Below are 109,933 nucleotides of genomic sequence, written 5' to 3'. Positions count from 1 at the left end.
TCCTGCGGTGCCGCGGCCTTCCGGAGGAGGCCGAGCGACTGCGCGAGCGGATGCTCGCCATGGACGCCGACGGCGCCGACGGCAGGGCGTTACGGCAGACGCTGACGGCCGCGGGCATCGCCGAGCGGGACCGCTGGGACTGGCAGCGGCTGCTGGACCCGCTGGCGGGGCGGGAGTTCACCGGCCGTGCCGAGCTGGACGCGTGGATGCTGCACCGCCTGGACGAGGACGCGGCCCAGGCGGCGCTCGGCAATGTGCACGGTCCGCTGAAGGCCGCACTGGACGCGATGCGCGACCTGCGCAACGAGATCCGGCGGGCCATCGACCGCGACGGGCTGGACGGCGATGCGTACCGCACCGAGGTGCAGGGCTGGTACTCCCCGCTCAATGCCTTCCTCTCCATCGGACCGCCGCGCCGCCGCGTCGAAGAGCTGGCCGCGGTGGCCCGCGCCGGGGTACTCGGCTTCCTCGGCCCCCGCACCACGGTCCGTATGGACGCCGACGCCTTCGAGGCGTCCTCTCCCGCCGTGGGCGGTGGGCCGGTGCGCGCCCGCGTTCTGATCGAGGCGCGGCTGCCGGAGCCCGATGTCCGCACCGCGGACGACCCGCTGCTGCGCGGCCTGTTGGCCACCGGTCAGGCGTCCGGGTTCCGGCTGGCCGGAGCCGGCGGCGCACGGCACCACACGGGCGGTCTGCATGTCGGGCGCGACCACCGTCTGGTCGCCTCGGACGGCCGGCGGCATCCCGCGCGGTTCGCGCTCGGCATCCCCACCGAAGGCGTGCACTGGCTCACCGCCGCCGGCGCCCGGCCCGGGGTCGACTCGGTCATGCTGCGCGAGACGGACGCCGTCGCGCGGGCCGCGCTCGGGCTGCACGACGGAGCCCGCGGCGACCGCGGGCTGCGCGAGAGCCGTGGCGGGCGGGTCACGGCATGAGCAGACATCCGTCCGTGCCCACCCGGCCGGCTCCCGCCGTGGCCGTGGCCGTCCCGGGCGGCCCGCCGGAGCCGCGCCGCGACCTGGGCGCCGTCTGGCATGTGGCCGCGATGACCGTGCTCACCTCCACGCCCGTCTTCCTGCCCGGCGCCGCGCATGCCCTGATCGGGCGGGAACTGGGCTGGGGCGAGGGGCGTATGGGCCAGGTACTGGCCCTGTACTGGCTCGGTTCGCTCGGCGGCGCCTGGCGCAGCAGGCGCCACGAGTCCCCGGCTGCCGTGGAGACCACCCTCGCCGTCGCCCTGCTGGTCACCGCCGGCGCGCTGTCGGCGATGGCGGCCTGGCCGACGGCCGGGCTGTGGGCGGGCGCGCTGGCCGGCGGCGCGGCGTACGGCTACAGCCAGCCGCACACCAACCAGTTGCTGATGCGCCGGTGCGCACCGGGCATACGAGGGTTCGCGTTCGGCCTGAAGCAGGCCGCGGTGCCGGCCGCCACGCTGGTGTGCAGTGTGGCCGTCCCGCTGCTGGTGGTCCCGTTCGGCTGGCGGTCCGCCTTCTGTGTGGCGGCAGCTCTGTGTGTGCTGCACGGCGTGGTGTTGTGGCGCTCGCGTACCGCCGGTCCGGCGGGCGGCGCCGCGCCGCGCACGACCGCCCCGGCGCTGCGGCCGGACCGGCGGCTGCTGGCGCTGTCGGCCGCGGGCCTGTTCGGGGCGGTGGTCGGCAACAGCCTCGGCGGCTTCCTGCTGGTGACGCTGACGGACGGCGGTATGACCTACACCGCGGGCGCGTTGACCGTGGCGGCCGCCTCGGCGCTGACCATCGTGGTGCGTATCGCGGCGGGCCGGGGATCGGACACCGGGCGGGTGGCCGTCCGCCCCGTGCTGGCCCTGATGTTCGCCACGGGCCTGGCGGGGACGTGCCTGCTGGCCACCGGCGGGACGGGCCCGCAGATCGTCGGGGCGCTGCTGGCCTACGCGGGCGGCTGGGGCTGGGCGGGGGTGCTGCACTACGCGGCCGCCCTCGCCTTCCCCGGCCGGGAGAACCGGGCCACGGCGTGGACACAGATGGGGGTCTCGCTCGGGGCGATGGCGGGGCCGCTGCTGTTCGGGTTCTGCTACCAGGTGGTCGGGGCCGCCGCCTGGTGGCCGGTGTCGGCGGCGGGCGGGTGCGCCTTCGTCGCCGTGCTGGTGGCCCGGCGGCCGGACCGCGTCACGCGGCGAGGATCGACTGAGACATACGGAGGAGACCGATGACCACGGATCCGACCCTGGCGCGGCTGGACCGGCCGCAGGTGAACGAGGACTTGGAGGAGCTCTACCAACTGGCCGCGCGTATCCAGGTGTTACGGGTGCGGGACGGGGCGGAGCGGCTCGGCTGGAGCGCTCCGCGGGTGACCGAAGCGGCCCGCCGGCTGGTGGAGACCGGGCTGCTGCAGCCGCTGCACGGGGACGAGCCGGCGTATGTGGCGGTGGCACCACGCGCCGCGGCGTCGCGGCTGCTGGTACCGCTGCATTCACAGATCGCGCTGATCGAGCAGCGCTCGGAGGAGATCCGGGCCGAGCTCGCGGCCTTCCAGGAGGTGCACGACCAGGCGTTGCGGGAGGCGGAGCACGAGCAGGCGTTCCGGACGCTGACCGGCACGGACGCCATTGCCGAGGAGCTGGCGGTGGCCTCGGCCAACTGCCGGCACGAGGTGCTGTCCGCGCAGCCGGGCGGTGGCGGGGCGGCCGACGGACCGTGGCGCCTGTGGGAGCCGGATGTCGCGGTCGCGGTGCGCGGGGTGCGGTTGCGGGCGGTGTTCCAGCACACCGCGCGCTTCAGCCGGCCGACGAAGGAGTACCTGACGTTGGTGACGCAGTACGGCGGCGAGGTACGCACCCTCGGCGAGGTCTTCGAGCGGATGACGGTGTTCGACCGGGAGGTGGCGTTCATCCCCGCCCAGGACAGTGCGGAGCGGGCGGTGGTGATCCGGCAGCCGGGCGTGGTCCAGTTCCTGACCGGCGTCTTCGAGCGGAGCTGGCTGGCCGCCCGGCCGTTCGAGAGCCACAACCGGGCGACGGAGGTCAGCCGGCTGGTCTCCGGTGTGCGGATGTCGATCCTGCGGCTGCTCGCCGAAGGGGAGACGGACGACGCCATCGCCCGGCAGGTGGGGCTGAGTGTCCGGACCTGCCGCAGCCATATCGCCAAGATCTACGAGGAGTTCGGTGCCCGCAGCCGTTTCCACCTCGGCGTACTCATCGCCGGCTCGGGCCTGCTGGACGCCGAGCGGGCAGCCTGCTGAGCGGCAGGTGCGGGCCGGAGAGCCGAGGGGGCGTATGACGTACTCGATTAGGATGCGGCCATGACCGCCCCGGACTCCCCGACCACCCCGGCAGCCCACCGCCCGGACCCCGAACTGGGCTTTCCGGCTCCGGGGGAGGTCCTGCACCGGCTGCGGACCCAGCGGGGGATGTCGCTGCGTCAGGTGGCGGCCGAATGCCGCCTTTCGGTCTCGTTCCTGGCGGCGCTGGAGCGGGGCGAGACCGATATCGCGCTGGAGCGACTGGGCCGGCTGGCGAAGGTGTTCGGGCACAACGTGGGGTCGTTCCTCGGCTTCTCGCCCGGTCAGGCCGCGCCGTCGCTGTTCCCGTTCGGTGAACAGTCGGTGATCGAGCGGGCGCCCGGCATCAGCTACCGGGTGCTGCGCGCACCGGAGTTGGGATACCAGGTGGTCCAGGGGGACTTCGCGCCGCACAGCGCGCTGGGCGAGGACCTTCAGCACGAGGGCACGGACCTGATCATCGTGACCGAGGGCACCTTGGTGACCCGGTACAACGGCGTCGACCACACCCTGCGGACCGGGGACTGCGCGCGCTGGTCGGCGGGGTATCCGCACTCGTTCCGCAACGACACCGACCAGCCAGCGCGGATGGTCGCGCTGCTCTTCTCCAGCCTTTACTGACGGCTTCGTTCCCGGACGCGGGACCCGCCGGTGGTGAGCCGGGGCACCTGAGGGTGCCCCGGCTCTCTCGTGTGCCGTCCCGGTGCTGCAACTTCCTGCAACGGGAGGCGTCTTCATTGAGAGTGAACCTTATTCTGCACTAGCGTGCTTTTTAACGCACACGCCGCTCCGGCGGACCTCGCGAGTCGCACCAAGAGATCGGGACGCGCCATGCAGCTGAATCCCACCGAAACCTCCCCACCCACCGCTCCGCCCCCGGCCGCGAGCGGGGCCGCAACCGCGGCACGCGCCGGCGGCCGAGGCGCCGACCTGTGGGCCCGCATCGCCCTGGTACTGGTGTGGAGTTCGGGCTTCATCTCCGGCAAGCTCGGCCTGCGCCACTCCGCCCCCTACACCTTCGCGGCCCTGCGCTTCGCCATCGCCGGGGCGATTCTGCTGGTGATCGCCCTGGTCAGCCGGCGCGCGTTACCCCGCGGCCGGCTGCTGGCGCATCTGGCCGTCGCCGGTGTCCTGGTGCAGGGCGTCCAGTTCTCCAGCATCTACGTCGGCATGGACCTCGGCGTCCCGTCCGGTCTCGCCGCACTGATCATCGCGCTCTATCCGCTGACGGCCTCGCTGATCGCCGTTCCCGTCCTGCACGAGCGCGTCACCCGCGGCCAGTGCCTCGGCCTGGTGCTGGGGCTCGGCGGGGTCGCACTCGCGGTCAGCGAGGGGCTCCACTTCGACGGTGACTACCTCGTCGGGCTCGGCTTCCTCGTCCTGGCGCTCCTGGGCATCTCGGCCGGCACCGTCTACCAGAAGCGGTTCTGCCAGGGCATGGATCCGGTCTCCGGCAACGCCGTACAGCTGCTGGCCGCCGCCGTCGTCGCGCTGCTGCCCGCCCTGCTCGCGGAGGGTTTCGACGCCACCTTCACCGCCGGCTACTGGCCGGTGCTGCTGTGGGCGGCGCTCGTCAACTCCATCGTCGGCGTCGGCCTGCTCTACGGGCTCCTGCAACGGCACGGCACCAGCCAGGTGAGCAGCCTCTTCTACCTGGTGCCCATGGTCACGGCCGGCTTCGCCGCCCTGCTGCTCGACCAGCATCTCGGCCCGCTGACCCTGGGCGGGCTGGTCCTGGCCACCGCGGGCACCCTGCTCGCCGGCCGGGTACGGAGCTGACGCCGTGCCACCCACGGACACCCGCAGGACACGTACGGGGTGCCGGACCACCCGGCCCGGCACCCCGCCGGCTCCCACCGGGAGCGCAGCCGCCTCCCGTCTTCGCGGGTGGCAGGGCCTAACGGCCGAACTCGGCCAGGATGTCCTCGATGTCGGCGGCGCAGTCCCCGCAGCCGGTGTTGGCCTCCGTCGCCGCGCGTACCTCCTCCAGGTCGGCGGCGCCCGCCTCGACGGCGGCCACCACCTCACCCTCCGGAACCCTTGCGCACAGGCACAGCAGCTGTTCCGACTCCATCACGCCCCCTCGCCCGGTTCCGGTTCGGCCAGGCGGTGGACCAGCTCGGGGCGCTCCGGGCGCTCGCGCAGCTCCGCCCGGCGGATCTTGCCCGAAGCCGTGAGCGGCAGCTCCGTGGTGAACTCCAGCAGCCGCACCCACTTCTCCCGGGGCAGCTGTGCCACCGCGTCGGCGAAGACGGCCCGCGCCGTTTCCGCGTCGGGTGCGAGCCCCTGCGCGGGCACGACGTACACCTTCGGCTCCCACAGTCCGACCGGGTGCGGCACCGCCACCACCGCGGCGTGCCCGACCGACGCACTGCGCAGCAGGGCGCGTTCCAGCTCCAGCGGGGAGATGCGGTGATCGAAGGACTTGAACATGTCGTCCGTGCGCCCCACGTAGGCGTAACTGCCGTCCTCGTGCCGGACCACCAGGTCGCCCGTGTGGTAGACGCCGTCCTTGAACGCCGAGGCGGTCTTGGCCTCGTCACCGGCGTAACCGGTCATCATGCCCGCCGGGGCGGGCGACAGGCTCACGCACAGCTCACCGGGTGTCCCGTCGGGCACCTCGTCGCCCGACTCCTGGTCGACGAGGAGGAGTTCGTAGCCCGGCAGCGCCCAGCCCATCCGGCCGGGGGTGACGGTGCGGCCCGGCGGGTTGCCGATCTGGGCGGTGGTCTCGGTCTGGCCGAAGCCGTCCCGTACGGACAGATCCCACGCCTCGTGCACGGCGTTGTAGAGGGCGGGCTCCAGGGACTCGCCGACGGCGGCGGCCTCCCGAAGCACCGGCGGCCGTTCGCCCAGGCCCTCCTGGATCATGCCGCGCCACACGGTGGGCGGGGCACACAGCGTGGTGATCTCCCGGGTCCGCAGGGCGGCCAGGACGTCCGCCGGCCGCGGCCGGGGCGTGGCCAGGGCCAGCGCCGTGGCCTCGGCGTTCCACGGCACGAAGAAGGAGCTCCAGGCGTGCTTGGCCCAGCCGGGCGCGGAGACGTTGAGATGGCAGTCGCCGGGCCGTACGCCGTTCCAGTACATGCCCGAGAGATGGCCCACGGGGTAGCTGAGGTGGGTGTGGGCGACCATCTTCGGCCGCGAGGTCGTGCCGGAGGTGAAATAGCGGAACAGCGGGTCGTCGGCCCCCGTCCAGCCGTCCGGGGTGAAGACGGTGCCGGCCTGGAGCGAGGTGTCGAACGGAAGCCAGCCGGCCGCCCGGCCGCCGACGGCGACGCGCGTCCAGGCACCGGGTATGCCGGCGAACCGCGGCACCGCCTCCGCCTCGGCGATGACGTGCCGGATCTCCGCGCGTTCGATCCGGTCGGCGAGGTCGAAGGAGGTGGTCGTGGTGTAGGTGGGGACGACGACGGCACCGAGCTTGATGGCGGCCAGCAGCGTCTCCCACAGCTCCACCCGGTTGTGCAGCACCAGCAGGAGGTGATCACCCCGGCGCACCCCCAGGTCGTGCAGCCAGCAGGCCACCTGGTCGGACCGGCGGGACATGGCCTCGTAGGAGACCTCGGTGTCCGCGGAGCCGTCGTCGGCCGGGCCCAGGATGCGCAGCGCCGGTGCCGGGTTGCCGTCGGCGATCACATCGAACCAGTCCAGGGCCCAGTTGAACCGGTCCAACTGCGGCCAGGAGAAGGCCCGGTGGGCGGCCTCCAGATCCTCCCGGTTGTCCAGCAGCACGTCGCGGGCCTTGCGGAAGGCGAGGGTCGCCGCGGTCTCATGTCGGGTCATGCTCATCGGGCCTTTCACGTTCGGGGGGAGGGACGTGCGGGGCGGCGGTCACCGCACGGAGGCGGGTTCCGGGACAGCCGGCGCCACGTCCACGGCGGCGCCGGCCGGCTCCCCGTCGGCCCGGGGCAGCAGTTCGGCCGCCACGGCGTCGGCGACCTTGACGAAGTCCGTCTCCAGGCCCGGACGCCCGTTGCCGATCTGGGTGAACCAGCGCACGTGCTCGGTGGGGACGCCCAGGGCGTACAGGCCCGGGTGCAGCCGGCCGTTGGCGTCGATGACGCGGAAGGATCCCCGGGCGATGTCCAGGCCGCCGGTCGCGAACTCCTCCTCGGTGACCGGGTCCTCGTTGACGAACTCCCGGATCAGCCCCTCGGCGAGCAGCTGCCGGGTGAGCTGCGAGGCGTCCCGTGGCAGGTCCGGGGTGGGGATACGGGCGTCGATGAGCACGTCGGCGTACCGCAGGGACCCTTCGACCTGCGGGGAGCGGACCGTGAAGCGTCCGGTCTCCTCGTCCCGGCCGAACTCGGTCGCGGGGCCCGCCACTTCGGCCAGTCCCCCGTCCATCAGCGCCAGCAGCTGCTCGATACGGGCCATCGGCGGGCCCGCCGACAGCAACGCGTTGACCGGTACGTAGCGGCCGCGGAACGCGGAGGCGTACGACGCGGGCGCCAGGCCGCCGTAGTCCACCGAGGCCCGGAGGATGCCGCGCAGATCGCGCAGCGTGTCCAGGGCGGCCTTCAGCGGTCCGTCGACGGTGCCCAGCGACGCCTCCTCCAGGTCGCGCCGCATGACACCGGTCAGGCGCCGTCGCCAGGCCTCCGGATCCGCGAAGTGCTCGCCGGTGAAGGGCCGGGCCAGACTCCACAGGTCCAGCGGCGGCACGTCCTCCACGCCCGCCTCCTTGACGGCCCGGAGACCGTCCTCGCCGGCGAGCACTTCCTCGGCATGCCGAGCGGCGAACCGCTCGGCCGCCTCCGCTCCGTGGCGGTGGCGCACGTGCCCGGTGTAGTAGACGTGCTCGACCTCGTGGAGCACCAGCGGCAGCAGGTCCGCGGCGAAGTCGAGACGGTCGCTGCCGGTGGCTCGTTCCTGGCGCTGCCGCGCGTGGGCGACGGCCTGCGGGGTCAGGAAGAGCGCCTGGTGGACGTGGTGCGGGGCCTTCTGGTTACGGCCGCGCGCCGGGATCGGCAGCCCGCTGCGGGAGCCGGCCACGATGTGCGGCTCCCGGCCGCTGGGCTCGTAGCGCAGCCGACCGTCGCCGTCGCGCACGAACCGGCCGCCGCGGCCCTCGGTCAGCGACATCAGCACGTCGTAGAAGGACAGGCCCAGGCCGCGGACGGCGACGGTGGACCCGGGCGGCACGGTGCCGTCCAGGTCCATGTCGGCGGCCGAGTCCCCCGAGATGTAGTGGGTGTCGGGGCGGTAGGCCGCGAAGGCGGCCATCGTCCGGTCGAAGGTGTCGGGGGTGTTCGTCGGGTGGCCGGTGGCGAGGACGACCTTGTCGGCGCCGAGCGTCCGCAGCGAGTCCAGCGTCACCTGGTAGCGGCCGAAGTGGTCGGGGCGCACCGAGGTGACCCGGCCGCGCACCGGTATCAGCCGTACGTGCGGGGGCAGTTCGTCGGTGAGGGTGCGGTAGACGAACCGCAGGTAGCGGCCGTAGTCGAGGCGGGAGGCGAAGTCGTCGGGGCCGTGCCCGGACGTGGGCCGCACCTCCTCGGGGGCCTGGTCGTGCAGCCACTGACCGAGCGAGGGGCCGGCGCCGGGCCGCGGACGGCCGCCGTCGGGGCCGCCGGAGAACATCGTGACCTGCCCGATGACGGTGTTCATGGCGAACCAACGGTCCTGGTCGGTACGCCAGATACGGCCGGCGCCGACCTCCACCGCGTCGATGGCGTAGACCGTGACGGGCCGTCGGTCGGCGGGCGCCGCGTCGCGCAGGCGCACGGCGAGCCGTTCGAGGACCGCGATACCACGCGGTCCGGTGCCGACGACCGCGATGGTGTGCGGGGCGGGCGACGGTACCTGAGCTGTGTTCACAGCGCTCTCCTTGGATCACGTGAGGTGAGGGGTTCGTGAGGGAGTTGGTCGCCCCGCGTCCAGTCGAGGGCAGCGCAGTCGAAGGCCGCCTGGATGTGCGAGAGCATCCCCAGCAGGTCATCGGCGCGCAGCCGCGCGGGGCCCGGTGGGGCGGCGGGGCGTATCGGCATCGAGCCGACGGTGAGCCACCGCAGGCGCCCGTCGCCGTCGATGTAGCTGCGGGCGCGCTGGGCGTTGTCCGCGTGCAGGCAGTACGGGACGTCCAGGTAGCCGCGCGCGAACGCCGCGGTCAGCGCCCGGCCCACGTCGGGGTCGAGTTCGAGTACGGCCTCGACGAGCGCGCGGGCCTCGTCGTAGACACCGTCGTCGGGGGCCGGTGCCGGCTGGTGCAGTCCCTCGGCGCGCGCCAGACGGGCGGTACGGGCCGCCTCCTCCAGGGACCTGACGTTGTCCTCGACGGTGGGTATCCGGTGCGCCTCGGCGGTGGTCTTGACGATCAGCCGCTCGGCTCCGGTGCGCACCGCCAGACGCGCGCTGTGGCGCAGCAGTGCGAGCGCGCCCGGCTCGGTCCGGGGGAAGACGCCCATGTACGTGTAGAGCACGACGTGCCACCGGGTGTCGCCGAGCAGTTCCCCGGCCAGGCGGCGCAGCGCGGCGACGGCGGCGGTGTCCTGGTCGAAGTCCGTCTGCTGGGCGTAGCTGAGCGAGATGTCGCACAGCCCGTGCTGCCGGAAGAAGAGCCCCTCCAGCAGGGAGAGGGCCACCAGCAGGGAGGGCGGGCACAGCTGTCCCAGCATGCAGCCGCCGAAGCTCTCCAGATGGGCGGTGGACGAGCGTTCGGCGAGCAGTTCGCAGCAGCGCGCCCAGGCTTCGACGGACGCCTGCAGGGGGGTGCGGCTGTAGGGCAGGCAGTACGAGACGGGGCCGCCCTCGGTCGCGTCCAGTCCGGCGTCCAGGAGCGTGGTGAAGATGTCCAGCGGGAGGGGGGAACCGTGGCGTACCTGGACGGCGAAGGAGCCGAGTCCGCACAGCAGTTGGCGGGTGGTCCCCGGCCCATGGGTGACGAGCGGGTAGCCGTTGAGGTCCTCGCCGGCGTTCAGCGCGCGGCGCGCGGCGGCGTGGTCGCCGACCCGGGTGTAGCTGTCCAGCGTGATGGTGCCGACGGTGTGCGCCTGTGCCCGGCGGACGGCCGTCAGTCCGGTGCGCATGGCCTCCGGCGCGCAAAAGCCCATCCGGGGCTGCACCACCAGCTCGCCGGCCCGTCGCGCCCGGTCCACGACCTGGCCGAAGGGGAGCGCCGCGGGTGCGGACGCGGGTGCCGGGCGGCCGGTGCCGACGACGCTCATTGTCCGCCCGCCGCAAGCACCACGGGCGACTTCGCGGAGCCGACGTACCGGCGGAAGTCCCCGACACCGGCGTCGTCCTCGAAGACGGCGGTGAATCCGGCGGCGATCAGCTCCGGGCCGTACGTACCCGCGGCGGCGCCCTTGGTCCCTAGCTTGCCGCCGATGACGACGGGCAGGGCGGCCAGGTCCGGTTCGGCACGCAGCCGGCCGATCAGCCGCCGTCCGTCGATGGCCCCGTGGCCGTTGACGCTGCTGACGACGACGAGATCGGGCTCGAAGCGGCGGCACTCGGCGATCAGGAGGTCGTCCGGCACACAGGCACCGATGTTGTGCACCTGGTGGCCCAATTCCTCCAGCAGCAACTGAAGGTAGACCAAATTCCAGGTATGCGAGTCGGAGGAGACACTGGAAACAAGAACACGGCGTCCCGCTGCCGGTATCGCTGCTGCCTGGTCAGGTATGACCTCAGGCGAAGTCATGAGGTTCTCTCCCGTGAAATGAGGGCATGTTCCGGCTCGCCGAGCTTACGCATGCACCCCCCACCCACCGCGCCCTCAGTTTCCTGCAATGCAGGTAAGTGACCGGGCCAAAGGGTGGTGACGGCTCAGGCTTTCCCGTGAGAATCGAAGGGCAGCCCCACCGAAACACACCCGCCCCGAAGAGCCGGACCGTCAACTCTCCGGCGGGCCTTCACCGAAAACACAGGGAGCGTTACCGAGATGGGATCCGCAGAAACTTCCGGACCGACGCCTTTTCCGCTCGACGAGCGCGGCATGCGGCCGGTCGAGGTGCACTGTCACGGATTCGGGGACGTGGATTTCTCCGACTTCACACGCGTGGACCTGGACCGCCTGGACATGTGGTGCGCCGGCGAGGGCGTACAGGCCCTGCCCACGATGTACCTCCACCGCGACCGGCTCGGCGAGTTCGAGGACTTCATGCGCCGTTACGCCGCCAAGCGCGCGGACGGCCTGCTGTCGCATATCCCCGGCGTGGCGCTGGAGGGTCCGCTGCTGTCGCACCGCGGCGGCACCCCGCAGTCCACGGTGTGGGCGCCCAGCCGCAACGAGTGGGAGCGCCTGGCGGCGCTCGGCGACCACGGTCTGGTCTACACGGTCGTCTCCCCCGACGCGTTCTCCCCGGAGTCGGTGCTCCAGGACGACCCGCATCTCAAGGACAGCGACTTCGAGTGGATCGTGCCGACCCTGCTGGCCCGCGGTGTGCGGCCCGCGCTCGGCCACTTCACCCGTGACGACCCGGCCCGCAGCGCGGCCACCGTCGACGCCATCGTGGAGATCGCGCACCGTTCGCCGTGGCGCGGCAACGGCGTGCGGGTGACCACCGACCACCTCTTCAACGACATGCCGCTCAACATCCGGCACGCGTTCCGCACCGACCGCGCACGCGCCCAGCGTGACGAGGTCATCGCCTCCTACGACGTGCCCAACTGGACGCTGGACAACATCAGCGAGATGGCCGGCCCGGTGCCGGGAGCGATCATCAAGCAGGCCGTCAACGGCCGGATCGCCGCCTGCATCAACTTCGACGGTGAGCACGTGGATCTCGCGCTGGCCACCCGCGCCGTACAGCTCATGGGCCCCCGCAACGCGATGATCATGACCGACCGGTGCGACTCCGCACGGCTCGGCGGCCGCGCGCTGCACCACACCGGGGACAACGGCCTGTGGTACGAGGAGAACGGCGTGGTCGCGGCCGGCTCGCAGCCGCTGGCCCGGCACATCGCCAACGCCAAGGCCAACGGGCTGTCCGACGAGGACATCTCCTTCCTCATCACCCGCACCGCGCACCGCACCTTCGGTATCACCGCCGCCTCCGAGGCGGTCGCCGCCGCCGTCTGACCGGCGATCGCCCCTCCCGCGACGCGGCCGGCGTTCCCCCGGCGCCGGCCGCGTCCCACTCCGCAGCAACGGGAGCCGGAACAGGTGTGCCGAGCCCGCGCTCGACACCCCGCCGCCCTTCTTCTCACCCACCTGCCAAAGGTGCCTCCGCGGGTATTTCACGGACCCACGGAAATTACTCGGGATGAATTCCCGAGGCCCTTACCGGAAGGCCGGTGACATTCCGGAACCGGCCTTCTCATCACCCGTCGGCGCACCTACCGGGACGCACCTACCGGGGATGGAAGGAAACTCCGCCGGGCCACCCCCGCACGCAACCGCTCCACGGCCTTCCGGGAAATCCGCGGTCTGCGCATTTCGAGAGAACAGGATGGGGACGTGTTTGATCACATCGCGGACGCGATGAAGCAGCCGGATGTGGTCCGGCTGGACCGCAACCTCTATGTCCTGCGCTTCGAGATGATGAAACTCTATTCGGCGCTCGAAGCCGTCCGGCATCTCCTGGCGACCGGTGTCGTCCGGCCCGGCGACACCTTGATGGACAGTTCCAGCGGCACCTACGGCTATTCGCTCGCCCTGGCCTGCCACAAATACGGAATGCAGTGCCGCATCGTCTGCTCGACCAAGGTCGACGCCCAGGTGCGCCGGCAGTTCGAGATGCTGGGTGCCCAGGTCGACCAGGTGCAAATCCCCCCGGGGCCGATGGTCGACAAGATGGACCAAGGAGCCCGCCTCCGGCGTGTCGCCGAGATCCTCGACACCGAGCCCGGCGTCCACTGGATGCAGCAGTACCACGACGGCGTGCACTACCTCGGCTACCGCGAGTGCGCCGAGATGCTGCAGAAGGAGTTCGGCGGCGAACCGCTCACCCTGGTCGGCGGTGTGGGAACCGGCGCCTCGACCGGCGGCCTCACCAGCTACCTGCGCGAGCTCAACGACGATGCCGAACTCGTCGGCGTCCAGCCCTTCGAGAGCGTCACGTTCGGCAGCGACCCGGTCGAGGACCCGGTGGCCAGCATCTCCGGCATCGGCAGCCCCATCGTCATGCGCAATGTGCGCTACGAGCTCTACGACCGGGTGCACTGGGTCGGATTCGACAGCGCGGTGGCCGCCACCACCGGCCTGTTCCGCCGCCACGGTCTCTACGCCGGGATGTCCTCGGGCTGCAACTACCTCGCCGCCCGCTGGGAGGCGGCGCGTGACCCCGAGCGCCCCTGTGTCTTCATCGCCGCGGACACCGGCCACCGCTACGCGGAGAACGTCTACGCCCGTCCCCAGGGCGACGACAGCGTCGAGAGCCTGGTGCCCAGCTGCATCGACTCCCTGGACCACCTGGCCTTCCCCTGGTCGGTCATGGACTGGGGCCGTCGGCCTTTCCAGCCCATCAGCAAGGAGGACCCCCGGTGAACACGCCCACGGGCCGGAACATCATCGCCTTGGAGTGGCTGCAGTTCGGCCTGGGCCGACTCGTGGCCGCGGCCGCCGAGGAGGGCCTGACCGTCCATCTCCTGACCGGCAACCGGCCGGAGTACGCGCACGAACTGTCCACGGTGGACAGCCCCCACCTCGTCGTCCACGACGTGCACACCCACGACGTGGCGGAGGTCGTCGCCACGGTCCGCGCGATCGGTGACGTGGCGGGCCTCATCAACACCACCGACACCTGGAGCCTGGTCGCCCTCGACGTCCGGGCGGAACTCGGCCTGGCCGGGCAGGATCCCGCGTGTATACGGCTGGTCCGCGACAAGGCCCGGCTGCGCCGCCGTCTGTACGAGCACGGGCTCTCCCGCGCCGACGGCTCCCCTCTCGCCGCCACGGACGACGCCGCCGCCGTCGCCGCCCGGGCCGGTCTGCCCCTCGTCGTCAAGGACAGCGCCGGAACGGGGAGCGAGCACGTCTGGCTGGCCCGCACACCCGACGAACTGACCGCCGTACTGGACGAGGCGCGGCGCTCCACGCTGCGCGGGCATCTGACCGCCGAGCCCTACTTCCTCGGCCCCCTCTACAGCATCGAGACCCTCACCTGGGAAGGCCGTACCCGCGTCATCGGTGTCAGCAGCCGGCTCCTGTCCGCTCCCCCGGTATTCCGTGAGGAGGCCCTCGCCTTCCCCGTCGCCCTGCCCTCCGCCGTGACGGCGGACGCCGAGCAGTGGATCGAGCAGGTACTCAAGAGCGTGGGGTACACCGAGGGCTTCGCGCACACCGAATTCATCCTGACCGACGACGGGTTCGAGGTCGTCGAGATCAACCCCCGTCTCGGCGGCGGCCTGCTGGGCGAGGAGATCTCGCAGACGCTGGACATCAACCTCCACGCGACGTTCCTCGACCTCGTGCTGCGCCGGCGCCCCGCCCTCATGGACGCGCCGCTGACACCGCGCCGCGGCGCGGCCCATGCGCGGCTCTACGCCCCCCGGACGGGCGTCTTCGTGGCGTGCGAGGGCCAGGAACTGCTGTCCGGGCACCCGGGCAACCCCGTGCTCCGCCCGGCACTGCCGGCCGGCACGACCGTACGCACCGTCGCCCATCAGGACGGCTGCGTGGCCGTGCTGTTCGCCACCGGTCCCACCTCCGAACTCGCCCTGCAGAACGTGCTGTCCGCGGCGGGCGAGGTCCGCGTCCGGATGGCGGGGGACGACCGTGGCTGAGCGCACCCCTCATCTCCTCGTCCTCAGCGGCTGGGCCGGCGTGGTCGAAACGGCCCTGTCCCTCGGCTTCGACGTCAGCTTCATCGGGAACACCGCCGACTTCACCCCGCACGACATGGACGTGCTGGACAGCTGCCGGTACGTGCGCAGGATTCCCGCCGAGCAGACCGTCGCCTGCCTGGAGGCCGCCCGGCACATCCACGCCGGGCACCCGCTCGACGCCAGCATCTCCTTCGGCGAGTTCGGCATGGAGAGCTCCGCCGTCATCGCCGACGCCCTGGGCATCAGAGGCATTCCGCTGGCTTCGGTGGCGGCCACCCGTTACAAGGACCGGATGCGCGACATCCTCGCCGCCCACCCGCAACTCGCGCTCGGCTGGGCACGGGTGGCGAGCGCCGAGGGCCTGGAGAAGTTCCACGCCCACCACGGGCTCCCGCTGATCGTCAAGCCTGTCGCCGGCTCGGGAAGCGTCGGCGTACGCCAGATCACCACCCCCGGCGAGCTGCGCGCCGCGCTGGACGACGCACCGTTCTGGCTCCGCGGGCCCTACCTGGCCGAGGAACTCATCGAGGGGGACGAGCTCTACAGCGTTGAGACGGTGACCCTCGACGGCCGGCACGCCATCGCCGGGATCTCGCTCTGCCGTCTCGCCCGGCACCCGAACGTCGCGATCACCGAGATCACGGTGCCGCCGCCGGCTCCCTACGACCGGCACACACCGCACATCAGCCGCACCGTCCAGGCGTTCCTCGACGCCATCGGGCACACCTGGGGGCTCACCCACACCGAGGTCAAGGTGGCTCCCGACGGGCGGCCGGTGGTCATCGAGTCCCAGACCCGCATCGGGGGCTACCGCATCTTCCGGCTGGTCGAACACACCGGCGGGGTCGATGAGATCACCACCGTCCTGCGCAGCCTGCTGCCCGGAGGCGAGAGCGTGCGCTCGCCCCATCTGCCGCCGCCCACCGCGGTGGGGATGGTCGTCTCGCTGATCCCGCCCCCCAAGCGGGTACGCCGCACCGCCGACGCCGAACTCCTGCGCGGCATCGACGGGGTGGAGGACTTCGAGGTCGACATCCGTCCGGGCGAGGTGCCGCTGCCCGTCGCCGCCAACACCAAGCGGCCCGGTCTGATCTGGCTGCATGTGCCCGACCACGCCGCGGCGGAGCGCACCAAGCAGGAGATCGCGCGCACCTACTGGATCGAGTTCGAGGACGGCGATGTCTGGCATCCGTCGTTCTGAGGTGTGGGCCGGCCTGGTCCGTCTCCCCGCCGGTCTGCGCTTCCTGCTCGCCACCTCGTTCTTCATGCCGCTGGCCAGCTTCATGGTGCTGCCCTTCCTGGGGATCCTGCTGCACGAGCGCCTGGGCATGGCGATGGGCACCGTCGGGCTGCTGCTGGGGGTCATGTCCTTCCTGCAGTTCTCCGGTGCCCTCGGCGGCGGTCTCGTCGCGGAGCGGATCGGCCTCAAGAAGTCCATGGTGGCCGGGCTGACGGTCCGTACGAGCGGATTCGCGCTCTTCGCGGCAGGCCTGTCCGTGCCGCAGCTGGCCGTCCCCGCGGTACTGCTCACCGCGCTCGGTGACGCCCTCTACTCACCGGCCAACAAGGCCTACCTCGTGGGGGAGGTCTCCGAGGAGCACCGGCCGGTGCTCCTGTCGGTCAACAACTCGGCCCTGAGCACCGGGATGGCCTTGGGCACCCTGATCTCCGGACTGCTGATCGCCCGCCTGCCGCTCCTGGTGTTCTCGGTGGTGACGGTGATGTTCGCGGCGGCGACGCTGCTGCACGCGGTCATCCTGCCGCGCGGCCTGACGGCCACCCGCCCCCGGGACGGCGGGAGCGGCGACTGGATGAAGGCGTTCTTGACCCCGCCCGCCCTGGTGGCCCTGGTGACCGCCTACATCTTCTGGTTCTTCCAGAACTACCTGGGGGTCTTCGTCACCGCCGGGCACTCACCGGCCGTCTACAGCCTGGCCATCGTGCTCAACAGCGCGCTGGTCATCCTCGGCCAGCCCCCGGCGGCGCGGTGGATCGGACGGCTGCGCTACTCCACCGCCGTCCTCATCGCCTTTCCCGCGCTCGCGCTCGGGCTGCTGGCGTTCGCCCGGCCCGGGGTGGGCTTCATCCTCGCGGGCACGGTGCTGATCAGCGTGGGCGAGGGCGTCATCTTCCTCAAGAACGAGCTGGAAGCCCTCCGGGCCGTCCCGGGCCGCCCGGCGCTGGCCGTCGGCAGCCAGCGCCTGGCGCTGGGCATCGGCTCCTTCACCAGCGGAGTCGTCGGCGGCCAGCTCTATGCCTTCGCCCAGTCCGGCGGCGGTGCCGAGCACTTCTGGCGCTACGCCGCCCTGCAGGGCCTCCTCGCCACGGCCCTCCTCATCGCGGTGACGCGCGCCCGGCCGGCCCGCCGCCGGGAAAGCGTCCCCGCCGTTCATACCCCCTCGTCCGAGTGGAGTGGATCGTGACCCAGACCGACGACCTTCCCGCGGCAGGCCCCCGGCAGCGGGGACCCGCCGGCCCGGCCCCCGGCTACCGGGAGCCCTCCGTCAGCGGTGACCTCCCCGGGCCCCGCAGCGCGGAACTGCTCGACCGGCAGCGCCGGCGCGAGTCCAACGCCCGTACCTATCCCCGGCGGCTCCCGCTCGCGATACGGCGGGCGGCGGGCAGTTTCCTCGAGGATCTCGACGGCAACGTCTTCCTCGACTTCCTGAGCGGGGCCGGGGTCCTCTCGCTGGGCCACAACCCGCCCGAGCCGCTCGCCGCGGCGCACCGCCAACTCGACGAACTGGTCCACGGACTGGACTTCCCCACACCGGTCAAGGACGAGTTCACCGATCTGACGCTCGGGATGCTCCCGGAGGCGATGCGCGACCGCACGAAGATCCATTTCTGCGGGCCGACCGGAGCCAATGCCGTCGAGGCCGCCTTGAAGCTGTGCAAGACCGCCACCGGACGAGAGGACGTGATCTCTTTCCAGGGCGGCTTCCACGGGAGCACGCTGGCCACCTTGTCGGTGACCGGACTCGTCGAACAGAAGGCCCCGGTCCGTGGCCGGATGCCCGGAGTCCACTTCTTCCCGTACTCCAGCTGCCACCGCTGCCCGCTGGACATGGAGCGCGGGTCCTGCGCCGTCAACTGCGCCGGATATCTGGAGCGTTCCCTCACCGACCCCAACGGCGGCATCCCGCTCCCGGCGGCGGTCGTGCTGGAACTGGTCCAGGGCGAGGGCGGGGTGATACCGGCCGACGCGGAGTTCGTCCGGCGCCTGCGTGAGCTGACCCGGACCCTGGACATCCCGCTGATCGTGGACGAGGTCCAGACCGGCTGCGGGCGCACCGGGACCTGGTTCGCCTTCGAACAGTACGGAATCGAGCCGGACGTCATCGTCGCGTCGAAGGCGCTGAGCGGACTGGGGCTGCCGGCCGCGGTCATCCTCTACGACGAGCGGCTGGACGTGTGGCAGCCCGGCTCGCACAGCGGCACGTTCCGCGGCAACCAGGCCGCCTTCGCCGCCGGCGTGGCGACCATGAAGGTCGTCCGCAGGGACGGTGTGCTGTCCAACGTACGTGCCCGCGCCGAGCAGCTCATGCGCCGTCTGGAAGGCCTGCGGGAGCTGACCGACCGGGTGTCCGACGTCCGGGGGCTCGGCCTCATGGCCGGCGTGGAGCTCGCCGACCCCGTCACGGGCCGGCCCGCCTCCGCCCTGGCCCTGCGCTTCCAGCGGGAGGCGCTGCTGCGTGGCCTGATCGTGGAGCTGGGCGGCCGTGACGACGGTGTGCTGCGCCTGCTGCCCCCCTTGAACTGCACGGCCGAGGAGATCGACATGGCCGCACACATCCTGCACACGGCCCTCGATGCGGCGCTCGTCGCCGAAGCACCCCACGGAAACGGCTGATCGGCATGGACCAGCTCCTGGACACCGGCCGGCCCGGCCCGGCCGGCTCCCCGTTGCCCGTGGCCCGGCTGCGCTGGGCGATCAGTCTCTTCTTCGCCCTCGACGGCTTCGTGTTCGCGGGGTGGGTCGTCCGTATCCCCGCCATCAAGCAGCAGGTCGACGCCTCGGCCGGCGCACTCGGCCTGGCCCTGCTGGGGGTCTCGGTGGGCTCGGTCGCCACGATGCTGCTGACCGGCCGGCTGTGCCGCCGCTACGGCAACCACCCGGTGACGGTGGTGACGGCAGCCATGCTGTCGCTGTCGGTCGCGCTGCCCCCGATGACGCACTCCGCCCTGCAACTCGGCCTGGTCCTCCTGCTCTTCGGAGCCGCCTACGGGGGCCTCAACGTCGCCTTCAACGCCGCGGCCGTGGACCTGGCGGAGGCGATCCGGCGCCCGATCCTCCCGTCGTTCCACGCGGCCTTCAGCGCGGGCGGACTGGCGGGGGCAGGGCTCGGCGGGATCCTCGCCCCGCATCTGGACCCGCAGCCACACCTGTTGATCCTGACGGCGATCGGGCTCGTGGTGACCGCCTGCGCGGGCCGGGTGCTGCTGCGCGTGCCGGTGCCGGCGCCCGGCAGTGGTCCGCGCGGCGAGGGGGCGCACCCGGGAGAGGCGAAGGGGCGGGCGGCGAGGGGCCGGGCGCGGCTCTTCCTCACGGTCTACGGGCTGATCACCCTCTGCACGGCGTACGGCGAGGGAGCGATGGCCGACTGGGGCTCGCTGCACCTCTCCGTGGACCTTCATACGGGAGCGGGTGCAGCGGCGGCCGGGTACGCCGTGTTCGCGCTGACGATGACGGTCTCCCGGATGTCGGGCACCTGGCTCCTGGAACGGTGGGGTGACACCCCCGTCCTGGTCACCGGCGGTGTCCTCGCCGCGGTGGGCATGCTCGTGGGAGCCCTGGCCCCGCAGTTGTGGCTGGTGTTCCTGGGCTATGCGCTGACCGGGCTGGGCCTCGCCAACGTCTTCCCCGTCGCGGTCGGCAGCGCCGGCGCCCTCGGCGGCCCGCAGGGCGTCGCGGTGGCGTCGACCCTGGGGTACTCCGGCATCCTGCTCGGCCCGCCGTCCATCGGATTCCTCACCGAGGCGTTCGGTCTGCCGAGGGCCCTGACCACCATCGCCGCGCTGGCAGCCCTGGCGGCCCTGCTCGGACACCTGGTCCACCGTGGCCGCACCGGCGGACCCCGGCCCGGCCCCGCGGCGCCCGCCCCATGACCGCAACGCGCCCCGCGCCGTGAACGAAGGAGGCCACATGGCTGTCAAAGGATGCATGTTCGACTTCAACTGCACGCTCTTCCACCTCGAGGACGCGGAGAGCTGGCTGCGCGCTGTCGTCGGGGAGTCCGGCCTGGCCGCCGGCGAGGTCGATGTGCCGCTGTGGGCGAAGCGGCTGCGGGACTTCGGGGCGGTGCCCGGCGGTCCCGCCCCCCGCGAGGCCGGCCCCGAGCTGATGCGGCTGTGGCAGGAGCGGGATCTGGATGCCGTCCGGCACCGCGCGGCGTACACCGGGCTCCTGCGTGCGGCGGGGCTGCCCTGGCCCGAGCTGATCGACGCCCTCTACGAACGCCATATGACCGCCCCCGCCTGGCGGCCCTACCCGGACACCGCGGAGGTCCTCAGGACGCTGCACGACCACGGCGTGGGGGTGACCGTGGTGAGCAACATCGGCTACGACCTGCGTCCCGTCTTCCGCCACCACGGGCTGGACGCCTACGTGGACGCCTACGTGCTGTCCTTCGAGCACGAGATCCAGAAGCCCCACCCGGGCCTGTTCCGGGCCGCCTGCGCACACCTGGGCCTGGCCGCGGCCGACGTGGCGATGATCGGTGACGACCGGGTGGCCGATGCCGGAGCGGCGGCTCTGGGCTCCCCCGTCCACTTCGTGGATCCGCTGCCCGTCACCGACCGGCCCGACGCCCTGCGCAAGCTGCTCACGCACCTGTTGTGACCCGCGATGGGTGCGCCGTGCCGCCGGACGCGCCCGCCCCTGACACCAGACCGGACAGGAAGAAGGACCATGCCTCTCAGCACGAGCGACACCGCCCCTCGTATCGCCCTGGTCGGCGCCACCGGTGCCGTCGGCACCACCTTGATCGAGCTCATCGAGGAGCGCGGATTCCGCTACCGGGACGTCCGCCTCGTCGCCTCCCCGCGCTCGGCCGGCCGTGAACTGACCGTCGAGGGCCGCCCCTACCGCGTCGAAGCCCTCGACACCTTCGACTTCTCCGCCGTCGACCTCGCCTTCTTCTCCGCGGGCAGTTCGGTCAGCAGGAAGTGGGTGCCCGCGGCGGTCGCGCAGGGGACCCTGGTCATCGACAACACCAACGCCTTCCGGATGGACCCCGGCACGCCTCTGGTCGTCCCGCAGGTCAACGCGGACGAGCTGGACCGGCGTCCGTCCAGCGGCATCATCGCCAACCCCAACTGCTCCACCATCCCGCTGGTCCGGCTGCTGCGGCCCGTCGAGGACAGGTGGGGCATCCGGCAGGTCGTGGTGAGCACCTATCAGGCCGCCTCCGGGCGCGGCCACTCCGGAATCGCCGAACTGCACGAGGCCAGCCGCAGCACGCTGGAGGACCCCGCGGCCCAGGGCCCGGCCGTGGAGTTCACCCCCACCCTCGCCTTCAACGTCGTCCCGTTCATCGATGAGCTGCTCGACACCGGCTTCACGCTGGAGGAGCAGAAGATGCTGCAGGAATCCCGCAAGATTCTCGGCCTGCCCCACCTCGACGTGACCACGACGTGCGTGCGGGTCCCCGTGGTGAACGGGCACTCCGAAGCGGCCTGGATCGAGTGCGACGACGTCGTCGCACGCGACGAGCTCGTACGGCTGCTCGCCGCGCAGCCCGAGGTCACCGTCCACGACAAGGACACCCTCGGCGCCTTCCCCACCCCGCGCACCGCGGGCGCCCCCGACCAGGTGCACGTCGGCCGGATCCGCGTCGCCCCGCACAACCCGCGGGGCTTCTGGGTGTGGGTGGTGGCGGACAACCTGCGTATCGGCGCCGCCCTGAACGCACTTCAGATCGCCGAGGCACTCACCGAACGGGGCACGCTGTGACCGCGGCCGCCCCCGTCGTACTCAAATTCGGCGGCTCCAGCTTCACCGAGCCCGCCGCCTACGGGGAGCTGGCCCGTGCCCTGTCGGCGCGGCTCGACGCCGAGCGGCGCCCGCTCGCCATCGTGGTCAGCGCCATGCCGGGCGAGACCGAACGGCTGCGGGAGCGGTTGCACGAGGTCGACCCGCACCCCTCGGACGACCGTGTGGCCGGTCTGCTCACCCTCGCCGACACGGTCAGCGCCCAGCTGCTGACCGCCGCGCTCCACCGCCTCGGCAGGACGGCCACCGTACTGGCGGGCCACCAGGCGGGGTTCACCACCGACGAGACGTTCATGTGGGCGCGGCTGGAGCACATCGCCCCGGAACCGCTGCGGCAGGCGCTCACCGGACACCAGGTGGTGGTCGTCCCCGGCGGGCAGGCCGCCGACGGCCGGGGACGGCCCACGTGGCTGGGCAAGAACAGCTCCGACCTGTCGGCGGTCGCCGTGGCGGTGGCCGTCGGCGCCGGCCGCTGTGAGATCCACTCCGACGTCGAGGGCATCTACAGCTGCGACCCGAACAAGGTCACCGGCACCCGGCTGCTGGAGCGCGTCTCCTACGGCGATGCCGCCGCCATGTCCCGGCAGGGCGCCAAGGTGCTGCACCACCGTGCCGTGCGCCTCGCCGAACAGCACGGCATCGCCCTCGTCTGCCGCCACAACCAGGCGCCGTTCACACCCGGCACCGTCATCGGCACCGGCGGCCCGGCCGACGCCGTGGTCCTCAACCTGCGCTCCCTCGTGCTCGGATACCCCGACCACGCGGCGGCCGACCGGGCACACCGCGCGTTCCGGGCCGACGGCCTGGACACCGTCCGGCTGGACGACAGCCCGCGGGTGGCGCTGATCGGCGGCTACGTGGACCACGAGGAGTCCCAGCGCCGCCACGGCCTCGCCCCCGGGCACCTCGCCGGAATCCCGGTGACCGAGATCAGGAACGGCCGCACCACCCTGCATGTCGCCGCCGACGAGGACGCGGCGGTGCGGCTCGCCCAAAAGCTCCACGACCACCTCCCCTCCCCCGCCACGGCGCCCCCGACCGTCTGACTGCCCGCAGGAGTACCCCGTGACCACCCACGCCACCGCGGTTGCCGCGGACCCCACCCTCATCGAGATCGACCTGCCGGACGGTGTCCGCGACCGCCTCGGCGCTGAGCTGGCCGCCCTGCCCGATCCGGCCCGGAACATCGACTGGTCGATGGCCCGTTACCTCCAGGTCTTCGCCCAGCTGCCGACCGGAACGCTCCAGCAGATCCTCGACTTCGGCCGGCACCCCGACACCCCCGGAGTCGGGTACGTCCGCAACGCTCCCGTCGACGAGCGGCTGCCGCACACCCCCCGGGACGGCAACCCGAGCCCGGACAAGGCCACGTTCGTGGCCGAGGGCGTCCTGCTGGGACTCACCGGGCTGCTCGGCGAGCCGGTCGGATTCAGCACCGAGAAGAACGGGCAGCTGGTGCACGACGTGATCCCGGTCGAGGGCGGCGCCATGACCCAGACCAACCGGGGGTCCTCCGTCTTCCTCAACTTCCACAACGACATCGTCCATGACGCGACCGGCCGCTACGACGTCGCCAGTCCCGACTTCCTCGTCCTCAGCTGCGTACGCGCCGACCACGACGGCGTGGCGGGCACCTACTACGCCGATGCCCGCGACATCTGCCGGGCCGTCGACGCGCGGACACTGCACACACTGCGCAGCCCGCTGTTCCGTATGAACGCCCCCGGCAGCTATGTCCGCGACGTCGCGGGCGGGGCCGAGGTGCTGTCCGACCCGGTCCCGATGATCAGTGGCCCGGAGGCTTTTCCCGAGGTCTCCGCGGCCGCCAACGGCGTCCGGGCGATGAACGAGGCGGCCCATGCCGCCCTGGACCGTCTCCAGGCGGCCTGCCGGGAGGTCGCCCACGAGGTGTACCTGCGCCCCGGGCAGGCGCTGCTGATCAACAACCGCAAGGGGCTGCACGCCCGTTCGCAGTTCACCGCACGCTACGACGGGCAGGACCGCTGGCTCCAGCGGACCTATGTACGACGCAGTCAGTGGGACATCCGCTACCGGGCCACGCCGGGCAGCCGCCGCCTCTACTGACCCGCCCTACGCCGCCTTTCCCGAAATGCGAGGCCGACGCCCCATGACCAATGTCGCTGTGATCAACTACGGCCCGAAGCTCGACTATGCCGCCATGATGCCGGAACTGGCCGACAAGCTGCAGGTGTTCAGCCACCACGAGCTGAAGAACACCGAGAGTCTGGCCCGGTACGAATACGTCAAGGACTGCGAGGCCGTGCCCTACGCAGAATTGATGATTCGCCGGCTGGCACGCGAGCGGCCGTTCACCCATGTCATCACGGACAATGAGTACGACCTCGAACGGGTCGCCCGCATGTGTGCGGACTTCGGCATTTCCGGTCAGTCCCCGGCCGGCGCGCTGTCCTTCCGCGACAAGGTGGTCATGAAGGAGGTCGCGCGCCGGACCGTCCCCACGGCCCGCTTCGCCCGTCTCGACACCTTCGTCGATCTGACCGGCTTCATCGAGGAATGCGGCTACCCGGCCGTCGTCAAGCCGGTGAAGCAGGGCGGTTCACGCGACATCGTGGTGTTGCGGGGCGAGGACGACCTCCTCGCGTTCAGCCAACGGCTATGGCGCGAGGACCTCATGGTCGAGGAATTCGTCGAGGGGCAGATGTACCACGTCGACGCGGTGCTGGCGGACGGCTACCGGTTCGTGGCCTCGTCCCGCTATCTGCGCAGCTGCCTCGGTGTGTTCTCCGGGGAGAACAACGGCTCGCTCCAGTTACGACCGGAGAGCAAATTCGCCCGGCGGCTGGAGGAGTTCTTCGACCGCGTACTCGAAGCCTTCGACACCGCCGACGTCAGCGCGTACCACCTGGAGGTGTTCCACACTCCGGACGACGAACTGGTGCTGTGCGAAATCGCCTCACGCGTCGGCGGCGACCGCATTCCCGCGCTCACCCGGGCCACCTACGGCGTGGACCTGCACACGGCCGTGCTGCGTCAGTCGTGCGGCCTGCACGTCGAGCCGCCGCCGGCCGAACCGCCGTCCGAGGTGCACGGATCCGTCTCCCTTCTGCCGCAGGGCCGCCCGGTACGGGTGCCCGGCAGGCCGCCGTTCCCCTGGGTGCACCACTACGAGGTCAACGAGCAGATCGCGCCCGACGCGGTGACGCTGTACAGCGCTTCGCACCTGTGCTTCGTCATTGTGCGCGGCGCCGACACCGCCGAGGTGGAGCAGCGTCTCCTCACGGCCGAGGCCTGGCTTCTGGACAACCTCGAAGAAATCCCGGACGCATAAGCAGCACCATCCCCCGAGAAAGGTGAGTTCCGTGCCGTACAAGATTCTGGTCCTGGTCTCAGAGGCGTACAAATTCAAGCTCGACAACCACTCGATCATCCCCAGCGCCCTGTACCGCGAAGGCCACGAGGTGTACATCGGAGACATCGACACGCTCTCCGTACACGACTCCGTCGTGGTCTGCGACCAGGTGAAGCTGTCCGAGGAATTCGCCGCCGGCGGCGACTTCCCCACGCTGAGCCAGTCCTATGCGTCCGCCGAGGACTTCGACCTGGTGTGGGCCCTCGCGGGCACCCACCCCGACGCGCTGACCGACTACTTCCAGCTGCTGTGGCTGCTCAACCAGCGGGTGCCGTTCGTCAATGACGCGACCGCGCTGTTCTACCTCAACTCAAAAATCAATCTCGGTGCCATCGTGCCCCCGGAGAACCTGCCGGTCTCGCACGTGTCGAACGACTTCGACTTCCTCAACACCCTCGTCGAGTCCGACGCCGACCGCTCGTGGGTCATCAAACCGACCAACGAGGGCTGCGGCGCGAACGTATACGTCGTCAACCAGAACGACCGCAACAGCACGGCGATGCTGAGTTCCGCCACGGGAAACGCGAACTCGCGCTACGTCAGCTACGGCCGGGACATCATCGGGATGGCCAAGCGTCACACCGCGGTACAGGAATACATCCCCAACATACGTACCAACGAGAAGCGCGTGGTCCTCGCCGGCGACACCCCCGTCACGGGATTCCTGCGCTTCCACCGCGACAACGACAACCGCGCCAATGCCACCGTGGGGGCCCGCTACGAGGCGCTCACCCTCACTCCGGAGGAGGACGAGTTCGTCCGCCGGCTGGGGAAGCGGATGATGAACCACGGCATCTTCTACGTGGGCATCGATCTCGCCTTCCCGTATGTGATCGAGGTCAACATGGAGAACCCCGGCGGCCTCAACTACCACCGGCGCGCCACCGGGGAAGACCAGTCCTCCCACGCCGTCAACACCGTACTGGCCGCACTGCGCACCGCCGGGAAACTGCGGTGACCCCCTGACCGCTGCCCCACCCTGCTGCACCTGCGCTCCTGCCGGCCAGCTGGCCGGCGCCTGCTCGACATGTTCGAACGAGCTCCCCTTACTCACTTGTCACTCAAGCATCGGCTCTTGCAAGCTTCTTGCAGGTCACGTGCGCCCGCTGAGCGCACGCGGAGAGTCCTGGGAGGACGCAATCGTGAGCCGGCGGGTGGGAACAACAGGGGCGGACGGCGACGGCAGGTCCACGGGCAGAGCGGATAGCCGCGCGCTCGCCGCGGCCTGCGTCACCGTGGCGCTGTGGGCATCGTCGTTCATCGCGATCCGCAGCTCCGCTGCGCATTTCGGGCCCGGCGCGCTCGCCTTCGGCAGGCTGGCGGTGGCGTCTGTTGTGCTGAGTGCCATCCTGCTGGCCCGACGGGGTGGATTCCCGCCGCGCGAGGCCTGGCCCGGCATCATCGCCTCGGGAGTCCTGTGGTTCGGCGCGTACATGATCGCGTTGAACTGGGGTGAGCGTGAGGTGGATGCCGGAACGGCTTCCATGATCGTCAATGTCGGGCCGATCCTGATGGCGCTCCTGGGCGGGTGGCTGCTGAAGGAAGGCTTCCCGCCCAAACTGATGGCGGGCATGGCCGTGTCGTTCGTCGGAGCCGTGGTGGTCGGGCTTTCCACGTCCGGCGGAGGAGAGTCGTCTCTCGTCGGTGTACTGCTGTGCCTGTTCGCGGCGGTGGCGTACGCGGTGGGTGTGGTGCTGCAGAAGCCGACGTTGAAGCACGCCACACCGATGCAGGTGACGACGTTCGGTGCGCTCGTCGGAGCGGTGGCCTGCCTGCCGTTCGCCGGCCAGTTGGTGTCGCAGGTGAGCCAGGCTCCGGTATCGGCGACGTTGCAGATGGTGTACCTGGGCGTCTTCCCGACGGCCCTTGCGTTCAACACCTGGGCCTACGCGGTATCTCGTACCACCGCCGGGAAAATGGGAGCCACGACCTACGCGGTGCCGGTACTCGTCGTCGCCATGTCGTGGCTGTTCCTCGGCGAGGTGCCCGGCTGGCTGACGCTCCTCGGTGGCCTCATCTGCCTGTTCGGGGTCGCGGTCTCCCGGATGCGGGGGAAGGCGCAGGCCCAGGTCCCGGAAGACACACAACGGAGCCGAGCGGCTGCGGAGCCCGACGCGTCGGCGGAGTCCGCACGGTAGGCGGCGAAGTCCGCACGGTAGCCGGCGGCCGTTGACGGCCTGTGGGTCTGTGGGTCTGTGGGTCTGTGGGAAGGGTTTCCACCGGCCGGGGCAAGGGACGCGAACCGTGCGTGTCTTTGGCGGCCTGGTAGCCCTGCCGACCCAGCAGATGACTCCGACCGTGGCAGAGCGTCGACGCGGGGCGGGCAGCTCGGCGCCCGGCCGCGGAGGAGCAGGATGCGCGGCGGAGGCACCTCGGTGTCGATGGTCAGGGCGACCGCCGGGTTGTGTCGCAGGGCCGGGACCTTCGCGGCGTGCTTCGCCGTACACATGACGATCGCCGTTCATCAGTGCCGCCTGCAGCCCGAAGGCCACAGACCTCGACAGTGATGACGTACCACGGCGCGAGAATTCATCGCCTCCGGCGGCCGGACTCCACCTGAGCCCGGCACCCGCTCGGAGATCAGGGGAGGTCCGGGCCGGTGAGTATTGCCTCGATGGGCGTAGGCGGAGGGCGTTGAGGCCGAGGACGTTGAGGCCGCGGCCGGTTGGGGACGCCTGCGCCGGTGTGCCGTACCCGGTGATCCCTCCCGGCATGGTTTCTACGGTGCTGTCATGGCCTCGGAGTGCTTCTTGACGAGTTCGTAGGAGCGAATGCGGTCGTGGAGGTCGTAGACGGGTGTGGTCAGCATCAGTTCGTCTGCTCCGGTCTCACCTGCCAGTTGCGCAAGCCGGTGTACGACGGTCTCGGGTGTTCCGACGGCCTGCCGTGCGCGGAAGCCCGCCAGCGCCTGTCGCTCCTTTTCCGTGAAGGGGTGGGCGGCCGCGTCCGCGGGCGTGGGGAAGGGGATCTCGCTCAGACCCTTGAGGAGCCCGGCTTTGACGACGTCCATCGGTCCGGCCAGCCAGGCGGATTCTTCGTCCGTCTCGGCACACACCGCCTCCACGCACACCAGCACCCGAGGTTGCTCGCACCAACGGGACGGGGTGAACTCCGCCCGGTAACGTTCCAGCGCCGCACGGGTGTTGTCCGGCCGGATGTGGTGGGCGAGGGCAATCGGCAGGCCGAGTCCTGCGGCAAGAGCGGCACCTGCGGTGCTGGAACACAGCAGCCAGGGCTCCGGCAGCGGGCCGAGTGCGACTTCGTCGACCAGAAAGGACAGGATCGCGGCCACGTCGCCGTGGTACTCCGCATCTGTCGTCGGTCCGGCCCCACGGCGCAGTGCCCGCGCGGTGGCCTCGTCGAAGGTGCCAGGGCCGCGGCCGATACCCAGGTCGATGCGGTCTGGGTGCAAGGCGGCCAGCGTTCCGAACTGCTCTGCCAGGGCGATGGGTGCGTGATTGGGTGCCAGTACGCCGCCCGAACCGAGACGGATGACCGAGGTCGAGGCGGCAGCGTGCGCGGTCAACACGACAGGCGGGAACGCGCCGATGGCCGGTGAGTGGTGATGCTCCGCGTACCAGATCCGGCGGTAGCCCAGCCGCTCCAGCCCCTGCGCGAAGGCGGCGGTGTCGCGCAGGGTCTCCACGGCTCGCGCCCCCGTTTGAACCATCGCGACTTCCAGCGCCGAAAGCGGTACATCGATCATGTCGTCAGCATAGGGATCGAGTGTTCGACGAGGGGTGCCGTTCTTCTTGTTCGCGGCCACGGAGCTCAGCGCGGGTGCGGTGCATACGCCGCCGCAGCCGGTCGGAGTCGAGTCGGCCCGATCTGCGGAGCAGGCTCCCCCGGTGAAGTGCCGCTACGTCGGCCGCCGATGACATGCCCGGTGCTCCCCAGTTTTCCTCCTCAATGCCTCCGAGGTCGAAAGCCACTCAGTGGCGCTAAATGCGTTGAGACCGTGGGGTGTTGGTGATGACGGGCGTGTGGAAGACGGCGGCCGCGGCCGGGCCTCGGGACCCGACCGCCGCCGGTGCGGTGTCATGTGGGGGTGAGGAGTTCAGGGGTGATGAGTTGGCCGTCCCACCACTCGCCGAGCGCGCTGCGCAGGTCATCGAGGAGGTTCGTCGGCAGCGCGTGCCGGCCGGGCGTGACGATGCTGTCATCTGGCCTTCCCGGCTGCTGTCGTAGCCAGCGCGACCCCCGACCGGGTGCGTTGACCACGCCGATCCTCTGTCCCTTGCCGGCGTCGTACTTCTTGTCCTTGGTGTAGCGGGCGTACTGGACGATGACGGTGAAGCGGACCTGCTTGGGATTGCTGCCAGTCTTGATGGCGACGCCGTCGTATTCCAGGCGCCCCTGGTGATCGTTGCGGTCGATGTTGCCGTGGATGGCGCCGGTAAGGATCTTACGGACGCGGATGTTGTGACGGTAAGTGAAGTGGTGCCAGCCGAGGTGGGGGTTGCCCCACCGGGCAACGATGTGGCGTCCATCGGGGTCAGTGGCCTTGCGGGCGACTGCGGGGGCGCATCGTCCTTCAGGGAGCCTCAGCCCAGGACGCCGCCTTCGGCTCCAAACTCAAACTCCTCTCACGGGCGTACCGGGCGTTGCGGTACCTCGAGAAGGGGTGCACCCAGTGCTTCCTGGCCGACACCAGAGTACTTATGGGCGACGCCTCCACACGCACCATCGAGGACGTCAGACCGGGCGAGAAGGTCCTTGCGACCAACCCTGAGTCAGGCAAAACCGTGCCTCGCAAGGTCATGCGCCTCATCGTCACCGAAGACGACAAACACTTCAACGAACTGACGCTCACCACCCCCAACGGCCCCCGGAAACTCACCGCCACCTACGAACACCCCTTCTGGAACCCGTCACAACCCCGCTGGCTCCCGGCACAGGAACTCGCCCCAGGCACCAGCCTCCTGAGCAACGACGGAAGCACCGTCCGCGTCCAGTCCAACCGCCCGTTCGACAAACGCGCACGCACCTACAACCTCACCGTCGAAGGCCTCCACACGTACTACGTGATGGCAGGAGGCACGGCTGTACTGGTGCATAACTCATCCTGCGATCACATCGCTCTAGGTCTGCAGACAGCGGATGGAAATCCAGGCGCGCTCGATGAGTTCGGAATGGATCAGGGGGCGGCTACTTACAAAGAATGGCCGGGGAATGGCGCTTGGCACAAGAAGCTGGAGTCATTCCTCACTCCAGAATCCCGCACACACATATCGTTCAACCTGGATGGGATCAATGACCCCGTCGCCTCGGCGCGTGCGGGTAAGTCGGTCGATCCGAGTGGCTTCGAAGGGCTGACGGACTGGGAGCTCTACCAAGTCAGCCAGAGTCCGCACGCATGGGATAGGATTACCTGGTATCGAGGAGGTCGCCGAGTTGATAATCCATTCGGATAACGCTGCCAGTTCCGCGAGTCTGTTCAGGTCTGAACGCACCTTCACGGTCTGGCGCTATGGGGTTGGACACTCTCAACTACTCATTCGCGCAGTGCCCGACGGTGCAGACACCGCGTGCCTGGACCTGCTTTTCGAAGATGTGAAGGCCATGCAACTGGTGACTCACTACGAGTCGATTGAGCTTCATCCGGCAGGTGAGGATGAAGCTCAGCGGATTCTGGATTTCTCAGGACTGGCCTCCACTTGGAGGGGACGGTATCTCACCGTCTCCCTTCGGTCCAGAAGCGGTTCAGGGTTCGTATTGTGCAGAAGAATCACCGCTCTGCACGGCGGAGATGACCCACTCGGACCTCAAGGAGGATTTGAGGAACGTGATGTCATTTGGAGCATTCGCCAATAGTCGTGCGCGAGTCAGTCAATAGCCGAGCACGTTTCGTGGAGTCGAGTTAGCAACATGGAACGTTGCTCGAAAAAGGCCGCAGAGGCCCCTCAGGATTGCTCCCGACGGGCCTCTGGGCGTCTTGACAGCAACGGTTTACGATCACGTCAGCGGAAGGGCGCCATCGTCGGCACCGCTGCTTTCAGTGCCGCCCGGTGAGGTACGCAGGCGCAGCGAGAAGACTGAGCTCATGTCTCTCGTCAGCGCTGTTGGCGATGAGCAACGCCCTCGTAGGCCCGCACAGTCAGCGCCACCACAGCCGACGAAACAAAGATCATCGCCACAGATGCTCCCTTCTGATTCATCGACAAGAAGAGGCGGTTCGACAGGGGACATCTCCTACTTGTAGCGCCAGGTGCGACCATCGGGCACGGTGGCACTGGTGAGCCGATCTTCTTGTCCAGCTCCGCTCTCACCAGGGCGCCTCGATCCGGCGTGTCCACCGGGAGTCCGCCCCCCGGCCCGTCGGGGATGCCGGGTGGGGCCGCTCTGTGACGCCCGTCCTCGTCGTGGCGTGTTTCACCCGCCTGCGAGCGCCGCCCGCACCGACGCAGTATCGGCCCGCCCCTTCTCATAGACCGTCAGGCCCCGCGACAGGTGCAGTGGTACCAGCAGCAACTCCACGACGAGAGCCTTCCAGGCGTAGACGAGATTGACGGCTTTGGTTGCGTAGACGCAGGGGATGTTCAGCAGCACCCCCGGCAGCGGGAGTTTGCGGCGGCGGGCGGCGTAGATGAGCGGGGGCATTGTCAACAGGAGTTCGGCTCCGGCCCACCAGGCGAAGGCGAGTGCGGGTGGCTGGTCCGTCGTCGCGGCGAGGACGAATGGTGTCGCCCACCAGAGCGGTGCGGTGAGGATCTCCAGGAGGGCGAGCAGCACCCAGACCGCCAGCAGAGGTTTGTGTACGACCAGCCGTCCCAGGTGCAGCCGGACGTTCTGGCAGAAGCCGGCCATCCAGCGCCAGACCTGTTTGCGGAGGTAGGTGAGGTCTTCCGGGTCGGCGGCCAGGGCGACCGCGTTGGAGACGTAGACCGCGCGTCTGCCCGCGATCTGCTGGGACCAGGTGTAATCCATGTCCTCGACGATGGTCCGCTCGGGAAATCCGCCGAAGGCCATCAGATCGTCGCGCCGGAAGACGGAGCAGCAACCCGAGCACACCATGGGGCTGTTGGCCCTGGCCTGGATGGGGCGATGCCAATGGAAGCCGAAGAGGTACGGCAAGGCATCGTTGCAGGTCAGAGCGTGTTTCCTGGTCAGCAAGTCAGCACAAAGTCAGCATCGGCGGCGCTACGCCGGGAAACAGGCCGACTCCCGGGGGTCATGCGGCACGCCGTGGTCCAGACCTCCGCAGCGTCCGGAGCCGAGACCCAATGCCAGTTGTCGCACCAACAGTACAACCGTCCCCTAAGCCTCTAACGCCCCTTGAATCACTGGTGTTGACCAAGCCTCCTACCAGAGAGACCTATCGAACCCGCGCTCTGAGCTTGGGAATCAGGGGGCTCTCGGGTGCCCTGTACCTGCCTGACCAGCGCAGATGGCGCTATTGAGGGAGGTGCGAGCGGTTGAAACTCTGGCCCATGTTGACCGCTGTTCACCGCTCCATCTGGCACGGAAGTGGCACGGCTGCTCGCGGAGGTCGTAGTGCTGGCAGAAGCGTGCTGTTCTATGAGGCCGGCTCGGGAGTTCGATGCTGGCCGAACGGTTACGGGTTGCTGGTGTGATGAGGGGCCGTTGAGCCTGTTCGTTGTCTGTATGGCCTCATGCACCTGCAAAGTCCGACATCCGGTATTCGGCACAAGCGTCTGAGATCGAGGATGACCTCGCGTCGGCCCGCTTCGCGGGCTGGCGGATCACGCGGCAAGTCAATCGCGCCATCTGTTCCCTAACCTCGATCTTTCGTGACGGTTCCGTCGCTCTCTCCGGCGGGCTGTTTCGGTTGCTTGCGGTGCTCGTGGGCATGGCGCGGGCCCGCCTGTCGCGTCGGGTGGGCGCCGGGTTCCACGGCTCCGGTCGTGGTGGGGCTGCTCGTGGGGACGGGAAGCTGCTGGTCAGCCGGGGTTCGGGAGGGCATCGAGTCGTGTCAGGGCGCTTGTAATGACTTCGGTCCAGGGCCAGTGCTTCGCGAGGCGGAGGATGCGGCGGCGGCCGGTGGTGACGAGCTGGGCGGCAGCCGAGAACAGCCGCAGCCGCAGGCGGCGTGGCTCCCAGAGACGGGCGGTGCCGGTCAGGGCGAGCATCGGCATCCAGCCCAGCAGCTCCAGCGCGATCTGGGTGATCTCCAGCCAGATCTGGTTCTGCGCGGCATCATGCAGCGGAAGGTTGCGCAGGCCGGTGGACCGTGCGGCGCGGATGCGGTCCTCGGCGCGGGCCCGCTGGCGGTGCCGCAGCTCCAGCCCGGCGATCGGCGTGTCCTTGGTGTTGGTGGCGAAGCAGGTCAGCCTGTGGCCGTCGGCGTCGGTGAAGCGCAGCTGAGCCCCGGGGTGCGGACGTTCCTTGCGGACGATGAGCCGCATCCCCTCGGGCCAGTCTTTGAGGTAGTCACTGGTGAGTTAGGCGACCCAGGCACCGTCGCGGATCTCGCCGTCCGGTTCGACGGCCGGTATCCACGCCGATGCCGGGGCCTTCAAGACGGCCTGGTGGATGGCGTCGGTGATGGTCATCCCGACCGAGTACGACAGCCACCGCCCGCGGGATGCGAGCCAAGCCCACGAACTCGTGGGTGCCGCCGCCCGAGTCGCAGCGGATGAGCGTCTGACGTCCGCTCCTGTACTGCTTGGGCAGCTGGGCTAGGGCGAGCTGGGCGGCTTCGATGTGGTCGGCCGCGGTGTTGGAGCCCGCGTTGCCCGGCCGCAGCAGGCCCGCGACCGGTTCCCCGGACCCGCCCTGTCCATGGTCGACGAAGCCCATCAGCGGGTGGTGGCCGAAGGTCTTCTTCCAGGTCGCGGCGGCGCTGTTTGTCGGAGTGCGCGATGACGAGCACCCCGTCCAGGTCCACGATCACCCGGCCGTCCGCGTCCGGCGCCCTCTCACCGGCCAACCGCCAGACGTGTTCGCGTACTTGGGCACGGGCTGCGCGTATCGCCGCCAGGGCCCGCTTCCCGCCCACAGCGAGTGTGTCGACCAGCCGGGAGACCGTCGGGTCGGAGGCCACCAGCTCACCTGAAAAATGCCTCCGGTGACGGCGGCAACAAGGAGCTCGACAATCCTCATTCTCGCTGGTCAGATGCACTTTTCGTTTACGTGACCACCAGTCGGACAGCCCACCTTGTGAAAGCCCGAGCTTAGGCGACTCGATGGTCCAGATCGGCGGGCCGCATTTCCAGGGCGTGGTCCTCGACGTAGTCCAGTGCGTGTCGGACGGCTCCGATGGAGACGATGGCTTCGCCCAGCTGCGAGGCGGCGACCAGTGGGGGAGTCGATGTGTACGTCGGGAGCCGGTCGGTGAGGTCTGGGATGATCGCGTGGGCGGAATCGGCGACCGCGCCGCCGATGACGACCAGTGCCGGGTTGAGCAAGCAGCTCAGGGAAGCGATCACCCGGGCCATGGACGTGGCCAGCCGGTTCAGGATCTCCGCAGCCACGTGATCCCCGCCGGCCGCGGCGGCGAACACCATCTCTGCCGTGAGGTCGTCCGGGGAGTTGGGGCACATCTCGCTCAGTGAGGTCGGCGCGGCGGACAGGACAGCCTCCCTGCCCCACGTGCGCGCGAGCGTGGCCAGACCCAAAGGCCCTTCGACGCCCTCGATCATGCCTACGTAGCCCAGCTCACCGAAGCCGCCCCGGCTGCCGTGCAGAAGCCGCCCGGACTCGAAGACCCCCGCGCCGATGCGGTCGCCCGCGAGCAGGACGGCCAAATCGTCCACGCCCTGGGCTGCTCCACGCCACCGCTCCCCCAGGGCCGCAAGGTTGGCGTCGTTCTCCAACAGGACGTGCCACCCGTACTGGTCGGCAAGGGCCTTCGGCAGGTCGATGTCGAACATCTGCCAGTGGGCATCGGTGACCAGCACGGCCTCGTCCCGGCTGACGGGAGCGGCCACTCCCACGGAGACCGCGAGCACGGATACCGAGGGCACTTCGGCGTCTTCGAGCGCGGCCAGCACCGCACGGTTCACGACGTCAAGGCGCTCGGCGGCAGGGGCGCCCGCGCCGCTGAACGGCAGGGTCACCTTCGCAAGCGGCTCGCCCGAGAGGTCTGCCAGCATCACCCTGGTCTTCGCGTCACCCAAGTCGACGCCCAGCACATACCCGGCTCGGGCGTCGAACGCGAACCTGCGTGCCGGCCTCCCCTTGGCGTACTGAGCGTCCCGCTGGTTCTCCAGCTCCTTCACCCACCCCATCTCGACGAGGTCGTCGCAGATCGAGATGACGGTGGCACGCGTCAGCCCGGTCGCCTTCACGAGCTCGCTGGCAGTCATGACGCCGCCGGACTTCCGCATGATCGCCAGCAGGGCACCTGCGTTGACCCTGCGCAGCAGCTGCATCGAAGGTGCTGTTTCTGTCATACCCCTTGACCCCCTGATATCGGCTCCCCATACTAACCGCACCTCTTAGATTTAATACCTAGATTTAATTCCTGACAGCCGCAGCTCAGTGTTCGTTCACGACACCTTGCTGTTCGTCCACGAGGGGTCCTCATCGATGACGTTCGTCAGTTCCAGCCCCCAAGGCATAGCCACGACCACGCCCGGCCCCGATGCCACCTGGTGGCGGCAGGCGGTGGTGTACCAGATCTATCCGCGCAGCTTCGCCGACAGCAACGGCGATGGTGTGGGGGACCTCAACGGCATCACGTCGCGCGCCGACTACCTACAGGCGCTCGGCGTGGACGCGGTGTGGCTCAGCCCGTTCTACCCCTCGGCGCTGGCTGATGGCGGGTACGACGTGGACGACTACCGCGACGTCGACCCGATGCTGGGGACGCTGGAGGACTTCGACCGGATGGTCGCCGCGCTCCATGCGCGGGGGATCAAGGTCATCGTGGACATCGTCCCCAACCACACGTCGAACCGGCATGCATGGTTTCGACAGGCCCTGGCGGCGGGACGGGGCTCCGATGCTCGCGAGCGGTACATATTCCGCGAGGGCAGGGGCCCCGACGGTGCCGAGCCCCCGACCGACTGGCTGTCGGTCTTCGGTGGGCCTGCCTGGACGCGCGTCGGGGATGGCCAGTGGTACCTCCACCTCTTCGCCCCGGAGCAGCCCGACCTGAACTGGAACCGGCCGGACGTCCGTGAGGACTTCCTGGTCACGCTCCGCTTCTGGGCGGACCGCGGAGTCGACGGCTTCCGGGTCGACGTCGCCCACGGCTGCGCGAAGGACATGTCCGAGCCGCTGCCCACGCGGGCCGAGCTGACGCAGGGGTGGCAAGGCCCGCACCCCTACGAGGACCGCGACGAGGTTCACGAGATCTACGCCTCGTGGCGGCAGGTGTTCAACAGCTACGACCCTCCGCGTTTCGCTGTCGCTGAAGCCCACGTGCCGGCACACCGGCGCCCCCGCTACGCCAGTGCCGAAGGTCTGGGTCAGGCGTTCAACTTCGACCTGCTCCAGGCGCCGTGGGACGCGGCCGGCTTCCACCAGGTCATCACCGACAACCTCACGCTGGCCAAGGAGAGCGGGTCCAGCTCGACATGGGTGCTGTCCAACCACGACACGACCCGGCACGCCACCCGCTATGGGCTCATCGGCGCGGACGGTAAGGCCCCCGGAGGACAGGACGGCAAAGCGTGGATGGTGGCCGGCGCTGACCCGGCGGACTTGTACCGCGAGCTCGGGCTGCGGCGTGGCCTCGCGGCGACGGCGCTGATCCTGGCGCTACCGGGATCGACATACGTCTACCAGGGGGAGGAGCTCGGCCTGCACCAGGTGACCGACATCCCGGACGAGGCGCGGCAGGATCCCGCGTTCCACCGCACCCCGGGGGTCGAGGTGGGGCGGGACGGGTGCCGCGTGCCGCTGCCCTGGACCGCGGTGGGCCCGTCGTTCGGCTTCGGCGACGCTTCGGCGCACCTGCCCCAGCCCGCCGACTTCGCTCGCCACGCAACTGCCACCCAATGGCCCGATCCCAAGTCACCGCTGGGCATCTACCGGCAGCTGATCGGGACGCGGCGGGCCCTCATCACCGAGGAGGAGGCGCTGACCTGGCTCCCGTCGGCTCCTGACGTCCTGCACTTCGCCCGTCCGGGCGGATGGCACTGCGTCACCAACTTCGGCGACACCTCCTGCCCCCTTCCCGCAGGGCGGCTACTGACCTCCACCCGTCCCATCGAGGACGGCCTCCTGCCGGCCAACACCACCGTGTGGCTGCAACTCGACTCCGACCAGCGGAGCTGACCCGACCGGGTGCACCTGACCGTCTCGCTTGTCACGTGCTCCCACCCTTCCAAGCCCCTGCTTGAACCCTCGAAAGGCGACGACGATGTCCAACCTTCCCTTCACACAGCCGATAGGCCGCCGTGGCCTGCTCAAGGCGGGCCTGTTCGCAGGGGCCGGAGTGGCCGCTGCTCCGCTGCTCAGCGCCTGCGGCTCCACCGGTGGACCCGGTACAGCCGGGGGCCCGCTCACCTGGTCCGCGTGGGCCAACCCCGGGGAGGGGGAGCGCTTCCGCGAGTTCGCCAAGCAGCTGACCAAGAAGCTGGGGGTCCAGGTCAACTTCCAGCCCGTCGTGGGTGACTACGAGTCCAAGCTGCTGTCCCAACTCTCGGCCGGCTCGGCACCGGACGTCTTTTACGTCGGCGATGGCTCGATGTCCAAGATGATCGCGACAAGGCAACTCCGCGACCTCACGGACTACCTCGACAGCGGCAAGGCCCCGGTCAAGCTCAGTGACTTCCACAAGGGACTGATCCCCTGGTGCAGGCCCGCCGACGGCAGCCCCGGGCTGTTCGGCCTGCCGGTGGACTGCAACCCGACGGTCTTCTGGTTCAACAAGGACGTCCTGGCCGACGCCGGCGTCACCACCGACCCCGCCGCGCACTTCGAAGCCGGCACCTGGACCCAGGACGCGCTCACCGACCTGCTCGACAAGGTCCGCGCCACCAAGAAGAAGGGCCTGGTGATCGGCAGCGGGTGGTTCGACTGGTTCGGCTTCATCACCACCTTCGGCGGGACCGTCTTCGACGACACCGGCAAGGCCGTCTTCGACACCGACCCCAAGGCCCAGGACGCGCTCACCTGGCTGTTCGAGCAGCTCAAGTCCGGCAACATCACCTACGGCGGCTCGCTGCCCAAGGGCCAGAGCGTCGACGCGCTGTTCTACGCCGGCCGGCTCGCCACCATGCAGTACGGTCGCTGGGTCCTGCCGAACGTCAAGAAGCTCAAGTTCGGCTACGACATCGCCCCCTACCCCTCCCTGTCCGGCAAGGACATCATGCCCGTGCCGGTGGCCACGGCCGCGCTGGTGGTCAACGCCAAGGCCAAGAACCGGCAGAAAGCGCTGGAGCTCCTCGGCGACTACGTCAGCGCGGAAGGACAGACGTTCCGCCTGTCCGGCGGCGGCAACGCCGTACCGTCGATCGAGGGCCTGGACCGGGTCGTCACCGAGGGCCACCTGCCCGCCCACGGCAAGCTCTTCAACGACATCGCCGCCAAGGGCTACGCACTTCCGACGACGCTTGCCGGCAACCCCAAGCTCTCCGCCGACTTCGCCCAGCTGGCCAACAAGCTGTTCATGGCCCGCAACCAGACCGCGAAGTCGTTCAGCGGCAAGCTCGTCAAGTTGCTCAACGGGGCCTCCTGATGGCCACGCTCACCACCCGCCCCCGACCCCAGGCGCCGCCAACGCCCAAGGCCCCGGGTGCAGCCCGGCGCCGACGCCGCAAGGACGCGGCCGCAGCATATGTGTTCCTGGCACCCCAGCTGCTCGGACTGGTGGTGTTCATGGTCGGCCCGCTGCTGTTCGCGCTCGTACTGGCCTTCTCCCACTGGGACGGCTTCGGTGCGCGCTCCTTCGCCGGTATCAGCAACTTCGTGGACATCCTGTCCAACCCGCGCATCCAGCGCTCAGCCCTCAACACCGTCTGGTTCACCGCTCTTCAGGTACCCGGACTGATGCTCACCGCCCTCTTCTTCGCTGTGCTGATGCAGCGCGCAGGAAGGCTCACCCCGCTCTACCGGCTGGCGTTCGTCGCCCCGGTGGTCACCTCCTCGGTCGCGGTCGGCGCGATCTGGCTGTGGCTGTTCAACCCCGAGATCAGCCCGGTCAACAACGCGCTGCGCGCCATCGGCCTCCCGGCACCGGACTGGCTCCAGGACGCCCGGTTCATCATCCCCGCCTTCGCGATCATCGGCATCTGGCAAGGACTGGGCTACCAGCTGATCATGTTCATGGCCGGGCTGAAGAACATCGGCCGCTCCTACCTGGAGGCCGCCGAGCTGGACGGGTGCTCGCAGTGGCAGAAGCTGCGGCATGTCACTCTCCCGTTGCTGTCGCCGACGATCCTGTTCCTGTCCATCACCTCGATCATCGGTTCGTTCCAGGTGTTCGACTACATCTACATCTTCATGGACACCACGGCTCCGGACCCCGCCCGCACGATCGTCTACGAGGTCGTGCAGATCGCGTTCCGCGAGTTCAACTTCGGCCAGGCCTCGGCCCTTGCCTTCCTCCTGTTCCTGGCCCTGCTGTCGCTCACCGGCCTCCAGCTCGCGGCCCAGAAGAGATGGGTCCATTACGCCGAATGACTATCTTCGCCAACCCCCTCACCCGCGCCCTCGACGCCACCGCACGCAGCGACGCCAAGGGCAACCGCCCCGCCCCCCACAAGCTGCTGCTGCACACGGTGCTCATCATCGGCGCTCTCGCCATGGCGCTGCCGTTCGTGTGGATGATCTTCTCCTCGTTCAAGCCCTTGGACGAGATCTTCATGCAGCCGCCCAAACTGCTCCCGCACAACTGGAACCTCCAGGGCTACCGCACCGCCTTCGACGGCGCCGACTTCGTCCGCGGTTTTTGGAACAGCACCTACATCGCGCTCACGGTCACCGTGGTCTCCCTCATCACCTCGGCGATGGCCGCGTACGCCTTCGCGCGGATCGAATTCCCAGGCCGCCGTGGGCTGTTCATGGTCTTCCTGGCGACGATGATGGTCCCCGGCCAGCTCACGATCATCCCGCTCTACCTCATCATGGGCTGGCTGCACTGGGTGGACACCCATGCCGCGCTCATCGTCCCACCGTCGCTGTTCAACGCCTTCGGCGTCTTCCTGCTGCGGCAGTACATCAAAGGCATCCCGCTGGAGCTGGAGCATGCGGCCCGGCTCGACGGCGCGGGACGCATCCGCACCTTCACCTCGATCATCCTGCCGCTGCTGCGCACCCCGCTCACGGCACTCGGCATCTTCACTTTCCTGGCCCAGTGGAACAGCTTCTTCTACCCACTGATCTTCCTCAACAGCGAGGACAAATTCACGCTGCCCTTGCTGGTCAACCAGTTCAAAGGCCAATACGGCGCCGACTGGACCGCCCTGATGGCCGCCACCACCCTGGCGGCGGTCCCGCTGCTCGTCGTCTTCGTGATCGCCCAACGCCAGATCGTCGAGGGCATCGCCCTGTCCGGTTCCAAGTCCTGAGCCCAGGCATACAGCCGACTTCAGCACCGAAAAGTGAGTGACGTGAGTCTCGACCAGCACTTTGTCCGCTTCACCCGAGCCAAATCCGTCCAGAAGTCACCCACCGGCCTCCTCGCCGAGCTGTGTGGGGAAGTCCGTGGCGAATTGCTGCGCGTCGAAGTCGTCCGTGACGACGTGGTGCGCCTCAAGATCAGCCGCGGGGGCGTCTTCGACGAGCAGCCCACCTTCGCGGTCTGCGCCGACACCACTGGTGCCGACGTGGCGTTCGAGGTGTCCGTCGATGACGCCCTGGCACGCATCACCACCGCGCGCCTGGTGGTGTCGGTGTGGCTGGACCCCTTCCGGATCGACATCCACCGCCCGGACGGGTCCGTGGTCTTCGAGACCGCCCAGGGCGCGGACGGGACGTACCAGACCTACGCCACCCTGAACGACGCGTTCACGTTCGCCCGGAAGTGCCGGCCCGACGACGCCGTCTACGGGCTGGGCGAGAAGACGGGGCGGCAGAACCGCAAGGGCCGCGACTTCACGCTGTGGAACACCGACGTCCTGAACCCCTCGGCGACCGGCGAGTTCACTGCTGGGCGTGCGGCCACCGACCCGAGGACCGACCCCCTCAGCACCGAGTTCGATCCCTACTACGTCTCGATTCCGTTCTCCTACCACCAAGACGCCCGGTCGGGGGACATCGCGGCATCCTTCGTGGACAACGGCTGTCGCGGCGCGTACGACTTCACGCAGGGTGGCCAGTACCGGGTGCACTTCGCGGGTGGGCAGTACACCGAGTACGTGTTCGCCGGCCCTGACATGCCGGGAATCCTCAAGTCCTACACCTGGCTCACGGGGCGGATGAGTCTGCCCCCTATCTGGTCCCTGGGGTACCACCAGTGCCGGTGGCACCGCTACTCCCAGGACGACATCGAGGCCCTGGCACGCCGGTTCCGAGAGCAGGACATTCCCTGCGACGCGCTGTGGCTGGACATCGAGTACATGGACGGCTACCGGGTCTTCACCTGGGACCGTGACCTCTTCCCCGACGTCGACGCCATGCTGGCGCACCTGGAGGACGACGGCTACCGGCTCATCACCATCATCGACCCCGGCGTCAAGGCCGAGCCCGGCTACCCGGTGTTCGACGAGGCGGTCGAGCGCGGCGTCCTGTGCCAGACCGAGGGTGGGGACCTCTACATCGGCCAGGTCTGGCCCGGAAACACCGCGTTTCCGGACTTCGCCACCGAGGAAGCGCGGCAGTGGTGGGGCGAGCTCAACGCGGCGCACGTCCAGTCCGGGCTGGCCGGCATCTGGAACGACATGAACGAGCCAGCAACCGGCGAGATCTCCCCGACGGGGATGCGGTTCGGCAAGGGCGCGTACCCGCACGAGCGGTACCACAACCAGTACGCGCTGCTCATGGCCATGGGCACCACCGCAGGCCTGCTCCAGGCCATGCCCGGCAAGCGGACCTTCGTCCTCTCCCGCGCCGGCTCGGCCGGCATCCAGCGGTACGCGGCCAACTGGATGGGCGACAACGTCGCCAACTGGGACCACCTCAAGCTGAGCATCCCGATGGCCACCGGCTTCGGGATCTCCGGCCAGGCCTTCGTCGGAGCCGACATCGGCGGGTTCAACGGCCACACCAACCCCGAGCTGTTCGCCCGCTGGATGCAGTACGGCGCTCTGGCTCCGTTCTGCCGCAATCACTCGGTCATGGGCAATCGGGACCAGTACCCCTGGTCCTTCGGTGACGCCGTTGAGAGCATCGTGCGGGACGCGATCCGCCTGCGCTACCGGCTGCTGCCCTACCTCTACAGCAGCTTCGTCCGGGCAGCCGAGACCGGAGCACCCGTGCAGAGACCCCTGGTCTTCGATTATCAGTACGACCCGGCGGTCTCCGATATCGACGACGAGTACCTGTTCGGCCCGGACCTGCTCGTGGCCCCTGTCTTCGAGGCAGGCACCACCAGCCGGCAGGTGTACCTGCCGGCAGGGCACTGGTACGACTGGCACACCGACCAGGTCCACGACGGCCACCGGCATGTCGTCGCCCAGGCTCCGATGGACCGCATCCCCCTCTACGCCCGCGCGGGCGCGGTGGTCCCCATGTGGGCCCAGGCGCCGTCATCAACCCACGGGCACGCGCCGTCCTCGGTGGAGCTGCACCTGTTCGTCCCCGCCGAAGAGGCCACCCACGAGTCCTTCCTCCAGGAGGACGACGGCCTCACCTTCGACGCGACACAGGGCGCCTGCATCCGAACCGCCTTCGCCGTGACCCGCGCCGGGGACACCGTCACCCTCCAGGCCACCGTCACCGGCGACGGGTTCGACGGGTTCGCCCGCGACGAGCTCGTCATCGTCGTGCACGGCGCCGAGCCGGAGAGCGTCCGTGTCGACGGCACGACAACCGCGCCGTCAGGCCACAGGATCACCGTCCCCAACAGCGGGCAGGGCTTCACCCTGGAGTTCGACCTGTGAAGCTCCTTCGCCACATCCGGCCGGCTCACCCTCGACACCACCCGCCGGCCCCCGCGAACGAGATGCCCACCCCGATCTGAGAGGCCGGGCCGCCTGGCGGTGGCGCCGCACGCGAAACGCGCCTGCACTGGTCGCACTGCGCCAGCGAGGCAGGTGCTCGGCGCCGGTGGCTTCGAAGGCGTCCGGACCCATCCCCGCCGTCCGGGCGCCGTCGCGGCCACCGGTTCCGCCTGCGGCTCACACGCACCGACGCTCCGAGCGGGCATGGGCCGCACGCTCGCGCGCACCCAGAACCTCCTCCCTCCCGAGCCCTACGGCTCCGACGTCCGCCGGCCGGTGCCGGCTGCCTGAAAGGTCACTGTCCGATGGCGATCCCCGATGTGCCGTGGTGGCGCGACGCCGTGATGTACCAGATCTATCTGCGCAGTTTCCGCGACGGGAACGGCGACGGGGTGGGTGACCTGCACGGCGCCAGGGCCCAACTGCCCTACCTGGCCATGCTGGGTGTCGACGGGTTGTGGCTCAGCCCCTGCTTCCCGTCCCCGCAGCACGACCACGGCTACGACGTGTCGGACTACTGCGCGATCGATCCGCTCTTCGGCGACCTCGCCGCATTCGACCGGCTGATCACCGACGCACACGCCCTGGGACTCAAGGTCATCCTCGACGTCGTCCCCAACCACTGCTCCCGCGAGCACCCGTGGTTTCGCGAAGCGCTTGCGGCCGGACCGGCAAGCGCCGCCCGCGCCCGGTTCCACTTCGCCGACGGGCGCGGCGAGCACGGGGAGTTGCCGCCGAACAACTGGCGGGCCATGTTCGGCGGTCCCGCCTGGACCCGAATCCGGGAGGCCGACGGCCGCCTGGGGCAGTGGTACCTGCATCTGTTCACCCCTCACCAGCCGGACTTCAACTGGCGCCACCCACAGGTCGCGGACTCCTTCGACGAAGTCCTGTGCTTCTGGCTGGACCGGGGGGTAGACGGCTTCCGCATCGATGTCGCGGTCGGGCTGTTCAAGCACCCCGAGCTGCCCGACTCACCGGACCCCACCGCCGACGAGGACGCGCGCGACGCCGTCAACCCGCTGGCCTGGAACCGGCCCGAGGTGCACGAGGTCTGGCGCCGCTGGCGGGCGATCTGCGACGCCTACACCGCCCGGGACGGACGGGAGCGCACCCTGGTGGGAGAAGTGGCCGTTCCCACGCCCGCGGACCAGGCCGCCTATCTGCGCCCCGACGAACTCCACCAGGCCTTCTACTTCGACCTGCTGCACACCCCCTGGGACGCCGCGGCCTTCCGCGCCCGGATAGACGCCGCGCTGAAGGACATCGCGTCCACCGGTGCACCGGTCACCTGGGTGCTGAACAACCACGACCAGCAGCGCACCCCCACCCGCTACAGCCGCGGGGCGCTGCCCGGCGAACAGCCGGATCCCGAGCGCGGCGCGGCCAGGGCCCGGGCGGCGGCGCTGCTGATGCTGGCCCTGCCCGGCAGCGCCTACCTCTACCAAGGCGAGGAACTCGGCCTGCCCGAGGTCACCGACCTGCCGCCGCACGCCCTGACCGACCCCCTCGTGGCCGCGACCGGCGACCCGGCCAAGGGCCGCGACGGATGCCGCGTACCGCTTCCCTGGACCGGAGAGCAGGCGCCGTTCGGCTTCTCCGACACGCCGGTGCACCAGCCGTGGCTGCCACAGCCACCTTGGTTCGCCCCATACTCCGTGCAGCGCCAGCGTCGCGACAGCGAGTCCAGCTGGCACCTCTACCGCGACGCCCTGCACCTGCGCCGCAGCCTCACCTCGCTCCGTGACGCCACACTGAGCTGGCTGCCGGGCCCCCCGGACACCGTGGTCTTCGGCCGGGGGCCGGGCTTCGTGTGCGCCGTGAACTTCACCAACGCCCCTGTCACCGCACCCGTTCCCCGAAAACCACTGCTGTCCAGCCTCCCTTGCGATGAAGGAAAGCTCGCGGCCAACAGCGCTGCCTGGTGGCTCGTGGACCGCCTCCCGGACTGACTGTTCGCCCCCGCAGCGCTGGGACCTAAAGGGTTGGCGATGGCCGACGGTGCGCCCCCGGACAGTGGTTCCGCAAGGTGATCCGGGCGGTCGGAAAGACCGCGCCCCGCGTCCTCCGAGCGGTCAGCCGAGGCCATCCTCAACACCGCACATAACACCGCACACCTGGCAGAATCACCTACCGCAATAGTTCTCTTGGAGCTCCTGTTGGAACACTCACCCCGCTCTGCGCTGTACCTCGATCCCGACGCGTCCGTGGAAGCGAGGACCCATGACCTGCTGGCGCGGATGACCCTGCCGGAGAAGGTGGGGCAGTTGCTGCAGCTCGACGCTCGCCAGGATCTGGTGGACATCGTGTCTGCCAGGCTGGCCGGGTCGATCCTGCACGCGTCCCCCACGCGGATGCGGGAGGCCATCGCACTGGCCCGGCGGACCCGGCTCGGCATTCCGCTGCTGACCGCCGACGACTGCATCCACGGTCACTCGTTCTGGCCCGGAGCGACGATCTTCCCGACCCAGCTTGCCATGGCCTGCACCTGGGATCCCGCGCTGCTCCAGCAGGCCGCCCGCGCCGCCGCCACCGAGATCTCGGCGACCGGAATCCACTGGACGTTCTCACCGGTGCTGTGTATTACCCGGGACCTTCGCTGGGGCCGGGTCAACGAGACATTCGGGGAAGACCCGTTCCTGATCGGCGAGCTGGGGGCCGCGATGGTGCGCGGCTACCAGGGCGAGGGCCTCGGCGACCCGACCGCCGTCCTGGCGTGCGCGAAGCACTTCGCCGGCTACTCCGAGACCCAGGGCGGGCGGGACGCGAGCGAGGCCGACCTGACCCCGCGCAAGCTGCGCTCCTGGTTCCTGCCACCGTTCGAACGGGCGGTCCGCGCCGGATGCCGCACTTTCATGCTCGGCTACCAGTCGATCGACGGGGTGCCGATCACCGCGAACCGGTGGCTGATCAACGACGTGCTCAAGGGCGAATGGGGCTTCACCGGAACGCTGGTGACCGACTGGGACAACGTCGGCCGGATGGTCTGGGAGCAGAAGGTCTGCGCCGACGCCGTCGAGGCAGCGGCCCTCGCCATCAACTCCGGCAACGACCTCATCATGACCACTCCCGACTTCTTCCAGGCCGCCCAGACGGCGGTCGCGCGCGGCCTGGCCGACGAGAGGCAGATCGACGACGCCGTTCGACGGGTCCTGCGCCTCAAGTTCGAGCTGGGCCTCTTCGAAGACCCCCGCGCCCCCGACCCCGAGCGGCAGAAGGCGGTGATCGGCTGCCGGGAACACACCGAGCTCAACCTCCGGACCGCGCGCCGCTCCCTGGTACTGCTGCGCAACGACGGAACTCTACCTTTCGAAGGGGGACTGACCGGCGACGGGCTCGGCCGCGCCGTCAGCCAGGGCCCACCGCGCACGATCGCGGTCATCGGCCCGAACGCCGACAGCCCACAGGCCATGCTCGGCGACTGGGCCGGGGCCTCCGGCCAGGTCGACTGGATGCCGGACGGTCAGCCACGCCAGCTGGTGGAGACCGTGCTCGACGGACTGCGTGCTGTCGCGCCCGCTGACTGGACGGTGACCCACACGGTCGGAGCCGACATCGAGGTTCTCGCCCCCGATCCCCGGGGGCCGTTCTGGCCCGACGGCCAACCGCGGCCGCCCGTCCTCAGCCCTGCCCCGGTCGATCAGGAACAACTCCGGCAGGCCACCGCCGCCGCGAAGGCCGCCGACTACGCCGTGGTAGTCGTGGGCGACACCATCGCCCTCACCGGCGAGGGGTGCTCGACGGCCACACTGGATCTCCAGGGCGGCCAGATCGCCTTGCTCGACGCGATCGCCGCCACCGGCACACCCACGATCGTGGTGCTGATCCAGTCCAAGCCGAGCACCCTCCCGGACTCCGCGCTGAACGCGGCGGCACTCGTCGAGGCGTTCAACCCAGGCATGCGCGGTGGCCGTGCCATCGCCGAACTCCTCTTCGGACTCATCGAGCCCAGCGGCCGGCTGCCCATCTCCTTCGCACGACACGTCGGGCAGCAGCCCGTCTTCTACAACCAAGTGCGCGGCCAGCACGGAGACCGCTACGCGGACCTCAGTCAGGACCCGTTGTTCGCGTTCGGCGAGGGCCTCAGCTACACCACCGTCACCTACTCCAACCTTGTCCTGCGGGACCAGAACGTATCCGCGGACGGCACGGTCCACGCGACAGTGCGCCTCACGAACACCGGCAGCCGCCCCGCTCTGGAAACCGTTCAGACCTACGTCAGCGATCTCACCACCAGCGTCACCTGGGCCGAGCAGGAACTGAAGGCGTTCGTCCAGGCCGAGATCCCCCCGGGTGAGGCCGTCGACGTCGACATTCGTATCCCCGCCTCGCACTGCTCACTCGTCACGGCCGACAACCGCCGGGTCGTCGAACCCGGCGAATTCGAACTCCGTGTCGGCCCCAGCTCACGGCACGAGCAACAACTGACCGCACGTTTCCGCATCCAGAAATGAAGGCAGTATGAAGGCGGCATGAATGCGGTGCCAAGTGAAAACGGGAGGGGACCTCCGCGGGGTTCGAACGCACAGCCGAGAAGCTCAACGCGCTGTCGGAGACGGCCCGTTCGTACGGCATCCGACTCGGCTACCACAACCACGCGTCGGAGATCGAGCCGCGGATCGGCGGACGCCACGCGCTGGAGGCGCTGGCCGACCTGCTCGCGCCCGAGGTCTTCTTCGAGATCGACACCTACTGGGCAGCCGTCGGCGGCGCCGATGTCCCCGCTCTGCTGCGGCGGCTCGGCGACCGTGTGCTCGCACTCACGTCAAGGACGGACCAGTCGTCAAGGGCGCACCCAACACCGCCGTGGGCCAGGGCGCCATGCCCGACTCCGAGATCCTCGCCGCCGCGCCGCAGGCGCTGCGCGTCGTCGAACTCGCCGCCTGCGCAACCGACATCGTCCAGGCGCTCGCCGCCAGCCACGCCCACCTCACCGCTTTGGAGCAGGCATGACGACAGGACCTGTGGGCGTCGCCCTGGCTGGCGCCGGAGTCATCAGCACCGCATCCTCTACGTGCTGCACACCGGGATCCAGTGGGAGTACCTGCCCCAGGAGCTTGGCTTCGGCTCAGGCATGACGTGCTGGCGACGTCTTCGGGACTGGAACGAAGCCGGCGTGTGGCAGCGGCTGCACGAGGTCCTGCTAGCTGAGCTGAACGCAACGGCAAAGCTCGACTGGTCCCGCTGTGTGGTCGACTCCTCCCACGTCCGGGCGTTAAAAGGGGGAGCCACACTGGCCCGTCGCCGGTCGACCGGGGCCGGGCCGGCTCGAAACACCACCTGATCACCGACGGACACGGCACCCCGCTCGCGGTCCTGCTGACCGGCGGCAACCGCAACGACGTCACCCAGCTCATGCCCTTGCTCGACGCGATCCCGCCCGTACGCGGCCGAGTGGGCCGTCCACGCCGCAAGCCAGACTCACTGTTCGCCGACCGCGGCTACGACCACGGCATCTACCGCGACCAGGTCCGCGAGCGCGGCATCGTGCCGGCCATCGCTCGCCGTGGTACCCGACATGGCACCGGGCTGGGTACCTACCGCTGGGTGATCGAGCGGAGTTTTGCGTGGCTGCACGGCTTTCGGCGCCTGCGGATCCGGTGGGAACAACGGGCAGACATGCACGAAGCGTTCCTCAAACTCGCCTGCTGCCTGATCGCTCACCGACAACTCGGCTCATTGTGTTAGCCGTTGTAAGACGATCAAGCGGCAGATGACCGACGCGGATCCTTCAGACTCCTCCGTACCCGCGTCCTGCTGCGATCGTGACCGTCACGAAATTCCGCCCAGACCCATTTTCAAGGAGCCTCATCAAAGCGCCAAATCCTGGTGGGACAGGCCCGCAGAGTAAGCGACGATCGCCGCTTGGACCCGGTTGTTCAAGCGGAGCATTCGCAGGATCCGGCTGACGTGCGCCTTGACCTGAGACTCCGTCAGGCCGTTGCAATTGGCGATCTCGGCATTGGACAAGCCCTCGGCAATGAGGGCGAGGATCGTGCGCTGCTCCTTTGGGAGAGCGCGCAAGCGCTCCTGTGCGCTGGAGGACGGCGAGACCTCGGGAGGCGTGAAACGCTGGATCAGCGACCGAGTCATCGACGGGGAGATGATGGCGTCGCCGTTCGCTACTGCTTTGACGGCGTTCATCAGGTCATACGGCGAGACATCCTTGACAAGGAAGCCGTCGGCCCCGCCCTTGAGGGCCGCGAAAAGGTACTCATCTTGCGCATACGACGTAAGCATCACCACTCGTGGCGGCTGCGGAAGGAGCGCCATTTCGCGAGCGGCGGCGAGTCCGTCCATGACGGGCATACGGATATCCATGATGGCGACGTCCGGTTGAAGTCGGCGAGCAGTGTCGATGGCCTGTGAGCCGTCGGTGGCCTCGGCGACCACGGTGATATCGTCATCGGATTCGAGCACGAGACGGATGCCCTGCCGCACCATTGCCTCGTCGTCCGCCAGCAGCACCCGGATCATCGAACTCCCCAGGGGGAGCGGGCTTCGGGCACTCCTGCGCACCCCGCGGTCCGCCGGCCGTGCTCGAATCGGCGGGGGCATCGGCTGGTATGCGGGCAATCAGAGTGAACCCGCCCTGCGGCGTTGCAGAAGCCCGCACGGTTCCCCCCAGCGCGGATACTCGTTCGCGTATTCCGATGAGACCGTTGCCGCCCCCCAGGGTCGACACGGCCGGCTCGGGCGGCCGGCCGTTGCGGACGCAGACATCCAGGCTCCGGGCGGACACCGCAGCCATCACGCGGATCTCGGATCCGGGGGCATGCCGGACCGCGTTCGCGATCCCCTCCTGGACCACACGATAGGCGGCCTGTTGCGCCGCCACGCCGACTTTCTGGGGCTTTCCGATGACGTGACACGTAGCTAATACGCCGACACGACGCACCCCGTTCACCAAAGCCTCAACGTCCCACTGCCACGGTTCGGTGCTGATCTCCGGCGAAGCGGCTGGCACCTCTGCCTGCCCGTCCCCGTTCTCGCACCTCAACGCGGCCAGCAGGTCACGGAGTTCACCCATTGCGCGTCGCCCCAGATCGCCGAGGAGACGGGCACTCCGGTGCGCCGGTGACCCTTTTGGCTCACTGATTTCCAGAGCCCCTGACTGGATGACGATGAGCCCCACATAGTGGGCGACTACGTCATGGATGTCTCGGGCGATCCGTGCGCGCTCCTCCAGCCTGGCGTTCCGGGTGGCCAACTCCTGTTCCCACTGGAGTTGTTCCGCCCTGAGCTGCAGGCTGCGTATGAGGGCCCGATGTGTGCGCACCGTGGTGGCCGCCAGTGTCGGAGCGACGAGCATCGGCACCAGGTAGCCCACCGCGAACTCCTGAACAAACAGCAGCACGGGAGGTCGTTCGCCGACAAACAGCAGAAAGTCCAGGAGCGGCCCGCCCGACCCGGCAAGACCGACCGCCACCGCCCAGCGGCTCCAGCCACGCACGACCAGCGTGTAGACCGCTACGGGAAAGGTGGTTCCGCAACCTCCAAGCCATAGGTCGACGATGGAAGTCACGGCCAGGACCAATGGCAGCCGACGTCTGGTCAGAAGGGAGAGAGCTGCGAGGATTTCCGCAACCGTGATCGCCACGTAAAGGGCATCAGAGGGTGCCCCGCTGCCAGGTGGCGAGGACGCCGTGCGCCAGAGCGGCTGGAACACCAGCGCTTGCAGAAGGCCGTAAGTGAGCGCGGCCACCGCGAGCGCGGCATCGATCACGAAGGCCCGACTGATCGTCAGCCGCTTCTGGTGCCGGTGCGGCCGGGGCTTAGATCGCCTCGCGGGCGGTCTCTTTCGCCCCGCCTGCGGTCCGCCCCGCGCCACGACTCCCCGCAGCCCCCTGATCCCGAATATCATCGCCGTCCTTCATGCCGAATCCCGTCGCGCCGGAGCCCGAGGGCCGGGCTTCCCAGTGGCGGCCCGCTTGCCCCAGCCGACAGTGGCGTGTGGTGAATGGTAAGCCCTCAGGCCTCCTGCGCTACGGGAATCAGCCCACCGGCTCGGCTACTTCACGTTCACCGCGTCCCATGCCTGGGTTACGGTCTTCACCTCGGTGCTGTCCTTGCCGAACAGGTCGGCGGCAGCCTGCAAAGTGCCCTTCCTGGCATCCAGAAATCCAGTGTTGGAGGTGAAGTACGTCGTCACGGCTCGGAACCAGATCTGCTCTGCCACTTTCGCGCCGATTCCTTTCACCTGGGATTTGTCACACGTCGGGCTGTTGCCGAACTTGGACTTGCCGCTGCCGTTGGCCAGCAGGAAGAAGAAGTGGTTCGACACTCCACCGCCGGCGTGCGGGTCAAGCTTGCCGACTTCGGGGGAAAAGCAGTCAGGCGATGCTCCGTCCCGGGAGGGGCGGTCCATGAAGCGCTCAAACTTTCTCTTCTGGGAACCGTCCTCCATGTCCTCGCCCAGGAGGAAGTTCGGCGGGTCGTTCCGGTTGTTGGTGAAGAACTCCGTCATCGTGCCGAATATGTCACTCGTGGACTCGTTGAGCGCCGTCGGTTCACCCTGTTCGGTCAGGATGTTGTTCGGCAGGGTCACCAGGTGCCCCATCTCGTGGGCGACGACGTCGAGTGGCGTGAACGGCCCAACGCTTTTGCCATCTCCGTCCCCGAAGATCACTGTGAAGGACTCCCCGTCGGTGAGGGCGTTGGTGATTTGGGGACCGTAGTGCGCATAAAGGGTCGGACCTCGCCCATCACCGCTGAATCCGTTGAGACCGAACCGCTTCTGGAAGTAGTCCCACGCCTGGGCGGCTCCGAATTGCACGTCCGCCGCGACGGTTGCCCGATCGGCCTCCTTCCCGGTCCCGAAGTTGTTGTCCTGACTGACGACGGGCGCGGCTCCAGGTATTCCCAGTGGATTGGCCTTGTCGCCGCCCTGACCGCCACCGCCGACTTGACCGCCGTCACCACCGCCCTGACCGCCACCGCCGACTTGACCGCCGTCGCCGCCCGGTGGCGGGACTTCCTCAGGTTGCCTGCCCTGTGGGCCCTCCCCGTAGCAGACCGGCACTCCGTGCAGGCAGTCCCCGCCGGCATCCCCCGACACATTTGGCAAGGGCCCCACACCGAAGGCGGCAGCTCCCCCCTGCGGACCACCAGGACCGCCGGGTCCCCCGACGTCACCACCGGGCCCGCCGACGTCACCGCCAGGTCCCCCGCCATCACCGCCAGGCCCCCCGACGTCACCACCAGGCCCCCCGACGTCACCGCCAGGTCCCCCGCCATCACCGCCAGGCCCCCCGACGTCACCACCAGGCCCCCCGCCATCACCGCCAGGCCCCCCGCCACCGTTGAGGCAGTTCGGGTCAGGATCCTGCGGCGCGCACTGGTTGTTGGCATCCACAGTGGTCATCCCGCCCCGTGTGGAATCGGTGAGTTCGAATCCACCCTGTTTGCCGGGACTCGTCTCCAGCGGCACCTGACCGCTGTAGAGGGTTTTGCCGACTCCCCGCTCGTGCATGTACCGATCGCGGGTGCCCAGGACCTTCCCGCTCTCCGCATCGACGTATGTATGCACCTCGGCGGGTGTGCTGTCGGCGTAAGCGCCGCGGATCACGTTCTCGTAGGCAAGCCGAGGCTTCTTCTTCCCTGCCCACACGACGAGCCGGGATCCGGCCCGCGCGTTCCGGACGGAGTCTTTGCTCAGGAGGGCGCCTTTTTTACCTTTTCCGCCCGGTTTCCCTTCCCGCAAGGGGGTGCGTTTGAATGCACTCGTCCACGCATCTTCGGCAGAAAGTTGGGGCTTCGTACCAAAGGTGGGCTCTGACGTGAGGGTCTGACTGACGCCCTTGAGTTCGCCGTCTTTGCTCATGTGGAGCACAAGGTCGCCGCCGATGACCGGCAAGCCCTTGTAGTACCGGTCCATCCGTATATGCCGGTCTCCGTCTTTCTCCTGCTTTATGGTCCGCATTCGAAATGTCTGGTTCCGCGTGTAGTGCGATGTGGCCGGATCGCTCTTGAGCGCCGCGTAGACCAGGGCACGGATGTCAGTTCCCCGCGGGCCCGGCGGGTTGGCCGACGCGTTGAACGCTATGACGGTGGCACAGGAGCCCACCAGTCCTAGTGTCACCACGAGAGAGGTGGGCCGTTTAAAGAGGGGAGGCCGTCGTCGTCGTGTCAATGTGAAGTCCTCGGGTCGATGAGTGAAAGGCCGAGGAAGCCTCGGCCTGCTGCCGCACCGAAGGCGGTGTGGTCCCGGAACGAAGGCCGCCATCGGGTGGCATTCATCCACCGTGCTGATGGCCCTCCTGACGGGTGTGAGGAATTCAAGGACCGACGAAAGTTACGGGGATCAGCCTTAAGGAGGAGCCAGAAGACCGCTCGGGCTCCTGGGCAACAGGATCGGGTTTGCATGCTGAACCGCGTTGGTGACCAGTTGGGAGACGATCAACGCTGCATCCTCGATCAGCTCGCCGGGGAGCCCCCGGCAAGTGAGCGTGGTGCGCGCGACCATCGGCGCCAGGGCAGCGGCCTGCTGTCCGCGTACAAGTGAACGTGCACCACCACGTACGGATGAGAATGCACCATTTTGATGCGGTGAGAGGTGAAGTTCCGTGAATCTGACGTCGTCTGTTCGGCGTTGGTGGAGGGCGGCTGACCGTGGTCTTGGACCCGCATCGCTGGCTTGAGTTGAGGCGGTTTCGCCCTCTGTACGAGTCCGGCGCGATGAGCCTGCGGCAGATCGCAAAGGAGACGGGGCTGAACCGCCGTACGGTCACCAAGTACCTGTCGGGCCAGGTTCCGGCCGCGCCTCCGAAGAGGGAGCCCAACGGTGACGTGCGTCGTCGGGTGGTGGACGAGGTCGCTCCGCTGATCGACGCGATGCTCAGGTCCGAGATCCTGCTGAAGGGGTCGGTGATCCACGAGCGACTTGTCCAGGAGTATGCGCTCAGCATCAACTACCAGCGGGTGAAGCTCCATCTGCAGGAGGCCCGTCCCCGGGTCGCGGAAGAACTCGGCATCGCCCCCAAGGAACTGGTCGGCCTGCACCGCCGGTTCGAGGTGGTCTCGGGTGCCCACGCACAAGTCGACTGGGGAGACGAGGGAAGGGTCCTCACCCACGTCGGGATCTCAAAGGTCTACTCCTTCCATATGACTCTGTCGTACTCGCGCGCTCCGTTCTGCTGCTTCACCACGAGCCAAGACCTGGCGACCTTCTTCGACTGCCACCGGCAGGCGTTCGCCTACTTCGGCGGGGTGCCGATGACGATCGTCTACGACCGAGGCGGGGATTGCGACAGCTGGGCCGAGCCCGAAACTAGATGGCACCGGGCGTACAACATGACGCCCCATCAGGTTTTACCTGATGGGGCGTCATCAAAGTCAGCATCGAGTCAGCATGCACCCTGCCAGAGGTGGCGACAGACGGCGACACTTGCACATGCCCCAATCCGCTCCACGCTACCTCTGACCTGCATAGATGCTGGCCAACCCGCTACTCCCGCAACCTTGCCCCAAACCCGGTGCCAGTGGAAGCCGAAGAGATACTCGGTGGAACGCCCTCGCTCCCAGATCGTGCGGGTAAGGCGGGTGCGGACCGTGCCCGCCGCGATCGAGACGCCGGGGTCGTCGAAGACGGGCAGGACCGTCTCGATGTAGTCCGGTGCGAGGACGGTGTCCGCATCGACGGCCAGGACGAGGTCGGTGGTGCACTGCGGAAGGGCGTAGTTCTGCGCCTTGGCCTTGCTGCCGAGATTGTGCGGCGGGCGCAGTACCGTCACTCCGTGTGAGGCCGCCACCTCTCCCGTACGGTCCGTGGAGGCGTCGTCCACGACCAGGATCCGGTCAGGCCGGACCGTTTGCCGGGCGAGGGACTCCAGTGTGGCCGGCAGTCCCTCCTCCTCGTTGTGGGCAGGAACGATGACGGTGATGGTGTACATGTCGGTCTCCCCCTGTCTTGCGGATCGCGCTGACCACGACCGTGAACAGTCCGATCAGGCCGTAGACGATGGTGCTGATGCCGATGAACGGCAGTCCTCCGTGCATGTCACCGACGGTAGCGGCGGGTCGGCCCTCCGCGTTTCCGGAGGAAGCCTCCTGTGGATAACTCACCGAGGGAGGGGGTGAGTTGTCGCACCGTGTGCATCCGTGAGCTGACGGGGCACAGAGATCTCGGGTCAGGCGCCTTCGGGAGTGACCGGTGCTTCCGCCGTCGTGTCGCGGTGCTGTCCGAGCAGGCGGGTGCGGAAGAGGTCGAGTACCTCGTCCAGTGCGGCGCGGGTCGGCTGGCCGGGTTCGTCGATGAGGTGCTCGGTCAGCACGGAGTGCGGCGGGAGCACAGCATCGGGATTCGCGGCGGAGTCGTCCAGTTCGACGGCGGTGAAGGCAGCACCGAGTTCGCGGCGCAGAAAGGCGAACCGGTCGCCCGGTACCAACCGGTCCGAACGGAACCGCAGCCCCATGACCCGAAGGTCCTCACGCTCGCAGCGGCCCCGGACCGCGGCGAGATCTTCGGCGGAGATATCGATACCGGCGGCCCGGCTCCTGGTGAGGGCCAGCGGCAGGGACGGCTGGGACAGGACGGGGGCGAGCAGGCGCTCATCGGCGGCCATGGCGAGGGCGAAGCCGCCGGTGAGACACATGCCGACGGCCCCGACGCCGGGGCCGCCGCAGTGCTGATGCTCGTGCGCCGCCAGGGCTCGCAGCCAGGTCACCACGGGGGAGGTTTTCCCGGTGGCCAGCACGGTGAATTCCCGGCTCACGCAGACCTTCCCCATCGACGAGGCCGTGTAGAGCCCGGACTTCAGCCGGCCGGCGTCGCGGCCGGCGTCGCGGCCGGGCGTGCCGAAAAGTACCGGGAGCACGGCCGTGCAGCCGATGGCGGCCACACGTTCCGCGAATTCCAGGACCTTGGGCGTAATACCGGGTATTTCCGCCATCACGATTACCGCGGGCCCCGTGCCGCGCCGCAGTATCCGGCGAGTATTGCCGTCATGGGTGAAAGTGCTGCGGTCGAAGCCGGTCAGGTCGTGATCTGCCATGGATTGCCACCGTCCTGGTCGGTGCCGGTCGGGGACTGCTCTCCGAACAAGGCGCCCGGCCCCCTCCGGCGCGGTTTCCACGCGAGACTACCGAGCGGTCCTCTGGCGTGCTTCCACCTCTTCGCCACACGGATCACCACTTACGCCGACGCAGCCCTCAGCTGATCCGTCAGTTGGTCGGCCCCGTACCGCTGATGGAGACCCGGCGTCGGCGTCGCAGCCCCTCGGAGCACCGGCCCCGGACCGCATCCCCTCGGACCACCAGCCCCGGACCGCATCCCCTCGGACCACAGCCCATCGAACGCGGCCCATCGGACCGCGGCCCCTAAAACCACCGCCGCCGAACACAACGACGCCGGCCGCCGCGCCCCGTGGGGGCGAGCGCGACGGCCGGAGTGTGGAGCTGAGGAGACGAGGTGATTACTCGACGACCTTCAGCAGCTTGTTGGGCGTACCCTCGCTGGGGTTCGCGATCTTGTCGGTCGTGGCGCCGCCCGTCAGGGCCTTCTCCACGTCCGCCGGCTTGGCGTCCTTGTGACCGGCCAGGTAGACCGCGGCGGCGCCGACGACGTGCGGGGTCGCCATGGACGTACCGGAGATGGTCTTGGTGGCGTCGTCGCCGGTGTTCCAGTCCGAGGTGATGTCGGAGCCGGGAGCGTAAAGGTCGACCACGTTGCCGAAGTTGGAGAAGTCGGACTGCTGGTCGTCCTTGGTGCTGGAGGCCACGGTGATGGCCTCCTTCACGCGCGCCGGGGAGCTCTGGCCCGCGTCGGCGGACTCGTTGCCCGCCGCGACACCGAAGGTGACACCGGCGTCGATGGCCTTCTTCACGGCCGCGTCCAGTGCCTCGTCCACGCCGCCGCCGAGCGACATGTTGGCGACCGAGGGGCCCTTGTGGTTCTTGGTGACCCAGTCGATGCCCGCGACGACCTGCTCGGTGCTGCCGGAGCCCTCGCCGTCGAGGACCTTGACCGCCACGACCTTGGCCTTCTTGGCGACACCGTGCTCGGTACCGGCGATGGTGCCCGCGACATGCGTGCCATGACCGTTGTCGTCCTCGGCCTTGTCGCTCTTGTCGATGGCGTTGAAGCCGTACGACGCACGGCCGCCGAAGTCCTTGTGGCTGATGTGGATGCCGGTGTCGATGACGTAGGCGGTGACGCCCGCACCCGCGGCGTCGGGGTAGTTGTACTTCTTGTCGCCCTTGGTGTCCGCCTGGTCGATGCGGTCCAGGCCCCACGACGGCGGGTTGGCCTGGCTGCCGCTGATGTGGAACTTCTTGTTCTGCACGACCTTGTCGACGGACGGGTCGGCGGCGAGGTGCTTGGCCTCTTCCGCACTCAGACCGGTCGCCGAGAAGCCGTCGATGGCGGAGGAATACTGCCGCTTGACCTTGCCGCCGTACTTGGCGGCCAGGTCGCCGCTCTCGGCGGTACGCACCGAGTTCTTCAGCATGACGATGTAGCTGCCGTTCACGGCGCCCTTGGCCTCGGCTCCGTAAATCTTGCCTTCGGCCGAGGTCGACGCACCCGCGGTGACCGCGGTGACGGTGGCGATGCCAGTGGCGGCGACCGCGGCGGCTATCGCCGTGACGAGCCGCTTCTTGCTGGAACGCTTGTGAGCCATTGCGAGGGTTCTCCTCGTTCGCTGTGTGGGGGGAAAGCGTTGCGCAATAGCCCGATGAGACCGGAAGATCTCCGTCGGACTGGTTCGAAACCCTGTCTGATTGATGAGTTCAATTCAAGGTCCGCCGGAGCGTGTGAGATAGACAACAAGCCCACTGAAATGGGAAATGTTTCAGAAGCGGTCAAAAGGGCCGATGAGTTGAACCGGAGAGGCTCAACTCCGTTTACACAGACGCAATAGAGGGTGACGGCGGGGTGGCCGGCGCATCAGTCCGACCGGAGCGCCTCGGCCGGACGGGGCCTGCCACGAGGGGCACATCGCACTCATTACGGCTTGTTCCAGGGCCAGTTGGAGGGGCGGCACGCACTCGTCGAGGCCTGCCGCGCCGCCGGCTGTCGGGGCTCGACGGCCTGCTCATGCCGTAGCCGAGCCGGTTGGTGTGTGCCGGCGCCCCTCAGCGCTGATAGCGGGCCAGGACCAGATTGCCGTCCCTGACGAGCCGCTTGCGCAGGGTGTCCAGGTCGATTGCGCCGCTGTAGTACTCCTGCAGACCGGGGGTGGCGATCTTGTCCTTCCACTCCGGATAGCCGCGGACGGACTGGGCCGGGGCGGAGCGGAGCGAGCTCGCCAGCGCGGTGCCCGTTGCCCAGTCGTACCGGGCGACCCGGAGTGCCGGATCCATGAGCGCCTCCTGTCCCGTCGGCAACAGCCAGTCACCCAGGGCGAGCCGGACCATGTTCGGCGGGCGGAGGAGGAAGTCGATGAAGGCCATCGCCGCTTCCTTGTGCGGGCAGTCCTCGGCGATCGACAGGGTCTGCGGGCTCACCCCCTGGTCGAGGGCGGTGCCCTTGGGAGCGGGCAGCACCGTCCAGTCGAAACCCTTGGGTGCCTGCTGGACGATCTGCTGTCGGTAGGAGAAGCCGAGCGGCACCATCGCATAGCGCCCGGCGAAAAAGCCCGGGAGGGTGTCGGAGCCGCCCATGCCCAGGGTCGTACGGGAAGCGCTGCGGTCGACGTTCACCTGGTCGTGAATGGCACGCGGCACCACTTGGTCGACGGCGTCGAAGCGGACCTCCACCTTGCCGTCGGGGCGGCGGTGGAACATCCGGCCGCCCGTGGACAGGGCGAGGTTGAGGGTGGCCGAGACCGGTTCCTTCAGCGGCCAGGCCACGCCGTGGTCGGTGCCGTGGGTCAGCCGCTGTGCCGCCTCCCCGAACTCTTCCCAGGTCCAGGGGTGTTCGGGGGTGGGGATGCGCACCCCGGACCGGCGCAGCTTCGCGCGGTTCGCGATCAGCACCCGCGGCTCCTGGAGGAACGGGACGCCGTGGACCCGGCCGTCGAACGTGGCGGTCTCCCAGCTCTGCTGCGGGATGTCACGGCGGAGGCGCGGCGGCAGGAGGGCGGTGAGGTCGGCGAGGTCCCCGCCGTAGGCGAAGTCCGCGAGGTCGTCCGAGGCGTCGTGGAGGATGTCCGGCGCCTCGCCGCCCTCGAAGGAGGTCAGCAACTGGTCGTGGACGGTGGACCAGGCGCCCTGGACGTACTGCACCTGGACATCGGGATGCTGTCTGTTCCATTCGGCGACCAGCTGTTTGTTGGCCTTGAGGGAGTCCTGCTGCCAGGCCAGCGACTGGAAGCGCAGGGTGATCCGGCCGCCGGACGCGCGCCCTCGCCGGTCGTCGGAACAGCCCGGCAGCAGGGCCGCGGCGGGCAGTGCGGCGGTGGCCGCGAGCAGGCCCCGCCGGGTGAAACGGGCCGGGTGCCTGGGGGTGTGGTGATCGTGGCGCATCAGCTCTTCACCGCCCCGGCGAGCATCCCGCCCGTGATCCGCCGCTGCATGACGGCGAAGAGGAGCAGGCTCGGGAGGGTGGCGAGGAGTGCGGCGGCGGCGAGCGGGCCGAGGTCGGCGACGCCCTCCGTCCCGAGGAAGTGGGTCAGCACGACGGGCAGCGTCTGCTTCCCGGGGGACTTGAGCAGGACGAGGGCGAAGAAGAACTCGTTCCAGGCGGTGATGAAGGCGAACAACGCGGTGGCGACGATGCCCGGTGCGAGCAGCGGTGCGGTGACCGAGACGAGCGTACGGACCCGCCCGGCGCCGTCCACGGCCGCCGCCTCCTCCAACTCGGGTGGTACGGCCCGGACATAACTGGTCAGCATCCACAGGGCGAACGGCAGCGACCAGACCACATAGACCATGATCAAGCCGATCCGGGAGTCCACCAGATGGAGCCCCTTCAGGATCAGGAACAGCGGGATGATCACCAGTACCAGGGGAAAAGCCTGACTGATCACGACCCAGCCGGTGGCCGCCCGCGAGAAACGGTTGCGGTAGCGGGCCAGGACATACGCCATCGGGGTCGCCAGCACGATCGCGATCAGCGCGGAGACCGCCGCGGCCAGCAGGCTGTTGCCCGCCGCCGCCAGCAGTGGCTGCTGGGCGAAGGCCTGCCGGAAGTTCTCCAGGGTGGGCGCCTCGGGTATCCACGTGGGGTGGATGCTGCCGAGTTCACGTGGTGGCTTGAAGGAGGTGGAGATCAGCCAGAGGAAGGGAAGGGCGAGGAAGGCGAGATAGGCGAGGAGCCCGGCGTACTGGCCGGTGCGGGTGGCGGTGCGCCGGACGGTGACGGCGTTCCCCGCACCGCGCCGCGGGGCGCTCCTGCGCCTCGCCGGGTTGCCGAGGTCACGCGTACGGCTGCCGTTCCTGCCGCTGCTGCGTTCCGTGTCCTCGGTTTTCCTGCCGTGGAGCTTTGCGTCCCCGGTCTTCCTGCCGCGGTCATCCGTGCCGCTCACCGGTCGTCGTCCCCCTTCAGCCGGCCCGCCAGGTAGACGGCCAGCAGGACCGAGATCACCGCGACCATCGCCAGGCCCATCGTGGCGGCATAGCCGAACTGCCCGTAGCGGAAGGCCTCTTCGTACGCGAAGAGCATCGGCAGCCGGGTCCGGCCGCCGGGTCCGCCGTCGGTCAGCACGAAGACCAGGGCGAAGGAGTTGAAATTCCAGATGAAGTTCAAGCACGCACTCTTGCGGAGCAACCTACCTGCACGCTCCTCGGGCATACAGGCGCTGACCTGCGGGGCACCACTTGTCAGTTAATCAGAGTTGACCCTAGTTGATCCTTGGTTGACCATGATCATCTCCCACTCGTTCCCCACTCCTCCCCCAGGAACGCAGAAGCCGGCCCCGGGCGCACACCTTGGGGGGTGAGCCGCAACCCGGGGCCGGCGATAGAGGGACCGCGGCGCACGTAGAGTCGCACCGCGGTCAGGCCGCTTGGCATATGACAAGTTAATGGCCGCTAACATGGGAACACGTATTCGATTCATCATGCAATCACTCATTCGAGTGACGTGCTTCATAGATCAAGATGTACCGTCCACGGTACAGACATTTGATCATGGTGCCGCCAGCGTTGAGCCGTGCCATCTGATCCGCTGCCCGACTGGGTACCCGCCCGTCGCCGAGCCATCGGAGCAGCCATCAGATCTGCACGACTCCACCGCACCCTCACACAAGAGCAGCTGGCCGAGCGCGCTGGCGGGTTAGATCGGAAGACGATCAGCCGCATCGAGAACGGCGTAATGTCCCCGATCCTCGACCACCTGCTGCTCATCGCCGACGCGCTCGGCGTTCCGCTGTCCATGCTCGTACGGGATTCGTAGCCACGGGGCCCGGCGGATTGGCGGCGCAAGCCGGTGAGGCTCGCTACGCCCTGGCCTCCTGCTTTTGCCAGGCGGGCTCCAGCGCCCGAACCTCATCGCGGTATGTCCGGACGCTCTCGAAGAACCCGTCGGGGTCCTTCTCCAACGCCTCGCTCAGCGCCCCGTAGAGGGCGTGCGCCGCCGTGGTCAGCTCGTACGCGCACCGCTCAGCCGAGCAGCGCCACCAATCTGGGGAGGCGCCAACCAGCTCACAGCCGCAGTAGGGGCAGGGCAAACACCCGGCATGCTGTTCCCGCAGCTGAAGCACTGCCACCATCCTCCGGCGCCCTGGGTCATCGCGTTCCCGCACCTGTTGCACGTCATGTGGTCCTCCTGAAGCGTTCGAGTCTGCCATTGACCAGTCAGTAACGGCAGGTATGCGGCCGACCGCCGCCGCGGTGTGCGGCGGCCGGCCTCCCGCAGCGCCTTGCACGGGGGGTCTCAGCGCTGCGGGGGTTTCAGGGGCGCAGCCGTCGCGGCTCGCCAGGGGGACGGATACCAGCGCGTCGCGCGAGGACGCGGGCGACTCCGTCAGGGATGGGCGGCCCGACCGGGCCGGGGGCGCAGGAGCCACAGCATGTGACTGTGGTTGCCGGCCCGGTGGCGGTGTCGATGGACACCAGGCGCAGATCGAGGTTCGAGCCGCAGGCGCAATGGCTATCCATGCCTGCTCCCGATGCTGCCGACGACGATCAAGAACACGAACGCAATCAGGCACGTCCAGTACGTGGCGATGCGCTTCCACCGTCGCGTCACGGCAGCCTCCCGACGAGCACAGCGCGGATGCTGTGACGGTCGGACTCGTCGAACGTCGTCACGGTGAATCCGCCGGCCTCGACGATCCGCTGTTGGAGAATGAGAAGGTGGGTGCTGTCGGTAGCGAGCCTTCCCCAGTTGTGGACCAGGCACAGCACCTCGCGGCGGCTCGCCTCGGCTCGCATGGCGTCCAGCATCGCGGCCAACTGCGGCCGCTGCGTGCTCAGAGCGTCGGCCCTCTGATCGATCCAGTGGGGGCCGGCCAGCACCCATCCCGTGGCGTTCGCGTAGTTGTGGCAGCCCGTCAGCCGCATGTCCAGCTCGGTACGGGCGCGCCCTCGACGGCTCGCGCACCGGTCGTAAACGAATGCCATTGGGGCCTGATCGCTCATCGGGGGGCCTCCGCCGTGCGGTGGTCAAGGAGCCACTGGCAGTCCCGAGCGAGAGCACGCACCTGCACCTGCGCGGACATCAGTCCATCGCCGAGACCAACGGCTGTCTGAGAGCGGATGCCGTCCAGCCGAGCCCGCAGGCGAACTCGCCCCGGACTGTCCGGGTGCTCGCGCTCGACCTCGTCCACGGCCGCGTACAGGTCGGCGATCACGATGAGCAGAGTCTGCTCCAGCGCCACCAACTCGTCGTACGGCAGCGGCGGGCCGAGACGCAGGGCGCGATCTACGGTCTCCTGGATCTCATCGCGGCTCGGCGCGCCAGCGGCCGCTGTCACCGCGGCCTCCGGTCGCTGTGCTGCGGGCAGGCCACGATGAACCAGTGGCGCACGCCGCCCTCGACCGGAGTGGTCACCGACCCGGCAGGGGTGAGGGGGCCGTGCGCGGCTCCGCACCAGTAACACGCCTCGCCGTGCAGCCGGACGATACTCACGTCAGGATCTGCGGGTGGAGCTGTCGCTGCGGTCACGGTCATCTCCCTGTGCCAGTGGGCTCAAGAAGATGTTCGTCCGCCAAGTACCCCTCAAGTACCCCTGCGAGGGGTACCGTTCAGGCGCCCGCCCCCGCGTGGCACCACTCAGCGAAGTTGCTGAGCGATTCAGAGTCCGCGCGCTTCAGCCGGCGCAGAGTGGCTGCGTCCTCCCTCACCCACCGGTGCTCCCGCGCATGCTGCGGCGCGATCCTCCGCGCCACCTTCAGCGACTCGAACGCCGCATCCGGGCGGCCAGACCAGAGCTGTGCCCGCCCGAGCTCGATGTAGAAACCGGACCGCCGCTCGGCCGGCAGGTCCCGCGGCGGCGCCCACTCACGTGCCAGTTTCAGCGCCCTGCCCAGGTGGCCGTCCCCCAGGCTGACTGCAACGGATACCTCATGGATGCGGACACTGTCCGGGCCGAAGGCCGTGCCGCTGTACACACCCTCGGTCAACTGGTCGCCGAGGACGCGCGCGGCATCGAGGTGCGTCTCGGCCGAGCCGCCATCACCAGCCCTGCCAGCGATCACAGCAGCACGCATGTGCAGGGCGCCGCGGGCGGCCAGGGCCTCCGGTGCCGAGGACGTCGGCGCCTGGTCCGCGGCGAGTTCGAGGGCTCGCAACCCAGCAGCATGTGCCTTGGCCGCGAAGAACGTCTCTGTCCGGACGTACGCCGTCGTTGCGTCCACCACCGGGTCGTTCGCCTGCCGTGCGGCCCACCGCATCAGGTCGATGAGGCGAGCGGACAGATCCCGCGCGCCGTACTTGTAGGCGACGGCGTCCGCGGCCCGGCAGGCGTTCACCAGGAGTCGGGCGACGGCAGGCTGTTCGCTCGGCCCTGCTCCCTGCAGCAGGCGGCACAGCTCGGCCAGCAGATCCGGCACAGTACGAGCCACCCGTACGTACTGGGCACCGAGCCGCCACTGAACGACAGACGCGACTGCCTCGGCGAGGGCCGGCAGCGGCCGGGCCGGGCCGCCTTCCGGCACGTCGTACGTCGCGAGGACCGAGGAGAGCCCCGGCATGGCCCGGTGTACGCGATCGTCCGGCCGCTCCTTATCGGGCAGCAGGCGGGCCGGGTCGATGTCGAGTGCGTCGGCGACGGCGTCCAGGACGGCATCGGACACGCCGCGCTCACCACGCTCGATTTTCCGGATGGTGCCCAGGGCGGTACCGGCGGCGCGCGCCAGATCGGCTTGGGTGAGGCCGGAGATGCGACGCTCGTAGGCGATGCGGGGGCCTACCCCGCGATACACAATGCTGGGCATACTGGTCTCCGTTCGGTGCAGCCACTCCGAACCGTACCCGGACCGTCACTGTCCGGGAACAGAAACGGCCCCGCCCGCATCACGCAGGCGGGGCCGTGCAGTTCGCTCACTCTGGCCGCAGCACATCGACCAACTCGGTGAGGCTCCCCACCCGCCAGTCCGCGGCCCGCGCGTCCTCGCTGTCCGCCCACAGATGCCCGAGCGGTCCGCGACGCAAGTGCGCAGTCCGCAGGCCAGCAGCGCGCGCCGGGGCCACGTCGTTCTGCGGGTGGTCGCCGACGTACAGCACCTCCCCCGCAGGGACACCGGCGAGCTCGACAGTGCGCGCGAAGAACTCGGGCTCAGGCTTCGCCACGCCCCACTCCCCGGACGTGGCCAGCGCATCCACCGGCAGGTCGAGGGCACGCAGCAACTCCGCAGCCCTCCGGGTCTGGTTGCCCGCCACGATCACACGAATCCCAGCGTCCCGGAGCGCGGCGAGGGACGGCCGGACGTCCGGGTACAGATCGGACTCGTCCAAGACCTCGCCCCGGCCGGCGCGCTCCATCGCGGCCCGTTCCACCTCCACTTCGATGCCCGGGTGGAGAAGTCGCAGCGCCTCCGCGTTGTCCCGGCCCTGCGCAACCACGGCGCCGACCAGAGCCGACAGCGTGTGCCGGTTGACGCCGAGCCAGTCGGCCCACGCCCCCCACCCGCGGTCATCGCTGATCAGCGTCTCTCCGACGTCGAATGCCACTGCACGGATCATGTGAACAGCCTAAGGGCGGGCGACTCGCGTGCCTTTGTCGGCGGCTGGCCGTACGATTCGCGACATGGTGACCACCTGCGCCCCCGCCACCGCCGAGCAGGCGAATGAGCGGATACGGGCGTTCATGGCCGCGCGTGCGGGCCGACCGCTGTGGGCGTATGAGGCTGAGGAATACGAGCGGCTGCTCGCCGCGTGGGCCGCCGCACTGCGCGACGGCCCGACGTCACCCGCTAAGCTTCGACTATCTCCTGAATGCGCTTCAGCCTCTCCTCGGCCGTGAGCGCGGACAAGTCGCCGCCCGCCAGGCCGTCGAGGACGGCGCGGACGTTGACCTTCTCCGGGTACAGGACAGCGTCCAGCACGCGGGCCCGGGTGCTGTTGTCGCGGACGTAGATCCAGATCTCTTGCCACTGTCGCGGCTCGGTGTTGCACCGCGGGTCGAGCGTGGCGCGGGGGAAGAAGCCCAGCCCCTCAGCTTCGAGGCTGTCCCCGATCTCACCGAGGATGAACTTGCCGAGCTTCTTGTAGCCCAGCTCCTCCCGCAGCGCACCAAGCGTGATCTTGGTGAGCCCCCCGCCGTCCTCCGCCTCGGTGAACGCGCCCGTCAGCTCGGACATATCCAATCCCCCCACATGTTTTGTTGCGTTGACTTGCGCATCATATTCGAGGCATTGAAATAAAACCTAGAGCCTGTCCTCAACTCCCGTCATGACAAAGCGCCCCGCCCCTGCCGAAGCAGGGGCGGGGCGTTGTCATGATCTGCGCCGTTCAGGGACCAGAACAGCCGGGGTGGTAGCGCTCGGAGCCGGCGACGGTGACGAGGGCGGCGGAGCGCCATCACGACGGCACACCAGCGCATCAGGATCCGCGGGCGACTGCTGGAGGGAGTAACCGTCAGGACAGGTCTGGCCGTCGTGGCCATCGCGGCCGTCCTTTCCGTCGGCGCCGTCCTTCCCCGCAGGCCCCGGCTCACCCTGCGGCCCCTGCGGACCGGGGCTACCAGCCGAGCCGGCCGCACCGTCGCTCCCCGACGTACCTGGTGAACCGTTACTGCCGTTCTCGCCAGCCTTGCCGTCCTTCCCCCCGCTCCCGGTCTTGCCAGTCGCGCCGCTCTTGCCGCTCTTGCCGCTCGGGCCACTCGGCCCCGGCTCACCGGGTTCCCCCTGCGGGCCGCGCGGGCCACGGATCGTCTTGCCAGGATCGCCGCGGCTGCCGGGTGGGCCGGCCACTGGTTTCTCCCCGAGGTTCTGCACCTGCCGCGCGAGCGCATCCCGCGCCATGTTGGCGTCCGTGAGGGCGCCGCTGAGGTGCTGGACAGTGAGGACGATCCAGGCCACAACCGCCCCGAGCAGCAGTGCACCGGCAAGGGCGATGGCGTCACCGCGACGCCACCGCCTTTCCTCGGCTCTGAGCTGTGAGCGCGTCATGACCCAGCCCCCTGAATGAGGAGAATGACGACGGGCAGCAGGACCCCGATCAGCGGAACAACGACTGCGCCGATCAGCCACCTTCGGGTGGCCACCAGCTTCTCCGAGTCCTTCTCTCGCAATGTCTCCAGCGTCGCGACCCGCGAAGCCAGCGCATCATGCCGCAGGTCGTACAACTTTTCGTCGACCTTGGTATCGATGCGGCGGCCGAGTTCCGCGAGATCCTCTCGGAGGTCCGCGAGCCGGTCCTCGACGCGCCTGGAAACCTCGCCGAGGGTCGGCTCTTCGGACATATACGCAACTCCCGTCAGACGCCCGCGGCGAGCGAAGCCGAGTTCTGTACGGCCTTCCACCTGGCCAGGAGCCCCTTAACGAGGGACAGCGCAGCAGCGACGCCACCAGCCAGCGCGGCGTACCACATGCTGCCGTCCAGCGGTTGGGTGACGGCTATGCCGCCAATGAACGCCTGTAGGAACGTCGCTATGGCCCGCTCGACGAGGTCACGCGCGAACGTCCGCGCGGTCTTGACCACAGTGTCAGCGGACGGGAGGGAAATCGGTTCAGCCATGATGGATCCGTTTCTGCTGGTCGGCGCGCCTTCGGGTCGCGCCGAAGGAGTGTCAGGAGACATACGGGACGTGCAGCTTGTCCCAGGTCGTCTTGCCGGGCGGCCACTGCGCCGCGGCGCCGGAGTAACCGCACTCGCGCTGCCACGCCTCGTAGCTGGCCTCGTCGCCCGAACCGATGACGTCCTTGTTCCGGCTGCTCTTGTACCGGTTGCAACCCACAGCAACGAGCCGGTCGTGCATCGCCGCGACAACCGGCGACCGGCGGCCGGCCTTGAACCAGGAGGCGCCGGGGAACGGCTGATATTTCGGCTTGCTGGCGGGCGGCTTCGAGGGCGTGCTCGTCCCAGCCGGGCGGGGAGCGCCCTTCTGCACCCACGCGTACAGGCTCGCCCCGGGGCAGCTGGTGGCGTAGCCGTCGCGATGGCCCTTGATCTCGTTGCCAGCGCCGTGCGCGCGCAGCAGCTCGATCCCGTCGCGGATCGCTCCCAGCATGGCGTCCGTCGGAGCGACCAGGCCCGAGGAGCCGACGAGCCCCACGATCGCGTAATGAGCGCGGTTCAGGGCCTGGTCACCATTGGCCCCCGTCCGCTTGCCGATGCCTCGACCCTCCAGCAGGTAGCCGTGAGGGCACGCGGCAAAGTTGTACGCAACGTCGGAGTAGTTCTCCGTCTTGTTCGCCAGGTGGCTCCGGCGTATCGCCTTCCACTCGGCGAGGCACGCGTCATGGTCAGCTAGCAACTTGGTGCTGACTGGCGACCCTTCGTAGTGGACCTTGACGCCCTTGGTGCTGGTCTGCGTGGGCGCGGCCGAAGCGGGCCAGCCCAGTTGGGCTCGGGTGACGAGCTTCATGATCGTTCTTCTCTCTGCGCAATCGAGCGGGTGGCGTCGTCCAGGCGCTCGTATTTCTCGTCGGTGCTGTGGCCGTCCCACGTCGCCGCGCCGGCCGGGACGTGCCCGAACAGGTCGAGGTCGTCGGGGCTGATGTGCCACGTCGCCTGACCGGTCGGCAGGCCCACGAACAGCACCGGCCAGTCCGGCTCGGCGGCATCGGCCCCATGGACAAGCACCGACGGATAAACGGCGGCGAGATGCGCCACCAGATGCGCCCGCTCGCGATACACCACAGACAGCGGGTCAACAGAACTGCCCACACGGGCCTCCAGTCCAGAAAGACGAAAGCCCCGGCCAGTCAGGCTCGGGGCTGGTGGTCAGGTGGCTTCCGGCTCGTCCGGATCGGACGGCGGAGCCGGCGGCGGCTCGCTGGGCGTGCCCGCTTCGGGCGGCGGCGGAGGCAACTGCGGCGCGTCGGGCCGGGGCCCGCGTGGCGGGCGCCCGTCGGTCGGGTCGGGAGGTGTGCTCATCTGGTCCTCAACTCTGGATGGTGTAAGCGGACGTGACGCTGGCGCGGATTGCTCCCGTGCCCGTGTTGCGGCGACCCATCAGCGACACGGTGATCTGCTGCATGTGCGCGAATTTGCCCAGGTCAAAAGGACCGAGCGTGTAGGGGAGCGCCGTGAAACCGATAGACGTTGGGGAACCTTGGGCTACGCCGTTGATGCGTACCTCGATGAAGCCGGTCGCGCCGCTGGTGTCCATGGCAGCCTCGACAGCCACGACGATTCGCGGCTGCTGCTTGTAGACGATGCCGTACCACAGCTCCGCCATGGACGTCGCCGACGTCCGCGGCCAGTAGTCCCAGCCGCCGTCAAACGCAGGGGTGAGCTGCACTGGCAGATACGGCCGGGCAAGGCCCGAGCCGCTCGTGGTGTCATCCGCGACGACCTGGTTCTCTGACCGGTCCCGCCACGACCACGCTTGTGTCCCGCCGCCGGTGCCAGCGAAACAGCTGAACAGCAGGGTGCCGTCCTCACGGCGTAGCCACATGGCCTGCTGCGGAGTGCCGTCGGGGTGATCGAAACGCTCGTCAGCGATGGCCCCGATGTCCACCATCCGCACGCCGCTGCTCGTGTCCATCGCGTGGCGGCCGCCGTTGACAATGCGCACCCCGCCCGCGCCGATCGTGGCCTGCTCCAGCCGCCGCGCGGCCCGCAACTCGCGCACCTCCCGCTCCAGCGTGGCTACGCGCCGCGCCATGGCCTGCATGTCCGGCGGCAGTTGGTCACCTGCTGTGGGCATCAGTCGTCCTCCACCAGGATCGGCCGGATCGCGTTCGATCCGGGCTCCAGCTCCCACGACCACGCGCGGGCCACGACGTCCGCCCCGTCCCGGTGCCGTGGCGAGGTCTCGACCGCGATGCGCACCGTGTCCCCGAGTCCCCAGTCCCGGCCGAGCCGAGGCGCCACGCTGGCCGCCGCCTCCACCGACCACACCCGCGCCCCGGTCTGCATCAGGGCCAAGGCTCGGGACGCATGGGCATTGAGCTGCGTGGGATCGTTCTGCCCGGCCGCCGGGGTGAACCGGTACACCCATCGCGGCCATCCGCCCGCGATCAGCGAATCGGCCACATACGCGCTGGACGAGAGCCGGCCGTCGCCCTCGCCCTCGCCGCGCGCCTGCGCGATCGTCGCGCCCTTGCCGGCCTCATAGGACTCGGCGAGGTTGTACGAGGTCACGCAGCCGGGGAAGTCAAAAACGGCCTCTGGTGAGGTGGACTGCACGCCGACCGTCGGGCGGATCCGGATCGGCAGCACGAACCCGTCATGCGACGGGTTCCACTGGACATCCACCGTCCACTCCGGGCCGCTTTCCATGCCCATCAGCTCCTGAAGGGCCGACAGCGCGGTGCGGTCGTCGCCGTCCAGCACCGAGTAGTCCATCAGCACGCCGGTGGCCGGCGCGTCCAGCTGGAACGGCGGGCCGTCGGTCATGGCCGGCCCGAGCACGGCAGCGCACACCGTGGCCTGGTCCTGCCGGACGAGGTTGATCGTGCCGGTGTACCGGCGGTCTAAATATGCCTCGGGCGTCGCCAGTTGCAGGTCCACAGTCTGCGCGCTGCCCCCGGCCCGCGTGAGCGTCAGCCCTGCCCACAGCGGGGTGTCCGTCGCCCTGTCCACCGCCACCAGCATGCTGCGACCCTGGTCCGTCGCGGGCTCCCAATCCACGGGCGTGCCGAGCAGGCCGAGCGTGCCGGAAAGGGTGGTGTGCGTCCCGAGCCGCCGCGACAGGGCACCCCCGGGGGAGAAGGACCGGAGTTCCTCGATGACGATCCCGGTGCGCAGGTCGCAGCCGTACCAGTCCAGCACGATCGGCAGGGACAGGTCCGGCTGGCCGAGCGGGGCGGCCATGAGCTGCGCGGTCATGCGAGCGGGTACTTAATGCCGCGCAGCGCCATCCACAGTGTCTCGGTGGCGCCGCTGGTGGCGTTGAACATGGCCACGGTGCCATCCGTGTTGAAGTCGATCTTTAGACCGGAGATGGCACCGGCCTCCCCGGCCGCGCTGGTGGCGTTACGCGGAATGATGAACGATGCCCGGTTCGCCGGCCGGAAGTTGCCGGCCAGAGTGGTGCTCAGCAGGTTCGACGTCTGCGCCCCGGACGCGCGGGTGCAACCGCCGTCCCACTCCATGTAATCCGTGCCGTGGTCGCGGACCTTGCGGTACCGGACCGGTCCGTTCAGGTTGCCGTTCGTGCTGCTGTCACCTTGCGTATAGCCGGTGCCGAGCGACGGTGTCGTCCAGGCCGGGGAGTCTGCCTTGACGTAGGTGTCCCAGGTGGTGCCGTTGTAGCGCAGCAGGTCAGTGCCATTGTCGTAGTACTGCCCGAGATATGGGCTGGTGGGGGCGACGCTGCTGGGCAGAATCCCGCCCGGTGCCACCGTGGTCGGCCGCACAGCGAGCGACACCGAAGGCGACCCGCCCCCCGACGGCGGCACGTTGATCGTTGCCAGGTAGAAACCGATCTGCGTGCCGGACGGCGTCGGGATGACCGGGGTGGACGACGCGGTGCCCGGCAGGTACACCACGTCGGCCTGTGTCAGCCCGCTGCCGTCCACAGCGTTGTCCCACACCCGCAGATACACCAGATCGATCCTGCTGAGCGTGGCGTGCGCGGCCTGCAGCGTGCCCGTCCACGCCGCCGGCAGCGCCGCCCTGTACGTGCCCTGGCCCGTGTACCAGACCCAACCCACGCCCGCAGTGACGTTGATCGTGGTCCCGGACAGACTCGTGACCAACCCCGGGTCTCCCGGCCGGACGCCGGAACGGGCCCCGAAGCTGCTGCCGTTGCCCATCACGCCGAGCAACGCCGCGCGGCGCAGCTCTATGCCGTCGTAGGTGATCCCATTGATGTCAAGCGGATCAAAGGGCATTTGGTCTCCTCACATCCAGGCCGAGCGCCACTGGACGGTCAGCAGAGCGGTAGCGGAATAGACGGCCGAACGGAACTGGTACGAGACCGCTCCGCCATCGGGGATGGTGGGCCAGCCCTGAGGCGCGGACACGAACCGCCGACGGCTGACGTTGCCGTTCAGGACCGCGGTGTGCATGTCCGTGTCGATGGCCAGCACGTCACCGTCCAGCAGGTCGAAGGTGATGCGGATGACGCGCACCGAGCCGTCCGGCATCTGCCCATAGACCCGCGGCTGGGACACCGGGCCCGTGATCGTGAGAACCGGCCGGGTGTCGATGCTGCCTTCGTTGTAGGCGTCGACCTGCCCGGCCACCGTGGTGGCCGAGATGGTGTACGGCAGCGTGTACGGCAGCGTCAGCCCGCCAGTGGTGGACGGCAGCGCGGTGGTGCCCTGCTGAAGATCGGTGCTGTAGCGGCGCGGGTCTTCGGCCGTGACCATCACGCTGTAGCTGGCGATCCGGTCCGTCGTGTACTGGATCAGCGGCTTCCCAGACCGCTTCACCACGCACTGCTTCGGCCGGGACTCCTGCACGACGAGGAGCGTGGGTGTCAGTGCGGCGGCGGCCCGGATCCGCTCCATCGCGTCGTCCAGCACGCCGCGGTCCGGGGCCGTGATGGTCCCGGCCAGTGTGATGGGCCGCTCGCCCAGGTAGACCGGCCCCTGCCACGCCCCGTGGTCCCCCTCGCGCTGCTGCATCTCCGACCGGCTCTCGGAGCCGTCCCAGCCCTCCATGCTCTGGAGTGACCAGGCCACCCCGGAGCCATCCACCCCGCCCAGGGGGATGGTCCCGAGGTCGGCCCGCAGCCCGTCGAGCGTGTCACCCGCGGTGTACGGCATCGCGCCTCCTATCCGACGAAAGCGAGATGCCTCGCGATGTCCCGGGCCTGCTCGCCCGAGGTCTGCTTAGCTCCGTACAGGTTCACCGTGGTGGTCCGGTCGCCCTCGCGCACCGTCTGCTGGCCGGTGTCCCGGGCGGCCCCGTACCGGCCAGCGGGGATGAGCTGGTAGCCCATCAGTCCCGCAGTCCGCGCCAGCAGCCCGGCCGAACGGCTACTGCCGTTGACCGGTATCCACGACTCCACATCGCCGGCCTCCGCCGCGAGCACCGCGGTGGGCCGGGTGAGGATGCCGCCCCGCGCCATCGCCGCGGCCCCGGACTGCCCCGCCCACTGCGCCAGGAATGCGCTCTTGTACGCGCTCGGCAGCTTGCTGATCTGCGCGAGCATCCGCGGCACCAGCGTCCGCAGCGTGCTGAACTCCACCCCAGCCCCGAGGACATCGGCGATACCGGCACCCTTCTTCGACCGCAGCGCCGACAGCACCAACAGGCTGTTAGTGAGGTCGTCGCCCGTCAGCGCGCCCTGGTTGGCCTTCACCGCGGCGTTGGCCTTGGTCGCGTCCGCCGCGCTGCCGGTCGCAGCCTGATGCGCGAGCGTCGCCGCCGTGTCATCACCCTGAGCAGCGAGGGCCTGCGCGAGGTCCCCGAAGCCGCGGGATGCCAGCGTCTGAAGATCCGCCGCGAACTGCTGCGAATCCTTCGTGCTGGCCCCGAGTTGCCGCGTGAAGTCGGACAGCGTGGCCTGAGCCACGCCACCGGTCTGCTTCAATTTCTTGATGATGTCGTTGAACTGCTTCGTGGACGCGCCGGCCAGCGAGTTGACGAGGGCATAGCCGTCCTCGCCCATGTCCTGCAGCATCTGCCGGACGTCCTCGCCGCCGCGAACAGCGATCTTCTGTAGGTTCGACCGCCACTTGAGCGTCGCAGCCACCGAGCTGTTCAGCTGCTTCTGGTACGCCGCGAGGTTGAAGCTCGTCGGTGCCTTGGCGCCCTTCTTCACGCCGAGCGCGGCGTCCGCGGCGTAGACGTCCTTGCGCTCTGCCGTCACCTTGGAGTCGGCCGAGCGCTTCGCGGAGCGCGCCTTGTCCACCCGCGACTGCGCGGACCGGAGCTGAGTGGCCGTGTGCTTGCCGTGCCGCACCCTGCTCAGGTTCTTCTCAGCGTCGTGCAAGGCGGTCGCCTTCTTCTTGGCATCCGCCATCGCGCTGGTGAGCGACTTCCAGGCGTCTTTGAGGTCTTGCACCTCCTTGTCGTACCGCTCCTTGGCATCTCCGGTGCCGCCCAGCACCGCGGCGCCGGTCGGCGTGTAGCTGAAGCCGTTCAGGCCGCCGCCGGCCAAACGCGGCAGAGCGCCGCCGCCGGCGAACTTCGGGAGGCTCCCACTGTTGATGGCGTTCAGCAGACCAAGGCCGTACTTCGCGACCGCCGCCGACCGAACGACGAATTCCGTATCCGAGACCATCGCCGGCCCTGACGGGAAAAGGGCCAGGATGGAGTCTGAGGTACCGGAGCCCGGGCCGCGGATGTACCCGCCGTCCGGGTACATCTGGACGTCACCGCCCGAGGCATATCGCCCGATCGACCCACCGCGGGCCCTGGTCTCCAACGCGTTCTTCATGCCCTGGCTGTTGCCCACGGTGCGGAAGTACTTCGTGATGCTGATGCTCACGACTTTGTCCCGCAGAGACGCGATCTGCGCCTTCAGTGCAGCGATAGAGGAGGCCGGCCCGGACGTGGGCACAGTGATCCGAACCTGATGGTTCGGCAGCGTCTCGACCTTGTACCCAATGCCCTTCAACGCTGCGATAGCGGGCCCGCTTGGCGCCTTAACATCGATCGTTTTCCCGGGCGGAACGTCCTTGACCTTCTTCCGGATCGTGTCCAGCTCGCCCGCAGTTTTCTGCGCGTCAACGGCCGTGACGCGGGTGTCCTTCGCACCCGGCAGCTGGGCGTACGCCGATGTCAACTTCCGGATCTGCGACTCGGTGAACCCGGCTTGGTGCATCGTGCGCTTGAGGGCGCTGATGTCCTTTTCCAGGACAGCTTGTCCGGCCTCGACGGTTCCCTTCTGGTCGGCGACCGCCTGCGCATGCTCCATCGCCGCCTTCGCGGCGTCGAGGAACGCCGACTTGACCTTTCGGCCTTTCTCCGACGTGGTGTCGAGGCTGTGCCCGTTCTCCTTCACCGCGGCGGTCAAGTCGTGCAGCGACTGCCGGAAGCTGATCTCGCCTTCCGCTGCGGTGATGTTGATCCCGTTCAACGACTTCAGCGCATCGGTCAGCTTTTCCGCCGCGCTTCGCTGGTCCTCGAACTCCTGCTTGGTCATGTCGGCGGCCTTGCCCAAGTCCTTTTGGGAGTCGCCAGTTGTTTTGGACTGGACGCTGGTCTGCGCCAGCGCATCGGTGTACCCGGGCAGCAGCGACTTGAAATCAGCCGTGCTCTGCCCGCTCTTCTTGACGACATCTGCCAGGCCGTTGAACGTCGCCTTCGCTTCCGACACAGCGCCGCCCTGCACCAGACTCGTCAATGCCTGGTCGATAGCGTGCAGCTTGTCCTTCGCATCGTCCAACTGCAGCGGGCCCTTGCCGCCCATGATGTCCTGATCGCTGAAAAGCTTGAACTGCTGCGTCATATGGTCGAGGCGGTCAGCGACACTCGGATTTGCAACTTGCTTAACCGCTTCTCCGAGATCCCCGAGATCCTTACCGAACGCCTTAGCTAGTTCCCCAGACGCCTTCCCTTTTTTCGTAAAGTCCAGAAGCGATTCGCTCAGCTTGTTCGCGGACGGCGGAGCCTCCCGCATCTCGGCCTTGAGTTCCCGGATGCCATAAGCGACCGCGGCCACCCCCGCGACCACGCCGCCGACCCTGCCCAGTCCAGCCAGCATGCCGCGAGCCCGGGACGCTGTGAGCCCCATGGCCGTCAGCTCCCGGCGCACAGTCATGATGCGCGGCAGCATCAGCAGCAGCGCCGAACCCGCCAGGCCCACCGCACCGGCAATGCCGGCGAACGCAGTGACGCCCTTCTGCACCGCAGGATCGAGGTTGTTGTACCAGCTCACGAGCCCAGTAACGGTCTGCGTCATCGACCGGAGGACCCCATTCGCCGAGGACCCCGACGAGATCAGACCCGTCTCCAGCGAGCTGGTCAGCCGCTCCCAGTCACCCGCCAGGTTGTCGGTCATCGTGGCCGACATCCGCGACGCATACCCGGAGTCGCTGACCGCCTTGGTCCACTTATCGACGCCCGCCGCGCCGGCCTGGTACAGGATCGACGCGGAACGAACCGCATCCGACCCGAAGATCACGCCGAAGGCGGCGTTGCGCGCCTCTGGAGTGAGCCCGGAGAAGCTGGTGTGGAGCCGCTGTGCCATCTCCGACAGACCGACGAAATTCCCGTCCGCGTCGTACGCCGAGAACCCCACTTTGTCCATGGCGTCGGCGGCCTCGGTCGACTGCGGCGTGAGCCGCTGCAGCATGGTCTTCAGCGAGGTGCCCGCGTCGCTGCCCGTGAGGGCATTCTGCGCGAACAGCGCCAGGGTCCCAGAGGTGTCCTCAAGGGACAGGCCCGTCTGGGACGCGACGAGGGCCGCCTGCCGGAAGGCCATGCTCATGTTGTGCACGTCGGTGGCCGACTTGCCGGCGCCTGCCGAGATGACGTCCGCGATGTGCGGCACGTCTCTGCCCGACAGCCCGAAAGCATTCATCGCCTGCGCGGCGACTACGGCCGAATCCCCGAGCTCCATCTGGCCGCTCGCGGCCAGGGCAAGGCTGCCCTTCAGCGCACCGCCGATGATGTCACTGGTCGAGATACCAGCCTTCGCCAGCTCGGCTTCCGCGGTCGCCGCCTCGCTGGCGCTGTACTTCGTGGCGTTGCCCGCGTCGATCGCTGCCTTCCGCAGCTTGGCCATGTTCGCGGCCGACTCGTTCGTGGCCGCCCTCACCTCGGACATGCCCTTGTCGAACTTGGCCGCAGCCAGCGCAGCCGCCGCGAACGCCGCCAGCAGGCCGAGGCTGGCCGTACGCGCGGCCTCCAGCGCCTTCTTGCCGTTGGTGGCTACGCCCATGATGGATGCACCCGCCGCAATGGCGGTCAGCCGCATGTTCCCGAACGCGCGGGACGTAGCCGCGGCGGCAGCGTTCCAGCGCGCGCTTACCCAGGACGCGGCTGTACCGGCGGCTGACCGCACAGCCGCCATCGACCGCGTCAGGACACCCGTCGTCGCCCGCCAGCGTCCAGCGATGGCGCTGCCCACAGCGTTCCAACGCGATGCCACAGCTCCAGCGCCCGCAGACAGCCCAGCCGCCGTCCGAGCCCCAGCCTCCCGAGCGACAGCTGCAGTCCGCGTAAACCGCGACTCGATCGCCCGACCCGCCGCGTTCCAGCGCGCCGACACCTGCGCCGCCGCCCGGCTCGACGCCGCCTGAATCGGCGAGAACGACGCCGCTCCCCGGGCTCCCGCCCGCTGCATCGTCGCGGAGATGGTCTGCGCCGCCTGCTGCGTACTGCGCGCAGCCTGCCGCATCGCGGCTTGGTACGGCGTCGCGTTGCCCGTGAGGGTCACCCGCACTGTGCGGTCCGCCATGACGGGTCACCCCCGTTTCGTGATGGAGACGTGAATGCCTCTGTCGTCACCGCCCGCCCGCTGATAGCGGTGGGACTCCCGGGCGCCCGTCGCGCACGCGTGACAGCGCAACAGCTCCGCCTGATAGCTGAATTCGTTGTCGGGGTTCGCCGCTTCGCTCCACGGCTGGCCGCAGTCCGGGCAGCACTCCCGCTCTACCTCGGCGAGCGCGAGCGCCCAGGCCCTGTCCTCATCGAGCCACAGCGCCTCGCCCGGTCCCGGCATGGGGCGCCCCATGAAAATGGAGCGTGGGACACCCCACGCCCGAGCTGTCTCTACTTCCCGTCGGAAAGGGAGCTCAGCATCGCGGATGCGCTCACAGAGAAAGGGACGCTCGTCGCCTCCGTGTTGACCTCGAAAGCCGCCTGCCACAGCTCATCGCGCTGCCCCTGGTTCAGCACCTCGAACAGCTCGGTGACCTGGTCCGGCGTCATGGCCGGCTCGATCGCGGCCGCCGAGATCAGAGCCCGCGGGAACGTGTCCGGGTCGAAGCTCTGCCCCTTGCCACCCGGGTGCGCGGCGAGCAGATCAGACCACACCTTCTCGCCGAGCGCCCGGAACCTGAACTCCGTCTCGCTCTTCCGCATCCGCTCCCGCGCGGCCTTGATGCGCTTAGCCAACGCCTCACCCGGGTTCTTCGCCCCAAGGCTTTCCGGCTCCCAGGTGTCCGACAGCTCGGCCAACTGCCGTTCCATCCGATCCACCTCGGCCGCCTCATCACCCGCGAGGTACAGCGCCACGGACCGCTCACGCGGCCGCGCCCGCTTCAGGATGTCGGTGATGTCGGGCATCAGGCCACCGTCGCGCGGGTCGTCGGAGCATCAGTGAGCATCATCTTCGACACGAACTTGCTGACCTCATTCGCGGCCGGCGGCTGCGAACCCGGCTCACCGCACACCACCGGGTATACCTCGACCGACTGGCCCGCGGCGAACGTGGTCTCGAAGTCCACGCCACGCCGGACGACAAGGCTGCCGTGGGTGGCGTAGGTGAGCGTGGTCCACGGCTGCTCTTCCTGCGTGGTGGTACCACGCTTGAAAGTCAGCTCGATGTCGAACTTCACGCGGCCCGCTTCGGCGGTGTCGAACCGCGAGGCCAGCGAACTGGTGTCAACATCCGCCGTGTCGGGGTCGATCTTGAGACCGTCCGGGGTGATGCGGCTGGTGTAGTCGGCCAGCGCGTTCAATTCGGTCGCGGTCGGCGCGGTCTGGCTGCTGAGCGACGGCGCCCAGACCACCTTTGTCTTGCCATCACTGATCAGGTCGGACATGGGGCCCTCCTCGGGGCATGAAAAAAGCCCCGGTCAAGGGGCGGGAGCGGACTGTGGAGAGGGTCAGATGCGCAGTGCGGCGACGGTGACGCTCGTAGTCGAAGAGAAAGTCACCGCGGCCAGACCGTCGGTGGTGCCGGCGAACAGCTCGGCGGGGATCGGGCCGATCATCTTGTCGCCCGTCGTGGCAGGCACGGTCACCACCAGGTCAGCCGCAGTCTGCCCGCGCACCGTCCCGGTCGCGGTAAGCGTGACGGTCATCGACGAGCCCGCCGTGTTCTTCACGTGCAGGAACGTCCGCTCACCACACGCGATCTTCGTACCCGAAGCGGCGGCACTGTAGGTAGGCGTAAGGCCGGCGATACCAATCGCCTGCGCTGTCAGGGTTGCCATGATGACCTCCAGGTCAGGCAGTTGAGTGCAGCCCGTACTGGACGGGCAGGAAATACAGGGGTGGGCTCACGTCGTCATCCCGGGCCACCGGCGGGCCACCCAACTCCTCCGGCCGCCACGCAGCCCGGCCCTCCACCACCAGCCGGGGGAACAATGCCTTGCGGACCTGCTGAGCCACCCAGAGGCATTCGGTGGCCGTCGGGCCAATGCAGGTCACCTGGAAGAGCAACGCGAAATCCGTGCGTCGGTCCGCCAGAGACTCACGCCCGACCTTGCCCGGGTCGAAGTACACGACGGCATAGCGCCGGTTGGCGGGCACCGGCGATGGGGCGCCGCCCTGCCCCACCGCCAGCCCTGCGCCCTCCAGCGCACCCACCACCGCATCGAGGTGGGGCCCAATGTCCGGTGCCGTCGTCATCGCCACGGCATCCGGAGAGTCACAGCAGCGACGGCCGCAACGAACCGCGGGTCTTCCTCGGCCAGGGCGCGGCCGCCGTCGTTGTGCGGCGGGTTATGCACGCTGCCGAACTCCAAGATCGCTCCGTAGGACGCTTGCAGATGGTCCTTGCTTCGGTCCGGCCCGATCTCTGCGTGGGCGCCCCCGGGGATGGGGTGGACGTCGTAGTTGACGGTGTACGGGTACAGCCGCGCATGCCGCCCGGACGTGACGATGGCGTTCTCTCTCCACCCGTTCTTGACGTTGAGCGCGCCGCGGGTCACCACCCGCGCCATCTGCTGAGCAGCGTCCGCTGCGCTGCGCTGAAAAACGAGCGCCGTTCGCGTCAGTTGCCGCACGTCAGCCGTCGTCATGATCTGTCCTCCGCGCTGATCCGCCACGCCGTTGACGTGCTGCCGTACTCCACACCCGTCACCCACAGCCGCAGCCCCACCAGGCGTGCGTCCCGCGACGCATCCACGTCCACCAGGACGCCCGGCACCACCCGCTCAGGCGGAGCAGGCGAATCCCACGGGACGCTGATCGTGTACTGCCGCAGCGTGACGTTTCGCTCGCCCGCGTCGACTTCCTTACCGAGCCGCGCCACCGGTTTGACCCGGGCGAGCCCGGAGTAGAGAACCGTACCGGTACCCGGCGTCGTCGTTCCCGTGCCCCAGTCGAACCCATCGTCCACGGAAGCCCGGAGCGTGATTTGCTCGCGCATCAGCTCGGCCGCCGCCGCCCGGCCCGCGGCCAGCAGCGCATCCAACGCGCTCACGACGGCATCACCGTGAACGCCGCACGCCGGTACGGCCGCAGCGCTTCCTTGTGATCCCGGTTCAGGGACGCGCCACCGATCGTCTCCGAGGCGAACACGCGCCGATAGTCGTCGATGGCCTCTTCCCTCAGCGCCTGCGGGTTGCTCAGGTTCATCACTGCCAGGTCCAGCACGATGTCCACGACGTCGTCAGGGACTTCGGTGTAGCCGTGGGAGTAGGTGACCCGCACCCGCGGCGCCCACACCCCGCTCGGTCGGTTCCAGGGCCAGCCCATCAGCCGCGTGGGCTGGTACCAGGGCTCGCCCCGGGTCAGCTCCGCGCCGAGCCGCGTGTAATCCCGGCCCTCGACGCACTCCAGCTCGATGCCCGTCATTCCGGACAGCTCGGTGACCGTCAACGGGTGGCTGGCGTCCACGATCAGCGGGCGCTGCGGAAGGGCCAAGACCCGGCCGCCGCCAGCCAGCGTGATGGTGTCGCCTTCTATGAGGGTGAAGTCCTGCCGCGTGTACTTCCGCACGCGGGCCGATGCGCGCCGCAGCGCCATCGTGGCGGCGGGACCGGTCACGGTCGCGCCGCCGGCAGCGAGGTCGGCCGTCGTGGCCAGCGGTGGCAGTGCCATGACGGCCCCTCTCACTCGCCAGAGTCAGCGTCGGCGATCTTCTGCAGCTTCTTCAGCAGCGTCGACCGCGGCTTGTCCTTCGCGGTCTCCTGCTCGATGGCGTCCTCGGCGCGCTCCGGGTCGTCGCCGACCCACGCCACGACGTCGTCCGCATTGCCGTCGATGTCGAGCTCGGTGACCTGCTTGCCGCCACTCGGCTCCTGGCCGTCGCCCCCAGCCCCGCCGTCATCAGGGGCTTGTTCGCTGTCTGCGCCCTCGGCGGCTGCGGGCTGCCAGTCGGCGGCCGCGTCGTCGGCCGGCTCGACGTCCGACCCGGTCTCCAGCAGATGCAGGGCCAGACCGCCTGATACTTCCTCGCCCTCGGAAATGTCGATCAGCCGATAGTTGTAGTACGGCCGCAGGGCCGCACGTGCGCGCACGCGCATGATTCCTCCGTCCCGCGGCCGGGCCCCCAGTGGGGCCCGGCCGGCAGTGGCTCAGGCGTGCTCCAGCACGACGGCGCGCTTGAACAGGGCGCTGTCGCCACCGGCGAGCGCGTCGGACGGGACTCCGAAGTCGCCGACCCAGGACCACGAGGTGCTGACGATCTGCTGGAGGCGGTCCTGCGGCGGCCGCACGATCCGCGCCACCTGCACGTTCGGCGCGGCGTCGATCATCGCGATGTCCGGGACATCGTCCACGCCCGTCTCGCCGAGCAGTTCGGCCATGCCCTCGAACGGTGCGGACACCAGGGCACCCGCGCCGAGCACGATCGGTCGGTGAACGGGGACCGCGCCACCCGAGCCGCCGAGAAGCGTCGGGCACTCGTTGTTTCGGACCCAGTCGATCCCGCCGAACCGGCCGATGGACAGGTCCGTGTAGATCGGGCTGTCCACCCGCCCCTGAAGGGCCTGCTTGAACTCGCTGTCGGAGAACAGCTGCGCCTCGGTGTCGGGATCGATGTGCGCGACGTAGTAGCCGCCGACGGTGGGAACGCTCATCTTCCGCAGACGGGTGACCGCTGCCCGGAACATCGCGAACGTCGCCACGTTGCTCGTGGTGAGGTCGTACGCGGTGTCGCCGGTCGGCCTGATCGTCGTCGGCGCGTTCGACGCCACCACGTAGTCGCCGGCGGTGTCCGCTCGCGCAGTGCCCAGCGTCAGCGTGTTCGTGCCGGTGTTGACGCCGGTCACGGTGTTGGCGACGCCCTCGATCGTGACGTTCAGCGGGTTCGACGCGGACACCGCGGTGAGCACGCCGTCCACCATCACGTACTGGAACCCGGCCACGGAGCTCACGACCATGGAAGTGTCAGACGACCCGCCCGTGGTCACCCAGGCGCGGCCGCCGGCGTAGGCGCCGTACAGCTTGTTCCGGGCGATCTGGTTGAGGGACTGCCCGGCGTTGATGCCGAGAGTCTGCACGTCGGCCATGAACTTGCTGGCCAGAGCCATCTTGCTGCCCAGCATGTTCGTGTCGACGGCGAGGCCGTACTGATCCATCGTGACGGACCACTGCTCGATGCCGTAGGTCGCGGCCGAGGTGTCGTTGCCGGTGATCGGGGTGGTGGACGGCGTCAGCAGACCCTTGCGGGTCATGATCCGCGTGTCGCCCAGCCCACCCTGCCACGGCTCACTGTCGGCGATGGCCGGGAAAATGAACTCCGGCCGCATCGCCTCCTGGAACACCCTGTCGAGCAGGCCGTTCTGCATCATGGCGCGGATCGCGGCCGGGACGGTCGAGCGGACAGCGTGCCGGTCCAGCCGGAACCACGAAGGCCGCGTAGCGGTCTTGGTCATGCTCACTCCTGTGTGATGTCGACGGACACGAGGTCCGGATACTGCGCGGCCACCTGTTCCAGGCCGAGCAGAGCGGTTTGGGTTATGGCGCTGACAGCGGCGCAGACCCGCCCATCCGCCGCGTGCTCCTCGTGACCGTCGACCTCAATGGAGGTCCGGCCGTCGCCCAGCCGGGCACGAATACGGATCACGCGCGCAGGCGGAACCCCGGCACGCTCTCGGCCAGTGCGGCTTCGAGTTCATCCCGGTTGGCGGTACGGAAATCGGTCGGCGGCGAGTCCTTCCGGGCGCCCTGGCCCGGGTCCGGCTTCGGCACCTTCTTCTTCTCGGGCTCCGGCGCGGCCTTGCGCAGATGGGGCTTGCGCCCCAGCAGCGCTTCCAGGTCCGTGGCGATGGCATCCGTGTCGATCTCGCCGTCGCCATCGGCGTACGACGCCAGATCAAGGAACGCCGCCGCGTCCTCGACGTCCGCGAATGCCGACGCGGCCGCCTTCACCTCGGCGAGCACAGCCCGCTTCGTGGCCTTCTCGGCGCGCTCGGCGGCCTTATCGGCCTTCGACGTGGCCTTGTCCAGCTCCGACTTGTCGCGGTCCTCGAACTCCTGGACCTTGCGCTGCGCCGCGGCCGCGGCCTTCTTCGCGGCTGCCGCCTCCTTCTTGGCCTCAGCGCGCTCTGCCTTCATCCGGTCGAGGGCCTTCTTACCGGCATCGCCGAGCTTGTCGGCGCCCTCAGGCTCCGGCTCGTCGTCCGGATCCTCGTCGGGTTCTTCCGGCTCGTCCGGCTCCGGGTCCTTCACCTCCGGCTCGTCCGGCTCGGGGTCGTCGTGTCGGTTCAGCCGGAACCAGTCCGCGCCCTGAGCGGCGGACAGCCAGCGCTTACGCGTGTTGTGCATGGTGATCTCCCATTGCGGGACGGCGGCCACGCCTTGCGCGCGGCCAGGTAATAGGGCAGGCCCACGGCCCGCCGTCAGACGCTCCAGCCCATGTAGCCGTAGCGACGCAGCATCGCGATCGCCTCATCGCGCGAGCCAGCCACCCGGTAGATCTGCTCGGGCAGCAGCCGCGGCCCCTGCAGCCGGAAGCGACGGGGGTAACGCGGGTTGGCGGTGCCCGCCCGGTATGCACGGGCCCGCTCCATCTGGAAGTACAGCGACCGACGGGCGGTGCCCTCGGTGGTGGCCCGGATCCGACGCCCAGCCTGGCCCGCGACAGTGGTCATCCCGCGGCGAGCGTTCACCACGCTGCTGATGCTCGCGCCGTCCCGGATCGCCGTAGCCCCTGCCGCGGTGAAGATGCGGTTCTGCTCTGTCTTGCTGAGCGAGTTGAAGTACGCGTGCGAGTCGAACGCCCCGGGGTGGTGCCGACCACGCGCGACCAATTTCGTCGGCATGTGCACGCAGTCGCAACGGGGATGCCGCTGAAAGCCTGCGTTCCAGCCGTACTCCTTGCCGGCCAGGATGATGCAGCGGGCGCAGGCGGGCGGATTGACCACCCGCACGTAGCCGCTGATCAGCCGCTGCCCGACCATCGACGCCCCCGTGGCGCCACGGCCGGCGTCCGTCACCTCGCTGGCCGCAATCCGAAGCATCTGCTTCAACCCCGCGAGCATCGCCTCGACATCCCGCGCACCAGCCGCAACCGCCTGCTTGCTGGTGATGATCGGCAGGTACAACAAGCTATCCAGTGAACGCCCATCAGCGGCCTGTCCGACGAACGCCGCCGCTCGCGTACGGCCCACGCGCTGTGACGGCTCACCATCAGCCGTCGCCACCGCATCGACGTAATCGTCGGCACCAGAGACCGCCGCAAACTGACCCTCCGCCACAGCCTTGATGACCGCCGGGCCCACCAGGTTCTCCCACGACCCGGTCAGGTCCCGCCGGTCGAGCTCGCCCCACAGTGCCTGCACACGGTCGGCCGTACGGCGCGCGTGCCGGGCCTGCGCCACGTAGTACGCCGAAGCCAGTTCCTCCGGCGTCAACTGCCGCATGTCTTGCCCAGCCATCAGGCCACCACAGGCTCAGGCGCGGGCTCTGGCGGCGGCTTCGGGCCCGCCTCCAGCGCCGCGAAATCGCCAGCCATCACCCGCTGCAGCGCATCATCCGCCGCCTCCCGGTCCTGGTCCTCCATCCGCTGGATCTGCGCCTGCGAGTAGCGCAAATCCTCACGGGTCTGACGCAGCGGCACGATCTTCGCCGTGAACTTCTTCACCGCGGCGTCCGCCACCTGCGCGACCGTCGGCGTGCTCGCGTCCCGCCAAATCGTCTCCAGCGAACGCACATCGTCGTTCCACTCGCCGTCACGGATACGCAGCACCTTGCGGCACACCCGCTCCCACGTCGTCCCGCCACCGCGCTGGCGGCGCTCCGTCCGCTTCACGAGACGCGTCTCGGAACTCCTGATGCCGTCGGCGGACGCTGGGTTGTCAGTCGCCTGACCCAGGAAGTGCGGCGGCATGCCGGAGATGGATGCGACCAGCACGGCCAGTTGCTGCAACGTCTGGTGGAAGTTGGCGAGACTGGCCTCGGGGAACTGGACGACGTCGGCCCCATCCGTCTTGCTCTTCTCCGTCGCCCACATCCGGCCGATGATCCTGCTGAACGCCGAGACCCTGCGGCCCTGCTCGTCCTGAAAATCTTCCTCACCGAAACCGAACGCGACCCGGCGCGGTGTGGCGTGGTACTCCGCGCTGACCATCATGTCGGTGGCGACCTTGCAGGCGGCATCCGACAGCGGGATCACGTCCGCGAGCTCACTGACGCCGTTCGGCTCCTTCAACCGCGGCCGGTTCGCCAGCACCTCCACCATGACCTCGCCGGTCTCGTGGTCGTCACGGTCGTGCTCGGAGTCCTCGACCCACTCGCCCTTCTCCTGCACCCACCAGCTCGTCGAATCCGGCAGGTAGAGAGCGGCGTGCTTGACCGTGCCAGCCTCGCCGTCCTCCTCCCACCGCTTCACTGCCGCGCGCACCACACGAGTCCGCGGGTCGAACTCCGCGTACATGTCGAGGGCCGACTCAACCGTGATCAGCGGTGTGGCCTCGTCGTCCTCCCTGGCCCCGATGACCACGTACGCCCGGCCCATCACCAGCGAATCAAGGTGCCCCTGCTGGCTCTGCAGGTCCATGTCGTTGGCCTGCCAGATCCGCCACAGTTCCCCGTCGGCAGACGGCTGACCCGGGAACCGGAACCCCTCGACGTCGAGGCGCTCCTCGATGCTGTCGACGACCAGCCGCGGCCAGTTGATCACGACCTGCCGAACGGTCTCCTCCAGCTCGGCCTGCAGCTCCGGCGCCATGTAGCTCAGCGGCTGCGTGCCCTCGTAGTAACTGTTCAGCCGCCGCAGCTTCGGCAGTTCCTTGTCGTGGCACTTGATCAGGTGGGTGAGCCACTGCAGCTCCGTACGCTCCACCGCCGCCCCCTCACCTCATCAGCGCGCTATCAGCGCATGATCAGCATCTTCGACTTCTTCCGGGGTTTGCCCAGCCCCGCCTTGATCGCGTCACCCGCGGCCTCATGAGCCAGCACGCTGACCACACCCAGGTCGATCTTCTGCGTCACGGACGCCTTACGGAGCACGTACCGATTCCCCGGACGTGCCGCCTTCCTGGCGTTCGCGACATGCGCACCCGCGATCGGACACCCGTCATGCCGAAAGGTCGCGTCCCGCTTCGTCACATCCGTGACCAGCCGCTCGGCCGCCGCGTGCATCTGCGACACCCGCAGGGTGTACCAGCGCACCACCCGCTTCTCCCCGTACCGGTCCGCCCAGGTGTCCACCTCGGTCTCCCAGTACGGCGGATCGCAGTACATACGCACCACGTCGTACCGCTCCATCAGCTCGTCGACCGCCGCATCGACCTCCAACCGCGGCGTCTGCCCGTCCCAGTCCGCCGGGTCCCACACCGTCGGCCGGCTGTCCGGTCCGTACGTCGGCGTCCACTGGTACCCGTCCATCGTCTCCGCGCGAAGGCCCGTCCAGTCGTCCACGTCGCTGCCATCAAAGCCCAGCACGATCGGGGTTTTTGCTGGCGGCTGCTCCTGCGGTGCCTTGCGTGCATCCCACCGGTCCCGGTCGATCCACGACCCCGTACCCGCCACGATCCGGTTCAGGTAGAAGCGCTCAGCCTGCGCAGGGTCTCCGGCATCGGCGATCTCCCGCATCTCGCCGTCGATGCGGTCGATGTCCACCCAGCCATCCGGCCGCTTCGCCGAATCGCCGTAGGCGATCCGCAACGCCCGCTTGCGCTCTGCCTTGTTGTCCAGCGAGCACGGCGGCGGCACCCGGTGATCCCGGTACAGGTCCCGTGACCGGGCCTCCGCGGTCCGCTGCGCCACCGACTGCTCCGATGGGTCCCACGCGTTCGTGGTCTCCACCGGCCGGCCGCCCGTACCGGAAAGGTTCCGGCGCTGAGTCGACGCGATCGACCAGCCACCGTTGGACTCCAGCCAGCAATGCGTCTCGTCCTGCACTGCGAACGTGATCCGCTGCCCGAGACGCGCATTCTTGCTGGAGGTGACCGGCTCGATCAGCCCGCCACCCGCGAGGTTGATGCGGGTCTCCCCGGTGTCCGGGATCAAATCGGCGAGCGGGCCTTCGTCGATCATCGGCCTCAACGCCCTGTAGACGTTGTCCGTCTGGTCCTCGCTCGTGGCCGTGACCTGAATCCACGGCGTCATCCACTCCCGGCCAACCGGCTCACCATCTGCGTCCCAGCCAGCGAACCGCACCGGGCCCTCGGCTTCCGCGCAGATCATCGCCGCCGTCAGCGGACCCTTCCCCCACTTTTGCGGCCGCACCAGCTGCGACCGGCGGTACGCCCACGCGGACTGCCACCGGTCCTCGGCGGCGTCCGTCCGGAGCCGGTAGTGGTGGACGAGGAACGCCCACATCTCGTCGGTCAAGAGGTACGGCTCGCCGAGCCGATCCCCATCCGGGATGACGCAGTGCTCCTCAATCCACTCGCCCACCAGCCAGCCCAGCGAGGCGAATTCGCCCGGGTAGCTAGCCCCCCGCCACGGCATCGCCACGCACCTTGCTCAGGTCCACTTCACCCGCGAACACGATCGCCTGGTCGATGCCGACGCTGCGCAGAGCCTCGCTCAGTGAGTCGAGCGTGTGCCCATCACTGAGAACTTCATCCCCCACGTTCGAGAACACGAGGACATCGCCCGGCTCCAGCTTCACGACCTGCGCCACCTCACGCACCCCCCGCCGCGTCCTGATCCACGACCTTCAGCCGAGCCCGAGCCGAACGCGCCGGCCTCGCCGCCCGCTCCTGCCGCTGCTCGCCCACCTCGTCCGCCGTGACCTCCCACCGCAGCCGGAGCATCGCCAGCGGCGTCAGCCCCAGCCGGTCGGCGAGCTGCCTTGATTCCTTCGAAGCGTCCAGATCGCCGAGTTCGGCCCGTACCTTCCACCGGACGTACTGCGCCACCTCACGAGTCCAGCCCATGCGCTCCCACGCCACCGCCTGCGGCGTTGCCCACAACTCCGCCCACAACTCGCCCTCGACCCGGGCCTGCGCCTCGATCTGCTTGTCGAGCACCGTCGCCGTGGTCTGTGCCACGTCCAGCTTCCGTTGAGCCGCCGAGCGGGCACGCCCCTGCAGATCCGGTTCCAGCAGCGCGAGTTCCAGTTCATCGGCTTGGCGCTGCGCCATGTCGCGCTTCGCCATCATCACGACGTCGTCCAGTAGAGGCCAGCGGGGCACGTCGCCCTTCCGGCCGCCGGCGGGAAGCTTGGTCGTTGTCACGGTGGCGTTGCGCCGACGGGCGTTGGGCTTCGGAGCCGGTCCCATTCCTGCCATGTTGATCATCTCCAGGTGCCGTTGCGGCACGTCGGGGCCGGCCGTTGCGGCCAGACCCTGGATCACGCTGCGTCACCTCGGACGCTCGGGCCGGCCCTCCCAGACCCGTACAAACACAGAGCGCCCTCCCCGGCGGTCTGCCCAAGATCGCCCGGAGGGGGTCACCCCCCAGGGGTCATGACGCAGCGTGATGGGCCAGCCGGCAGGCCGGTCTGGAGGGGCGTGGTCCGCTCGACCCGCCATCCCTGGCGGGCGTCGTCGGGGTCGTCGAGGCGCCGGCCGTCGGGGGTGACCTTGAACGTCCGGTACCGGATGACCCGCTGGCCGGCGTCCTCCTCGACGCTGATCCAGTCCATGGCCACGGTGTCCGGGTCGATGCCGTTGGCCTTGAGCCATGGGCACAGTGCCTCGCGGTGCTCGGTGAGGTCGTCGTGTCGGTAGAGGGCGAGCACGGTGGTCACAGTGACTCCTGCCTCGTCAGTACGCAGTGTCGGGCATCTCGATCACGTACTGTCCGTCGGCCGCCTCGTCGGCGCCCGGCTCCCAGTCCGCTCGGATGACGTGATCGTGGTAGGTGAGGTGCTGCTCGCCGTAGCGGTCGATGCTGACGCCGGTGTCTCGTGTTGTCTGCGACAGGGCGTCAAGCGCAGCGGCAATGGTGCGCAGGTCGGAGGCGTTGAGGCGTGCAGCCATCAGACCTCCCTGGTCACAGCCACCGCACGACGGCCGCGTTGATCGCGAGGTGGATGGTGTTGTCAGCAATGATCATCAGCCAGACGGCCATCCAGGGTGGTGTGTCCTGCGGGTAGCCAGTGTCCGAGCACTCGGCCCAGCCGTGCCGGAACGCCTTCGGTGCCGCGAGGTTCTTCACCCACACCACATGGCGAGCGAGCCGGTACCGGTCGATCACCGCGTGGGTGCCGACGATGACAGCGAGGGCCGCGAGTGACTGGGTGACGAGGAGGAACGGCACGCCGTAGGTGACGGCATGCGCGATGGCCGGCCACCAGCGCTTCGTCTTCTCCGTCGCCATCCAATGGGACTGGATGAGGTAGTCGCCAGCGAGGTGCGCCAGGAGCAGTCCGCTCACTGGTTCCATCCTCCGGGCTGGTGCTGTGCGGTCTCGCTGCTGTGGCAGGGGCCGCAGAGTCCACGGCCGTGGCGCGGGTCGTCGGGGTCGAGCCCCTTCTCGACCAGCTCGCGCCGGCTGAGCGGGTAGTGGTCGGCGTGCACGCTCCTCGCCGTGCGGCACAGGACGCACAGCGGGTCGCGGGCGAGGACGCCGGGGCGGAACCGGGCGGTGTGCGAGCGGCCGTAGCCGCGTTGCCGTGAGCTGCCGCGTCGCTGCTCTGCTTCCTGCCGGTGGCCTTCGCAGCGCCCGCCTTGGTCTGTGAACTCGGGGCAGCCAGCCACCGAGCACACTCGCCAGCCTGTCCGTCTTGGCACGCGGCACCTCCGTCCTGCCGTAGCATCCAGCTCTCACAGCGAGGGGGGACCTCATGAAGCGTGTGGTCGCGTTGGTCGTTGGCGCGGTGCTGGTCTTGAGCGCGTGCTCTGGGGAGAGCGGCGCTAAGGCAAAGGCAAAGCCCTCGGCGTCGAAGTCGACAGCGCCACAGAAGTCGACGGCGAAGCTGTCGGGCCCTTGGGGTAAGAAGTTCGACGCGGTGTCGAACAAGGGAGGTCCGGGGGTCTGCGCTGATGTCGGTACTGACCGGTGCGCGAACTTCCTGACGGAGATCATGACTCTGACGCTGGATCTCCAGGAGGAGATCGATGGGCAGCATCGTGGGCGAGAGTATCCGCGGACGATGGATCAGATCAGGAAGATGACTCGGGCGTCCGACGGCTATGTCAACGCGGGCTGTCAGGGTTCGGCGGAGGCCCGGGTTGACGGCTCGTCTTGCTTCTCGGACGCGTCCACGATCATGGTTGGCGCGCCCATCATCGGCATGAACCTGGGGACGGACGAGATCCGGTACAAGCTCGACGGGTGACAGCGGGCGGGAGCTCAGGCCGTCGCCTGGGCTCCCTGGTGTGCGCTGCCGGGTGTCAGGCGATGCCGTACCACTGTGAGCACCAGCCGGTGTTGATGATGCTGGTGGTCTGCTGGGTGAGGTCGAGCGTGGCTGGGAGCGTCGCCTGGCCGGTCAGCATGTTGGAGTAGCACAGCCGTGGCGGTGCGAGGTTGCTGTTCACGGTGATGCCGGCGCCCGTTGCCTTGAGGGTGAACACGTTGGTGCTCCAGGTGCCGTTCAGCAGAAGGGCGATGAAGTACTCGCCGGGTGCCGCTGTGAACGGGGCGGTGAGCGGGCACGGGATGCCCTTGGCGTTGGCCGGGTTCGTCAGCTGGGCGGAGAGGTCCGCCGTGACGCCCTTGAGGGCGCCCGCCGAGTCGTAGATGCCGAGGTAGCAGTTCGACAAGGCCGCTGCGGAGTCGACGCCTGCCAGCCCGATCCAGGTGGCTGACCAGGTGATCTGCTTCCTGATCTGCATCTTCCGGAGGGTGATGCGGCCAGCTACTCCGGCGCTGGACTGGGCGGTGACGTGCCCGGCGTCGTTGGGGTCGCCGGTCCAGGCGAGTAGTCCCTGATCGGAGGGAAGGGCGCCCGGGGTGTCGAGGTTGATGCCGGATGCTGCGGGGGTGGTGCCGCTGAGCTTGACGACCTCCAGCGTCGACCCGGCCTTGAGGGTGGTCGGGCTGGCGTTGCTGGTCTGCTGCGCCCAGCGGAGGCGCAGTGTGCCCGGTGTCGGCCCGGTGGCGACGATGCCCTGGGGCAGCACCATGATCCCGGCGAGGGTTGCCGAGGACGCCATGATGCCGATGTCGCTGTTGCTGCCGAATTGGCGGGCCGCGACCTTCAGTTGGGCGCTGCCGTCTGGCGCGGTGGTGCTGAGGGTCCCAGCCTCGGGCGCCCATCCGCCTGTGGCGCCGGTCGGCACCGTGAAGGTCAGGGTCCCGTCTGCTGCCTCTGGCCCGTCGAACAGCAGGGTGCCTCGGAATCGGTACACCGAGTTGGCGTCGAGGGACGCGAATAGATGCAGGTCGTCGGACACCGTGGTGGTCGAGGTGCGCGTCTCGTCCGTCGGTTTGACCGGCGTTTGTGTGAGCGCGGAGAGGGCCGCGACGGTGCCGGCGGCCTCGGCCCCGATGGCCGCTGGGCTGATCGCGTCACTGCCCCCCGTTGCGTGGGTGCTGGCGTGCGCGGTCGGAGTGCGGGCGTTGGTGGTGCTGGGGTCCGTCGACTTCAGGGCGATGGTCGAGCCGGCTCCGGCCGCGCCGAGCGGCGGCTGTGGACCGGTGGCGCCGGTCGCTCCAGTGGCACCAGCCGGTCCGGCGAGCCCGGTTGCTCCGGCGGGGCCGACGAGGGATGCGAGCCACTGTGTCACCGTGTCCGTGTAGCCGTCGGCGACCGCGAGTTGGTATGCGGAGGCGCCTGCGGGGCCTTGCTGGATGCCGGGGGTGCCGTCGGGGGCGGGGACGGGCAGTAGCTCGTCGAGGTGCACGGTGGCGCCGTCGGGGCCGTGGATGTCCGTCCAGAAGATGACGCGCTGGCCGCCCGCGGGTTGCAGGTCGATCCGCCATCGCCAACCGACCGGCTCGATGCCGTCGGCGCTGTTGGGGATGACCTCGACGGAGAACGTGCCGTTCTCGTCGAGGGCGACGCTGCCGCCGCCGGGGTAGATCGCGTGCCGCTCGGCATCGAGCAGCTCGGTGGACGGGGTGAGGACGACGCTGCCCGCGTACGGGCCGCCGCCGACTGCGGACGGCAGCGTGCCCGTGAGGGTGACCGTGGGGGTACCGGGCGGGAAGGGCATGGCACCTCCCCTCGGGTACGGCGAAGGCCCCGACCGGTGTGGTCGGGGCCTCTGGAGGTGTGGGTGTTCAGCTGGTTTTGGGCACAGCTGTACGGGCAAATCGTGGCGCGCTGGTCGATCTGTGTCAAGCGGCGCGTTGACCTGGCCTGTTGGGCTTCGCGGCGAAGGCGGCGGCTTGTACGGCTTCGACGCGGAAGTACGGGCGCTTCGGGGTGCCGCCCGCGCGCTGGAGGATGCCCCGGCGGACCCAGTCGCGGATGGTGGCAGGCCGCCTGCCCACGGCCATGGCCGCCATGCTGGTGGTGAGGTAGCCGGGTGGGAGCGCAAGGTGTTCCATGTGCCCATTGTGGTGGAGGTGGCGGCAGACGTGCAGCGCCCCGCTCCCGGGCGCTGTTCCGGGGCGGGGCGGGGTCCGAGAAGCGCCAGCAGCTCGGATAGTTGGCGTGTTCGACGGTACGCCGGGGCACTGACAATCGCAGGGTTCAGTGATCAGGCCGTGGGGTGTCGGGCTCCCATTCGACGGGGAGTTGCTCATCACAGGTGAGGCAGAGATGGGCTACGACGGCACCGCCGGACTGGACGGGAACGGTGTCGAGGTGGCGGCAGCGGCCTTTGGTCCACTGCTCCGGGCCGTCCAGGCTGGTGGTCTCGATCCACTCCCAGCGTGGGTCAAGGTCGGTCGTCATGTGTTCCTCTTGTGGCTGGTCAGGGCGGCGATCATCTGTGCGCCGGAGGGTTGGGCGCGTCGGAGGTTTTCGCTGAAGGCTCGAAGGCCCTGGGTCAGTCGTTCCTCGCCGGGGGTGAGCGGCCGGGGCGGGACGGTGCGGCCGTGGCGGTCGAGTTGCCGGAGGGCGCGGTCTCGGTTGGGGTAGGTGCGGTGCGGGCCCGCCGCGGCGGGAGGCGGCGGGGCCGGGTTCCAGTGTGGCAGCAGGGTCTACTTGATGCCCTGCGCGCGGGCGTTGGACAGCAGGGCTTTCAGCCCGTTGAGGTCGTAGCCGGTGAGGTGGCCCATGCTCGCGGTGGTCTTGTAGCCGCCGTTGGGGCTGCACATGATCGGGGTGTTGCCGTAGCTGGTGGCCACGCAGCCGTACGGGATGGCCTGCCCGGTCGCGTCGAGGCGGTTCGGGTGGTCGAGGCCGAGGGCGTGGAGCGGCTCGTGAGCGATCGTGTTCCGCAGCTTGTACGTCTCGATCTTGTATCCCGTCCAGTACTCGCTGTCATAGGCGACGATGCCGCCGATGCCGACTCCGCGGGCCGGGTTGGGGCAGGGCATGCCCTGGCTGAAGCCAGCCCTGCCCATGGGCCGGTACATCTCAGTGATCTGGATGTGACCGATGGGCCCGCACTTCGAGGTGTTCACGGTCTCGACTCCGCCGATTCTCAGGTGCACGCCAGCGGAGTTGGCCTGAGCGACTTCAGCCGCGAGGAGCGGCGCGTACCGGTTCTTCATGGCGGTGGTGGCGAACGTGATCGTGTACTGGCGGCTGGGGCTGATGCTGGTGACGCCGAGCTGAGTGGTCAGCTTCCAGCCGCTGCCAGCCGTCTTGAGGGCGGCGGCGTGGGTGGGGGTGGTGGTGAGGGCGCAGGCCGCGAGGACGGCGGCGGCGCACGCGAACGACTTGCGCATGCGGAATCTCCTTATGAAGTTGTGGGGGGATTGTGGGCTGCACGTGTGAGACGTGCAGCCCACGTGGATAGTTGCATGTTGAACTAGATCAACTTCTGTGCCGGACAGGCGCGTTGATCACTTCGGAGTGCCGGGCACCGGCTTCTCGTCGCGCTCGACCCAGCCGCCGCGGCTGGCCTGGTAGTCGCGGCCGTGCTGATCGTCGTCCTGACCGGCGCGCTTCTCGCGCAGCTCGGCCATGGGGATGCTCTTGCGGAGTGCCATGATGGCGGTCCTGTCTCGTGTGTGCGGGATGGGACCGGGGCGGCCGTTCGCCTGGCAGTGAGCCGGCCGCCCCGGGGTATGGCGGCGGTCAGCCGTCGAGGTGTTGGGCCTCGGCCGGCGCGGTGCGCGGGAGCGGGGCGCCGAGCTCGTGCGGCCAGTACGCAATGCGGCGGCGCCCGGTGTAGTAGCTGTGTTCCACCCGGTTCTGTGCCAGCCGGTCGGCGGCGAATGCGGCCGGGTCCTGGCCGTCGGCGAGGGTCTGGGTGCCGCGGGACATGACGCGGTGGTCCTCGTCGGTGTCGTCGTCGGTGCAGGCGATCAGGTAGGCGATCTGGGGCATCGGTGGTCCTTTCAGGCGCCGCGCTGGCGCTTCATCTCGGCGGTGATGTCGTCGTGCGTCGCACCGTGGTCGAGGGCGGCGTTCATCGCGTCTCGGACGGTGCGCGGGTCGGTGCGGCATTCGGGCCCGCCGTGCGCGATGACGGCGCGGGCGGCGATCTCGACTGCCTGCTGGCGATCCATGGGTGATCCCCCTTCAGATGGTGTTCCGGCCGGTCTGGCCGGCTCCCTGCCGGCCCGGCGGTGTGGCCCGGGGCGGACAGGCAGCCGTCAGAGCCGGACGTACAGGCGGCGGAGAAGACCGAGTGGTGCCGTGGCGGCGTAGTCCTCGGTCGGGCAGGAGTACAGCGCCTCGGTAGGGCCTGGGCGGCCGTCGTGTTCGGTGGCGCGGTGTTCGCGGACCTCTGCCCGGAGTTCGGCGGGGGTGAGGGCGAGGGAGCCGCCGCGGCAGCAGCTCCAGCGGTAGCGGGTGCGGGTCACGGGTGGGCGCCTTTCGCGAAGTGGACGTGGCTGCGGGCGGGGTCGTCGGGGTCGTCGGTGACGGTGAAGGCGGGGGCGGGCTCGGTGTTGTTGTCGTTGTTGTTGTTGCTCTGACCTGCGGCAACAGCGGCACCGGTGGGGGGGTGGCCGGTTGGGGAAGTGGGGGTGGGGATGTCGTCTCGGTGGACGCCTTCTCGTACGGCGCCGGTGGGGCCCCGTACGCCGGCCCGTACGCGGGTGTCGTGGGCGGCGAGGAGGGAGCGCACTTTGCGGGTGGGCCAGGGGCCGCCGGGGAGGGCCTTGGCGAGGGCCGAGAGGTGGACCCCTCCGGTGTCTCCGAGGAGGTTGTGAAGGAGGCGGGCTACGTCATCTCGGGTGGGGGCGGTGTCGGGGGTTTTGGGGGTGTCGGGGGCTGGCGTTGAGGGTCCAGTTGTCCCTGTGCTTTCGGCGTCAGTGGTGCTGCTCTTCTTCGCGGCCTCTTCCGCGGCGGCTTCGCGGAGGCCGAGGACGGTGGCGAGGATGAGCCACACGGCCACGCCGAGCCACCCGAGCGCGGTGGTGACGGGCAGGCCCTTGATGAAGCCGGCGGCCAGGCCGATGACGAAGAGCCTCAGTACCGCTCCCCCGGCGATCCAGGCGGCGATCCAGCGGGTGATGGTGGTGGAGCCGACCCAGATGGCGATCCAGATGCGCATGTCAGCCGCCCAGCATGGTGGGGACGGCGAGGGCGAGTTGTACGGGCAGGGACCATACGGCGTCGGATCCGGCGAGCGGCCAGACGAACGCGGCGATCAGCCCGAGCGCGGCCCCGCGGAACGGGGTCAGTTTCCAGCAGAGGATGAGGATCAGCAGGATGAGGCAGACGGCGCCGATGCCGACGTGCCCGAACACTCCGCTGTTGTGGCCGACGCCGATACCGGCCAGGCCCTGCTTGGTGATCTTCTCGGGGTTGGTCCAGATCTTCCCGGCCGCGGTGAAGGTCGTGCCGGCGATGAACGCGACGATCAGTGCCGGGTTGTCTTTGAGCTTGACGCGGCCTTGGCCTTTGACGCCGAGGACGAGGAGCACGGTGGCGGCGAGGGCGATGCCGCCGGCGCCGAGCTCTCCGAAAGCGGCGCCGCCCCCTGCTGCTGCGAGATTCATGACGGTTGGGCTCCTAGATGAGTGGGTGCGCCGAGTGGAGGGCGAGGACGAGGACGGCGGTGGCCGGGGGGATGCGGGACGCCCATGTGGCTACGGGGCGGAGGCTCTCGGGCAGGTGGCTGGGTTTGAGGTAGGCCAGGGGCCAGCCGGTGCAGATGATGAGGCCGATGCCGACGGCGGGTGCGGCGTTGCCTGACGAGTTGAGGAGGTGGGCCATCTGCGGGCCGAGGCCCACGTACCAGCCGACGGCGGCCGCGGATCCGTGGTAGGCGATCCAGAGCTGTCTGCGGCTGCGTCGGTGTCCGGCGCGCACGTCCTCGGGTGAGGGGACGGGCGGCGGGTTGATGTTGACCTGGACGCCAGGGGCCGGGTGGTGAACGTCGGGTGCAGCCGGGGCTTGTTGCTTGCCGAGGGAGTACCAGCGGGCGCCGGGTTCCTCGGGCGTCTGGTCGCTGTCGTCGGCCGTCTCGGCGTCGCCCTGGTTGAAGATGAGCCGGTCGAGCCAGTCCTCGCCTGGCTCCTCGGCGGGGGTCACGGTGATTTCGACGGTGGGCGGTTGCGGCTCGGCGGTCTTCGCGGGGCGGATGCGGCGGGCCAGGCGGCGGATGCGGTTCTCGTCGCGCATCTCAGTCCCCCTTGGTGATCTTCTGGAGGAGTTGCGCTTTCGGCTGGCCGATGCCCAGTTCCCTCTGCAGCTTGCGGAGGGATGCGGGCCGGCCGAGTGCGCGTGCCTGCTCGATGAGGTCGACGGGCAGTGCATCCGGTTGCGCATCTGGATGCGGTGCATCTGGCACGTCCGGGTTCTGCTCGGGGTGCGTATCTGTGGGCTGCTCGGGCTCGGTGGTGGCTGGCGTCTCGTGGTCGTCGGGTGCATCTGTGGATGCGCAGTCGGGGATGCGCGCGTGGACCGCATCCCTGCGTTGAGCTGCGGCGAATGCGGGCACGGGTGCGCGCATCTCGGGGTGTGGTTCGGGGTCGGTGACGATGTCGAGCACGAGTGCATCTCGGGGCGCGGCGATGGGTGCGGGTGCATCCCGGGGTGCATCTGTGGCGGGCATGCGGGGCGGGTTTCCGGCGCGGGTGGCGACGCGCACCATCTGCTCGGTGACGACGACGCCGTGGGCGGTCAGCATGCTGGCGAGCTCGGCCGGAGGCGCATCCGGATGCGCGGAGTGCACTCGCTGGATCGCCTCCATGGGGTGCATCTCGGCGAGTTGCTGCTGGGTGAGTGCGGGCAGGGTGCGCGGTTGCGCGGGCGGCTGCGGGAGCTCCCACGGGTCGGGCAGGTCGATGGTGGCGAGGCGCGGTGCACCGCGGCGGGCGGCGAGTTGCAGCATGAGACTGTGGCGTTGGACGGGGTCGGTGGCGACGTGTGCGCGGGCGACTGCGGCGGCGAGGCGCTTGCGGCCCCAGGGGTACAGCCGACGGCGGGAGCCGAGGCGTACGGCGCGTGCGGTGGCCCGGTCGCGGCTGATCTGTTCGGCGGTGCGGTTGCGGACGGCGAGGCCGAGGCGGGATAGCAGGCGCTCGCGCAGTTCTCGGCCGATCATGGCGGGGAGTCCTGTGGAAAGGGCGCCCGGCTTGATGACGCGGATTTCCAAACCCATGGCCATGTGCCAGAGCAGGCCGGCCATGACGGGCCCGACGGTGGCGCGGACGGTGCCGCCGGTGACGCCGGACTCGGAGTAGGCAGGGATGATCTGTACGCCGGTGATGACCCAGACGAGGACGCCGGGGACGCCGGTGGTGCCTGCGGACTCTTCAGTGGCGGTAGCGGCCTTGTTGGCGCGGGCCAGGAGTCCGCAGGCAAGCAGCGCGATTTCGGCGGCGGCGAACATGATGATCCGCTCGCTGGTGTCGTGCATGCCGAGCCGGTGCTCGGCGAACCGCCACGAGGTGTCTGCGGTGTAGGCGGTGCACGTCATGGCGGCGAGGGACGCGATGAGGACGGCGTGCCCGAGGCGTCGGGCAGCGAGGGCGAGGGCGCCCATAGTGGCGGCGCCGGTGATGGTTGCGAGCCAGGGGTGGGTGAAGACCCATTCGGCCGCGGGTGCGAAGTCCACGGTGGTACTCCTGGGAGGGTGGCCGGGCGCTGCTGGAGGCTGGCGTCCGACCGGTCTGGACGTCAGTGCGCGTGGCGGGTGCCGGCGGCGCGGGCGTATTGGTCGCTGGCGGTACGGGCGGCGCGGGTACGCAGCTCGGCGTCGTCGCGGTGGTCGAGGCCCCGCCTGCGGCGGGTCTCGGTGGCCTTGTAGTCGGCGGCGGCTTCAGCGAGGAGCGCGCGGGCTTCGTCGCTCGGAGCGGTCGGCCGGTGGTCGATGACGGTCACAGCGCCACCCCCCGTGCTGCGAGTTGGATGCGGGTGGCGTACTCGTCGCGGGTGTCCCCGTCGTTGATGGGGATGCGGTCGAGGGCTTCGCGCAGCAGGTGGGCGTCGGCCCGGGATTCCGGTGTGGGATCGGCGGTTCCGTGCCAGTCCCAGATGGTCAGCTCGGCCATGAGGGCGACGTGTTCGCGGGTGAGGGGCGCGGTGGGTGCCACGCCGGGGATGCGGCGGGCGGTGGTGGCGAGAAGCCAGTCGCGGGGTGCGCGGCCGGGGGCGGTCATCGCGCGGCGCCGGTCGTGAGGGCGCGGATGACGGGGAGCGCGAAGCCGTGGAACTCGGTGGCCGGCTCCCAGTCGGTGAATGCCTCGACCGGGCCCACGTGGGGCACGTCCACGGTGACGGTGACCTCGATGACGGCGTACGGGCTGCCGTCGCCGGTGGTCCGCTCTACCTGCCGGGCGGTCACGGTGCCGTTGGTGCGGGCGTGTACGTCGTCGAGTTCGCGGACGGACCAGACGCAGATGCGGGTGTCGGTTTCGTCGAGTTCGGGGCGCGGGACGTGGAGGCCGGCAAGGCCGAGGGCTTCGCGGACCAGGGCGCGCAGCGACGGAGCGATCGGCTCGCTGGCCGTAGCGCGGTTGGTGAGGATGCCCGCGGCGATCAGGCGCCGCTGGGGCGGGGCTTGGGGGCTGGACGGGATAGTGTTCGTGGCCATGCGGATCCTCCTGGCAATGGGCAGGGTTCGCATAGGCCCTGAACTGGTGGGATAGACCGGTTCAGGGCCGCCTGCTTTCCAACACCAACGACACTACCCCACATAGCGAGCACCTGTATAGGATAGGAGGGAAGAGGTTGACCCGGAGGGATGACGAGATGGCCAGCTACAGGGACGTCGCAGCGCGAATCCGCAGTGACGTAGACGCTGGCCTCTGGCCAGTCGACAAACCGATCCCCGGCATCGACCGGCTTCGCGAGCGCTACGGCGTAGCCCGAGAGACGGCACACCGAGCCGTCAAGCACCTGGTGGCCGAGGGCCTGCTGTACAGCGAGGGCAGGCGCGGGACGTTCATCCGCCCGCCCGCGCCAGCACCGATAGTCGCCAGGGACCGGCACGTCTACCGCGACGCCCTGGGCTACTTCTTCGACCGTGGTGCGCAGGACTGGCGCGGCGTCGGCGCCCCGGCCCAGGAGGTAGGCGTTCCGCCGGCCGACGTGGCGGAGCTACTCGGCGTCGACCAGGGCGACCACGTCATGATCCGGGATCGGGCCGTGGGCCCGCCGGACGCGACGCACCCCCTACAGCTGGCCACCAGCTACCTACCGATGCCCCTCGTCGGGCAACTGCCGGTCCTTGGCGCGGCCAAGACCGGGCCGGGCGGCATCTACGACCGGATCGAGGAACACCTCGACGCGCCGATCTCCTGGGAGGAGACGGTGTCATCCCGGCCTGCGAACGACCATGAGCAGCAGCAACTGCGGATAGGAGCTGGGCTGCCGGTCCTCGTCGTGACCCGTGTGTCTCGCGTGGGCTCGCAGGTGGTCGAGGTCAACCGCACGCGTATGGCCGCCGATCGGTTCGCCGTGTCGTACGAGGTGATGCGGGACGAGACTGCACGTTGGCCGCGCGAGGCCGAGCGCAGCGAGTAGCACGCGCCCCGCCGGGCCGCGCAACTCGCCTGGCCCGGCGGGGCGTCAGAGCATCTTGTGCACGATGACAGCCCCAAGGACGAGCACGCCGGTGCCGATGGCGAGGAGCCGGACGGCCTGCTGCCAGTACGCGGACGCGCGGACCTGCCGGACTGCGTCGGACGCAGCGAGGTGCCGGGCGCCGGCGCGGGCGGCGGTGGCGAGCACCGCGACGAGCGCTCGGCCCGCGATGGCCAGGGGCCCGGGGATCTCCGCGATGTAGTCGCGCGGGGCGAGCCCATGATGAGCCCGCAGCCGGTGGTCGTCGCGGTCCGCGGCGGCCTCGTGGCTGTCGGCTCGCTCGGGCGACCGGGCGTCGCAGGGCTCGCAGTAGTGGACGTATCGCACCCCGCGACGGTAGCGGCCGCGGGAGCCGTACGGGACCGGATTGACCAGCCCGGGGTGCGAGGACGGACGCCCGGCGGCACGGTGGGGGTATGGCCAAGCACCCGCCCGTGATCGTGCACCCGCCGTCGGCGACGGGTGGCCGGCGGGTGACGGTCCGCGGGCAGATCTCGGGCCTGGCGCACGGTGTGGTGGATCTGCTGGAGTTCCTGCGCCGGGCCGGGCTTGATCCGGATGAGGTGCGACTCGACGACGTCGAGCTGATCGAGTGGCGGGGTGGCGGGCCGGACGTGTGGCTCTGACCCCTGTACCGGCGTCCGCCGCCCGGCTACTGTCCGCCCATGGACTGGGGAGATGCGCCTGCATGGGTGGCCGTCGTGGGGTCTGGCTTCGCGATCCGGATTGCATGGCAGGCCCGCGGAGACAGTCGGCGTTCGGCGGATGCGGCGGTCGATTCGCTGGCGCTGCAGCGTGAGTTGGCGGAGGAGCAGCGCGCGGCGGCCGCTCCGTATGTGCGGCTGGTGATTGATCACATCAGTGGCTCTCGGTACCGGCTGCGGAACGCCGGGACGGGGGTGGCTGAAGACGTGCACATCATCAACTGTGGGGACTGGCCGTACCGGTTCGACTGGCACCATGACGGTGTGGCGCTGACCGCGGAGGAGAGCAGGGAGCTGCGTATGTCCGGGGCGTCAGGCATGCCGGTCCCTGCGCAGCTGTGGGTGACTTGGGACGGGCAAGACGAGCGTGTGCCGGTGCCGATCCCTGCTGCCAGGTAGCCGCCAGGGGACGACGCCCCGCGGGTCGAGGACCGACGGGGCGTCTGTGCTGCACTGCTATGCGTCGGCGGTCAGCTCCTGGATTCGTTGGTATTTGACCTCACCGGGTGGACGACCGTGGCCGGGGTGGGGCTGGAGTCGTCCACCTGCCCGGCGGCCGGGGGGCCGAGGGTGGCGCGGACGGTGTGCTGCACCGCGTCGGCTGCGGTCGCAGTGCTGATCGTGTCGGGCAGCCGCTCCACCCAGGCGGTTGCCATCTGGTCGAGGCGGGTGAGTGCGGCCTCGGCCTTGCGTCCGCGTTCCTGCCACGCGTACCGCTCTTCGGCCATCTCCTGCCGCTGCTCCATGAGGCGGCAGGCGGCGTGCTCGGACCGGCTTCGGTCGGCGAGCAGGTGCTCGACGTGCTCGCGCAGTAGCGGGCGCTCTGCTTCGAGGAGCGCCCCGCGGACCATGCGGGACAGGAGAGTGCCGAGCGTGTCGAGGTACGGGTAGCTGCTGCCGGGCGCGGAATCTGGGGCCGTCCGGACGGGGTCCCGCTGCTCCAACTCTGTGATGCGGGCTCGGAGGTGGGCGTTATCGCTGGTGTAGTCCTCCAGGGCTCGGCCAGCGGATTGGAGGCTGTGGCGCAACTCGTTCTGCTCGGCGTCCGCCACGGCCATGGCGGCGTCAGCTTGTGTGTCCCCCACTGCTGCCGCGTACCGGTCTCGGCGCTCGGCGCCCTGGCCCGCGCCGAGGATGGCGGCGGGGTCCATGGGCGCCGGCTTGAGGGCGCAGCGGTAGGCGTAGAGGTGGCCCTCGGCGCACTCGGGCCCGCACTCGGCGGGACAGCGGGCCGGGACCGGGCTGCTCTGGCCGCCCTCGGCGTTGCGCAGCTCGAAGGACAGGCGCATGCCGAGGAGTCGGAACGCTGCCTGCACGACGGTGATGTGCTGGTTGGCGATGTGCTGGGCGAGTTCGGCGGGGGTGGGGCTGTCGGCCATGGCGGTCTCCTGGGGCGGGTGGTGGTGGGGCGGTTTCCTTGGTCCTCGGGTGGTCGGGGGCCGCGTCATGCAGCCTTTCGCGTGGCCGTGCGGGCACGGCGCCGCAATCGAGCGATTGCCGATCCCGTGCCGACGGTTCCCCGTACCGTCCCGGCCCGTCGGTCGCATCCCCAGTGCCGAGAGGGCGTTTCGCCCTCGTGCCACAGATGGCGGAAGGTGCCGCGGGCCCGGCCGAGCAGGGACCTGAATGTTTGGTCCTCGATGTCCAGAAGGCGCGCGGCTTCGGGGTAATCGCCAGCTGCCGCCAGTGCGTCGAACGCCTCTCGCTGTCGCGGGGTCAGGCTCGCGAGGATCTGCCAGAGCGCAGTTCGCTCGATGATGCTCGCCTCGGGGCTGGGTGCGGCGCGGCCGGCCCACTCCCAGTACATGGCGTACTTCTGGCCCGTGTTGCTGGTGTCGCGGCGGGCGCCGTGGTGCCGCATGGTGGCCTTGACGTCTTCGGCAAGGGCTCGGCGTCCGGCTTCCATCAGGTCGGTACGGCTGGGGGGATCGCTGGCGCTGTAGAGGTGTTCAACGATGCCGTGCCAGGCGGCGGCGTACTGGTCGTCGCGGTCTCCGGCGGGCCACCAGGCGCGGTTATTGGCGACGACCTGGCGAGCGAGCTGGTCGAGGTCGTGGAGTGTCCAGCCGCCTCGGATCGAGGCGGGATCGGAGGGGGGGTCCAGCGTGGTCGCGAGGGCGGTCAGGGTGAACTGGGCGGCGAGGGCGTTGCCGCGGTGGACGGTGCCAGCTTGATCGTTGAGGTGGACGTCGATCTGCCCGCCGAGGAGTCCGCGGGCGTGTCGGTGGATGGCGGCGGCGAGTTCGGCGGGGGTGTCGCCGTTGACGGTGCGGTGGGTGGCGGGTTGGCCGGGTGGGGTGATGGTGAGCTGGTAGTCCATGGTGGCTCCGAGGTTCGAGGGTGTGGTTGGGTGCCCGGGGCGGGATTCGAACCCGCATGCCCGCAGGGGGGCGTCCGCTTTTAAGGCGGCTGCGTCTGCCGTTCCGCCACCCGGGCCGGAGGTTCAGGCCGTGGCCTGCTGGGCAGCACTGGGCATCAGGCAGGTTCCTGTCCGTGGCTGTCCTGCGGCTGGTTTTCTCTGGGGAGTTCGCTGGCGTGGTCGCCGAGGCCGAGGTTGTGGAGGCCGATGGCGCGGTAGATTTCGCGGGCAATCTGGCTGTCCGTGGTCCGTTCCTTCGCCCGCTCCATGATCTTGGAGAGGAGCGTCTTGGCGTCGAGGAGCTCTCTGCCTTGCTCGATCAGGGCGTCCTGTCGGTTCAGGCAGCGCCTGTTGTCACATTCGCCCTCTTTGTACTGTGCGAGGAACTTCTCAAAGTCCCATGCCATGGGTGCCTCCTTCGTGGGGCGGGCCCGCCCGCGGACGGCAGGCGGGTGGGGGGTCAGGCGGCGGGTTGGGCGCGGCGGGTGCGGGCGGCGGCTGCGTCGCAGGGCCGGCAGACGAGCCGGCCGGACTTGCGGCGGGTCTTGAGGCCGTGCTCGGGGCAGATGTGGGTGCCGCGGGCGAGGTGGCCGCGGCGCAGGTTCTCGCCGCAGGACACTGGTTCGAGGTGGTCGGGGTTGACGCAGTGCCGGACGCGGCAGAGGTGATCCAGGTGCTGGGCGGGCGGGAGTTCGCCGCGGGTCAGCGTCCACAGCCAGCGGTGCGCGCTGACCGTGTGGCCGTCTGCGGAGGCTTTGCCGTAGCCGTCGGTGTCGCGTGGGCCGGTCCACTCCCAGCACCCGGAGGCGGCGGGGCGGACGTTGCGGAGCAGGGTGCGTATGAGGTGTTCGGTGGTTGGCTCGGTCACTGGCCCTCCTCGGTGTGCGTTGGTGCGTTCGGCTGGACGGAGCGGTTCATTCGTCGATGAAGATCACGGCGGCGACGCCGAGCCAGCAGGCGATCGTGACGACGCCGCCGACGACGAGGGCCAGGTGGCTGTCGGTGGTGAGGGCGTAGGTGCCGCCGCCGGAGATTCCTCCGAGCAGCAGGCCGAGCAGGAACGTGATCACGGGGTCTCCTTGGTGGTGGGTGGCCAGGTGTCGGGTCCGGGGATGGTGGTGATGCGGCGTCGGCGGCGGGCCGGGCGCCAGGCGGGCTCGCAGTCGTTGAACGTCGGCTGGACCGGGATGCTGGTCTGGCCGGCGGCGGCGAGCGCGGCGTGATCGAGGGGCCGGTGGACGGCGGCCGCCGTGGCACGGTCCGGCTCGGCGCCGGGGGTGCGCTTCTTGCGTCGGCAGACGGGACCGAGGCCATCGGGGCTGGGGCGGCGCAGCGGCCGCCCGCAGTCCTCGCAGCGGCGGGTCACCGGGTCGGCCCCTTGGGCCGGCCGGTGAAGCGGCTGTGTTCGGGCGAGGAGGTGATGGCGCTGGTCGTCACGCAGATGAGAGCGACCAGCAGCACGACGGCAGCCATCAGCAGCCGGCTTCTTCGGGGGTGGGCGGGTGCAGGTGGATGACGGGTGTGCTCCAGCAGCCGATCGACGCGCCGGAGTGGGTGGGGCAGAAGTCCGTCTCGCCGGTCCCCGGCCGCCAGCCGAGTTGCCTGGCGGCGGCGCGGGCCTCCTCGACGGTGCGGGCGTCGGTCATGACTTGGGTGGGGCAACTGCCTTCCGGCCACATGCGGTTGCAGTGGAGGGTGATGCGGGCGCTCACTGGTCAGTCCCCTCGACGGTGATGTGGCAGGTGCGGTGGTGTGCGCGGCCGCTGGTGGCGGGCCAGGTGGGGCAGCAGGGTGTGAACTGCGGGGCCGGGTGTGCGGGGCGGGTGGGGCGCGCGGTTCTCTCAGCGCGTACGGCGGCCTGTCGGCGTGCTCGGTGTCCGAGGAGACGGGCGAGGGGGCGTGCCGCCATCAGGCGGGCGTGCAGCTGTGCGGGCGGGGTCACGCTGCGGCCCCGGCCGGTGCCCATGTGCCGGTGGCCAAGGTCAGCCATGTCGACGGCGGGTACTCCGTCCGGCAGCGGCGGCAGCGGACGGTGGTGCTGCCGGCCGGGACGCGGAGTGGCGCGTCGCAGATGTCCCCGCCGCCGAGGTCCGCGGCGCAGGTGCCGACGGAGAGCGTTGGCGGGGCCGGGTCGAGGAGGGCGTTCACCTGCCCGGACAGGGCCCGTATCTCGCGGGCCATGTCCCCGGCGCCGGCGAACTCGGCGGCGATCCACTCGATGTTCATGCGCAGGCCGCGGGCGGCGTCGCGCACTCGACGCTCTACCGTCCCGGAGCGGGCGGGCGGGCCCCACCCGCGGGCGTCCTGCATGGCGGCCCGCCATTCCTCCAGCACGGTGACTATCCCGCCGGCGGCGCGCATGTCGAGGACGTCCTCGCGCACCGGCAGCGGCGCCTCGCGGACGAGCGCCACGGGGCCGTCGCCGCGGGCCGCACCCGGGCGGAGGTGCTCGGCCAGCAGCAGGTACTGGGCGGGGAGTTCGCCGAGTCGGGTGTCGAGGCCGCGGTCGCATCCGTCGCAGAGCTGGGCGGCGTGGTCGAGCGGTGTGGTGCAGGCGGTGCAGTTCATGCGGCGCTCCTGGTACGGGCGTTCGGGACGATCAGCCAGCCCGCCGCGGTGAGGTCGGAGACGATTCGGTCGGTCTGGCTGGCGGGGGTGGCGTGCTGCGGGTCGACGAGCAGGCAGTGGACGCCGAGCGCGTCGCGGATCTCGATGGCGGCCTCGGACGGGAACGCGCGGTCCCAGTACGGGCGGGGGCGGTCTCCGCGCTTGCGGGCGGTGTAGCCGCTGGATGCGAGGTATTCGACGACGCGGTGGGCTGCGGCGGCTGGTTTGGCGTCCGTGGGAGGGGTGTTCATCCGGTAGTCGTCGAGGGCGGCGAGGACGATGGCTCGCGCGGCGGCCGGGATGGCGGTGGCGGTCATGACGTCGGTCCCTTCGTGGCGTCGAGGCGGCTGGGGTGGGGCTCGGCGAGGGTGCGGCCGCGGGGGCTGGTGCAGCGGGCGCCGGGGAGGGCGCGGCACTTCGGGCAATCGGTGGCGAGCTGCGCGGGGCGGCCGCGGCGGAGGCTGGCCGGCATCGGGGCGCCCATCAGACGGCCCGCCGCTGGAGGCGCCGGTCATCGCCGGTCATCGCCACGACGGTCGTCATCTCGGCGAGGCGGGACACGATGCGCTCTCCGAGAACGCTCGCGAGGTCCGGGCCAAGCGGGCGGCCGTTGTCGTCCCGGTGCGCGCGGGCGGGCAAGTTGCTGGTGAAGATCGACGGAAGGCACCGGTTGTACCGCTCGTTGATCAGCCGATAGGTGATCTCCTCCACCCACTCCGAGGCCTTCGCGGAACCGAGATCGTCGAGGAGCAGCAGCGGAACGCGGCAGAGGCGGCCGAGTTCAGCCTCGGTGCCGCGGTCCGTGCCGCCGGGGCGGAGACGCCCGTACATGTCGGCCGCGGTGGTGGCCATCACCTCGTACGAGCGGGGCCCGGTCTCGGCGATCAGCCTCAACGCGCCGTAAGCCTGGTGAGTCTTGCCGGTGCCGGTCGTACCGGTGAGCAGCAGGGCGGGCGCGGTCGACGGATCGGCAGATACCTGCTCTGACCAGGCGATGACGTCCGGGTGATCGGTTCGGGCCCGTAGGTACCGCGGCGGGGTCGCGGTCTCCCAGCGGCCGACGGCCCATTCGGCGCGGTTGCGGCGGTGGTACTCGGGGTGGCCGGGCTCGTCGGGGCTGGGCTTGTCGTCGACCGGCCCTCCTGGGACTTCGGCCATGCCGCGGGCTACCAGGCCGGCGCGAAGTCTGGCCATGGCCGCGGCGGACGCGCTTTCGGTGCGGTCGGACATCGTCAGAATCCGTTCTGGTACGCGGAGTGGTCCTGGTTCCGGTAGGGCTGGTAGGGGCCGCCGGCGACTGCGCGCAGGGGCGGCCGGGTGGTGCCGGGCTCGGGCAGCGGGGGGAGTTCGCGCCAGCCGTTGATGAAGAAGCGGGCGGAGTCGACGTTGCCGCCCTGGCGCTCGTAGGTGCGTCGGGCGTAGTCGACGAGGGCGGGGGTGCCGGACTTCTTGATGAGGGCGTCGATGGGGAACCACTGGTCGCCCTTGAACGGCCAGCGGACGCTGACTCCGGCGAGGGTGCAGCCGTCAACGAGGGGTCGCGCAAAGGGGGGGATGTGGCTGTTGGCGGCGGGTGTCTCGCTCGCTCGCTCTTGCTTGGGTGAACTGGGTGGGTAGTGGGTACCGGATTCCGGCCCACTAGAGGGCTCGATTCCGGTACACGCTGTACCTGATTCCGACCCACTAGCGTGATCTTGATTGGGGCCTTGTGTACCGGAATCCGGCCCGCTGAGGTCGGCTTGTGTACCGGATTCCGGCCCACTCGGTGTACCGGAATCCGGTACACGGGCTTCATCTGACCGGCGGTACCCCACGGCCTTCGGCAGCCGGTACAGCGTCGCCCGGGTCCCCTTCTTCTCCTCGACGATCTCCAACTCACCGAGCTGCACCGCCATCCGGATGGCTGCGACAACCACAGATTTCGCCACGTTCATGGACGCCATGAAGTCCGCGTAACTCAGCCGGATTTCGCAGGCAGGGGTCCGCACCTGATCCGCGACTGCCAGCAGGGCGACGCGCGGGTTTCCCTTGGAATGGGACTGCGTCCACACCCAGTGCATGGCGTCGAGGGTCACGGGTCCTTCTCTCTACGGTGGTTCAGTGCGGTGGTTGTGCGCCCGGGGCGGGGGTGTGTGGTCGCCCCGCCCCGGGGCCGGGCAGGGTGGTGGCTACAGGGCGTCGGCGATGGCCTGGCCGAGGCCCTCGACGAGGGCGGCGCGCATGTCGTCGTCCATGTCGGGCTCGAAGGCGAAGTGGATGCGGGCGATGGTCTGCTCGCCGGCGCCGACGCTGAGCACGTGCTCGTCGGGCTGCAGTCCGTCGGCGCCGAGGGTGATGGCCCAATCGGACAGGTCGGCGGCCTTGGTGAGCAGGTCGTCTATGGCGCGCTGAGCGGTCTCGAAGTCGGCCTCGTTGAGGTCGTCCCAGTGGTCGTCAGGGCGGCTGGGGATGGGGGTCCACTGCATCCGCTCGCCGACGCCCACGAAGTCGGGGTCCTCGGCGAGGGTCGCGTGTTGGCGGGCGGCCTCAGCGTGGAGATCAGCGGTGGTGTACGGGTATTCAGACACGGGGTCTCCTAGAAGGGCGGGGCGTCGAAGTGCGGGCGTTCTCGCCAGCCGAGCCAGCGGCGGGCGATCCAGCGGGGTACGTAGGTGAGGAGCCAGGCCCGCTCGGGGCGCCAGCAGTCGCAGTAGCCGGTGATCGGGGCACCGGCCGTGCTGTCCTGCTCGACGGCGCCGGTGCCGTCGCAGGCCGGGCAGCCGGGCCGCGGTGTGTCCGTCAGCTCGACGGCAGGGCACGGCCAGTCCGTGTACCGGATCCGGAGGCGCGTCACCGGTCAGCCTCGGCCTGCTTGGTGGCGGCGGCGATGCCGTCACACGTGGCCTTGTCCGCCTCCTGGCGGGCAAGGATGCGGCTGTTGTTGTTGGCGAGCTGGGCGAAGACCGCTGTGGCGTCCGCCTCGGCCGCGGACATCGGCACGTTCTCCTCGCGCAGCCGCTCTGCGCCCCAGCAGCGGACGCACAGCAAGGGCTGCCTCTCCCGGTCGCACCACTCGCACGGCACCGGGATGACGTGCATGTTGTGGTCAGGTTCGTACAGGAAGAGGGGGCGGGTCTGCCCGCAGCCGTCGCACCGGCTCTCCGCCGGCTGCTGGGGCCCCATCACTGGCTGCTCTGCTGGTCGAGGGCGAGGCGGGTGATGCCAGCGGTGTCGGCGAGAAGCGAGGACACGGACTCGGTGAACTGTTCAGGCCCGGCCTCGCCAGCGGACTTGTACAGAGCCAGGGCGGTGTCCTTGTCGCCGTTGGCGTAGGCGACGATGAACCGCATGCTGAACGCCTCGGCCGGCCCGCGGAACGTGGCGTTCGGGAACAGCGGCTCGATCACCATCAGATCGCCGTTGTCTGGGTCGAGCTTCATGCCGAACTGCGTGGTCATGACCTCGACGGCCATCGCCGCGATACCGCAGCACACCCCGTACATCTGGTGGTTGTCGCTGTTCTCTCCGACGGCGGATAGCGCGTCTGCCGCGCCGGCGGCGTCCTTGGCTACCGCCCGGTCAAGGGCTTCGTAGATCAGCTGGCAGCGTTCGTCGTCGTTCATGCGGTCTGGTCCTTCCGGGCGACGGCGGCTTGTGCGGCGCGGTAGGTGGCGGGAGAGCTGCGGCGTTTGCCGGAGGCGACGGCGCGGGCGTCGTGGACGCGGCTGGCGCTGTCAGGGCTGGGCGTAGACCAGGCGTCGGACGGCCAGCCGGGGCCCGGCTGCGGCTCCGGCTGCCCGGCCCGGCCCCACGGCGAGTGCCGGGTGCAGAGCCAGCCCGCGGCGTACGGGCGCACCGGTCCGGTGTGCTTGCCGAGGGCCTCGCACGGCCGCGGTTCGGCCGTCACGCGGCGGCCTTGCTGCGGCGGGCGGCGGTAACGCGGTAGACGGTGCGCCTGTCGCAGTCGGCTGCCGTCGCGATCTCGTCGGCGTCCATCCCGCCCCGGTCGTGCAGCCGGAGAATCAGCGCGTCGCGCTGGACCTTGGTCGTTGTCTCCGCACGGCGGGCTCGGGCCCGAGGCACCGTCCCGGCCCACATGCCGTGGCGGTCGGCGTGCGACCCGGTACCCTCCAGCCGCGCGGCGTGCTGCTCGCAGACAGCACGGACCGGGCAGGCGTCGCAGACCTTGGCGGCCGCCTGATAGCTATGGCCGGGCCCACCCGGGTGGAACGCGTCGGGGTCGGTCTGGGCACACAGCGCCTCGTCCATCCAGTCGTAGGCGCTCATGTCGTCGCCCCCTCGACATGGCGGGACAGCTCATCTCCGGTGATGGCCTCGACGAGGGCGCACAGGAGAATTTCGGCGGCGTTCGGGGTGACGGCGTTGCCGTACTGGCGGACGCGTTCCCGCTTCGAGC

Annotated in this window: 122 protein-coding genes, 1 tRNA gene and 4 pseudogenes (2 of these 127 only partly in view); 36 read left to right on the top strand and 91 right to left on the bottom strand. The window is 69.4% G+C overall.

Features of this window, described 5'->3' with window-relative positions; translation table 11 throughout:
* The 5 genes from ACGFWI_RS01655 to ACGFWI_RS01635 all read left to right on the top strand — a co-directional run.
* On the top strand, positions 1–935 hold the 3' end of the coding sequence (locus ACGFWI_RS01655; RefSeq protein ID WP_393903878.1) for an FAD/NAD(P)-binding protein. 1,015 nt of this gene lie to the left of the window's left edge; the window shows 935 of its 1,950 coding nt (coding positions 1,016–1,950); its start codon lies beyond the left edge, outside the window; its stop codon occupies positions 933–935.
* Positions 932–2,188 carry an MFS transporter gene (locus ACGFWI_RS01650; protein ID WP_393903877.1) on the top strand — a complete coding sequence of 419 codons (1,257 nt, stop codon included), beginning with the start codon at positions 932–934 and terminating at the stop codon, positions 2,186–2,188. Before ACGFWI_RS01655 ends, ACGFWI_RS01650 begins: the two co-directional genes overlap by 4 nt.
* The gene (locus ACGFWI_RS01645) at positions 2,185–3,216 is read left to right on the top strand and encodes a LuxR C-terminal-related transcriptional regulator (RefSeq protein WP_393903876.1); all 1,032 of its coding nucleotides are present in this window, start codon (positions 2,185–2,187) and stop codon (positions 3,214–3,216) included. Before ACGFWI_RS01650 ends, ACGFWI_RS01645 begins: the two co-directional genes overlap by 4 nt.
* 60 nt (positions 3,217–3,276) lie before the next feature.
* Positions 3,277–3,876, top strand: coding sequence for a cupin domain-containing protein (locus ACGFWI_RS01640; protein WP_393903875.1), 600 nt, complete (start codon positions 3,277–3,279; stop codon positions 3,874–3,876).
* A 210-nt stretch (positions 3,877–4,086) separates the two neighbouring features.
* Complete coding sequence (locus ACGFWI_RS01635) at positions 4,087–5,034, top strand: DMT family transporter (RefSeq protein ID WP_393903874.1); 948 nt, start codon at positions 4,087–4,089, stop codon at positions 5,032–5,034.
* A 118-nt stretch (positions 5,035–5,152) separates the two neighbouring features.
* Here ACGFWI_RS01635 and ACGFWI_RS01630 read toward each other — a convergent pair whose 3' ends face one another.
* The 5 genes from ACGFWI_RS01630 to ACGFWI_RS01610 are packed head-to-tail and all read right to left on the bottom strand — an operon-like array spanning position 5,153 to position 10,903.
* A complete protein-coding gene (locus tag ACGFWI_RS01630; protein ID WP_380922405.1) occupies positions 5,153–5,329 on the bottom strand; it encodes a (2Fe-2S)-binding protein in 177 nt (58 codons plus the stop codon).
* A complete protein-coding gene (locus tag ACGFWI_RS01625; RefSeq protein ID WP_393903873.1) occupies positions 5,329–7,041 on the bottom strand; it encodes an AMP-binding protein in 1,713 nt (570 codons plus the stop codon). The genes ACGFWI_RS01630 and ACGFWI_RS01625 overlap by 1 nt, the downstream gene beginning before the upstream one ends.
* Before the next feature lie 48 nt (positions 7,042–7,089).
* Positions 7,090–9,078, bottom strand: coding sequence for an FAD/NAD(P)-binding protein (locus tag ACGFWI_RS01620; protein ID WP_393903872.1), 1,989 nt, complete (start codon positions 9,076–9,078; stop codon positions 7,090–7,092).
* Positions 9,075–10,424, bottom strand: coding sequence for a methylaspartate mutase (locus tag ACGFWI_RS01615; RefSeq protein WP_393903871.1), 1,350 nt, complete (start codon positions 10,422–10,424; stop codon positions 9,075–9,077). The genes ACGFWI_RS01620 and ACGFWI_RS01615 overlap by 4 nt, the downstream gene beginning before the upstream one ends.
* Complete coding sequence (locus ACGFWI_RS01610) at positions 10,421–10,903, bottom strand: cobalamin B12-binding domain-containing protein (RefSeq protein WP_393903870.1); 483 nt, start codon at positions 10,901–10,903, stop codon at positions 10,421–10,423. The genes ACGFWI_RS01615 and ACGFWI_RS01610 overlap by 4 nt, the downstream gene beginning before the upstream one ends.
* Before the next feature lie 240 nt (positions 10,904–11,143).
* On the opposite strand from ACGFWI_RS01610, the gene ACGFWI_RS01605 reads away from it, so the two are divergent.
* The 14 genes from ACGFWI_RS01605 to ACGFWI_RS01540 all read left to right on the top strand — a co-directional run bounded on the left by ACGFWI_RS01605 (position 11,144) and on the right by ACGFWI_RS01540 (position 27,493).
* Positions 11,144–12,283 carry a hypothetical protein gene (locus ACGFWI_RS01605; RefSeq protein ID WP_393903869.1) on the top strand — a complete coding sequence of 380 codons (1,140 nt, stop codon included), beginning with the start codon at positions 11,144–11,146 and terminating at the stop codon, positions 12,281–12,283.
* 378 nt (positions 12,284–12,661) lie between these two features.
* Complete coding sequence (locus tag ACGFWI_RS01600) at positions 12,662–13,690, top strand: pyridoxal-phosphate dependent enzyme (RefSeq protein ID WP_393903868.1); 1,029 nt, start codon at positions 12,662–12,664, stop codon at positions 13,688–13,690.
* Positions 13,687–14,928, top strand: a complete 1,242-nt coding sequence (locus ACGFWI_RS01595; protein ID WP_393903867.1) for an ATP-grasp domain-containing protein — start codon at positions 13,687–13,689, stop codon at positions 14,926–14,928. Before ACGFWI_RS01600 ends, ACGFWI_RS01595 begins: the two co-directional genes overlap by 4 nt.
* Positions 14,921–16,171 carry an ATP-grasp domain-containing protein gene (locus ACGFWI_RS01590; protein ID WP_393903866.1) on the top strand — a complete coding sequence of 417 codons (1,251 nt, stop codon included), beginning with the start codon at positions 14,921–14,923 and terminating at the stop codon, positions 16,169–16,171. The genes ACGFWI_RS01595 and ACGFWI_RS01590 overlap by 8 nt, the downstream gene beginning before the upstream one ends.
* Entirely contained in the window at positions 16,149–17,393 is a 1,245-nt protein-coding gene (locus tag ACGFWI_RS01585) for an MFS transporter (RefSeq protein WP_393903865.1), read from the top strand. The genes ACGFWI_RS01590 and ACGFWI_RS01585 overlap by 23 nt, the downstream gene beginning before the upstream one ends.
* Positions 17,390–18,823: a diaminobutyrate--2-oxoglutarate transaminase family protein gene (locus ACGFWI_RS01580; RefSeq protein WP_393903864.1), complete on the top strand. Its 1,434-nt coding sequence runs from the start codon at positions 17,390–17,392 to the stop codon at positions 18,821–18,823. The genes ACGFWI_RS01585 and ACGFWI_RS01580 overlap by 4 nt, the downstream gene beginning before the upstream one ends.
* A 5-nt stretch (positions 18,824–18,828) precedes the next feature.
* Complete coding sequence (locus ACGFWI_RS01575; protein ID WP_393903863.1) at positions 18,829–20,079, top strand: MFS transporter; 1,251 nt, start codon at positions 18,829–18,831, stop codon at positions 20,077–20,079.
* A gap of 37 nt (positions 20,080–20,116) precedes the next feature.
* A complete protein-coding gene (locus ACGFWI_RS01570; RefSeq protein WP_393903862.1) occupies positions 20,117–20,812 on the top strand; it encodes an HAD family hydrolase in 696 nt (231 codons plus the stop codon).
* A gap of 69 nt (positions 20,813–20,881) precedes the next feature.
* Positions 20,882–21,925, top strand: a complete 1,044-nt coding sequence (locus tag ACGFWI_RS01565) for an aspartate-semialdehyde dehydrogenase (protein ID WP_393903861.1) — start codon at positions 20,882–20,884, stop codon at positions 21,923–21,925.
* Positions 21,922–23,010 (top strand): aspartate kinase, encoded by a 1,089-nt coding sequence (locus ACGFWI_RS01560; RefSeq protein ID WP_393903860.1) that lies wholly within the window; start codon positions 21,922–21,924, stop codon positions 23,008–23,010. Before ACGFWI_RS01565 ends, ACGFWI_RS01560 begins: the two co-directional genes overlap by 4 nt.
* A 19-nt stretch (positions 23,011–23,029) precedes the next feature.
* Positions 23,030–24,049: a TauD/TfdA family dioxygenase gene (locus tag ACGFWI_RS01555; protein ID WP_393903859.1), complete on the top strand. Its 1,020-nt coding sequence runs from the start codon at positions 23,030–23,032 to the stop codon at positions 24,047–24,049.
* 43 nt (positions 24,050–24,092) lie between these two features.
* Positions 24,093–25,274 carry an acetyl-CoA carboxylase biotin carboxylase subunit family protein gene (locus ACGFWI_RS01550; protein ID WP_393903858.1) on the top strand — a complete coding sequence of 394 codons (1,182 nt, stop codon included), beginning with the start codon at positions 24,093–24,095 and terminating at the stop codon, positions 25,272–25,274.
* 31 nt (positions 25,275–25,305) lie between these two features.
* Positions 25,306–26,313, top strand: a complete 1,008-nt coding sequence (locus ACGFWI_RS01545; protein WP_393903857.1) for a RimK family alpha-L-glutamate ligase — start codon at positions 25,306–25,308, stop codon at positions 26,311–26,313.
* Between the two features lie 277 nt (positions 26,314–26,590).
* A complete protein-coding gene (locus ACGFWI_RS01540; protein ID WP_393903995.1) occupies positions 26,591–27,493 on the top strand; it encodes a DMT family transporter in 903 nt (300 codons plus the stop codon).
* 581 nt (positions 27,494–28,074) lie between these two features.
* Here the strand turns inward: ACGFWI_RS01540 and ACGFWI_RS01535 are convergent.
* Together ACGFWI_RS01535 and ACGFWI_RS01530 are read right to left on the bottom strand one after the other, a co-directional pair.
* Positions 28,075–29,061 (bottom strand): LLM class flavin-dependent oxidoreductase, encoded by a 987-nt coding sequence (locus ACGFWI_RS01535; RefSeq protein ID WP_393903994.1) that lies wholly within the window; start codon positions 29,059–29,061, stop codon positions 28,075–28,077.
* A 332-nt stretch (positions 29,062–29,393) separates the two neighbouring features.
* Complete coding sequence (locus tag ACGFWI_RS01530) at positions 29,394–29,576, bottom strand: hypothetical protein (protein WP_393903856.1); 183 nt, start codon at positions 29,574–29,576, stop codon at positions 29,394–29,396.
* Between the two features lie 383 nt (positions 29,577–29,959).
* Here ACGFWI_RS01530 and ACGFWI_RS01525 point away from each other — a divergent pair, with 383 nt between their 5' ends.
* Positions 29,960–30,769, top strand: a complete 810-nt coding sequence (locus ACGFWI_RS01525; RefSeq protein WP_393903855.1) for a Hint domain-containing protein — start codon at positions 29,960–29,962, stop codon at positions 30,767–30,769.
* A 958-nt stretch (positions 30,770–31,727) separates the two neighbouring features.
* On the opposite strand, the gene ACGFWI_RS01520 is transcribed toward ACGFWI_RS01525, so the two are convergent.
* The 3 genes and pseudogenes from ACGFWI_RS01520 to ACGFWI_RS01510 all read right to left on the bottom strand — a co-directional run bounded on the left by ACGFWI_RS01520 (position 31,728) and on the right by ACGFWI_RS01510 (position 35,710).
* Positions 31,728–32,468, bottom strand: a complete 741-nt coding sequence (locus ACGFWI_RS01520) for a glycosyltransferase (protein WP_393903854.1) — start codon at positions 32,466–32,468, stop codon at positions 31,728–31,730.
* 788 nt (positions 32,469–33,256) lie between these two features.
* A pseudogene (locus tag ACGFWI_RS01515) lies at positions 33,257–34,359 on the bottom strand (IS1380 family transposase); the annotation flags it as partial.
* Positions 34,360–34,489: 130 nt separating this feature from the next.
* Positions 34,490–35,710, bottom strand: a complete 1,221-nt coding sequence (locus ACGFWI_RS01510; protein ID WP_393903853.1) for an ROK family protein — start codon at positions 35,708–35,710, stop codon at positions 34,490–34,492.
* 136 nt (positions 35,711–35,846) lie between these two features.
* Here ACGFWI_RS01510 and ACGFWI_RS01505 point away from each other — a divergent pair, with 136 nt between their 5' ends.
* From ACGFWI_RS01505 to ACGFWI_RS01465, 9 genes and pseudogenes are all read left to right on the top strand, one after another.
* Positions 35,847–37,541 (top strand): glycoside hydrolase family 13 protein, encoded by a 1,695-nt coding sequence (locus ACGFWI_RS01505; RefSeq protein WP_393903852.1) that lies wholly within the window; start codon positions 35,847–35,849, stop codon positions 37,539–37,541.
* Positions 37,542–37,626: 85 nt separating this feature from the next.
* A complete protein-coding gene (locus ACGFWI_RS01500) occupies positions 37,627–38,946 on the top strand; it encodes an ABC transporter substrate-binding protein (protein ID WP_393903851.1) in 1,320 nt (439 codons plus the stop codon).
* A complete protein-coding gene (locus tag ACGFWI_RS01495) occupies positions 38,946–39,890 on the top strand; it encodes a carbohydrate ABC transporter permease (RefSeq protein WP_393903850.1) in 945 nt (314 codons plus the stop codon). The genes ACGFWI_RS01500 and ACGFWI_RS01495 overlap by 1 nt, the downstream gene beginning before the upstream one ends.
* Positions 39,887–40,777 carry a carbohydrate ABC transporter permease gene (locus ACGFWI_RS01490; RefSeq protein WP_393903849.1) on the top strand — a complete coding sequence of 297 codons (891 nt, stop codon included), beginning with the start codon at positions 39,887–39,889 and terminating at the stop codon, positions 40,775–40,777. Before ACGFWI_RS01495 ends, ACGFWI_RS01490 begins: the two co-directional genes overlap by 4 nt.
* A gap of 42 nt (positions 40,778–40,819) precedes the next feature.
* Positions 40,820–43,249: a TIM-barrel domain-containing protein gene (locus ACGFWI_RS01485; RefSeq protein ID WP_393903848.1), complete on the top strand. Its 2,430-nt coding sequence runs from the start codon at positions 40,820–40,822 to the stop codon at positions 43,247–43,249.
* Positions 43,250–43,614: 365 nt separating this feature from the next.
* Entirely contained in the window at positions 43,615–45,261 is a 1,647-nt protein-coding gene (locus ACGFWI_RS01480) for an alpha-amylase family glycosyl hydrolase (RefSeq protein ID WP_393903847.1), read from the top strand.
* Between the two features lie 207 nt (positions 45,262–45,468).
* A complete protein-coding gene (locus tag ACGFWI_RS01475; RefSeq protein WP_393903846.1) occupies positions 45,469–47,763 on the top strand; it encodes a glycoside hydrolase family 3 N-terminal domain-containing protein in 2,295 nt (764 codons plus the stop codon).
* 367 nt (positions 47,764–48,130) lie between these two features.
* A complete protein-coding gene (locus ACGFWI_RS01470) occupies positions 48,131–48,262 on the top strand; it encodes a hypothetical protein (RefSeq protein ID WP_393904006.1) in 132 nt (43 codons plus the stop codon).
* Positions 48,234–48,997 (top strand): annotated as a pseudogene (locus ACGFWI_RS01465) (IS5 family transposase); the annotation flags it as partial. The gene ACGFWI_RS01470 and the pseudogene ACGFWI_RS01465, both read left to right, overlap by 29 nt.
* Before the next feature lie 123 nt (positions 48,998–49,120).
* Here the strand turns inward: ACGFWI_RS01465 and ACGFWI_RS01460 are convergent.
* The 3 genes from ACGFWI_RS01460 to ACGFWI_RS01450 form a co-directional block, all read right to left on the bottom strand.
* Positions 49,121–49,786 (bottom strand): response regulator, encoded by a 666-nt coding sequence (locus ACGFWI_RS01460; RefSeq protein ID WP_393903845.1) that lies wholly within the window; start codon positions 49,784–49,786, stop codon positions 49,121–49,123.
* A complete protein-coding gene (locus ACGFWI_RS01455) occupies positions 49,713–51,035 on the bottom strand; it encodes a sensor histidine kinase (protein ID WP_393903844.1) in 1,323 nt (440 codons plus the stop codon). The genes ACGFWI_RS01460 and ACGFWI_RS01455 overlap by 74 nt, the downstream gene beginning before the upstream one ends.
* A gap of 285 nt (positions 51,036–51,320) precedes the next feature.
* Positions 51,321–53,375 (bottom strand): M4 family metallopeptidase, encoded by a 2,055-nt coding sequence (locus tag ACGFWI_RS01450; protein ID WP_393903843.1) that lies wholly within the window; start codon positions 53,373–53,375, stop codon positions 51,321–51,323.
* A gap of 297 nt (positions 53,376–53,672) precedes the next feature.
* Between ACGFWI_RS01450 and ACGFWI_RS01445 the strand changes: the two genes are divergently transcribed.
* Together ACGFWI_RS01445 and ACGFWI_RS01440 are read left to right on the top strand one after the other, a co-directional pair.
* Positions 53,673–53,813: a hypothetical protein gene (locus ACGFWI_RS01445; protein WP_393903842.1), complete on the top strand. Its 141-nt coding sequence runs from the start codon at positions 53,673–53,675 to the stop codon at positions 53,811–53,813.
* A 107-nt stretch (positions 53,814–53,920) separates the two neighbouring features.
* Positions 53,921–54,544 (top strand): annotated as a pseudogene (locus tag ACGFWI_RS01440) (DDE-type integrase/transposase/recombinase); the annotation flags it as partial.
* A gap of 110 nt (positions 54,545–54,654) precedes the next feature.
* On the opposite strand, the gene ACGFWI_RS01435 reads toward ACGFWI_RS01440, so the two are convergent.
* The 6 genes and pseudogenes from ACGFWI_RS01435 to ACGFWI_RS01410 all read right to left on the bottom strand — a co-directional run.
* Positions 54,655–55,200: a glycosyltransferase family 2 protein gene (locus tag ACGFWI_RS01435; RefSeq protein WP_393903841.1), complete on the bottom strand. Its 546-nt coding sequence runs from the start codon at positions 55,198–55,200 to the stop codon at positions 54,655–54,657.
* A 237-nt stretch (positions 55,201–55,437) separates the two neighbouring features.
* Positions 55,438–56,301: a dienelactone hydrolase family protein gene (locus ACGFWI_RS01430; RefSeq protein ID WP_393903840.1), complete on the bottom strand. Its 864-nt coding sequence runs from the start codon at positions 56,299–56,301 to the stop codon at positions 55,438–55,440.
* A gap of 420 nt (positions 56,302–56,721) precedes the next feature.
* Positions 56,722–57,927, bottom strand: coding sequence for a S8 family serine peptidase (locus tag ACGFWI_RS01425; RefSeq protein WP_393903839.1), 1,206 nt, complete (start codon positions 57,925–57,927; stop codon positions 56,722–56,724).
* Between the two features lie 454 nt (positions 57,928–58,381).
* Complete coding sequence (locus tag ACGFWI_RS01420; protein WP_393903838.1) at positions 58,382–59,713, bottom strand: ABC transporter substrate-binding protein; 1,332 nt, start codon at positions 59,711–59,713, stop codon at positions 58,382–58,384.
* Positions 59,713–60,714 (bottom strand): carbohydrate ABC transporter permease, encoded by a 1,002-nt coding sequence (locus ACGFWI_RS01415; RefSeq protein ID WP_393903837.1) that lies wholly within the window; start codon positions 60,712–60,714, stop codon positions 59,713–59,715. The genes ACGFWI_RS01420 and ACGFWI_RS01415 overlap by 1 nt, the downstream gene beginning before the upstream one ends.
* Positions 60,711–60,935, bottom strand: a pseudogene (locus ACGFWI_RS01410) (sugar ABC transporter permease); the annotation flags it as partial. The pseudogene ACGFWI_RS01410 and the gene ACGFWI_RS01415, both read right to left, overlap by 4 nt.
* A gap of 405 nt (positions 60,936–61,340) precedes the next feature.
* Between ACGFWI_RS01410 and ACGFWI_RS01405 the strand changes: the two are divergent.
* Positions 61,341–61,583: a helix-turn-helix domain-containing protein gene (locus tag ACGFWI_RS01405; protein WP_393903836.1), complete on the top strand. Its 243-nt coding sequence runs from the start codon at positions 61,341–61,343 to the stop codon at positions 61,581–61,583.
* Positions 61,584–61,626: 43 nt separating this feature from the next.
* Here the strand turns inward: ACGFWI_RS01405 and ACGFWI_RS01400 are convergent, their stop codons facing one another.
* From ACGFWI_RS01400 to ACGFWI_RS01220, 37 genes are all read right to left on the bottom strand, one after another.
* Positions 61,627–61,899: a hypothetical protein gene (locus tag ACGFWI_RS01400; protein ID WP_393903835.1), complete on the bottom strand. Its 273-nt coding sequence runs from the start codon at positions 61,897–61,899 to the stop codon at positions 61,627–61,629.
* A gap of 475 nt (positions 61,900–62,374) precedes the next feature.
* Entirely contained in the window at positions 62,375–62,752 is a 378-nt protein-coding gene (locus ACGFWI_RS01395) for a recombinase family protein (protein WP_393903834.1), read from the bottom strand.
* A gap of 14 nt (positions 62,753–62,766) precedes the next feature.
* Positions 62,767–63,105, bottom strand: a complete 339-nt coding sequence (locus tag ACGFWI_RS01390) for a DUF6415 family natural product biosynthesis protein (protein WP_393903833.1) — start codon at positions 63,103–63,105, stop codon at positions 62,767–62,769.
* Positions 63,102–63,260, bottom strand: a complete 159-nt coding sequence (locus tag ACGFWI_RS01385) for a hypothetical protein (protein ID WP_393903832.1) — start codon at positions 63,258–63,260, stop codon at positions 63,102–63,104. The genes ACGFWI_RS01390 and ACGFWI_RS01385 overlap by 4 nt, the downstream gene beginning before the upstream one ends.
* Positions 63,261–63,376: 116 nt before the next feature.
* On the bottom strand, positions 63,377–64,567 hold the full coding sequence (locus tag ACGFWI_RS01380; RefSeq protein ID WP_393903831.1) for a helix-turn-helix domain-containing protein: 1,191 nt from the start codon (positions 64,565–64,567) through the stop codon (positions 63,377–63,379).
* 106 nt (positions 64,568–64,673) lie between these two features.
* Positions 64,674–65,315: an HAD family hydrolase gene (locus ACGFWI_RS01375; protein ID WP_393903830.1), complete on the bottom strand. Its 642-nt coding sequence runs from the start codon at positions 65,313–65,315 to the stop codon at positions 64,674–64,676.
* Between the two features lie 230 nt (positions 65,316–65,545).
* Positions 65,546–65,932: a hypothetical protein gene (locus ACGFWI_RS01370; protein WP_393903829.1), complete on the bottom strand. Its 387-nt coding sequence runs from the start codon at positions 65,930–65,932 to the stop codon at positions 65,546–65,548.
* An 806-nt stretch (positions 65,933–66,738) separates the two neighbouring features.
* The gene (locus tag ACGFWI_RS01365) at positions 66,739–67,035 is read right to left on the bottom strand and encodes a hypothetical protein (protein WP_393903828.1); all 297 of its coding nucleotides are present in this window, start codon (positions 67,033–67,035) and stop codon (positions 66,739–66,741) included.
* Between the two features lie 14 nt (positions 67,036–67,049).
* Positions 67,050–67,310 (bottom strand): hypothetical protein, encoded by a 261-nt coding sequence (locus ACGFWI_RS01360; protein ID WP_393903827.1) that lies wholly within the window; start codon positions 67,308–67,310, stop codon positions 67,050–67,052.
* Between the two features lie 52 nt (positions 67,311–67,362).
* Positions 67,363–68,160, bottom strand: coding sequence for a peptidoglycan-binding protein (locus ACGFWI_RS01355; protein ID WP_393903826.1), 798 nt, complete (start codon positions 68,158–68,160; stop codon positions 67,363–67,365).
* Positions 68,157–68,462: a hypothetical protein gene (locus ACGFWI_RS01350; RefSeq protein WP_393903825.1), complete on the bottom strand. Its 306-nt coding sequence runs from the start codon at positions 68,460–68,462 to the stop codon at positions 68,157–68,159. Before ACGFWI_RS01350 ends, ACGFWI_RS01355 begins: the two co-directional genes overlap by 4 nt.
* 217 nt (positions 68,463–68,679) lie before the next feature.
* Positions 68,680–69,447: a hypothetical protein gene (locus ACGFWI_RS01345; protein WP_393903824.1), complete on the bottom strand. Its 768-nt coding sequence runs from the start codon at positions 69,445–69,447 to the stop codon at positions 68,680–68,682.
* Positions 69,447–70,571 carry a hypothetical protein gene (locus ACGFWI_RS01340; RefSeq protein ID WP_393903823.1) on the bottom strand — a complete coding sequence of 375 codons (1,125 nt, stop codon included), beginning with the start codon at positions 70,569–70,571 and terminating at the stop codon, positions 69,447–69,449. Before ACGFWI_RS01340 ends, ACGFWI_RS01345 begins: the two co-directional genes overlap by 1 nt.
* Positions 70,568–71,578, bottom strand: a complete 1,011-nt coding sequence (locus ACGFWI_RS01335) for a hypothetical protein (RefSeq protein WP_393903822.1) — start codon at positions 71,576–71,578, stop codon at positions 70,568–70,570. The genes ACGFWI_RS01340 and ACGFWI_RS01335 overlap by 4 nt, the downstream gene beginning before the upstream one ends.
* A gap of 9 nt (positions 71,579–71,587) precedes the next feature.
* Positions 71,588–72,457, bottom strand: coding sequence for a phage distal tail protein (locus ACGFWI_RS01330; RefSeq protein ID WP_393903821.1), 870 nt, complete (start codon positions 72,455–72,457; stop codon positions 71,588–71,590).
* Between the two features lie 8 nt (positions 72,458–72,465).
* Positions 72,466–76,560 carry a phage tail tape measure protein gene (locus tag ACGFWI_RS01325; RefSeq protein ID WP_393903820.1) on the bottom strand — a complete coding sequence of 1,365 codons (4,095 nt, stop codon included), beginning with the start codon at positions 76,558–76,560 and terminating at the stop codon, positions 72,466–72,468.
* 489 nt (positions 76,561–77,049) lie between these two features.
* Entirely contained in the window at positions 77,050–77,319 is a 270-nt protein-coding gene (locus ACGFWI_RS01320; protein WP_393903819.1) for a hypothetical protein, read from the bottom strand.
* A 38-nt stretch (positions 77,320–77,357) separates the two neighbouring features.
* Complete coding sequence (locus tag ACGFWI_RS01315; protein ID WP_393903818.1) at positions 77,358–77,873, bottom strand: hypothetical protein; 516 nt, start codon at positions 77,871–77,873, stop codon at positions 77,358–77,360.
* The gene (locus tag ACGFWI_RS01310) at positions 77,873–78,352 is read right to left on the bottom strand and encodes a hypothetical protein (RefSeq protein ID WP_393903817.1); all 480 of its coding nucleotides are present in this window, start codon (positions 78,350–78,352) and stop codon (positions 77,873–77,875) included. Before ACGFWI_RS01310 ends, ACGFWI_RS01315 begins: the two co-directional genes overlap by 1 nt.
* Before the next feature lie 63 nt (positions 78,353–78,415).
* On the bottom strand, positions 78,416–78,745 hold the full coding sequence (locus ACGFWI_RS01305; RefSeq protein ID WP_393903816.1) for a hypothetical protein: 330 nt from the start codon (positions 78,743–78,745) through the stop codon (positions 78,416–78,418).
* 13 nt (positions 78,746–78,758) lie between these two features.
* Complete coding sequence (locus tag ACGFWI_RS01300; protein WP_393903815.1) at positions 78,759–79,163, bottom strand: hypothetical protein; 405 nt, start codon at positions 79,161–79,163, stop codon at positions 78,759–78,761.
* Positions 79,160–79,555, bottom strand: coding sequence for a hypothetical protein (locus ACGFWI_RS01295; RefSeq protein WP_393903814.1), 396 nt, complete (start codon positions 79,553–79,555; stop codon positions 79,160–79,162). The genes ACGFWI_RS01300 and ACGFWI_RS01295 overlap by 4 nt, the downstream gene beginning before the upstream one ends.
* The gene (locus tag ACGFWI_RS01290) at positions 79,552–79,959 is read right to left on the bottom strand and encodes a DUF6093 family protein (protein ID WP_393903813.1); all 408 of its coding nucleotides are present in this window, start codon (positions 79,957–79,959) and stop codon (positions 79,552–79,554) included. Before ACGFWI_RS01290 ends, ACGFWI_RS01295 begins: the two co-directional genes overlap by 4 nt.
* The gene (locus ACGFWI_RS01285) at positions 79,956–80,579 is read right to left on the bottom strand and encodes a hypothetical protein (protein WP_393903812.1); all 624 of its coding nucleotides are present in this window, start codon (positions 80,577–80,579) and stop codon (positions 79,956–79,958) included. The genes ACGFWI_RS01290 and ACGFWI_RS01285 overlap by 4 nt, the downstream gene beginning before the upstream one ends.
* Before the next feature lie 11 nt (positions 80,580–80,590).
* Positions 80,591–81,004 carry a hypothetical protein gene (locus ACGFWI_RS01280; RefSeq protein WP_393903811.1) on the bottom strand — a complete coding sequence of 138 codons (414 nt, stop codon included), beginning with the start codon at positions 81,002–81,004 and terminating at the stop codon, positions 80,591–80,593.
* A gap of 51 nt (positions 81,005–81,055) precedes the next feature.
* On the bottom strand, positions 81,056–82,357 hold the full coding sequence (locus ACGFWI_RS01275) for a hypothetical protein (RefSeq protein WP_393903810.1): 1,302 nt from the start codon (positions 82,355–82,357) through the stop codon (positions 81,056–81,058).
* 2 nt (positions 82,358–82,359) lie between these two features.
* Entirely contained in the window at positions 82,360–82,548 is a 189-nt protein-coding gene (locus ACGFWI_RS01270; RefSeq protein ID WP_393903809.1) for a ribosomal-processing cysteine protease Prp, read from the bottom strand.
* Positions 82,545–83,249 (bottom strand): hypothetical protein, encoded by a 705-nt coding sequence (locus tag ACGFWI_RS01265; RefSeq protein ID WP_393903808.1) that lies wholly within the window; start codon positions 83,247–83,249, stop codon positions 82,545–82,547. The genes ACGFWI_RS01270 and ACGFWI_RS01265 overlap by 4 nt, the downstream gene beginning before the upstream one ends.
* A gap of 74 nt (positions 83,250–83,323) precedes the next feature.
* Entirely contained in the window at positions 83,324–84,361 is a 1,038-nt protein-coding gene (locus ACGFWI_RS01260; RefSeq protein WP_393903807.1) for a hypothetical protein, read from the bottom strand.
* Positions 84,361–85,767, bottom strand: coding sequence for a phage portal protein (locus ACGFWI_RS01255; RefSeq protein ID WP_393903806.1), 1,407 nt, complete (start codon positions 85,765–85,767; stop codon positions 84,361–84,363). The genes ACGFWI_RS01260 and ACGFWI_RS01255 overlap by 1 nt, the downstream gene beginning before the upstream one ends.
* Before the next feature lie 29 nt (positions 85,768–85,796).
* The gene (locus tag ACGFWI_RS01250; protein ID WP_393903805.1) at positions 85,797–87,380 is read right to left on the bottom strand and encodes a hypothetical protein; all 1,584 of its coding nucleotides are present in this window, start codon (positions 87,378–87,380) and stop codon (positions 85,797–85,799) included.
* On the bottom strand, positions 87,361–87,555 hold the full coding sequence (locus ACGFWI_RS01245) for a hypothetical protein (protein ID WP_393903804.1): 195 nt from the start codon (positions 87,553–87,555) through the stop codon (positions 87,361–87,363). Before ACGFWI_RS01245 ends, ACGFWI_RS01250 begins: the two co-directional genes overlap by 20 nt.
* 1 nt (position 87,556) lies before the next feature.
* Complete coding sequence (locus tag ACGFWI_RS01240) at positions 87,557–88,231, bottom strand: hypothetical protein (RefSeq protein WP_393903803.1); 675 nt, start codon at positions 88,229–88,231, stop codon at positions 87,557–87,559.
* Between the two features lie 95 nt (positions 88,232–88,326).
* Complete coding sequence (locus ACGFWI_RS01235) at positions 88,327–88,626, bottom strand: hypothetical protein (RefSeq protein WP_393903802.1); 300 nt, start codon at positions 88,624–88,626, stop codon at positions 88,327–88,329.
* A 16-nt stretch (positions 88,627–88,642) separates the two neighbouring features.
* Complete coding sequence (locus ACGFWI_RS01230) at positions 88,643–88,858, bottom strand: hypothetical protein (protein WP_393903801.1); 216 nt, start codon at positions 88,856–88,858, stop codon at positions 88,643–88,645.
* Between the two features lie 13 nt (positions 88,859–88,871).
* On the bottom strand, positions 88,872–89,255 hold the full coding sequence (locus ACGFWI_RS01225; RefSeq protein ID WP_393903800.1) for a DUF3307 domain-containing protein: 384 nt from the start codon (positions 89,253–89,255) through the stop codon (positions 88,872–88,874).
* Positions 89,252–89,578, bottom strand: coding sequence for a holin (locus ACGFWI_RS01220; RefSeq protein WP_393903799.1), 327 nt, complete (start codon positions 89,576–89,578; stop codon positions 89,252–89,254). The genes ACGFWI_RS01225 and ACGFWI_RS01220 overlap by 4 nt, the downstream gene beginning before the upstream one ends.
* An 86-nt stretch (positions 89,579–89,664) precedes the next feature.
* On the opposite strand from ACGFWI_RS01220, the gene ACGFWI_RS01215 reads away from it, so the two are divergent.
* The gene (locus ACGFWI_RS01215) at positions 89,665–90,159 is read left to right on the top strand and encodes a hypothetical protein (RefSeq protein WP_393903798.1); all 495 of its coding nucleotides are present in this window, start codon (positions 89,665–89,667) and stop codon (positions 90,157–90,159) included.
* 55 nt (positions 90,160–90,214) lie between these two features.
* Here the strand turns inward: ACGFWI_RS01215 and ACGFWI_RS01210 are convergent, their stop codons facing one another.
* The 15 genes from ACGFWI_RS01210 to ACGFWI_RS01140 all read right to left on the bottom strand — a co-directional run bounded on the left by ACGFWI_RS01210 (position 90,215) and on the right by ACGFWI_RS01140 (position 98,875).
* Positions 90,215–91,981 carry a hypothetical protein gene (locus tag ACGFWI_RS01210; RefSeq protein ID WP_393903797.1) on the bottom strand — a complete coding sequence of 589 codons (1,767 nt, stop codon included), beginning with the start codon at positions 91,979–91,981 and terminating at the stop codon, positions 90,215–90,217.
* A 124-nt stretch (positions 91,982–92,105) separates the two neighbouring features.
* A complete protein-coding gene (locus tag ACGFWI_RS01205) occupies positions 92,106–92,318 on the bottom strand; it encodes a hypothetical protein (RefSeq protein ID WP_393903796.1) in 213 nt (70 codons plus the stop codon).
* 145 nt (positions 92,319–92,463) lie between these two features.
* On the bottom strand, positions 92,464–92,667 hold the full coding sequence (locus ACGFWI_RS01200; RefSeq protein WP_393903795.1) for a hypothetical protein: 204 nt from the start codon (positions 92,665–92,667) through the stop codon (positions 92,464–92,466).
* A 248-nt stretch (positions 92,668–92,915) separates the two neighbouring features.
* Positions 92,916–93,608: a hypothetical protein gene (locus ACGFWI_RS01195; protein ID WP_393903794.1), complete on the bottom strand. Its 693-nt coding sequence runs from the start codon at positions 93,606–93,608 to the stop codon at positions 92,916–92,918.
* A gap of 117 nt (positions 93,609–93,725) precedes the next feature.
* On the bottom strand, positions 93,726–93,872 hold the full coding sequence (locus ACGFWI_RS01190; RefSeq protein WP_393903793.1) for a hypothetical protein: 147 nt from the start codon (positions 93,870–93,872) through the stop codon (positions 93,726–93,728).
* An 88-nt stretch (positions 93,873–93,960) separates the two neighbouring features.
* On the bottom strand, positions 93,961–94,212 hold the full coding sequence (locus ACGFWI_RS01185) for a hypothetical protein (RefSeq protein WP_393903792.1): 252 nt from the start codon (positions 94,210–94,212) through the stop codon (positions 93,961–93,963).
* An 11-nt stretch (positions 94,213–94,223) separates the two neighbouring features.
* Positions 94,224–94,394 carry a hypothetical protein gene (locus ACGFWI_RS01180; protein ID WP_393903791.1) on the bottom strand — a complete coding sequence of 57 codons (171 nt, stop codon included), beginning with the start codon at positions 94,392–94,394 and terminating at the stop codon, positions 94,224–94,226.
* A gap of 87 nt (positions 94,395–94,481) precedes the next feature.
* A complete protein-coding gene (locus tag ACGFWI_RS01175; protein ID WP_393903790.1) occupies positions 94,482–94,691 on the bottom strand; it encodes a hypothetical protein in 210 nt (69 codons plus the stop codon).
* Entirely contained in the window at positions 94,688–95,386 is a 699-nt protein-coding gene (locus ACGFWI_RS01170; RefSeq protein ID WP_393903789.1) for a hypothetical protein, read from the bottom strand. The genes ACGFWI_RS01175 and ACGFWI_RS01170 overlap by 4 nt, the downstream gene beginning before the upstream one ends.
* A 1-nt stretch (position 95,387) precedes the next feature.
* Positions 95,388–95,834 carry a hypothetical protein gene (locus ACGFWI_RS01165; RefSeq protein ID WP_393903788.1) on the bottom strand — a complete coding sequence of 149 codons (447 nt, stop codon included), beginning with the start codon at positions 95,832–95,834 and terminating at the stop codon, positions 95,388–95,390.
* Positions 95,835–95,847: 13 nt separating this feature from the next.
* Positions 95,848–96,459, bottom strand: a complete 612-nt coding sequence (locus ACGFWI_RS01160; RefSeq protein WP_393903787.1) for a hypothetical protein — start codon at positions 96,457–96,459, stop codon at positions 95,848–95,850.
* Between the two features lies 1 nt (position 96,460).
* Positions 96,461–97,897, bottom strand: a complete 1,437-nt coding sequence (locus tag ACGFWI_RS01155; RefSeq protein WP_393903786.1) for a hypothetical protein — start codon at positions 97,895–97,897, stop codon at positions 96,461–96,463.
* A gap of 62 nt (positions 97,898–97,959) precedes the next feature.
* Positions 97,960–98,163 (bottom strand): hypothetical protein, encoded by a 204-nt coding sequence (locus tag ACGFWI_RS01150; RefSeq protein WP_393903785.1) that lies wholly within the window; start codon positions 98,161–98,163, stop codon positions 97,960–97,962.
* Positions 98,160–98,441, bottom strand: a complete 282-nt coding sequence (locus ACGFWI_RS01145; protein ID WP_393903784.1) for a hypothetical protein — start codon at positions 98,439–98,441, stop codon at positions 98,160–98,162. The genes ACGFWI_RS01150 and ACGFWI_RS01145 overlap by 4 nt, the downstream gene beginning before the upstream one ends.
* A complete protein-coding gene (locus ACGFWI_RS01140; RefSeq protein ID WP_393903783.1) occupies positions 98,438–98,875 on the bottom strand; it encodes a hypothetical protein in 438 nt (145 codons plus the stop codon). Before ACGFWI_RS01140 ends, ACGFWI_RS01145 begins: the two co-directional genes overlap by 4 nt.
* Positions 98,876–99,033: 158 nt before the next feature.
* Between ACGFWI_RS01140 and ACGFWI_RS01135 the strand changes: the two genes are divergently transcribed.
* A complete protein-coding gene (locus ACGFWI_RS01135) occupies positions 99,034–99,807 on the top strand; it encodes a GntR family transcriptional regulator (protein ID WP_393903782.1) in 774 nt (257 codons plus the stop codon).
* Between the two features lie 45 nt (positions 99,808–99,852).
* On the opposite strand, the gene ACGFWI_RS01130 is transcribed toward ACGFWI_RS01135, so the two are convergent.
* Positions 99,853–100,194 (bottom strand): hypothetical protein, encoded by a 342-nt coding sequence (locus ACGFWI_RS01130; RefSeq protein WP_393903781.1) that lies wholly within the window; start codon positions 100,192–100,194, stop codon positions 99,853–99,855.
* Positions 100,195–100,283: 89 nt separating this feature from the next.
* On the opposite strand from ACGFWI_RS01130, the gene ACGFWI_RS01125 reads away from it, so the two are divergent.
* Together ACGFWI_RS01125 and ACGFWI_RS01120 are read left to right on the top strand one after the other, a co-directional pair.
* Positions 100,284–100,493, top strand: a complete 210-nt coding sequence (locus tag ACGFWI_RS01125; RefSeq protein ID WP_393903780.1) for a hypothetical protein — start codon at positions 100,284–100,286, stop codon at positions 100,491–100,493.
* A gap of 39 nt (positions 100,494–100,532) precedes the next feature.
* Positions 100,533–100,970: a hypothetical protein gene (locus tag ACGFWI_RS01120; RefSeq protein WP_393903779.1), complete on the top strand. Its 438-nt coding sequence runs from the start codon at positions 100,533–100,535 to the stop codon at positions 100,968–100,970.
* Positions 100,971–101,041: 71 nt separating this feature from the next.
* Here the strand turns inward: ACGFWI_RS01120 and ACGFWI_RS01115 are convergent, their stop codons facing one another.
* From ACGFWI_RS01115 to ACGFWI_RS01025, 19 genes are all read right to left on the bottom strand, one after another.
* Complete coding sequence (locus tag ACGFWI_RS01115; protein WP_393903778.1) at positions 101,042–101,950, bottom strand: hypothetical protein; 909 nt, start codon at positions 101,948–101,950, stop codon at positions 101,042–101,044.
* 65 nt (positions 101,951–102,015) lie between these two features.
* Positions 102,016–102,891, bottom strand: coding sequence for an RNA polymerase sigma factor (locus ACGFWI_RS01110; RefSeq protein WP_393903777.1), 876 nt, complete (start codon positions 102,889–102,891; stop codon positions 102,016–102,018).
* A gap of 31 nt (positions 102,892–102,922) precedes the next feature.
* Positions 102,923–103,007: transfer RNA gene (locus ACGFWI_RS01105), tRNA-Leu, on the bottom strand.
* A 39-nt stretch (positions 103,008–103,046) separates the two neighbouring features.
* Entirely contained in the window at positions 103,047–103,337 is a 291-nt protein-coding gene (locus ACGFWI_RS01100; RefSeq protein WP_393903776.1) for a hypothetical protein, read from the bottom strand.
* A gap of 53 nt (positions 103,338–103,390) precedes the next feature.
* Positions 103,391–103,798, bottom strand: a complete 408-nt coding sequence (locus tag ACGFWI_RS01095) for an HNH endonuclease (RefSeq protein WP_393903775.1) — start codon at positions 103,796–103,798, stop codon at positions 103,391–103,393.
* A 46-nt stretch (positions 103,799–103,844) separates the two neighbouring features.
* On the bottom strand, positions 103,845–104,000 hold the full coding sequence (locus ACGFWI_RS01090) for a hypothetical protein (RefSeq protein ID WP_393903774.1): 156 nt from the start codon (positions 103,998–104,000) through the stop codon (positions 103,845–103,847).
* On the bottom strand, positions 103,997–104,296 hold the full coding sequence (locus ACGFWI_RS01085) for a hypothetical protein (protein ID WP_393903773.1): 300 nt from the start codon (positions 104,294–104,296) through the stop codon (positions 103,997–103,999). The genes ACGFWI_RS01090 and ACGFWI_RS01085 overlap by 4 nt, the downstream gene beginning before the upstream one ends.
* Before the next feature lie 106 nt (positions 104,297–104,402).
* The gene (locus ACGFWI_RS01080; protein ID WP_393903772.1) at positions 104,403–104,642 is read right to left on the bottom strand and encodes a hypothetical protein; all 240 of its coding nucleotides are present in this window, start codon (positions 104,640–104,642) and stop codon (positions 104,403–104,405) included.
* Positions 104,643–104,868: 226 nt separating this feature from the next.
* The gene (locus ACGFWI_RS01075) at positions 104,869–105,498 is read right to left on the bottom strand and encodes a hypothetical protein (protein WP_393903771.1); all 630 of its coding nucleotides are present in this window, start codon (positions 105,496–105,498) and stop codon (positions 104,869–104,871) included.
* The gene (locus ACGFWI_RS01070; protein ID WP_393903770.1) at positions 105,495–105,854 is read right to left on the bottom strand and encodes a hypothetical protein; all 360 of its coding nucleotides are present in this window, start codon (positions 105,852–105,854) and stop codon (positions 105,495–105,497) included. The genes ACGFWI_RS01075 and ACGFWI_RS01070 overlap by 4 nt, the downstream gene beginning before the upstream one ends.
* A 166-nt stretch (positions 105,855–106,020) precedes the next feature.
* A complete protein-coding gene (locus tag ACGFWI_RS01065) occupies positions 106,021–106,767 on the bottom strand; it encodes an ATP-binding protein (protein ID WP_393903769.1) in 747 nt (248 codons plus the stop codon).
* A 2-nt stretch (positions 106,768–106,769) separates the two neighbouring features.
* Positions 106,770–107,612: a hypothetical protein gene (locus tag ACGFWI_RS01060; RefSeq protein WP_393903768.1), complete on the bottom strand. Its 843-nt coding sequence runs from the start codon at positions 107,610–107,612 to the stop codon at positions 106,770–106,772.
* Positions 107,613–107,705: 93 nt separating this feature from the next.
* Positions 107,706–108,104, bottom strand: coding sequence for a hypothetical protein (locus tag ACGFWI_RS01055; protein WP_393903767.1), 399 nt, complete (start codon positions 108,102–108,104; stop codon positions 107,706–107,708).
* 8 nt (positions 108,105–108,112) lie between these two features.
* Positions 108,113–108,370 carry a hypothetical protein gene (locus ACGFWI_RS01050; protein WP_393903766.1) on the bottom strand — a complete coding sequence of 86 codons (258 nt, stop codon included), beginning with the start codon at positions 108,368–108,370 and terminating at the stop codon, positions 108,113–108,115.
* The gene (locus tag ACGFWI_RS01045) at positions 108,367–108,699 is read right to left on the bottom strand and encodes a hypothetical protein (protein WP_393903765.1); all 333 of its coding nucleotides are present in this window, start codon (positions 108,697–108,699) and stop codon (positions 108,367–108,369) included. The genes ACGFWI_RS01050 and ACGFWI_RS01045 overlap by 4 nt, the downstream gene beginning before the upstream one ends.
* A complete protein-coding gene (locus tag ACGFWI_RS01040) occupies positions 108,699–109,139 on the bottom strand; it encodes a hypothetical protein (RefSeq protein ID WP_393903764.1) in 441 nt (146 codons plus the stop codon). Before ACGFWI_RS01040 ends, ACGFWI_RS01045 begins: the two co-directional genes overlap by 1 nt.
* A complete protein-coding gene (locus ACGFWI_RS01035) occupies positions 109,136–109,423 on the bottom strand; it encodes a hypothetical protein (RefSeq protein ID WP_393903763.1) in 288 nt (95 codons plus the stop codon). The genes ACGFWI_RS01040 and ACGFWI_RS01035 overlap by 4 nt, the downstream gene beginning before the upstream one ends.
* Positions 109,420–109,803, bottom strand: coding sequence for a WhiB family transcriptional regulator (locus tag ACGFWI_RS01030; RefSeq protein WP_393903762.1), 384 nt, complete (start codon positions 109,801–109,803; stop codon positions 109,420–109,422). Before ACGFWI_RS01030 ends, ACGFWI_RS01035 begins: the two co-directional genes overlap by 4 nt.
* Positions 109,800–109,933: the final stretch of a DNA cytosine methyltransferase gene (locus tag ACGFWI_RS01025; RefSeq protein ID WP_393903761.1), read on the bottom strand. 1,603 nt of this gene lie beyond the right edge of the window; the window shows 134 of its 1,737 coding nt (coding positions 1,604–1,737); its start codon lies beyond the right edge, outside the window; it ends in the stop codon at positions 109,800–109,802. The genes ACGFWI_RS01030 and ACGFWI_RS01025 overlap by 4 nt, the downstream gene beginning before the upstream one ends.

It is taken from the genome of Streptomyces sp. NPDC048434, from assembly GCF_043200375.1.
Taxonomy (GTDB): domain Bacteria; phylum Actinomycetota; class Actinomycetes; order Streptomycetales; family Streptomycetaceae; genus Streptomyces.
Note: the sequence above shows the minus strand (reverse complement) of the source record. Positions and strands in the feature narration are given on the sequence as shown.

Excerpts from the sequence above, each read along its gene's own strand:
- ACGFWI_RS01650 (WP_393903877.1), top strand. The coding sequence starts at position 932 with ATGAGCAGACATCCGTCCGTGCCCACCCGGCCGGCTCCCGCCGTGGCC.
- ACGFWI_RS01645 (WP_393903876.1), top strand. The coding sequence starts at position 2,185 with ATGACCACGGATCCGACCCTGGCGCGGCTGGACCGGCCGCAGGTGAAC.
- ACGFWI_RS01640 (WP_393903875.1), top strand. The coding sequence starts at position 3,277 with ATGACCGCCCCGGACTCCCCGACCACCCCGGCAGCCCACCGCCCGGAC.
- ACGFWI_RS01635 (WP_393903874.1), top strand. The coding sequence starts at position 4,087 with ATGCAGCTGAATCCCACCGAAACCTCCCCACCCACCGCTCCGCCCCCG.
- ACGFWI_RS01630 (WP_380922405.1), bottom strand. The coding sequence starts at position 5,329 with ATGGAGTCGGAACAGCTGCTGTGCCTGTGCGCAAGGGTTCCGGAGGGT.
- ACGFWI_RS01625 (WP_393903873.1), bottom strand. The coding sequence starts at position 7,041 with ATGACCCGACATGAGACCGCGGCGACCCTCGCCTTCCGCAAGGCCCGC.
- ACGFWI_RS01615 (WP_393903871.1), bottom strand. The coding sequence starts at position 10,424 with ATGAGCGTCGTCGGCACCGGCCGCCCGGCACCCGCGTCCGCACCCGCG.
- ACGFWI_RS01610 (WP_393903870.1), bottom strand. The coding sequence starts at position 10,903 with ATGACTTCGCCTGAGGTCATACCTGACCAGGCAGCAGCGATACCGGCA.
- ACGFWI_RS01605 (WP_393903869.1), top strand. The coding sequence starts at position 11,144 with ATGGGATCCGCAGAAACTTCCGGACCGACGCCTTTTCCGCTCGACGAG.
- ACGFWI_RS01585 (WP_393903865.1), top strand. The coding sequence starts at position 16,149 with ATGTCTGGCATCCGTCGTTCTGAGGTGTGGGCCGGCCTGGTCCGTCTC.
- ACGFWI_RS01575 (WP_393903863.1), top strand. The coding sequence starts at position 18,829 with ATGGACCAGCTCCTGGACACCGGCCGGCCCGGCCCGGCCGGCTCCCCG.
- ACGFWI_RS01570 (WP_393903862.1), top strand. The coding sequence starts at position 20,117 with ATGGCTGTCAAAGGATGCATGTTCGACTTCAACTGCACGCTCTTCCAC.
- ACGFWI_RS01565 (WP_393903861.1), top strand. The coding sequence starts at position 20,882 with ATGCCTCTCAGCACGAGCGACACCGCCCCTCGTATCGCCCTGGTCGGC.
- ACGFWI_RS01550 (WP_393903858.1), top strand. The coding sequence starts at position 24,093 with ATGACCAATGTCGCTGTGATCAACTACGGCCCGAAGCTCGACTATGCC.
- ACGFWI_RS01535 (WP_393903994.1), bottom strand. The coding sequence starts at position 29,061 with ATGATCGATGTACCGCTTTCGGCGCTGGAAGTCGCGATGGTTCAAACG.
- ACGFWI_RS01510 (WP_393903853.1), bottom strand. The coding sequence starts at position 35,710 with ATGACAGAAACAGCACCTTCGATGCAGCTGCTGCGCAGGGTCAACGCA.
- ACGFWI_RS01505 (WP_393903852.1), top strand. The coding sequence starts at position 35,847 with ATGACGTTCGTCAGTTCCAGCCCCCAAGGCATAGCCACGACCACGCCC.
- ACGFWI_RS01500 (WP_393903851.1), top strand. The coding sequence starts at position 37,627 with ATGTCCAACCTTCCCTTCACACAGCCGATAGGCCGCCGTGGCCTGCTC.
- ACGFWI_RS01495 (WP_393903850.1), top strand. The coding sequence starts at position 38,946 with ATGGCCACGCTCACCACCCGCCCCCGACCCCAGGCGCCGCCAACGCCC.
- ACGFWI_RS01490 (WP_393903849.1), top strand. The coding sequence starts at position 39,887 with ATGACTATCTTCGCCAACCCCCTCACCCGCGCCCTCGACGCCACCGCA.
- ACGFWI_RS01480 (WP_393903847.1), top strand. The coding sequence starts at position 43,615 with ATGGCGATCCCCGATGTGCCGTGGTGGCGCGACGCCGTGATGTACCAG.
- ACGFWI_RS01470 (WP_393904006.1), top strand. The coding sequence starts at position 48,131 with ATGCCCGACTCCGAGATCCTCGCCGCCGCGCCGCAGGCGCTGCGCGTC.
- ACGFWI_RS01460 (WP_393903845.1), bottom strand. The coding sequence starts at position 49,786 with ATGATCCGGGTGCTGCTGGCGGACGACGAGGCAATGGTGCGGCAGGGC.
- ACGFWI_RS01445 (WP_393903842.1), top strand. The coding sequence starts at position 53,673 with ATGCTGAACCGCGTTGGTGACCAGTTGGGAGACGATCAACGCTGCATC.
- ACGFWI_RS01435 (WP_393903841.1), bottom strand. The coding sequence starts at position 55,200 with ATGTACACCATCACCGTCATCGTTCCTGCCCACAACGAGGAGGAGGGA.
- ACGFWI_RS01430 (WP_393903840.1), bottom strand. The coding sequence starts at position 56,301 with ATGGCAGATCACGACCTGACCGGCTTCGACCGCAGCACTTTCACCCAT.
- ACGFWI_RS01425 (WP_393903839.1), bottom strand. The coding sequence starts at position 57,927 with ATGGCTCACAAGCGTTCCAGCAAGAAGCGGCTCGTCACGGCGATAGCC.
- ACGFWI_RS01420 (WP_393903838.1), bottom strand. The coding sequence starts at position 59,713 with ATGCGCCACGATCACCACACCCCCAGGCACCCGGCCCGTTTCACCCGG.
- ACGFWI_RS01400 (WP_393903835.1), bottom strand. The coding sequence starts at position 61,899 with ATGGTGGCAGTGCTTCAGCTGCGGGAACAGCATGCCGGGTGTTTGCCC.
- ACGFWI_RS01395 (WP_393903834.1), bottom strand. The coding sequence starts at position 62,752 with ATGGCATTCGTTTACGACCGGTGCGCGAGCCGTCGAGGGCGCGCCCGT.
- ACGFWI_RS01380 (WP_393903831.1), bottom strand. The coding sequence starts at position 64,567 with ATGCCCAGCATTGTGTATCGCGGGGTAGGCCCCCGCATCGCCTACGAG.
- ACGFWI_RS01375 (WP_393903830.1), bottom strand. The coding sequence starts at position 65,315 with ATGATCCGTGCAGTGGCATTCGACGTCGGAGAGACGCTGATCAGCGAT.
- ACGFWI_RS01370 (WP_393903829.1), bottom strand. The coding sequence starts at position 65,932 with ATGTCCGAGCTGACGGGCGCGTTCACCGAGGCGGAGGACGGCGGGGGG.
- ACGFWI_RS01365 (WP_393903828.1), bottom strand. The coding sequence starts at position 67,035 with ATGTCCGAAGAGCCGACCCTCGGCGAGGTTTCCAGGCGCGTCGAGGAC.
- ACGFWI_RS01360 (WP_393903827.1), bottom strand. The coding sequence starts at position 67,310 with ATGGCTGAACCGATTTCCCTCCCGTCCGCTGACACTGTGGTCAAGACC.
- ACGFWI_RS01355 (WP_393903826.1), bottom strand. The coding sequence starts at position 68,160 with ATGAAGCTCGTCACCCGAGCCCAACTGGGCTGGCCCGCTTCGGCCGCG.
- ACGFWI_RS01345 (WP_393903824.1), bottom strand. The coding sequence starts at position 69,447 with ATGCCCACAGCAGGTGACCAACTGCCGCCGGACATGCAGGCCATGGCG.
- ACGFWI_RS01340 (WP_393903823.1), bottom strand. The coding sequence starts at position 70,571 with ATGACCGCGCAGCTCATGGCCGCCCCGCTCGGCCAGCCGGACCTGTCC.
- ACGFWI_RS01335 (WP_393903822.1), bottom strand. The coding sequence starts at position 71,578 with ATGCCCTTTGATCCGCTTGACATCAATGGGATCACCTACGACGGCATA.
- ACGFWI_RS01330 (WP_393903821.1), bottom strand. The coding sequence starts at position 72,457 with ATGCCGTACACCGCGGGTGACACGCTCGACGGGCTGCGGGCCGACCTC.
- ACGFWI_RS01325 (WP_393903820.1), bottom strand. The coding sequence starts at position 76,560 with ATGCGGCTGACCGCCATTGCGGCGGGTGCATCCATCATGGGCGTAGCC.
- ACGFWI_RS01320 (WP_393903819.1), bottom strand. The coding sequence starts at position 77,319 with ATGGGGCGCCCCATGCCGGGACCGGGCGAGGCGCTGTGGCTCGATGAG.
- ACGFWI_RS01315 (WP_393903818.1), bottom strand. The coding sequence starts at position 77,873 with ATGCCCGACATCACCGACATCCTGAAGCGGGCGCGGCCGCGTGAGCGG.
- ACGFWI_RS01310 (WP_393903817.1), bottom strand. The coding sequence starts at position 78,352 with ATGTCCGACCTGATCAGTGATGGCAAGACAAAGGTGGTCTGGGCGCCG.
- ACGFWI_RS01305 (WP_393903816.1), bottom strand. The coding sequence starts at position 78,745 with ATGGCAACCCTGACAGCGCAGGCGATTGGTATCGCCGGCCTTACGCCT.
- ACGFWI_RS01300 (WP_393903815.1), bottom strand. The coding sequence starts at position 79,163 with ATGACGACGGCACCGGACATTGGGCCCCACCTCGATGCGGTGGTGGGT.
- ACGFWI_RS01295 (WP_393903814.1), bottom strand. The coding sequence starts at position 79,555 with ATGACGACGGCTGACGTGCGGCAACTGACGCGAACGGCGCTCGTTTTT.
- ACGFWI_RS01285 (WP_393903812.1), bottom strand. The coding sequence starts at position 80,579 with ATGGCACTGCCACCGCTGGCCACGACGGCCGACCTCGCTGCCGGCGGC.
- ACGFWI_RS01280 (WP_393903811.1), bottom strand. The coding sequence starts at position 81,004 with ATGCGCGTGCGCGCACGTGCGGCCCTGCGGCCGTACTACAACTATCGG.
- ACGFWI_RS01275 (WP_393903810.1), bottom strand. The coding sequence starts at position 82,357 with ATGACCAAGACCGCTACGCGGCCTTCGTGGTTCCGGCTGGACCGGCAC.
- ACGFWI_RS01265 (WP_393903808.1), bottom strand. The coding sequence starts at position 83,249 with ATGCACAACACGCGTAAGCGCTGGCTGTCCGCCGCTCAGGGCGCGGAC.
- ACGFWI_RS01260 (WP_393903807.1), bottom strand. The coding sequence starts at position 84,361 with ATGGCTGGGCAAGACATGCGGCAGTTGACGCCGGAGGAACTGGCTTCG.
- ACGFWI_RS01250 (WP_393903805.1), bottom strand. The coding sequence starts at position 87,380 with ATGCCGTGGCGGGGGGCTAGCTACCCGGGCGAATTCGCCTCGCTGGGC.
- ACGFWI_RS01230 (WP_393903801.1), bottom strand. The coding sequence starts at position 88,858 with ATGGCTGCACGCCTCAACGCCTCCGACCTGCGCACCATTGCCGCTGCG.
- ACGFWI_RS01215 (WP_393903798.1), top strand. The coding sequence starts at position 89,665 with ATGAAGCGTGTGGTCGCGTTGGTCGTTGGCGCGGTGCTGGTCTTGAGC.
- ACGFWI_RS01210 (WP_393903797.1), bottom strand. The coding sequence starts at position 91,981 with ATGCCCTTCCCGCCCGGTACCCCCACGGTCACCCTCACGGGCACGCTG.
- ACGFWI_RS01205 (WP_393903796.1), bottom strand. The coding sequence starts at position 92,318 with ATGGAACACCTTGCGCTCCCACCCGGCTACCTCACCACCAGCATGGCG.
- ACGFWI_RS01200 (WP_393903795.1), bottom strand. The coding sequence starts at position 92,667 with ATGACGACCGACCTTGACCCACGCTGGGAGTGGATCGAGACCACCAGC.
- ACGFWI_RS01195 (WP_393903794.1), bottom strand. The coding sequence starts at position 93,608 with ATGCGCAAGTCGTTCGCGTGCGCCGCCGCCGTCCTCGCGGCCTGCGCC.
- ACGFWI_RS01190 (WP_393903793.1), bottom strand. The coding sequence starts at position 93,872 with ATGGCACTCCGCAAGAGCATCCCCATGGCCGAGCTGCGCGAGAAGCGC.
- ACGFWI_RS01185 (WP_393903792.1), bottom strand. The coding sequence starts at position 94,212 with ATGCCCCAGATCGCCTACCTGATCGCCTGCACCGACGACGACACCGAC.
- ACGFWI_RS01180 (WP_393903791.1), bottom strand. The coding sequence starts at position 94,394 with ATGGATCGCCAGCAGGCAGTCGAGATCGCCGCCCGCGCCGTCATCGCG.
- ACGFWI_RS01170 (WP_393903789.1), bottom strand. The coding sequence starts at position 95,386 with ATGCGCATCTGGATCGCCATCTGGGTCGGCTCCACCACCATCACCCGC.
- ACGFWI_RS01165 (WP_393903788.1), bottom strand. The coding sequence starts at position 95,834 with ATGAATCTCGCAGCAGCAGGGGGCGGCGCCGCTTTCGGAGAGCTCGGC.
- ACGFWI_RS01160 (WP_393903787.1), bottom strand. The coding sequence starts at position 96,459 with ATGCGCGACGAGAACCGCATCCGCCGCCTGGCCCGCCGCATCCGCCCC.
- ACGFWI_RS01145 (WP_393903784.1), bottom strand. The coding sequence starts at position 98,441 with ATGACCGCCCCCGGCCGCGCACCCCGCGACTGGCTTCTCGCCACCACC.
- ACGFWI_RS01140 (WP_393903783.1), bottom strand. The coding sequence starts at position 98,875 with ATGGCCACGAACACTATCCCGTCCAGCCCCCAAGCCCCGCCCCAGCGG.
- ACGFWI_RS01135 (WP_393903782.1), top strand. The coding sequence starts at position 99,034 with ATGGCCAGCTACAGGGACGTCGCAGCGCGAATCCGCAGTGACGTAGAC.
- ACGFWI_RS01125 (WP_393903780.1), top strand. The coding sequence starts at position 100,284 with ATGGCCAAGCACCCGCCCGTGATCGTGCACCCGCCGTCGGCGACGGGT.
- ACGFWI_RS01120 (WP_393903779.1), top strand. The coding sequence starts at position 100,533 with ATGGACTGGGGAGATGCGCCTGCATGGGTGGCCGTCGTGGGGTCTGGC.
- ACGFWI_RS01115 (WP_393903778.1), bottom strand. The coding sequence starts at position 101,950 with ATGGCCGACAGCCCCACCCCCGCCGAACTCGCCCAGCACATCGCCAAC.
- ACGFWI_RS01110 (WP_393903777.1), bottom strand. The coding sequence starts at position 102,891 with ATGGACTACCAGCTCACCATCACCCCACCCGGCCAACCCGCCACCCAC.
- ACGFWI_RS01100 (WP_393903776.1), bottom strand. The coding sequence starts at position 103,337 with ATGGCATGGGACTTTGAGAAGTTCCTCGCACAGTACAAAGAGGGCGAA.
- ACGFWI_RS01075 (WP_393903771.1), bottom strand. The coding sequence starts at position 105,498 with ATGAACTGCACCGCCTGCACCACACCGCTCGACCACGCCGCCCAGCTC.
- ACGFWI_RS01070 (WP_393903770.1), bottom strand. The coding sequence starts at position 105,854 with ATGACCGCCACCGCCATCCCGGCCGCCGCGCGAGCCATCGTCCTCGCC.
- ACGFWI_RS01065 (WP_393903769.1), bottom strand. The coding sequence starts at position 106,767 with ATGTCCGACCGCACCGAAAGCGCGTCCGCCGCGGCCATGGCCAGACTT.
- ACGFWI_RS01045 (WP_393903765.1), bottom strand. The coding sequence starts at position 108,699 with ATGGGGCCCCAGCAGCCGGCGGAGAGCCGGTGCGACGGCTGCGGGCAG.
- ACGFWI_RS01040 (WP_393903764.1), bottom strand. The coding sequence starts at position 109,139 with ATGAACGACGACGAACGCTGCCAGCTGATCTACGAAGCCCTTGACCGG.
- ACGFWI_RS01030 (WP_393903762.1), bottom strand. The coding sequence starts at position 109,803 with ATGAGCGCCTACGACTGGATGGACGAGGCGCTGTGTGCCCAGACCGAC.